This window comes from Herbaspirillum sp. C7C8 (assembly GCF_022627875.1).
Taxonomy (GTDB): Bacteria; Pseudomonadota; Gammaproteobacteria; order Burkholderiales; family Burkholderiaceae_D; genus Herbaspirillum.
On record NZ_JABXGG010000019.1, the window covers coordinates 1 to 81,701 of the forward strand.

79 protein-coding genes, 1 tRNA gene, 1 other RNA gene and 1 riboswitch are annotated in these 81,701 nt (G+C 61.7%); of the genes, 49 read left to right on the forward strand and 32 right to left on the reverse strand.

Features of this window, described 5'->3' with window-relative positions:
* Positions 1–348: 348 nt before the first annotated feature.
* Positions 349–813, reverse strand: a complete 465-nt coding sequence (locus HWE01_RS19115; protein WP_241822590.1) for a ferritin-like domain-containing protein — start codon at positions 811–813, stop codon at positions 349–351.
* Between the two features lie 569 nt (positions 814–1,382).
* On the opposite strand from HWE01_RS19115, the gene HWE01_RS19120 reads away from it, so the two are divergent.
* The 13 genes from HWE01_RS19120 to HWE01_RS19180 all read left to right on the forward strand — a co-directional run bounded on the left by HWE01_RS19120 (position 1,383) and on the right by HWE01_RS19180 (position 9,441).
* Positions 1,383–1,580, forward strand: a complete 198-nt coding sequence (locus HWE01_RS19120) for a CsbD family protein (RefSeq protein ID WP_008326470.1) — start codon at positions 1,383–1,385, stop codon at positions 1,578–1,580.
* Positions 1,581–1,618: 38 nt separating this feature from the next.
* Entirely contained in the window at positions 1,619–1,801 is a 183-nt protein-coding gene (locus HWE01_RS19125; RefSeq protein WP_008326472.1) for a hypothetical protein, read from the forward strand.
* Positions 1,802–2,140: 339 nt separating this feature from the next.
* On the forward strand, positions 2,141–2,455 hold the full coding sequence (locus HWE01_RS19130) for an ElaB/YgaM/YqjD family protein (RefSeq protein WP_008326473.1): 315 nt from the start codon (positions 2,141–2,143) through the stop codon (positions 2,453–2,455).
* Between the two features lie 119 nt (positions 2,456–2,574).
* Positions 2,575–3,138, forward strand: a complete 564-nt coding sequence (locus HWE01_RS19135; protein WP_008326484.1) for a ferritin-like domain-containing protein — start codon at positions 2,575–2,577, stop codon at positions 3,136–3,138.
* 73 nt (positions 3,139–3,211) lie between these two features.
* A complete protein-coding gene (locus tag HWE01_RS19140) occupies positions 3,212–3,424 on the forward strand; it encodes a CsbD family protein (RefSeq protein WP_058894511.1) in 213 nt (70 codons plus the stop codon).
* A gap of 177 nt (positions 3,425–3,601) precedes the next feature.
* Positions 3,602–3,979, forward strand: coding sequence for a hypothetical protein (locus HWE01_RS19145; RefSeq protein ID WP_008326487.1), 378 nt, complete (start codon positions 3,602–3,604; stop codon positions 3,977–3,979).
* A 72-nt stretch (positions 3,980–4,051) separates the two neighbouring features.
* Positions 4,052–4,381, forward strand: a complete 330-nt coding sequence (locus HWE01_RS19150) for a BON domain-containing protein (protein WP_008326489.1) — start codon at positions 4,052–4,054, stop codon at positions 4,379–4,381.
* A 341-nt stretch (positions 4,382–4,722) separates the two neighbouring features.
* Positions 4,723–5,352, forward strand: a complete 630-nt coding sequence (locus HWE01_RS19155) for a response regulator (RefSeq protein ID WP_006464715.1) — start codon at positions 4,723–4,725, stop codon at positions 5,350–5,352.
* 81 nt (positions 5,353–5,433) lie between these two features.
* Positions 5,434–5,931: a response regulator gene (locus HWE01_RS19160; RefSeq protein WP_034349866.1), complete on the forward strand. Its 498-nt coding sequence runs from the start codon at positions 5,434–5,436 to the stop codon at positions 5,929–5,931.
* A gap of 160 nt (positions 5,932–6,091) precedes the next feature.
* Complete coding sequence (locus HWE01_RS19165; RefSeq protein WP_034349868.1) at positions 6,092–8,125, forward strand: PAS domain-containing sensor histidine kinase; 2,034 nt, start codon at positions 6,092–6,094, stop codon at positions 8,123–8,125.
* Between the two features lie 290 nt (positions 8,126–8,415).
* Positions 8,416–8,586: a CsbD family protein gene (locus HWE01_RS19170; RefSeq protein ID WP_008326507.1), complete on the forward strand. Its 171-nt coding sequence runs from the start codon at positions 8,416–8,418 to the stop codon at positions 8,584–8,586.
* Between the two features lie 175 nt (positions 8,587–8,761).
* Positions 8,762–9,181 (forward strand): hypothetical protein, encoded by a 420-nt coding sequence (locus tag HWE01_RS19175; RefSeq protein ID WP_241822591.1) that lies wholly within the window; start codon positions 8,762–8,764, stop codon positions 9,179–9,181.
* 44 nt (positions 9,182–9,225) lie between these two features.
* Positions 9,226–9,441 (forward strand): YMGG-like glycine zipper-containing protein, encoded by a 216-nt coding sequence (locus tag HWE01_RS19180; RefSeq protein ID WP_008326509.1) that lies wholly within the window; start codon positions 9,226–9,228, stop codon positions 9,439–9,441.
* 103 nt (positions 9,442–9,544) lie between these two features.
* Here HWE01_RS19180 and HWE01_RS19185 read toward each other — a convergent pair whose 3' ends face one another.
* Positions 9,545–9,925: a hypothetical protein gene (locus tag HWE01_RS19185; RefSeq protein WP_241822592.1), complete on the reverse strand. Its 381-nt coding sequence runs from the start codon at positions 9,923–9,925 to the stop codon at positions 9,545–9,547.
* Between the two features lie 210 nt (positions 9,926–10,135).
* Positions 10,136–10,294, reverse strand: a complete 159-nt coding sequence (locus HWE01_RS19190) for a DUF3309 family protein (RefSeq protein ID WP_006464722.1) — start codon at positions 10,292–10,294, stop codon at positions 10,136–10,138.
* A gap of 499 nt (positions 10,295–10,793) precedes the next feature.
* Here HWE01_RS19190 and HWE01_RS19195 point away from each other — a divergent pair, with 499 nt between their 5' ends.
* From HWE01_RS19195 to HWE01_RS19210, 4 genes are read left to right on the forward strand one after another with little or no spacing between them, the layout of a single operon-like run.
* The gene (locus HWE01_RS19195; protein WP_502798457.1) at positions 10,794–12,113 is read left to right on the forward strand and encodes a CmpA/NrtA family ABC transporter substrate-binding protein; all 1,320 of its coding nucleotides are present in this window, start codon (positions 10,794–10,796) and stop codon (positions 12,111–12,113) included.
* A gap of 59 nt (positions 12,114–12,172) precedes the next feature.
* On the forward strand, positions 12,173–13,120 hold the full coding sequence (ntrB, locus tag HWE01_RS19200; protein ID WP_241822593.1) for a nitrate ABC transporter permease: 948 nt from the start codon (positions 12,173–12,175) through the stop codon (positions 13,118–13,120).
* Positions 13,121–13,132: 12 nt separating this feature from the next.
* Positions 13,133–13,945, forward strand: coding sequence for an ABC transporter ATP-binding protein (locus tag HWE01_RS19205; RefSeq protein ID WP_175345070.1), 813 nt, complete (start codon positions 13,133–13,135; stop codon positions 13,943–13,945).
* 33 nt (positions 13,946–13,978) lie between these two features.
* Positions 13,979–14,668 carry a methyl-accepting chemotaxis protein gene (locus tag HWE01_RS19210; RefSeq protein WP_241822594.1) on the forward strand — a complete coding sequence of 230 codons (690 nt, stop codon included), beginning with the start codon at positions 13,979–13,981 and terminating at the stop codon, positions 14,666–14,668.
* Positions 14,669–14,763: 95 nt separating this feature from the next.
* Here HWE01_RS19210 and HWE01_RS19215 read toward each other — a convergent pair whose 3' ends face one another.
* Positions 14,764–15,138: a DUF423 domain-containing protein gene (locus HWE01_RS19215; protein WP_175345072.1), complete on the reverse strand. Its 375-nt coding sequence runs from the start codon at positions 15,136–15,138 to the stop codon at positions 14,764–14,766.
* A 33-nt stretch (positions 15,139–15,171) separates the two neighbouring features.
* Positions 15,172–15,633 (reverse strand): hypothetical protein, encoded by a 462-nt coding sequence (locus HWE01_RS19220; protein WP_008326518.1) that lies wholly within the window; start codon positions 15,631–15,633, stop codon positions 15,172–15,174.
* A 487-nt stretch (positions 15,634–16,120) separates the two neighbouring features.
* On the opposite strand from HWE01_RS19220, the gene HWE01_RS19225 reads away from it, so the two are divergent.
* A complete protein-coding gene (locus tag HWE01_RS19225) occupies positions 16,121–16,879 on the forward strand; it encodes an FCD domain-containing protein (RefSeq protein WP_241822595.1) in 759 nt (252 codons plus the stop codon).
* An 11-nt stretch (positions 16,880–16,890) separates the two neighbouring features.
* A complete protein-coding gene (gene lldD, locus HWE01_RS19230; RefSeq protein WP_241822596.1) occupies positions 16,891–18,039 on the forward strand; it encodes an FMN-dependent L-lactate dehydrogenase LldD in 1,149 nt (382 codons plus the stop codon).
* A gap of 188 nt (positions 18,040–18,227) precedes the next feature.
* On the opposite strand, the gene HWE01_RS19235 is transcribed toward lldD, so the two are convergent.
* The 9 genes from HWE01_RS19235 to HWE01_RS19275 form a co-directional block, all read right to left on the reverse strand.
* Positions 18,228–18,303 (reverse strand) — tRNA-Lys (locus tag HWE01_RS19235).
* 102 nt (positions 18,304–18,405) lie between these two features.
* Positions 18,406–19,161, reverse strand: a complete 756-nt coding sequence (gene ybgF, locus HWE01_RS19240; protein ID WP_175344127.1) for a tol-pal system protein YbgF — start codon at positions 19,159–19,161, stop codon at positions 18,406–18,408.
* Between the two features lie 5 nt (positions 19,162–19,166).
* Entirely contained in the window at positions 19,167–19,685 is a 519-nt protein-coding gene (pal, locus tag HWE01_RS19245; RefSeq protein ID WP_008326545.1) for a peptidoglycan-associated lipoprotein Pal, read from the reverse strand.
* A 43-nt stretch (positions 19,686–19,728) separates the two neighbouring features.
* On the reverse strand, positions 19,729–21,027 hold the full coding sequence (gene tolB / locus HWE01_RS19250) for a Tol-Pal system beta propeller repeat protein TolB (RefSeq protein WP_008326546.1): 1,299 nt from the start codon (positions 21,025–21,027) through the stop codon (positions 19,729–19,731).
* A 3-nt stretch (positions 21,028–21,030) separates the two neighbouring features.
* Positions 21,031–22,017, reverse strand: coding sequence for a cell envelope integrity protein TolA (gene tolA / locus HWE01_RS19255; RefSeq protein ID WP_241822597.1), 987 nt, complete (start codon positions 22,015–22,017; stop codon positions 21,031–21,033).
* A 17-nt stretch (positions 22,018–22,034) separates the two neighbouring features.
* Positions 22,035–22,469 carry an ExbD/TolR family protein gene (locus HWE01_RS19260; protein WP_008326548.1) on the reverse strand — a complete coding sequence of 145 codons (435 nt, stop codon included), beginning with the start codon at positions 22,467–22,469 and terminating at the stop codon, positions 22,035–22,037.
* Positions 22,469–23,173 carry a protein TolQ gene (tolQ, locus tag HWE01_RS19265; RefSeq protein WP_008326550.1) on the reverse strand — a complete coding sequence of 235 codons (705 nt, stop codon included), beginning with the start codon at positions 23,171–23,173 and terminating at the stop codon, positions 22,469–22,471. Before tolQ ends, HWE01_RS19260 begins: the two co-directional genes overlap by 1 nt.
* A 222-nt stretch (positions 23,174–23,395) precedes the next feature.
* Complete coding sequence (ybgC, locus tag HWE01_RS19270) at positions 23,396–23,830, reverse strand: tol-pal system-associated acyl-CoA thioesterase (protein ID WP_008326552.1); 435 nt, start codon at positions 23,828–23,830, stop codon at positions 23,396–23,398.
* A 187-nt stretch (positions 23,831–24,017) separates the two neighbouring features.
* A complete protein-coding gene (locus HWE01_RS19275) occupies positions 24,018–24,770 on the reverse strand; it encodes an SDR family oxidoreductase (protein WP_008326553.1) in 753 nt (250 codons plus the stop codon).
* A gap of 256 nt (positions 24,771–25,026) precedes the next feature.
* Positions 25,027–25,126, forward strand: a riboswitch (ZMP/ZTP riboswitch).
* Between the two features lie 141 nt (positions 25,127–25,267).
* On the opposite strand from HWE01_RS19275, the gene glyA reads away from it, so the two are divergent.
* Together glyA and nrdR are read left to right on the forward strand one after the other, a co-directional pair.
* On the forward strand, positions 25,268–26,512 hold the full coding sequence (gene glyA, locus HWE01_RS19280; protein WP_204725052.1) for a serine hydroxymethyltransferase: 1,245 nt from the start codon (positions 25,268–25,270) through the stop codon (positions 26,510–26,512).
* Between the two features lie 247 nt (positions 26,513–26,759).
* Positions 26,760–27,239: a transcriptional regulator NrdR gene (gene nrdR / locus HWE01_RS19285; protein ID WP_008326560.1), complete on the forward strand. Its 480-nt coding sequence runs from the start codon at positions 26,760–26,762 to the stop codon at positions 27,237–27,239.
* A 54-nt stretch (positions 27,240–27,293) separates the two neighbouring features.
* On the opposite strand, the gene ssrS is transcribed toward nrdR, so the two are convergent.
* The 5 genes from ssrS to recG all read right to left on the reverse strand — a co-directional run bounded on the left by ssrS (position 27,294) and on the right by recG (position 31,500).
* A non-coding RNA gene (gene ssrS / locus HWE01_RS19290) (6S RNA) lies at positions 27,294–27,470 on the reverse strand.
* Between the two features lie 184 nt (positions 27,471–27,654).
* On the reverse strand, positions 27,655–27,972 hold the full coding sequence (locus HWE01_RS19295; protein WP_008326561.1) for a cell division protein ZapA: 318 nt from the start codon (positions 27,970–27,972) through the stop codon (positions 27,655–27,657).
* Entirely contained in the window at positions 27,969–28,202 is a 234-nt protein-coding gene (locus HWE01_RS19300) for a hypothetical protein (RefSeq protein ID WP_008326562.1), read from the reverse strand. The genes HWE01_RS19295 and HWE01_RS19300 overlap by 4 nt, the downstream gene beginning before the upstream one ends.
* 194 nt (positions 28,203–28,396) lie before the next feature.
* Positions 28,397–29,083, reverse strand: coding sequence for a tRNA-uridine aminocarboxypropyltransferase (locus HWE01_RS19305; RefSeq protein ID WP_008326563.1), 687 nt, complete (start codon positions 29,081–29,083; stop codon positions 28,397–28,399).
* A 308-nt stretch (positions 29,084–29,391) separates the two neighbouring features.
* On the reverse strand, positions 29,392–31,500 hold the full coding sequence (gene recG / locus HWE01_RS19310; protein ID WP_241822619.1) for an ATP-dependent DNA helicase RecG: 2,109 nt from the start codon (positions 31,498–31,500) through the stop codon (positions 29,392–29,394).
* A gap of 223 nt (positions 31,501–31,723) precedes the next feature.
* Here recG and queA point away from each other — a divergent pair, with 223 nt between their 5' ends.
* Together queA and tgt are read left to right on the forward strand one after the other, a co-directional pair.
* Positions 31,724–32,740, forward strand: coding sequence for a tRNA preQ1(34) S-adenosylmethionine ribosyltransferase-isomerase QueA (queA, locus tag HWE01_RS19315; protein WP_008326565.1), 1,017 nt, complete (start codon positions 31,724–31,726; stop codon positions 32,738–32,740).
* Positions 32,741–32,768: 28 nt separating this feature from the next.
* Positions 32,769–33,899 (forward strand): tRNA guanosine(34) transglycosylase Tgt, encoded by a 1,131-nt coding sequence (gene tgt / locus HWE01_RS19320; RefSeq protein WP_241822598.1) that lies wholly within the window; start codon positions 32,769–32,771, stop codon positions 33,897–33,899.
* A 33-nt stretch (positions 33,900–33,932) separates the two neighbouring features.
* On the opposite strand, the gene HWE01_RS19325 is transcribed toward tgt, so the two are convergent.
* The 4 genes from HWE01_RS19325 to HWE01_RS19340 are packed head-to-tail and all read right to left on the reverse strand — an operon-like array spanning position 33,933 to position 39,583.
* A complete protein-coding gene (locus tag HWE01_RS19325) occupies positions 33,933–35,414 on the reverse strand; it encodes a PAS domain-containing sensor histidine kinase (RefSeq protein WP_241822599.1) in 1,482 nt (493 codons plus the stop codon).
* Positions 35,401–36,369 carry an HDOD domain-containing protein gene (locus tag HWE01_RS19330; RefSeq protein ID WP_008326568.1) on the reverse strand — a complete coding sequence of 323 codons (969 nt, stop codon included), beginning with the start codon at positions 36,367–36,369 and terminating at the stop codon, positions 35,401–35,403. The genes HWE01_RS19325 and HWE01_RS19330 overlap by 14 nt, the downstream gene beginning before the upstream one ends.
* Positions 36,366–37,403, reverse strand: coding sequence for an HD domain-containing phosphohydrolase (locus tag HWE01_RS19335; RefSeq protein ID WP_008326569.1), 1,038 nt, complete (start codon positions 37,401–37,403; stop codon positions 36,366–36,368). The genes HWE01_RS19330 and HWE01_RS19335 overlap by 4 nt, the downstream gene beginning before the upstream one ends.
* On the reverse strand, positions 37,400–39,583 hold the full coding sequence (locus HWE01_RS19340; RefSeq protein ID WP_241822600.1) for an ATP-binding protein: 2,184 nt from the start codon (positions 39,581–39,583) through the stop codon (positions 37,400–37,402). The genes HWE01_RS19335 and HWE01_RS19340 overlap by 4 nt, the downstream gene beginning before the upstream one ends.
* 370 nt (positions 39,584–39,953) lie before the next feature.
* On the opposite strand from HWE01_RS19340, the gene HWE01_RS19345 reads away from it, so the two are divergent.
* Positions 39,954–40,253 (forward strand): hypothetical protein, encoded by a 300-nt coding sequence (locus HWE01_RS19345; protein ID WP_008326577.1) that lies wholly within the window; start codon positions 39,954–39,956, stop codon positions 40,251–40,253.
* Between the two features lie 16 nt (positions 40,254–40,269).
* Here HWE01_RS19345 and chrA read toward each other — a convergent pair whose 3' ends face one another.
* On the reverse strand, positions 40,270–41,514 hold the full coding sequence (chrA, locus tag HWE01_RS19350; RefSeq protein ID WP_241822601.1) for a chromate efflux transporter: 1,245 nt from the start codon (positions 41,512–41,514) through the stop codon (positions 40,270–40,272).
* Between the two features lie 308 nt (positions 41,515–41,822).
* Here chrA and yajC point away from each other — a divergent pair, with 308 nt between their 5' ends.
* From yajC to tcdA, 4 genes are all read left to right on the forward strand, one after another.
* The gene (gene yajC / locus HWE01_RS19355; RefSeq protein WP_008326581.1) at positions 41,823–42,101 is read left to right on the forward strand and encodes a preprotein translocase subunit YajC; all 279 of its coding nucleotides are present in this window, start codon (positions 41,823–41,825) and stop codon (positions 42,099–42,101) included.
* A 165-nt stretch (positions 42,102–42,266) separates the two neighbouring features.
* Positions 42,267–44,171, forward strand: coding sequence for a protein translocase subunit SecD (gene secD / locus HWE01_RS19360; protein WP_241822602.1), 1,905 nt, complete (start codon positions 42,267–42,269; stop codon positions 44,169–44,171).
* A gap of 86 nt (positions 44,172–44,257) precedes the next feature.
* On the forward strand, positions 44,258–45,202 hold the full coding sequence (gene secF / locus HWE01_RS19365; RefSeq protein ID WP_008326585.1) for a protein translocase subunit SecF: 945 nt from the start codon (positions 44,258–44,260) through the stop codon (positions 45,200–45,202).
* A 114-nt stretch (positions 45,203–45,316) separates the two neighbouring features.
* Entirely contained in the window at positions 45,317–46,174 is an 858-nt protein-coding gene (tcdA, locus tag HWE01_RS19370) for a tRNA cyclic N6-threonylcarbamoyladenosine(37) synthase TcdA (protein WP_008326586.1), read from the forward strand.
* 20 nt (positions 46,175–46,194) lie between these two features.
* On the opposite strand, the gene HWE01_RS19375 is transcribed toward tcdA, so the two are convergent.
* The gene (locus tag HWE01_RS19375) at positions 46,195–47,133 is read right to left on the reverse strand and encodes a DMT family transporter (protein ID WP_008326588.1); all 939 of its coding nucleotides are present in this window, start codon (positions 47,131–47,133) and stop codon (positions 46,195–46,197) included.
* A 151-nt stretch (positions 47,134–47,284) separates the two neighbouring features.
* On the reverse strand, positions 47,285–47,845 hold the full coding sequence (locus HWE01_RS19380) for a DUF4337 domain-containing protein (RefSeq protein WP_175344114.1): 561 nt from the start codon (positions 47,843–47,845) through the stop codon (positions 47,285–47,287).
* Positions 47,846–47,940: 95 nt separating this feature from the next.
* Here HWE01_RS19380 and HWE01_RS19385 point away from each other — a divergent pair, with 95 nt between their 5' ends.
* From HWE01_RS19385 to HWE01_RS19395, 3 genes are all read left to right on the forward strand, one after another.
* Complete coding sequence (locus tag HWE01_RS19385) at positions 47,941–48,174, forward strand: hypothetical protein (RefSeq protein WP_241822603.1); 234 nt, start codon at positions 47,941–47,943, stop codon at positions 48,172–48,174.
* 250 nt (positions 48,175–48,424) lie between these two features.
* Positions 48,425–50,674, forward strand: coding sequence for a catalase/peroxidase HPI (gene katG / locus HWE01_RS19390; protein ID WP_241822604.1), 2,250 nt, complete (start codon positions 48,425–48,427; stop codon positions 50,672–50,674).
* A gap of 156 nt (positions 50,675–50,830) precedes the next feature.
* A complete protein-coding gene (locus tag HWE01_RS19395; protein ID WP_241822620.1) occupies positions 50,831–51,421 on the forward strand; it encodes a phosphonate degradation HD-domain oxygenase in 591 nt (196 codons plus the stop codon).
* Here the strand turns inward: HWE01_RS19395 and HWE01_RS19400 are convergent.
* The gene (locus tag HWE01_RS19400) at positions 51,397–52,164 is read right to left on the reverse strand and encodes a helix-turn-helix transcriptional regulator (RefSeq protein WP_241822605.1); all 768 of its coding nucleotides are present in this window, start codon (positions 52,162–52,164) and stop codon (positions 51,397–51,399) included. The two genes, HWE01_RS19395 and HWE01_RS19400, sit on opposite strands and share 25 nt — an antisense overlap.
* A gap of 188 nt (positions 52,165–52,352) precedes the next feature.
* On the reverse strand, positions 52,353–53,135 hold the full coding sequence (locus HWE01_RS19405) for a 3-hydroxybutyrate dehydrogenase (protein ID WP_241822606.1): 783 nt from the start codon (positions 53,133–53,135) through the stop codon (positions 52,353–52,355).
* 498 nt (positions 53,136–53,633) lie between these two features.
* Here HWE01_RS19405 and HWE01_RS19410 point away from each other — a divergent pair, with 498 nt between their 5' ends.
* From HWE01_RS19410 to HWE01_RS19435, 6 genes are all read left to right on the forward strand, one after another.
* Positions 53,634–54,401, forward strand: coding sequence for a GNAT family N-acetyltransferase (locus HWE01_RS19410; protein WP_008326596.1), 768 nt, complete (start codon positions 53,634–53,636; stop codon positions 54,399–54,401).
* Positions 54,398–55,288, forward strand: a complete 891-nt coding sequence (locus HWE01_RS19415; protein WP_241822607.1) for a UDP-2,3-diacylglucosamine diphosphatase — start codon at positions 54,398–54,400, stop codon at positions 55,286–55,288. Before HWE01_RS19410 ends, HWE01_RS19415 begins: the two co-directional genes overlap by 4 nt.
* Positions 55,289–55,338: 50 nt before the next feature.
* Entirely contained in the window at positions 55,339–56,388 is a 1,050-nt protein-coding gene (locus HWE01_RS19420) for a glycosyltransferase family 4 protein (RefSeq protein ID WP_241822608.1), read from the forward strand.
* 234 nt (positions 56,389–56,622) lie between these two features.
* A complete protein-coding gene (locus HWE01_RS19425) occupies positions 56,623–58,560 on the forward strand; it encodes a methyl-accepting chemotaxis protein (RefSeq protein ID WP_241822609.1) in 1,938 nt (645 codons plus the stop codon).
* 319 nt (positions 58,561–58,879) lie between these two features.
* Positions 58,880–60,616, forward strand: a complete 1,737-nt coding sequence (locus HWE01_RS19430) for a methyl-accepting chemotaxis protein (RefSeq protein WP_241822610.1) — start codon at positions 58,880–58,882, stop codon at positions 60,614–60,616.
* Positions 60,617–61,007: 391 nt separating this feature from the next.
* Positions 61,008–62,768, forward strand: coding sequence for a methyl-accepting chemotaxis protein (locus HWE01_RS19435; protein ID WP_241822611.1), 1,761 nt, complete (start codon positions 61,008–61,010; stop codon positions 62,766–62,768).
* Between the two features lie 133 nt (positions 62,769–62,901).
* On the opposite strand, the gene sixA is transcribed toward HWE01_RS19435, so the two are convergent.
* Positions 62,902–63,381, reverse strand: a complete 480-nt coding sequence (gene sixA, locus HWE01_RS19440) for a phosphohistidine phosphatase SixA (RefSeq protein ID WP_008326603.1) — start codon at positions 63,379–63,381, stop codon at positions 62,902–62,904.
* Positions 63,382–63,422: 41 nt separating this feature from the next.
* Positions 63,423–65,543 (reverse strand): polyphosphate kinase 1, encoded by a 2,121-nt coding sequence (ppk1, locus tag HWE01_RS19445; protein ID WP_008326604.1) that lies wholly within the window; start codon positions 65,541–65,543, stop codon positions 63,423–63,425.
* A gap of 417 nt (positions 65,544–65,960) precedes the next feature.
* Here ppk1 and pstS point away from each other — a divergent pair, with 417 nt between their 5' ends.
* From pstS to HWE01_RS19485, 8 genes are all read left to right on the forward strand, one after another.
* Positions 65,961–67,010, forward strand: a complete 1,050-nt coding sequence (gene pstS, locus HWE01_RS19450) for a phosphate ABC transporter substrate-binding protein PstS (protein WP_175344104.1) — start codon at positions 65,961–65,963, stop codon at positions 67,008–67,010.
* 140 nt (positions 67,011–67,150) lie between these two features.
* Positions 67,151–68,188 (forward strand): phosphate ABC transporter permease subunit PstC, encoded by a 1,038-nt coding sequence (gene pstC, locus HWE01_RS19455; RefSeq protein ID WP_008326609.1) that lies wholly within the window; start codon positions 67,151–67,153, stop codon positions 68,186–68,188.
* Positions 68,188–69,084, forward strand: coding sequence for a phosphate ABC transporter permease PstA (gene pstA, locus HWE01_RS19460; protein WP_008326611.1), 897 nt, complete (start codon positions 68,188–68,190; stop codon positions 69,082–69,084). The genes pstC and pstA overlap by 1 nt, the downstream gene beginning before the upstream one ends.
* A 35-nt stretch (positions 69,085–69,119) precedes the next feature.
* Positions 69,120–69,920, forward strand: coding sequence for a phosphate ABC transporter ATP-binding protein PstB (gene pstB / locus HWE01_RS19465; RefSeq protein ID WP_008326612.1), 801 nt, complete (start codon positions 69,120–69,122; stop codon positions 69,918–69,920).
* A gap of 179 nt (positions 69,921–70,099) precedes the next feature.
* The gene (phoU, locus tag HWE01_RS19470) at positions 70,100–70,807 is read left to right on the forward strand and encodes a phosphate signaling complex protein PhoU (protein ID WP_008326613.1); all 708 of its coding nucleotides are present in this window, start codon (positions 70,100–70,102) and stop codon (positions 70,805–70,807) included.
* A 93-nt stretch (positions 70,808–70,900) separates the two neighbouring features.
* Entirely contained in the window at positions 70,901–71,578 is a 678-nt protein-coding gene (locus HWE01_RS19475; protein WP_175344102.1) for a response regulator, read from the forward strand.
* Positions 71,579–71,667: 89 nt separating this feature from the next.
* Positions 71,668–72,978: a phosphate regulon sensor histidine kinase PhoR gene (gene phoR, locus HWE01_RS19480; RefSeq protein ID WP_034349884.1), complete on the forward strand. Its 1,311-nt coding sequence runs from the start codon at positions 71,668–71,670 to the stop codon at positions 72,976–72,978.
* 481 nt (positions 72,979–73,459) lie between these two features.
* A complete protein-coding gene (locus tag HWE01_RS19485; RefSeq protein ID WP_008326616.1) occupies positions 73,460–75,100 on the forward strand; it encodes a methyl-accepting chemotaxis protein in 1,641 nt (546 codons plus the stop codon).
* A 157-nt stretch (positions 75,101–75,257) separates the two neighbouring features.
* On the opposite strand, the gene HWE01_RS19490 is transcribed toward HWE01_RS19485, so the two are convergent.
* A complete protein-coding gene (locus HWE01_RS19490) occupies positions 75,258–76,010 on the reverse strand; it encodes an SDR family NAD(P)-dependent oxidoreductase (RefSeq protein WP_241822612.1) in 753 nt (250 codons plus the stop codon).
* A gap of 145 nt (positions 76,011–76,155) precedes the next feature.
* Entirely contained in the window at positions 76,156–77,001 is an 846-nt protein-coding gene (locus tag HWE01_RS19495) for an ureidoglycolate lyase (protein WP_241822613.1), read from the reverse strand.
* A gap of 1,674 nt (positions 77,002–78,675) precedes the next feature.
* Between HWE01_RS19495 and HWE01_RS19500 the strand changes: the two genes are divergently transcribed.
* Genes HWE01_RS19500 through HWE01_RS19515 form a run of 4 tightly spaced genes read left to right on the forward strand, consistent with a single transcriptional unit; the run spans position 78,676 to position 81,575 of the window.
* Positions 78,676–79,917 (forward strand): nucleotidyltransferase domain-containing protein, encoded by a 1,242-nt coding sequence (locus tag HWE01_RS19500; protein WP_241822614.1) that lies wholly within the window; start codon positions 78,676–78,678, stop codon positions 79,915–79,917.
* A gap of 4 nt (positions 79,918–79,921) precedes the next feature.
* Positions 79,922–80,380, forward strand: coding sequence for a type II CBASS E2 protein (locus HWE01_RS19505; RefSeq protein ID WP_241822615.1), 459 nt, complete (start codon positions 79,922–79,924; stop codon positions 80,378–80,380).
* Positions 80,381–80,394: 14 nt separating this feature from the next.
* Entirely contained in the window at positions 80,395–81,171 is a 777-nt protein-coding gene (locus HWE01_RS19510) for a hypothetical protein (protein ID WP_241822616.1), read from the forward strand.
* An 11-nt stretch (positions 81,172–81,182) separates the two neighbouring features.
* Positions 81,183–81,575, forward strand: a complete 393-nt coding sequence (locus tag HWE01_RS19515) for a hypothetical protein (RefSeq protein WP_241822617.1) — start codon at positions 81,183–81,185, stop codon at positions 81,573–81,575.
* Positions 81,576–81,701 lie beyond the last annotated feature (126 nt).

The window sequence follows — 81,701 nt, forward strand, 5'->3', positions numbered from 1 at the left end:
ATGCTGGATGATCCGCGGGTGAAGGCGGCTTATCTGGGTGAGGGATGATGGGTGGTTTCAGTGCGTGGTGAAGAAACCGGTAAATGATATAAATCATTTGCAGTGAAATCCCATGAAAAAGCGCAGCTCTCGGGCTGCGCTTTTTTTTGTTTGAAGGCTAACTACTGAGCCTGAATGAATTTTTATGTCGGGCGACATTTGTCGCCTCTCCGGCGTCGATCTCCCCCCAACGCCCCGAGCCTGAAAATGAAAACCCCGTGTTCGAGAACACGGGGCCCGGGATCAAGCCTGATGTACAGCCGGCGCAGGACTTCTGACTTCTTCGGAACAGAGAGGTGTCTGGTCCGATCAGGCCGCCTTGCGCGCCCGCACCTCATTGCGCAGGCTGCGCACCTTGTCATGGTTGGCCAGGACACCCTGGTACTGACGCTCGATGATCAGTCGGATATCGGTGGGAAGCTCTTCGCTCAACGCCTTGCGATAGGCGTTGACGGCGGCATCCTCTCCGTGTTCGCATTCGTCCAGGATGCTCTCGTCGTCACGCCCCGTGATGGCGCTCTTCACGTTCACCCACTGTCGATGCAGCGCCCCGCCCAGCGTACTGTGGCTGGCCGGCTCGCCGCCGAGGCGATGCACCAGAGCCTGCAGGTCCAGAGCCGCCTGGCCGCAGGCAGTGGCCCGCTGCAGGAAGGTTTCCTTGTAGGGAATGTAGCGCTCCTGGGCATCCTCGGCACAGGCCCGGAAACCCTTTTCGCCATCGATGGAAATCTGGATCAGATCGTTGAGGGTGGAAATGAGGTGGTCGTTGGTCATGTTGTTTCCTTTCTCCTGGAAAGCCGCTCCCGCCATCATTCAGCGAGCGGGACGGCGTGAACAGGCATCAGCTCAGTGGACGAAGAAATAGATCAGAACCAGCAGCAACGCCGGTACGCCACACAGCCATGCGAGGAAGTACTTGCCCATGATGTTCTCCTTGTCGTCAGCGGGTCAATGGTCAGCGCTCGGATTGGCACCGGCGAGAAGCAAGCCCGTCCGTCGCTGCACGTTTTCATCCTAGGAGCCAGCCGTGTGCAATTCCATCGGACTGGGCCGCAAGCCGATGTAGGAAACGGCCGTGCTTGAGCGCCCGACGGCGCCGCGACGAAACCGCCAGTCCGGCCGAAACCCCAATGCTGACAAGGCTTTCCGCTTTGTCCTACAAGACAATCGGCCGCCGTCCTATAGAGCGGGACAGTGACCGCTCGCTATGATTTTTCTCATGGTCTCCAGGCGCGCTGAACGCGTCGCAGCCGCAGCCATCGCGGTGCAGGACCGCAGTGCCGCAGGTGCCCGGATTAGCTTTGGGCATTCATGTTGAACCCTTGAGCAGGAGCAAGCACACCATGAACAAGAAGACGATCACCGGTCAGTTCAACTTTGCCCTGGGCAAGCTCCAGGAAAGTGTGGCCTCCGTGCTGGGCAATGTGAGCCTGCAGCGCGCCGCCCAGCGCCGGCAGATGGATGGCCGCATCACCCATGCGGTCGGTCAGGCACAGGATCTGATCAAGCGCTCGCTGCGCCAGCGCGCCGGTTCGCTGTAAGGCGGCACCGTTTCGACGCCAACGCAAGGAGAGAACTGATGCGTTTTGGAAAGACATTCCTGTGGGCTGCCGGCATGGCCGGCTTGGCTGTCGGTGCCAGCCTGCGCATGCTGGCGCGCCAGGCGCAGCGCCGTGAACAACGCCAGCAGGAAGTGGCACTGCAGCGCTGGGAAGACGAGGGCGGCAGTGCCCGCATCGTGGCACGGCGCCGTATCCGATGAGCGCAGGCGAGCAGGCTCGATGGGCCGTTGTCCTACACGGCAATCGGGCTGGCGCCGATACAAAGCGCGACAAGCCATCGGTATCGTGCAACTGACTGACTGACTGGCTGAGGCAGGCAAGGATGACGCCGGGCCAGGACGCAAGCGCCCGGCATCAAAAAAAACAAGGGAGGAGATCATGGACAAGCTCGTACTCGGATGGCTGCTGGGAGTGCCGGTGCTGGTGCTCATCGTGCTGCAGTACCTGCTGTGATCAGCGCCCTGCACACACCCCACACCGGATGGCCGGGCCAGCCCCGCCGTCCTGATCAAACCGCAACGAATTCAAGGAGGGCAAGCATGCAAGCCAACAAGTTCAAGACCGTTCGTACCGATGTGCAATCGCTGTTGCAGCAGGCGCAGGACATGTTCGCCGAAGCGGCCAATACCACCGGCAAGAAGGCCGATGATCTGCGCGCGGGTGCCCAGGACTTGCTGGAGCAGGCGCTCAATACCGCCCAGGATGCCCAGGCTGCCATGGTCGAGACGGGGCGCCAGATCGTTACCAGTACTGACGACTACGTGCAGTCCAACCCCTGGCGTGCCATTGCCATCGGCACCGGTATCGGCCTGTTGGTCGGTCTGGCCGTGGGCCGCAGCGCGGACCGCTACTGAGCAGATCCGTCAACGTATTTTCCCGGAACCCGGCGGCCCGCGCGGCAGGCCGGATCCAGCCAGGCGCCAGGGGCCTTTCGACGACCGCAGCGCATTAGTCAAGAAACCGGAGAGAAGGAATGACCATGACCAAGAATCCACCGAAGACCGACGTCAAGAACAAGCAAGACTTCCACCTCGACAAGGATGCCATCCGCGCCGCCGCCAGGAAGATCGATGACGGCGCCGTCACCGAAGGCTATCGCGGCAATCGCGAGGAAGTCATCGCCATGTTGAATGACGCCCTGGCCACCGAACTGCTGTGCGTGATGCGCTACAAGCGTCACTACTACACCGCCAAGGGCCTCAATGTCGAAGCCATCAAGGGCGAGTTTCTGCAGCACGCACAGGAAGAACAGAGCCACGCCGATCAGATTGCCGAACGTATCGTGCAACTCAATGGCGAACCCGACTTCAATCCCAAGACCATCGCCGAGCGCAGTCATGCGCAATACGATGAGTCCGACAACATCAAGGACATGGTCCGCGCCAATCTGGTGGAAGAGCGTGTGGCCATCGAAGCTTATCGCCAGATGATCGAACGCATCGGCGACGATGATCCGACCACCAGGCACATGCTCATCCAGATCATGGCGCAGGAAGAAGAACACGCCGATGACATGAGCGATCTGCTGGGCCTGTAAGCCCACCGCAGTGCCTACTGGAGCAGAAGGATATTTCGGGAATCCATTCCCCCAACTTTGCAAGGAGACCGACATGAACTGGGACATCGTTGAAGGCAACTGGAAGCAATTCAAGGGCAAGGCCAAGGAGCAATGGGGCAAGCTGACCGACGACGACCTCGACGTCATCGCCGGCAAGCGCGACCAGTTGGCCGGCCGTGTGCAGGAAGCCTACGGCGTGAGCAAGGACGAGGCTGAAAAGCAGATCCGCGACTGGGAAGACCGCAACAAGGACTGGCGCCAATAAGCCGACCATGCGTGGCGCAGCAGCCTCGCCAGTGCGCAGGCCCGACGAGGCTGCCGCAAGGTGCTGGTGTATGAGCGTCAGTGAGTGAAAGTGCAGGACGCAGGCCGGTCCCCATGCCGGCCTGCATAAGAATACGGCCCCAGGCCGCAACCCAAGCAAACCATGAGGAAGGACACAATGAAAAAAATCATCGCAACCATGATCTTCGGCGCAGCCGCTATCGGCCTGCACGGTGCCGCCTTTGCCGCCGATCCGGCAGCGGCCCAGTACAAGGCAGACAAGGCCAAGGCTGACGCTGACTACAAGACGGCCAAGAAGAAGTGCGGTCCTCTGAAGGGTAACGACAAGGACGTCTGCGAGAAGCAAGCCAAGGCTGATCACGAATCCACCATCGCCGACGCCAAGGCCAAGCGCAAGGGTGCAGAGGCCGACAAGGACGCCATGAAGGACAAGAACGACGCCAACTATGACGTCGCCAAGGAAAAGTGCGATGCCATGAGCGGTGATGCCAAGGACAAGTGCGTGGCTAACGCCAAGGCCAAGTACGGCAAGTAATTTCGCTGGCAAGAACCCATTGCCTTCCTGACGCAATCACCTGATTGCGCAACAAATCAAAGGAGTTTCATCATGTCGCTGACCAAAATGTCTCTCACCAAGCGTTTCCTCGGTTTCTTCCTGGCCCTGTTCATGGTTTCCCTGGTGGGCTGCGCCTCCAGCCCCGGCAAGGAAGGCACCGGCGAGTACGTCGATGATGCCGTCATCACCACCAAGGTGAAGGCCGCCATCTTCAATGAACCGAACCTGAAGTCCGCGGAAATCAATGTCGAAACCTACAAGGGCGTGGTCCAGCTCTCCGGCTTCGTCTCCAGCTCGACCTCCGCTGCCCGCGCCACCGAACTGGCTCGTGGCGTCAAGGGTGTGGTCTCGGTACGTAATGACCTGCGCCTGAAGCAATAAGCCGGGGAACTTGCAAGCGCGTGACCGGTCTCTTGACCGGTCCGCGCTTTGTCAGTTCGTGGACTGCCGCTTGCCAAGCGCATCGCAACGATCCGGTGCGTTTCGCAAGAAGACAGGTCAGGACCTGTCAGGTATAGTTGGAACACGTCGCTGCCACGCAGGGGCAGGCCACTGGCCTGTCAGGACAGGGAGGCAGCGACGAAGAAGGCCGCAGACCGTGCATCGATCATGTTGCCGTACGCAATCATGTGCAGGGTCCGGTACGGAATCGAGTACAAACATAAAACAGGTCCCATCAGCGCCCAGGGCGCTGAAGTTTCAATTCACCGCTCAAAAATGCCATGACAAAAATACTTGTAGTCGATGACCACGCGGTCGTACGGGCAGGTGTGCACCACTTCATTTCGGAAATTCCGTCGATGGAAATCGGCGGCGAGGCCAGCACGGCGGAAGAAGCCATCCGCCTGGTGCGTACCCAGGACTGGGATATCGTGTTGCTCGATATCGCCATGCCCGACAAGAGTGGCGTGGAAGTCTTGAAGCAGATCAAGCGTGAAAAGCCGGAGCTGCCGGTGCTGATGCTGTCGATGCACCCCGAGAGCCGCTATGCGGTGCAGGTGCTGCGCAGCGGCGCCTCCGGCTACGTGCAGAAGGAAGCGCTGGCCACCGAGCTGGTCAACGCCATCAACACCATCCTGCGCGGGCACAAGTACATCAGCTACGGCGTGGCCGAGCTGCTCACCAGCGAGCCGGTGGATTCCGAGAAGCCGCTGCACGAGACGCTCTCGCAGCGCGAGTACGAGATCTTCTACAAGCTTGGCCAGGGCCAGGGCGTGACGCAGATCGCCGACGAGCTGTGCCTGTCGGTCAAGACGGTCAGTACCTACCGTTCGCGGGTGCTGCAGAAGATGAGCATGACCAATAACGCGGACATCATTTATTACGCGATCAAGAACAACCTGATCGACTGAGCCCTGACACCCCGGGCGGATATGTTGCCGTGACGGCCGATCTGGCCGCGCGGCAGGCAAGGAAAAGTGGTACGGCGCATCATGGATGACATTCTCAACAGCAGGCTCCAGCGCGACAGCGACGGGACGTCCTTGCGGATCTTCCTGGTGGAGGATTCGGAGGACGTACGGGACCTGATCGTGGAGAGCCTGGCCGAGATCGCCGGTGTACGCCTGGTGGGGTACGCCGAGAGCGAGCTGGAGGCGTTGCGCCATCTGCGTGAGAACAGCTATGACGTCCTGATCCTGGATATCCAGTTGAAGCAGGGCAACGGCATGAGCCTGCTGCAGGCGCTGGCCCGCTCCAATACGCGGCGCCAGAGTGAGCTCAAGGTGGTGTTCAGCAATCATGTGAGTCCGACGTATCGGCGCGTGGGAGTGCAATGCGGGGTGCAGCACTTCTTCGACAAGTCCTCGGAGCTGCCGCTGCTGTGTGATCTGCTGGAGGAACTGGCCAGACAGAGAGCAGGGCGAACCGGGCGGAGTTCGTCGAGCAACAATACGCCACCGCAGGGGCCGGCCCAGACGGGCGGGATGTAAGTTTTTTTGCTGCATCAATTTGCGCAGCCAGCCAGCATGTCGCCAGGGTAGTTCGGCGCGACCTTGATGGACCAGACAATCAGAACCGATCATGGCAGGCACGCCGCCACAAAAGGCGCGCATGTGGCACGGGTCGCACTAGAGCAAGGGATTTTCGACGATGCAGAAGAACAATGACGGCCTTCGTCCGTCCTCCGCCGATCTCCAGAACAGCGCATCGGTAGAGTATTTTGCCGCGTCCCACGCGCATGACAGCAGCATGGTGACGCTGTCCATGGGCCTGTCCATGGCAGTGATCCTGCTGGGTGTGGTGGTGCTGGTGACGGGCTTGCTGGGCGAGGAATACCGGCGTTTGCTCTCGGGCCTGCTGGAGGTACGGGAGGTGACGGCAGCGGGCTTCATTCTGGGCGCTTCGGCGCTCTATCTGCGCTGCATGAATTCGAGTGCCCGCCGACCCTCCCTGCGCCAGCTCGGCACTGCGCTGGCCGCACTGCTGCTGGTGCTGGGCCTGGCCACACTGGTGCACGGGGGCATCGTTTTTCTGGGATGGCTGCCGCTGGATGGCACCCATCCGATCTCGCCGCTGGCCATTTCCCCCTTGCTGTCGGTGGGCTTCGTGCTGATGGCCCTGGCCCTGCTGCTGCAGGACTGGCGCCTGCTGGGCGGTTATTATCCGGCTGAATACCTGTCCTTCACGCTGGTGGGCTTGTCGGCCATTCCGCTGGTGGGCTATCTGTATGACGTGCCCCAGTTCATCTATCTCGATTTTCCGCTGCCGGTATCGCTGCTCTCGGCGCTGGTGTTCGCCCTGCTGGGGGCGGCGCTGCTGATGGCGCGTCCCTCCCATGCGCTCATGGCCGTGATCCTGCGCATCGCGCCGGGCGGCCAGATGCTGCGCCACCTGCTGCCGCAGACCTTGTTCCTGCTGCTGGCCTTCAGTCTGTTGCTCAACTGGGGCATGACGCATGGCTGGATCCTGCCGGAACTGGTGCTGCCGACGCTGACGCTGATCAACGGCGTGATCGTGCTCTTCATCTTCTGGGGCTCGGCCAGCCGGCTCGACAGCGAATATGGCGAGCGTACGCGCAATGCGCAGAAGCTGGCCGAAACCAGTGCTTTGCTCAATGCCGTCAGTGAAAGCACCAGCGATCCGATCTTCGTCAAGAACCGACAGGGCCTGATGATCTTTGCCAACCCGGCGACCTTGCACAAGCTGGGCAAGACCTGGGAAGAGACCATGTACCGTTCCAGTCGCGAGCTCTTCATGGTGCAGGAAGAGGCCGATGTCGTGGATCGCGATGACCGCCGCGTCATGGCCTCGGGCAAGCCCGAGAAGCTGGAGCAGACGTTGCACTTGCCCGAAGGCGTGGTGACCTTCCAGACCGCCAAGGTGCCCTGGTTCGGCAAGGATGGCAGCGTACAGGGCGTCATCGGCATCAGCACCGATATCACCGAGCGCAAGCAGGCCGAGGATGAATTGCGCCAGCGCGAAAGCCAGCTGGAGAAGACCGTGATCCAGCGTACCGCGCTGCTGCGCGAACTGACCAATCACCTGGAGACGGTGCGCGAGGAAGAAAAACGCGCCATCGCGCGCGAGCTGCACGACAACATGGGGGCGTCGCTGACGGCCTTGTCGATGCACCTGGAGGGGGTTTACCAGATCCTGCCGCCGGATGAAAAATGGGCCGACCGCAAGACCCGCATGCAGGGCCTGATGAAATCGCTGGTCGCCACCACGCGGCGCATCCAGACCGAGCTGCGGCCCAATACGCTGGACCTGTTCGGCCTGAAGGCAGCGATCTCCGAACAGCTCGACGAACTGCATGAGCGCACCGGCATTGCCTGCCACGCCAGCCTGCCCGATGAAGACGTGGACGTGGGGCATGAGATGGAAATCGCCATCTACCGCATGTTGCAGGAAATGCTCAACAACGTGACCAAGCACGCCAAGGCCAGCAAGGTCGACGTGATCCTCGACGTCGACGAGGATCACGTGGCGCTGACCGTGCGTGACGATGGCGTGGGTATTCCCGAAGAGCGGCGCGACAACCACAAGACCTACGGTCTGCGCGGTCTGCGCGAACGGGCCACGTTCTTTGGCGGAGAGGTCGATATCCGCTCCACGCCGGGCAAGGGGGCGCTCATCAGCATCAGCCTGCCGATCCGTCCCGAGCTGGTCTCCAGCGAGACCTGAAGGGCCTGCGCAGCACTGCCTTCACGATCCAGTCATCCCCTCTGAAAGCCGCCCCCAGGGCGGCTTTCTGCGTTTTGGTGAGTTTTTCTGTGCGGTCCGTTTTTCCGTCACGGGTTTTCGTTTTTTCCTACGCGCGAAAGGGCGACTCTCTTATGTCGCCGCCAAAGGCTCATCGTTACCATGGATTCATCGTCACACACCGCCCGACGGGCCGCAAGACGTGACGGAGCCGGCAGTGCGCCCAGTGCGACGCCGGATGACCATCAGGCAAACAATCCAAAGGAGCCATCATGAACAAGGACCAGATCAAAGGCAGCTTGAAGGAAGCGGCAGGCAAGGTGCAGCAGAAGACCGGTGAGCTGACCGGCAATACCAGCCAGCAGGTCAAGGGCGCCGCCAAGCAGGTCGAGGGCAATGTCCAGAAGACCTATGGTGATGCCAAGGAAGCGGCCAAGGACTGAGTCTCCTGACCCGGATGTTCCGGCAGGGCGTGCGGGTCGGGAAGAGGATGCCGGAAGCGCTTGTAGGAAAACGCCTACACCAATATCGGAAACGGCTGATTTTGTGATGCAGCAATTTCCGCGACCATGTGGTCATGGTGCTGGTAGAGCCGTGAATTGCCAAAGAGTTCACGGTTTGCCGCATGAAATTTTTGCTCACCGCCAGAAGGGATCCCTGAAAGGGCAGACCATGAAAAAAACAGTCGGTATTTGCATGCTGGCAGCCGCTTCGGCTTTCGCCTCTCACGCCTTCGCTGAAACTCCCCAAACCGTTGACGGCGCTGCGCGCTGGTCGGCTTCCACGATGGACCGTCACATGCCGGTCGATGCGGCGCGTCTGCATACGCTGGGGCAGAAAAAATTCCGTTACATGGACATGGCCGAGACCCGGCGCTCCAAATCCCTGCAGAATGCCGTCTTGCTCTATGGCGCCCGTGCCGAAGGCAAGGCAGGGGATGGGCAACGCGGCAACGCCAAGGCCGCACCCAGCATACCGGTTTATCGTGATCATGCGCAGCCTCGGCGGCCGCGCGTGATCATGCGCCCGTCGACCTGAGCGGCGGCCGCATTCTCTCATTGGATAAAGAGGAAGGAGTCATCATGAAGACCATGCAGAAACTGGCAGTGACCTCGGTCGCCATCTGTGCCTTTGCCGCCCTGACCGGTTGCAGCGGCATGACCCAGCAGGACAAGAACACCGCCATCGGTGCCGGTGCCGGTGCCGTGGGTGGCGCCGTACTCACCGGTGGCAGCGCCATCGGGACCGTCGGCGGTGCCGCCGTGGGCGGTGTGATCGGCAATCAGGTCGGCAAATAATCCGCTGGCGCTGCCCTGACAACAGGGGCAGCCACATCAACAACGCCGCCACGGGGTGACCCGTGGCGGCGTTGTCGCATCTGCTGCATGGGCATGGGCCGGCTTATCGGGCAGCGCGCTTGCGTGAGTGGGAGTGTGCTGCCGGTTTGGTCGGGGTAGTCTCGGGCTGGGCCGCCTTGTAATCATTGAAGATGCGCAGGGCGCGCGCCGTGTCCTGCTTCCTGGCCTCGGCGGCCTGCTGGCGGCAGGCTGCGGCCTCCTTCCTCTTGAGCTTGAGGCACTCCTTCTTCGCTTGCGCATAGGCGGCAGCGGTTTCCTTGTTGAGGTTGTCCAGGCGCTGTTGCGGGCTGTTGTCCTCCTGATACCAGCGTGGCGGATCGGATTGGCTGACATCTTCTTCAGCGGCGTGCGTGGTACCGGCGCAGAGCATGGTCAGGGCCGCCAGGAAAGCGGGCAGGGTGGAAGCGAGCAATTTATTGTTCATCTGGTGTCAGCCTCATCACGTTACGGGACAGGGGGCCGATCGCGTGAGCTGGCCTCGGCACATTGCGAGGCGACGCGCACAAGCAAACGGCGCGGTCGGTGACAGGCACCGACCGCGCCGTTTTCCCGTCCGCCACCGGATGGTATCAGGCTTGCGGGAGGGGAGGGTAGGGGCGCAGGACAGTCGGACAGGCCCAACTGTCGCCCCGCCTTATATCTTGCCCAGCAGTAGCAGGATCAGCAGGATGATGACGATGGTGCCAGCAATACCGCTGGGACCATAGCCCCAGCCGCGACTGTGCGGCCAGGCCGGAATCACGCCCAGCAGGATCAGGATCAGGACGATGAGCAGGATGGTACCGAGGGTCATGGAGGTTCTCCTTTCTTATTGAGTTCGTTCTTGCCCGCCAGGGTGCAAGCGCCGGGTCAATCGTGAAGCTGGACCCATCTTAGGGGGAGCGCGGCCGCGGCACGATCAGCGCGCCACGCAATGTGCTGTAGGAAAACCCGGCAAGCGCGGGTAGGTAACCGCGCCCCAGCGAGCGCTGCCAACTTGGTGCAAAGCACAATGGAAGTGCGGCCCGCGCCCGATTTGATCGCGCCGGACAGCTGCTGCCGGCCGCCCTGGCACGCCTGGAGGCTGCCCGCAATCGCAGTGCCGGCAAGGCTTTACGGTCGGTGATCCGGTTCTGGCACGCTCTTTGCTGAACTCCGTACAAAGCGCAGCAATGCGCAAGCAATGTGAGGGTGCGGCCAATGGCGGTCCTGCCCTCCAGGACAAAGGCGTCTTCCGATATGGCTCATCCATGTCGGGACACGCCTTTTTTGTTTGGGCTTTCATCAAACCGCAACGCAAGGGGAAAGGTGCTATGGAATCCAGGAGTCAGGTGGACAAGGCAGGCGCGCCGCTGTCGGGCAAGCAAGGCGCACAAGGCCAGACGATCACGGCAGCCGCCGGAGTCAACGGCAAGCGCCGCACGCTTGTGCAGGGTGCCGCAGTGGCCGCCGGTGGCGGCATGCTGGGCCTGGCGCCGGGCGGTGCCTGGGCGGCCGGTTCGGACAAGCCCGAAAAGGAAGAAGTCAAAATCGGCTTCATCCCCCTGACCGATTGCGCCTCGGTGGTGATGGCCTCGGTGCTGGGTTTCGACAAGAAGTACGGCATCAAGATCGTCCCCAGCAAGGAAGCCTCCTGGGCCGGCGTGCGCGACAAGCTCACCAACGGCGAACTGGACGCGGCCCACGTGCTGTATGGCCTGATCTACGGTGTGCAGCTGGGTATCGGCGGACAGAAAAAGGACATGGCCGTGTTGATGGGGCTGAACCACAATGGCCAGGCCATCACCTTGTCCAAAAAGCTGGCCGAGAAGGGGGCCGTCGATGGTGCCTCGCTCTACAAGCTCATGCAGACCGAGAAGCGCGAATACACCTTTGCCCAGACCTTCCCCACCGGCACCCACGCCATGTGGCTGTATTACTGGCTGGCCGCCAATGGCATCAATCCGATGAAGGACGCCAAGGTCATCACCGTGCCGCCGCCGCAGATGGTGGCCAATATGCGGGTGGGCAACATGGATGGCTTCTGCGTGGGCGAACCCTGGGGGCATCGCGCCATTGTCGATGGCGTGGGCATCACCGCCATCACTTCCCAGGACATCTGGAAGGACCATCCGGAGAAGGTGCTGGGCACTTCGCGCGAATTCGTACAGAAATACCCCAACACCTGCCGCGCGATGATGGCTGCCATCCTGGAGGCCAGCAAGTGGATCGATGCTTCACTGGTCAACAAGAACAAGATGGCCGAAGTGATCGCCGACAAGTCCTATGTGAACACCAGCAAGGACGTGATCGACCAGCGCATCCTCGGCCGCTACCAGAACGGCCTGGGCAAGACCTGGGACGATCCCAACTACATGAAGTTCTATGAAGAAGGCCAGGTCAACTTCCCCTTCCTCTCCGACGGCATGTGGTTCATGACCCAGCATCGCCGCTGGGGCCTGTTGAAGAGCGATCCGGATTACCTGGCCGTGGCCAAATCGGTGAACCAGATCGATCTCTACAAGGAGGCCGCCGCCATGACCAAGACACCGCTGCCCAAGGAGGTGATGCGCAGTTCGAAACTGGTGGATGGCATCGTGTGGGACGGCAAGAATCCGGCGGCCTACGCGCAGTCCTTCAAGATCAAGGTGTAAGCAGCTGTGGCCGCAGGCCGGAGCCATTACGGTGAAGTATATCGAGCAAGGGGAAAACGATGAGTGCAGTCGCAGAAAGCATCATGGGTGACAACGCCAAGCCCGCCGGCAACAGCCATGGCGGATCTGTTGTCGCCATCGAGCCGGCGCGCACGGCGCCCGCCAACCAGGCGCTGACAGCGCCCGCCGCCTGCCCTGCCAGGACGCGCAGCCTGCGCAGGAAGCTTGCCGCTGGCGGTCTGTTCATGCGCGTGGTGCCACCGCTCCTGGGTATGGCGCTGCTGGTGCTGGTATGGCAGATCATCGCCTTGAAGACCGCCAGTTTCCCCACGCCATGGGTGACCCTGAAGGAGGCGGGCGTGATGTTCTCCGATCCCTTCTACCGCAACAGTCCCAATGACCAGGGCATAGGCTGGAACGTGCTGGCCTCGCTGCAGCGGGTTGGCATGGGCTTCGGGCTGGCGGCGCTGGTGGGCATTCCGCTGGGCTTTGCGATCGGCCGGGTGGAATTCCTCTCGCGCATGTTCGGCCCCATCATCAGTCTGCTGCGTCCGGTCTCGCCGCTGGCCTGGCTGCCCATTGGCCTGCTGGTCTTCAAGTCGGCCAATCCGGCGGCGATCTGGTCGATCTTCATCTGTTCGATCTGGCCGATGATCATCAACACCGCCGTCGGTGTGCAGCGCGTGCCGCAGGATTACATGAACGTGGCGCGGGTCTTGAATCTCTCCGAATGGAAGGTGCTGACCAAGATTCTCTTTCCCTCGGTATTGCCCTACATGCTGACCGGCGTACGTCTTTCCATCGGTACCGCCTGGCTGGTGATCGTGGCCGCCGAGATGCTGACCGGGGGCGTGGGCATCGGCTTCTGGGTCTGGGATGAATGGAACAACCTGAACGTGCCGCACATCATCATCGCCATCGTTGTCATCGGGGTGGTGGGGCTGGTGCTGGAACAGTTGCTGGTGGCGCTGGCCAAGGCATTTACCTACGAGCAGGTCAACAACTAAGGGACGCGGATCATGGACAACCTCAACGGCAAATTCATCGACATCCACGGTGTGGAGATGGTGTTCCACACCAGGAAGGGCGTCTTCCATGCCCTGCGTGAGATCAACCTGACGGTGGCCAAGGGCGAGTTCGTCACCCTGATCGGCCACTCCGGTTGCGGCAAGTCGACCTTGCTGAACCTGATTGCGGGTCTGCTCCAGCCCAGCGAGGGCGTGCTGCTCTGTGCCAACCGCGAGATCGGCGGCCCGGCGCCGGAACGTGCGGTGGTGTTCCAGAACCATTCGCTGCTGCCCTGGCTGACCTGCTACGAAAACATCTATCTCGGTGTGGAGCGTGTCTTCGGGGCGACCGAAAATCGCACCCAGTTACGCGACCGTACCCGTGCCGCGCTGGCGCTGGTGGGCCTGACCGCCGCCGAGAGCAAGCGCCCCAATGAAATCTCCGGCGGCATGAAGCAGCGCGTGGGCATTGCCCGTGCGCTGGCCATGGAGCCCAAGGTCTTGCTGATGGATGAACCCTTCGGCGCGCTGGATGCCCTCACGCGCGCCCATCTGCAGGATGAGTTGTTGAAGATCGTCGCCAAGACCGACTCCACGGTGGTGATGGTGACCCACGATGTGGATGAGGCCGTGCTGCTGTCGGACCGCATCGTGATGATGACCAACGGTCCCGCCGCAACCATCGGTGAGATCGTGGAGGTGAAGCTGCCGCGTCCGCGTGACCGCGTCACCCTGGCGCAGGATGCGCAATATGGTGCCTATCGCACGGCGGTGCTGGAATTCCTGTATCGCAAGCAGGCGCATCCGGCGCGCGAGGCCGCTTGAGCCGGCGATCAATTGCATGGGAAGGAGATGTTCATGAGCAGCCTGGCTGTCATCGAGGAGAGCCCCGCCGCAGGGGCTGAACCGCCCGAATCCGCACCGCTGTCCGGCGAGGTGTTCGGGGCCTTGATCAATCTCTCGGGCCGCCGCCGTTTCACCTCGCAGCGGCTGGTGCTCTACGCTGTGTTGGCCGCTCAGGGCCAGCAGGAGGCGTGCGCCACAGCGCGCGAAGCGCTGGCGCTGTTTCGCAGCGCGCACACGGCCCTGATCCGGCGCTCGGCCGGCTTGCCCGGCGTATTCTGTCCGGAACTGGAAGAGGTGTATTTCGGACGCAGCCGGGGCGATGCCCGCATCACCGCCTTCGCCGAACTGGCCCAGCGCGCGCTCAATGCCATCGAAGACAAACTGAAGACCGCACCGGCCCTGCTGGAACAACTGGTGCAGGAAACCACGCCCTTGCTGGCGGTGTTGAACGAGATCACGGCGGTCTATGAAGCGCAGTCCAAGAAACATGCACGGCTCATGCGCGAGCAGCTGCGCGGCATCATGACCGACATCGAAACCATCGCGCGCGAAGCCAAGATGGTGGCCTTCAACGCCCGCATCGTGGCAGCCCGCTCGGGCCAGGCCGGCAAGGAATTCTCGGTGGTGGCCGGGGTGCTCTCCAACATCACCGGCGAGATCGATGAACTGGTCAAGGAAGCCTTGAGCGGTGCCGCGGCCTGAGCGGCTGCCTTTGCGCATCGTTAACGGCGGTTTAATGCTTCTGCATTGAGCATTCAATCTGGCTTAATGCCGGTCGATGGCAGTCTGCGTACAGCTTACCGGCTCTTCAGTGCTGCCCACGCCACCAGCAGCCAGGCCGCCAGGAAGGCCACGCCCCCCAGGGGAGTGATCGCTCCGAGGATGCGCGTGCCGGTCAGGGCCAGCAGGTAGAGGCTGCCGCTGAAGATGACGATGCCTGCCAGCATCAGCCTGCCGGCCCAGGTCAGCGCGGTACCGGCCATGCGCGGCATCAGCAGGGCGACGGCGATCATGCCCAGGGCGTGCATGACCTGGTAGGTCACGGCGGTATGCCAGATGGCCAGCATCTCTGCGGAAATCATTTTCTTCAGGCCATGTGCGCCAAAGGCGCCACAGCCGACGGCCACGAACATGTTCAGCGCGCCGGCGGCGATCAGGGTACGTTCTTTCATCGTGCTTGCTTTCGCTCAGGTGGGGTGTGCGCTTCAGTAGTTGGGCCGCAAGCCCTTGCCCAGTCGATACTCATGTCGCAGGACGAACTGCGACGTGGCAATCAGCCCCGACAGGCCCAGGATCAGCTGCGTGAGCGTATCCGGCGGCAGCACCCAGACACTGCCGGCCGGTGCGGCCACGTTGGCGGCGGCGCTGATGACCGGGGCGGCCCAGGAAGCCTCTTCGCTCACGTCCAGCAGGATCTGGCCTTCGGGCGTGGTGTGCAGGTAGATCTCGCCGCCCAGCTCCAGCGTGAAGCAGATGCCCTGGCCGGCGTTGACGGTATTGATCTTGTGGCGGAAGACCACGGCCTGCAGTTCGCGGTTGTAGGTGTCGATCCAGGTGTCGACTTCCTGCACGTTCTGCAGCACGATCCACGCACGCGGGGCAGGGATGGTGTCGGCACCGGCAACGGCGTCATCGGGGAAGATCGGTTCGGGGGCTTGCTCGGACATGGTCGCTGCGGGAGTCGGGGAAGGCTGCAGTATATAGGATCGCCGTCACGCCGATCCGCGCCTCTTGCCACCCTTCACCCGGAACGGGCACACGCTCTTTGCGCGCGGACCGGAAATCCGGGAGCCCATCGTCGGCGAATTCCTCGACAAGCTCGGCCTGCCTGCGCCGCGCCAGGCTCAGTAGGCCAGGCGCTACGCCTCGTTGGTGAGCACGTCCATGGCCGCATGGGTCAAATGAAGGATTCGGCAGGCATCGGCGTACCTGCTGCCGTTGCGCCCCGGTCTCCCGAAAAAAGATGAAGGTTTGCGCTATTTTTCGCGAGGCGGGACGTTGCGCCGGGGGACTGCCTGCGCACCATGGCGTGCATGAGTGGTCGGACCACTTTGCAAACGCTTTGTGCATTCTGTCTGGGTGCCTCTACAATCGGGCTCAAGTTCTCCTCACGTCCTCCGCAAGTGGTCCGACCACCAAGAAAGCGAGCCGCCCATGACAGCCTCTCCCCTGGTTGACCGCCTGGCCAGCCTGATCGCCCGGCGGGCGCTGGCGCCGGGCCAGAAGCTACCGTCTGAACGGGCGCTGGCCGCGGAATTCGGCGTCTCGCGCTCATCCCTGCGCGAGGCCATCGGCGTGCTCACCAGCCGGGGCGTGCTGGTAGCACGTCATGGCGGTGGCACCTTCCTCGCTGCAGATGAGCACGCGGCACTGACCGATCCGATTGCCGAGGCCCTGCAACCGCTGGCGCCGCTGGCGCGCAGCGATGCCGGTTACTGGAAGGACGTGACCGAGATCCGGTTTTCGCTGGAAGGCGATGCTGCCTATTTCGCTGCCCTGCGCGCCAGCGAGGAAGACAAGCGGCGGCTGCAGCAGGCCTACCTGGCCGTCTCCACCGCACCGCTCGATGACCTGGCCGCCCAGGCTCGCACCGATGCGGCCTTTCATCTTGCCATTGCCCAGGCTTCGCGCAATGTGGTGCTGCGGCAGGTGATGTCGGGTCTCTTGCGGCTGCTGGAAATCAGCATTGCCGACACCTTGCGGCAACTGTACCGGCTGCCCGACATCGTGGCCCAGCTGGATTTGCAGCATCGTCAGATCCTCGATGCCATCCTCGCCGGCCGCGCCGAGGAAGCCCGTCAGCATGCCAATGCCCATCTCGAGTTCGTGCAGCAGCGCCTGCTGGACATCGAGGAAGCCCCCGCCCGCGCGCGTCGTGCCGCGGCAGTCCGGAACGCATTTCCTTCACCTTGACAAGGACCGTCATGATCATCTCGTCCACTCACGATTACCGCGAAGCCGCCCGGCGGCGCTTGCCGCGCTTCCTGTTCGATTACATCGACGGCGGCGCCTACGATGAACACACGCTGGCGCGCAATTCGCTGGACCTGCGCCAGCTGGCCTTGCGTCAGCGCGTGTTGAAGGAAGTGGGCGAGGTTGATCTCTCCACCACCTTGCTGGGCCAGTCGCTGACCATGCCGCTGGCGCTCTCGCCTGTGGGCCTGACCGGGATGTATGCGCGGCGCGGCGAAGTACAGGCGGCGCGGGCGGCGGAGAAGGCGGGCATTCCCTTCACCTTGTCGACGGTGTCGGTGTGCCCCATCGAAGAGGTGCAGCAGGCGGTGACGCAGCCGATCTGGTTCCAGTTGTATGTGTTGAAGGATCGCGGCTTCATGAAAAATGTGCTGGACCGCGCCTGGGCAGCGGGGGTGCGTACGCTGGTGTTTACGGTGGACATGCCGGTGCCGGGGGCGCGTTATCGTGACCGGCACTCGGGCATGTCAGGGCCGAATGCGGCGCTGCGCCGCTATTTGCAGGCCATCACGCATCCGCGCTGGGCGTGGGATGTGGGTGTGCTGGGGCGTCCGCATGATCTGGGCAATGTCTCCGCCTATCTCAACAAGAAGACCGGGCTGGAGGATTATGTGGGCTGGCTGGGGGCCAATTTCGATCCGGGCATTGGCTGGCATGACCTGCAATGGATACGTGACTCGTGGCAGGGAAAGATGCTGCTCAAGGGCATTCTCGATCCCGAAGATGCGCGCCAGGCGGTCAGTTTCGGTGCTGACGGGATTGTGGTTTCCAACCATGGCGGACGCCAGCTCGACGGCGTACTCTCGACCGCGCGCGCCTTGCCGGAGATTGCCAGCGCGGTCAAGGGCGAGCTCGCCATCCTGGTGGATTCAGGCGTGCGCTCGGGGTTGGACGTAGTGCGCCTGTTGGCCTTGGGGGCTGATACGGTGATGCTGGGGCGTGCCTTCATTTATGCGCTGGCGGCGCAGGGGCAGGCCGGGGTGGAGAATGTGCTGGGACTCTTTGCCAAGGAGATGCAGGTGGCCATGACCTTGACGGGGGCGCGCAGGATTGCGGAGATCGGTGCGGAGAGTCTGGTGAATGGGGCGAAGCGATCCTGAGGCAGGGGGCCTGCGAGGATGTTGGTCATTTGCCGTCCCCCAGTGAGTTGATCGAACGCTTGGTCTGGATTTTCCGGTTCCGGCAGAATTCCGGCAAAGACCAGTTTTTGAATGGGCAGTCCGTAGCTACGGACGAAAAAAAAGCACTCCGATTTCTCGTAAGTGCTTTCTTTTCTACTGCAAATTCCTGGTAGGCCGTGCGGGACTCGAACCTGCGACCAACGGATTAAAAGTCCGCTGCTCTACCAACTGAGCTAACGACCCGAAAGACCGCTATTATAGGCAAATGCTATCGCTGGTGTCAACACCTTGGCGTCACAAACGACCATCGGTCGCGTGTCACGCCAGAACAGACAGCCGAATGCCTTACTTGAGCGAGGCCATCCTGTCCTTGCCGGTCTGCGCGGCAGGGGTGTTCGGATACTTGGCGATCAACTGTTCCAGGGTCTTCTTGGCCGCTGCCTTGTCCTTCAGTTCGGCTTGCGAACTGGCGATGTTGAGCAGGGCGTCAGCAGCCTTGGGGTTGTCCGGATAATTCTTCACCACCACCTGCTGCGCAGCAATGGCTCCCTTGTAGTCGCGCTGGGCGTACAAGGCATTGCCTTGCCAGTATTGCGCCGAGGCGGCATAGGCCGATTGCGGATAGCGTTTGAGGAAGTCGGCAAAGGCATTGGCCGCCCCCTTGTAATCGCCACCCTTGAACTGCGACAGGGCCGCATCATAGGCCTGCTGTTCGGACACGCCCACAGCGACCGTCTGGCCATCCACCTGCACCTGTTGCGGCTCCAGCTTGCGCAGGCGGGCATCCAGGTCGACGTAGAAATCCTTCTGGCGTTGCTGGGCGTTGGTGATCTCGTTGGTCAGCACCTCGATCTGGCCACGCAGCGCCGCAATCTGGGATTGCAGATTGTCATTGCGATCAGAAAGGGTCAGGACACTGTTCTTGTCAGCCTTGTTGGCGACGTCACGCTGCAGGGCCTCGATCTTGGAACGCATGTCCAGGATGGCCTTGCGCGCCTCGTCATCATCAAACAGGCCGGCACGGGCGGTAAGCGGTAGGAAAGCCGTGGCGGCCAGCATGGCCGCCACGGTTACCGATTTCAGTTTGAAAGCGGTATACATGACGATTATTGGTAAGCGATGTCAGCGCGACGGTTCTCGGCGTAGGACGCTTCATCCTGGCCCAGTGCCTTGGGCTTTTCCTTGCCGAAGGAAACCGCTTCCACCTGGGCATCCGACACGCCCAGCAGGACCAGTGCCTTGCGGACGGCTTCAGCACGCTTCTGGCCCAGGGCCAGGTTGTATTCGGCGCCGCCGCGATCATCGGTGTTGCCCTGGATGATCACCTTGCGGTCCTTGTGGGCCACCAGGTACTTGGCGTGGTTTTCGATGACGGTACGGTATTCCGGCTTGACGGTGTAGCTGTCATAGTCGAAGTACACGCTACGCTTGGCCAGCACGCCTTGCGGGTCGTTCAGCGGATCGACGGAACCAGCGTTGACAGTGCCCACGGCGCGGGTGTCAGCGCCGTTGCTGGCGCCGTTCTGCACGGGAGCGTTGGCCTTGTCGTCCAGCTTGGTCGACGAGCAGGCGGCCAGCAGAACAGCGCTGGAGACGATGAGGGCGAAGGTACTGATAGTGCGCATTTTGGATTTCTCCTTGTCGTGATGAAAGTGATATTGGATTTCTTTATTTCATGAACGGACCCCAGGTCGGTTCCCTGATATCACCGGCCTGCGTCGTCAGACGCTGTTTGACTCGGCCATCAACAGAGACGACGGCCAGGGATCCGCGACGACCAGATTCCGTCGCGTACATGATGTATTTGCCATTGGGCGCAAAGCTGGGCGACTGGTCGCGGCCACCGTCGGAGAGACGAATCTCCTGGCCATTGGTCAGATCCAGCGCATACAGCTGGAACAGACCGTCGCGACGCGAGATGAAGGCCAGCGTCTTGCCGTCAGGCGAAATGCGCGGGCTGATGTTGTAGCTGCCATTGAAGGTGACGCGCTGGGGCGTACCACCATCCAGGCCCACCTTGTAGATTTGCGGGCCGCCGCTGCGATCGCTGGTGAAATAGATGCTGCCGCCATCGGGCGAGAACTGCGGCTCGGTATCGATGCCGGAACTGTTGGTCAGGCGACGCAGGCCCGAACCGTCGGCATTGATGAGGTAGACCTGGGTCAGTCCATCGCGGGTCAGGGCTACGGCCAGGCGCGAGCCGTCCGGCGACCAGGCCGGGGCCGAGTTGCTGCCCTTGAAGTTGGCAACGATGGAGCGCTGGCGGGTGACCAGGTTCTGGATGTAGACCACCGGCTTCTTCATCTCGAAGGAAACATAGGCGACCTTGGTGCCGTCCGGCGACCAGGCCGGCGAGATGATGGGCTCGTTGGAGCGCAGTGCCACTTGCGTACCTTCACCATCGGCATCGGCGACTTCCAGGCGGTATTCGTTGCCCGACTTGGTCACGTAGGAGATGCGGGTGGAGAAGATGCCGGGAATGCCGGTCAGTTTCTGGTAGATGTCGTCGGCGATCTTGTGTGCGGTCAGGCGCAGCAGTTGCGGCTGGGCACCGATGGACAGGGCCGAGAGCTGGGTCGACTGTACCGTATCGAAGAGGCGATAACGCACGTCGAAGCGGCCATCGGCCAGGCGCGTGACGCTGCCCACGGCCAGCGCATTGGCGCCGCGCTTTTGCCAGTCGGCATAGTTGATGGCCGAGGAGTCCGAGAGCGCATCACTGTTGTCGATCAGCTTGAAGATGCCGCTCCTGGCCAGGTCGGCCTTGACCACCGAGGTGATCTGTTGCGGGGCCGACTCCTCGCCGGGGAAGGCGGCAATGGCCACCGGAATCTGCGAGGCACCCACGCCGGTGATCTCGAAGCGGATCTGCGCCTGCGAGGCCGGGGCGAAGGACAGGCCGGCCACGGCCACGGTGGCGGCGGCGATGCGGGTCAGGCTCAGGGTCAGGTAACGGGCTTTAATCATCGGTTACTGATCTTTCGGATAATGGGTGAATGTGAAGCTGGACGGTACCTTGCCATCCGTGTCGGCCGGGAAGGGCTGTGACTTCATGACGGCAGTGCGCACGGCATCGTCGAAGCCCGGGACACCTGAAGGCTTGTTCACACGTACGCTGCGCACCGTCCCGTCCGGGAACAATTCGACAGTGTACTCCCCGGCGGGGTTTCCACTGACGCCGCTATTGTCGAAGACCGTGTTGCTCCTGATGACCGCGCGCAACTTGTTGGCGTAGTTGGGGCTGCCCTTCGGACCTTGCGACTTCGCAGCCGTGCCGTTGCCGCCGGTGGCACTGGTGGCCTGGCCCATCATTCGTTTCAAGTCTTCCTGGCGACGCTGCTCTGCCGCCTTGGCGTCGGCTGCGGCTTGCTGCTTCTTCTTCTCGGCAGCCTGCTTCTCGGCGTCGGCCTTCTTCCTTGCTTCTTCTTCCTTCTGCTTCTCTTCCTTCAGCTTCTTCTGCTTGTCGGCTTCCAGCTTTTCCTTCTTCTCGCGATCAGCCTTGTCCTTTTCGGCCTGTTCCTTCTTCTCGCGGTCGGCCTTTTCCTTCTCGGCCTTGAGCTTGTCGGCCTTTTCCTGTTCCAGGCGCTGCTGCTTTTCCTGCTCTTCCTTGCGCTTTTTTTCCTTCTCCTTCTGCAAGGCGATATCGGGTTTCTCGACCTTGGGTTCGTCGATCACCTTGGGCGCAACGGGCTTGGGTTCAGGTTGCGGCTGCGGCTGGGGTTGCGGCGGCTCGACCACGACCGGCTGCGGCTCCGGTTGCGGCGGCGTGGGCAGCGGTGCGGCTTCCTTGTATTGCGGATCCCAGATCTCGGCTTCCACCGTCAGCGGCGTTTCGCTCTGCCAGCGGATGCCGATCCAGAAGAACAGGAACAAGGCCACGTGCATCACCAGCGCCAGCGTGATGGCGCGCCAGCGGCCGGGCGGCTTGGGGATGGTGTAGTGTGCGTTATCGCTCATATCACTCGGCTGTGCGCTTACTTGGTGGCCAGGCCGACCCGCGCGATTCCTTGTTTCTTGGCTTCCGAGATGACCTGCACCACATCGTCGTACTTGATGTCCTTGTCGGCCGAGATCATCACGGCCAGGTCCGGATTGTCTTCATGCAGCTTGCGCAGGCGCTCGGCCAGGTCGGTCTTGCCGGTCACGGTCTCGGCCTTCTTGCCACCGCTCTTGGGGCCATTGATGCGGATGCTGGCCTGGGCGTTGGGTTTCAAGGCAATCTCGATGTAATCCGAGGGCGGCTGCGTGGACTTGCCGGCCGTCGGCAGGTTGATCACGCTGGGATTCGTAATGGGGGTGGCCACCATGAAGATGATGAGCAGCACCAGCATCACGTCGATGTAGGGCACGACGTTGATCTCGGACTTGAACTTGCGGGGACGCCCCCCGCGCATCGATGAGCCAGCCATTAGCGTGCCTGACGTTGCAAGATGTTGGAGAACTCTTCGATGAAGCTCTCGAAGCGGATCGCCAGACGGTCGATATCGTGCGAATAGCGGTTGTAGGCCACCACCGCCGGAATCGCCGCGAACAGGCCGATGGCGGTGGCGATCAGGGCTTCGGCAATGCCGGGCGCGACCGCAGCCAGGGTGGCCTGCTGCACGTTGGCCAGGCCACGGAAGGCGTTCATGATGCCCCAGACGGTACCGAACAGGCCCACGTACGGGGAGACCGAGCCGACCGAGGCCAGGAAGGCCAGGTGCGATTCCAGCGCATCCATCTCGCGCTGGTAGGCCGCACGCATGGCACGGCGGGCGCCGTCGAGCAGCAGGCCGGGATCGACCGCACCACCACGCGCTGCCACCGACGCCTTGGCCTTGGTGAATTCACCCATGCCGGCCTGGAAGATGCGCTCCAGCGCACCACCGGCGCCACCGGCCTTGCGGCGGTTGGACAGGGCATCCTGGTACAGCGCCGAAAGGTTGCCGCCAGACCAGAAGACGCGCTCGAATTCCTCGGTCTGCACACGGGCCGAGCGGATGGTGAACATCTTGCGGAAGATGTAGGTCCAGCTGGTGACCGAGGCCGACAGCAGCAGCAACATCACCAGTTGCACCAGGACGGACGCGTTTGCGATCAGTGAAATGAAGGACAGGTCTTGTGTGACATTCATGGGAAAGTGTGGCGGCTTGGAGGCGGCGTTTGAAAGGAAAGTCGAGAGTTAAAAATCTTTTGTTTTGTTTGGTTCAGTTGGCGTGCCAGCAATACGAAACAAAAGACGGCAAATACGGACAGAAGTTTTCCCTGAGGCAGATCGTCCCAGCCGGTGAGAACATGCTGCGAGCAGGCATGGATCCCTGAGCCATAAAGGCGCGGATGAGCTTTTCCGTTGACATCATGTGCTCTTCTTGATGCAAGTCAGCACTTCGTCAGGAATTGGGCGTGGACGGAAAGTGGTCTGGTCCACGCAGGCGACGGTGATGCTGCCACGCGCCAGCAACTCGGGCTGACCGTCCCCCGACGGCAGGCGCCAGGCTTCCTGCACGAACTGCATGGAAGCATTTCGACATTTTTCGACCACCACGGTCAGGCGGAGTTCATCGTCCAGACGGGCGGGCGAGAGATAGTCGACGCTGGTATTCCTGACCACGAAGAGGGCGCCGGTGGTCTCGGCCAGGTGTTGCTGCTGGAAGCCCAAGGAGCGCAGCCATTCCGTGCGGGCGCGCTCGAAGAACTTCAGGTAGTTGGCGTAGAAGACCACGCCTCCGGTGTCGGTGTCTTCGTAATAGACCCGGATGTTCCAGTGGAATGGACTACTGGCGGCACTCATATGCTTCTTGTTATTGGAAAGTCTGCTGTGGCAGCGGCAAAAGAAACAGGGAAATCAAGCAATCAAGGTATTGCCGGCAGGCAAGCGGACAGGGGGCATACCGACCGCTGCCCCGGGAACGGGTGAAAATGGCGTTCCTGCGGCGCCTGGGCGCCCTCGGCAAAAACGCCATTTTACTCCACATCCCTTATTGTTTGCGCTTGATGTTGAAGGGGCTGAAGCCCTGGCAGGTCGGCATCAGTTCCATGTAATTGATGTTCACATGGGCGGGCATGGTAGCGACCCAGAAGGCCGCTTCGGCGATATCTTCAGCCGTCAGCGGGGTGGTTCCTTCATAGACCTTGGCCGCCGCGCCATCATCGCCCTTGAAGCGCACGTTGGAGAACTCGGTGCCGCCGCACAGGCCGGGGGCCAGGTTGGTAGCGCGTACGCCGGTGCCCACCAGGTCGGCGCGCAGGTTCAGGGTGAACTGGTCGACGAAGGCCTTGGTGGCGCCGTAGACGTTGCCGCCCGGATACGGATAGGCCCCCGCCACCGAGCCCAGGTTGATGATGGTGCCGCTGCCGCGCTTGACCATCTCCGGCAGCAGGGCGTGGGTGATGGTGACCAAGCCCTTGACGTTGGTGTCGATCATGGTTTCCCAGTCCGACAGCGCCACTTCGTGGGCCGGGCCCAGGCCCAGCGCCAGGCCGGCGTTGTTGACCAGCACGTCGACCTGCTTCCACTCACCCGACAGGCTGGCCAGGCCGGCGTTGATCGAGTCCTTGCTGGTCACGTCCAGCACCAGCGGCAGCACCCTGTCCGCCCCCAGTTCCTTGACCAGCTCATCCAGGCGCTCCTTGCGGCGACCGGCGGCAATCACCTTGTGGCCGTTGCCGGCAAATTTGCGCGCCATGGCGGCGCCGAAGCCTGCGGTTGCTCCTGTAATCAACACGACCATCTCTTGATTCTCCTGTTGTGTGGCGGTGGCACCGGTGCCGGGTCGGGAAACGGGATAAAGCTTCACACCGACAGTCCGGAGGTAAAAACGAACGAAGCGAAATTGTAGCCCAAAGCCGCTTTTTACGAGGATGGGCTCGCTTTTTCCAATGGTTCTCTCGCTTTTTCTTTCATATCGGCCTTGGAGCGGGGGGCTGTTGCGCGGCCACCATGGTTCTTGCCCAAATCGCCCCGTTTCACTACAATGCGCTCACCATTTCGTCTCACGTGACTGGCGAAACGCCGTGTAAAAGCGGCCAAGATGGGGATCCATCGGGAAGCGTGAGATTTCAACAGCCGTGCGCCTGGGCAGCCGAATGGACAGTACGACTGAGGCTGCCCGCAATCCCACTCTTTTTTTCAGGCCCTCATTCGATTTCGGAAGTCGAGCACCCGGCATGTCCGCATGCTGCCGGTGACGCGATCTTCGGCCGCAGCTCATCAATTTGGAGAAACACCATGTTTGACAAGAACCAGACTCTCGCGAAAGTCGATCCCGACCTGTGGTCTGCCATCCAGAAGGAAAACACCCGTCAGCAGGATCACATCGAGCTGATCGCCTCGGAAAATTACACCTCGCCGGCCGTGATGGAAGCGCAAGGTTCGCAGCTGACCAACAAGTACGCCGAAGGTTATCCGGGCAAGCGCTACTACGGCGGCTGTGAATTCGTGGACGTGGCCGAGCAGCTGGCCATCGATCGCCTGAAGGCCCTGTTCGGCGCCGAAGCCGCCAACGTGCAACCGAACTCCGGTTCCCAAGCCAACCAGGGCGTGTTCTTCGCCATGTTGAAGCCGGGCGACACCATCATGGGCATGTCGCTGGCAGAAGGCGGCCACCTGACCCACGGCATGGCACTGAACATGTCGGGCAAGTGGTTCAACGTGGTTTCCTACGGCCTGAACGAAAAGGAAGAAATCGACTACGACGCCATGGAACGCCTGGCCCGTGAGAAGAAGCCCAAGCTGATCATCGCTGGTGCCTCGGCGTACTCGCTGCGCATCGACTTCGAGCGCTTCGCCAGGATCGCCAAGGAAGTCGGCGCCTACTTCATGGTCGACATGGCCCACTACGCTGGCCTGATCGCAGCCGGCGTGTATCCGAACCCGGTGCCCTTCGCCGACTTCGTCACCTCGACCACCCACAAGTCCCTGCGCGGCCCGCGCGGTGGCGTGATCCTGATGAAGGCCGAGCACGAGAAGGCCATCAACTCGGCCATCTTCCCCGGTATCCAGGGCGGCCCGCTGATGCACGTCATCGCTGCCAAGGCCGTGGCCTTCAAGGAAGCCGCTTCGCCCGAATTCAAGGCGTACCAGCAGCAAGTGGTGAAGAACGCCGACGTGCTGGCCAAGACCCTGATCAAGCGCGGCCTGCGCATCGTCTCCGGCGGCACCGAGTCGCACGTGATGCTGGTGGACCTGCGCCCGAAGGGCCTGACCGGCAAGGAAGCCGAAGCCATCCTGGGTTCGGCCCACATGACCTGCAACAAGAACGGCATCCCCAACGACCCGGAAAAGCCGTTCGTGACCTCCGGCATCCGCCTGGGCAGCCCGGCCATGACCACCCGTGGTTTCAAGGAAGCCGAAGCCGAAAAGGTCGGCAACCTCATCGCCGACGTGCTGGACAACCCGCACGATGCCGCCACCATTGAGCGCGTCAAGGCCGAAGTGAAGAAGCTGACCGAAGCCTTCCCGGTCTACGGCTGATTGGTGTTGGCAGGGCCGGCCCGTTGCGGGCCGGCATGAAGTTTCCTGCCAACCTCTGAAAAGTTGAAAAGTTGGTTCTGACGGCGCCCGTTCCTGCGGGCGCCGTCGCTTATCTGCACTACCATACGATGGTCCTGGCGGCACGGCGATGCCACACTGCGGGGTTCGCCCTGACCGCGCAGCACCGAAGTCCCGAGGGGTAGCCCTCATTGTCCAGCTTATCCAGCTCAATCACATCATAGCCACCATGAAGTGCCCATTTTGCAATCACGAAGACACCCCGGTGCTGGATACGCGCCTGTCCGAGGACGGCCATTCGATCCGCCGCCGCCGCCGCTGCGGCAATTGCGACAAGCGCTTCACCACCTATGAACGCATCGAGCTGACCATGCCGGTGATCGTCAAGAAGAACGGCAGCCGCACGGAATTCGATCCGGCCAAGCTGCGTGGCAGTCTCATGCTGGCGCTGCGCAAGCGCCCGGTGTCGGCCGAGGCGGTCGACATGGCCATCCAGAGCATCCAGGACAAGCTGCTGCAAAGCGGCGAGCGTGAAGTGGTGTCGGGGCAGGTGGGGGAATTGGTGATGCGCGAATTGAAGCGCCTGGACAAGATTGCCTACATCCGCTTTGCCTCGGTCTACAAGAGTTTCGAGGACGTGACCGAATTCCAGGATGCCATCGATGAAGTAGGGATGGAGCGCAAGGCCGCGAAGAAGCGCGAGAGCTGACCCGAGCGGAAAGGGCATAAAAAAACGGCTGCAGATGCAGCCGTTTTTCTTGAATCAAGTCCCGCCTGTGCCGCTGTGCCGGCATCCTGAACCTGACGGTTCAAGTTGGCTGCAGTAGTTCAATTTCGGGTTCATCGGACTAGCGACGCTCACGCCCATCGAACAATCCCACAGCCTATGCTCGTAAATGGTTCAAGGAATATATGGCAATCGCGAACACGGCAGGAGTACGAAGTCTAACCGATTCATGTTCGTCCTCCAAGAGCTCTGTCGAAAATAAGTCGACGATTTTGTAACCGGATTTTGGGCAGGTGTTGCGGCGGCGGCAATAAAGCGAAATGGCTGCCCGGGGCAGCCATTTTCTTGACGCGGACGTAAAAGATTTCCGCTGCGAGGTGTCACCGCGCCGTTACGCTCAGAACAGTTTTTCCTGCGGCGCCAGCGCCTGGTCCACCACCTCGGTGAGGGCAGTGATCTGTTGCTGCCACTGGGCAATGGTCAGACCGGCAAAGGGACCTTCGGCGCGCTGCATGCTCAGCAACTCGGCGGCGATGCCCAGCCCGGCCATCACGGCGATGCGGTCGGTACCCTTGATGCGGCCGGCGTCGCGGATGGCGCGCATCCTCTGGTCGAGGTAGGCCACGGCATGATGCAGCGCGGCCTGTTCGCCTTCCTGGCAGGCCAGGGTGTAGGACTGGCCCATGATGGTGGCGTTGATCTGGATGGTGCTCATGCGGCCTCCTCATCGGCCGCAGCCGCTTCTTCCACTTCGGCCACCGGCAGTTGTGCCAGAACGGCGGCCACGCGCTCGTAAGCGTGGTCCACGCGCGAGGCGAGGGTGGTGTTGTCTTCGGAGAGCAGTTTGACTTTCCGGCGCAGCTCGGCATTTTCTTCGCGCAGGCCTTGTGCCAGCTTGGCGAGCTGAGTGACTTTTTCAGCCAGTTGCAGGAATTCGGAACTCATGTGTTGATTTGTTCGCAGAGATGGGATGACGCCGGACGCCGCCAGCGCAGGTCAGAGATGTTCAGGATCACGACGCTTCAATCGCACAATTATAAGCGCATTGCCACGCCACCTGAACAAGAACGGCCGCACACGGCGGCCGGATGGGTTGGTCAGCGCCAGCGGGGTTTGGTTCCCGGCGTCGCCCCGCCCCGCTATTCCTTGCGCCGCGTGGCCTGGCCGTGCATGCGCATGTAGCCCTGCTGCAGCACGAAGTTGTCGAAGGCCGTCAGCAGCGGGTGATATTTCTCGCTGTTGCGTTCCAGCTGCATCAGCGCATAGCCGGTCGCTTCCAGGGTGGCCAGTTGCTCGGGCTTGTGGGACTTGCGGATGGTGTAGCGCGAGGTTGGCGTATCGATCAGCATCATGCGCGGCAGGGCCTGCAGCATGGGGTTTTCGAAGAGCATCTTGCGGCTCTTGCGCCAGGTGCCGTCGAGAATCACCAGGCGGATGCGCTTGAGCGTCTGCTTCTTGTCCACCATCATGGTGCGCGCATCGAAATAGCGGGTCTCGGGCGTGCAGACGTCGTCCGTGTAGAGCAGCACCGGATGCACGGTCTCGCCGGCCGGGACATTGCGCAGGCGGGACGGCGCATGCAGCATCGCTTCCAGTTCCTCCGGATCGAACACCGAGCCGACCACCAGCTTGCTGTAGGGCAGGCTCAGGTGCAGCAGCCTGACGCTGTTCTTGGCGTTGCTCACTTCAAGCGGGTGCTGCAGGATCAGCACATCGACGGCGTGATCAATGGGGGAGGTCCAGTGGCAGATACATGCCGTCAGCGCGCGTTGGCAGATGGGGCAGAGCAGTCTGCGGGCCAATTGTTGATCGTGGTTGGAAACCAAAATGTTCAGCCTTCTGTAGTTTAGCGATGGTCACCGTGCAGGGCGGCAGGGGTGCGCGTAGCTTTCTGCGCAGTCCGCTGCCGTTTGATGAACCCGTTCATCGTGGGCCGTAGATTGGACTTTGTACTGCCATACGTCAATCGACATAAAGCGAAGAAATTCTCGATTTTTGGGGAAAAGTGGTTGGCATTTTGCTGATTTCGGTTTGCAGCCCTTGCGCTCACCCGTCGCGTGGGAGATTCTGGAAAGCTTTGCTGCTCGCCGCTACCAGCATGGGCCGGCAAGCCGTGGAGGCTGCCCCGCGGGTGTCACACCTTCAGGAAATCTTCACGTCCGCCGAGCCAGCGGGCCAGATGGCGGTCGACGATGTCTGGTGCGTGCTGCAACAGGGCCTGGGCGGTATCGCGGGCTTTTTCGACCAGCCATTGATCGGTTGCCAGATCGGCAAAACGCAACATGGCCTCACCCGACTGCCTTGCCCCGAGGAATTCTCCCGGGCCGCGAATATCCAGATCGCGCCGGGCGATCTCGAAACCGTCGGTGGTTTCGCGCATGGTGGCCAGGCGCTGCTTGGCGGTACCACCCAGCGGGCCCTGATAGAGCAGCAGGCAGACGCTGGCCGCCGACCCCCGTCCCACCCGTCCGCGCAACTGGTGCAGTTGCGACAGGCCGAAGCGCTCGGCATGCTCGATCACCATCAGCGAGGCGTTGGGGACATCCACCCCCACTTCGATGACGGTGGTGGCCACCAGCAGGTGAATGGCGCCACGGCTGAAGCCTTCCATCACGATCTGTTTTTCCACCGGTTTCATGCGCCCGTGCACCAGCCCGATCTGCAGGTCCGGCAGGGCGGCCGAGAGGGCGGCATGGGTATCGGTCGCGGTCTGCAATTGCAAAGCCTCGGATTCCTCGATGAGCGGGCAGACCCAGTAGATCTGCTTGCCTTCCAGCGCCGCCGCATGCACCCGTTCGATGACTTCATCGCGGCGGTTCTGGTCGATCACGCGGGTGACGATGGGCGAGCGCCCTGGCGGCAGTTCATCGATCACCGACACTTCCAGGTCGGCGTAATAGGTCATCGCCAGGGTGCGCGGAATGGGCGTGGCCGACATCATCAACTGGTGCGGCACGGCGGCCACCTCGCGGTCGGTCGGGTTGAAGCTCTTGTTGCGCAGGGCCAGACGCTGACCCACGCCGAAGCGGTGTTGCTCGTCCACGATCACCAGCCCGAGGTTCTCGAACTGCACCGTGTCCTGGATCAGTGCATGGGTGCCGATGACCAGGCGCGCGGCACCGGATTCGATGTGGGCCAGGGCCTCGGTCTTTTCCTTTTTCTTCTGGCTGCCGGAAAGCCAGGCCACACCGACATTGAGCGGCTCCATCCAGGCGGCGATCTTGCGGAAGTGCTGTTCGGCCAGGATTTCGGTCGGTGCCATCAGCACCGCCTGGCAGCCGCTGTCGATGGCCTGCGCGGCGGCCAGCGCGGCCACCACCGTCTTGCCGCTGCCGACATCGCCCTGCAGCAGGCGCTGCATGGGGAAGGACTGGCGCAGGTCGGCGCGGATTTCGTCCAGCACGCGCTGTTGCGCGCCGGTCAGCTGGAAGGGCAAGACCTTGGTCAGTTCCTCGGTGATGCGGCCGGTCACCGGCAGCGCGCGCGAGGTCTTGGCCCGGCGCGCGGCCTGGGCGCGTTTGAGCGAGAGCTGCTGGGCCAGCAGTTCGTCGAACTTCATGCGGATCCAGGCGGGATGGGATCGTTCGATCAAGGCGTGCTCGTCCACGTCCGGTGGCGGGTTGTGCAGCAGCCGCACGGACGGTTCGAAACCGGCCAGGTTCAGAGTCTCCAGCATCGACGGGGGCAGCGTATCGCTCCAGTCCAGGCGGCTCATGGCATTGGCGATGGCCTTGCGCAGGTAGGCTTGCGAGAGCCCTTCGCCAGCCGGGTAAACCGGCGTGAGCACGTCCGGCAGCGGAGCGCCTTCATTGACCACCTTGTAAGAAGGATGGACCATCTCGGCACCGAAAAAGCCATGCCGCAATTCCCCGCGCACCCGTACCCGGGTGCCCTCGGCCAGCTGCTTGGTCTGGCTGCCGTAGAAGTTGATGAAGCGCAGGGTCAATTGCCCGCTGTCGTCGCCGACTGTCACGATCAACTGCCGACGCGGGCGGAACTGCACCTCGCAGGCTGTCACGACGCCCTCCACCTGCACCGTCTGCAGGCCGCGCAGGGAGGCCTCGGCGATGCTCATGAGAGTGGTTTCATCCTCATAGCGCAGCGGCAGGTGCAGCACCAGGTCCATGTCGTTGTGCAGGCCCAGCTTGGCCAGCTTGTTTTCAGGCTTGGCGGCGGCCTTGGAAGCGGGAGCGGCTTTTTTCTTCGAGGCCGGCGGGCTGTTTTTCTTCGCGGTAGCGGGCATGCGGTCGGCGTTGGTTGGACGGAGGGCCATAATGGTTAGCCGCACGCGCATATGGGAAAAACGCGCAGACAGCGTAAAATAGCGGGTTACGCTATTTTACTGTGAATATTTACAGTATCAATCCCGCCGGCAACAGTTCTTGCCCGGGAACGCCCGGCGCCAGCCCCTCTGCCGCCGCCGCGCGCATCGCCTCCATCATTATTTTGCAAGCTTGTACTCGCGCATGTACTCATTATCCGACTTCGATTTCGAGCTCCCCCCCGAGCTCATCGCCCAGACCCCGCTGGCCGAGCGCAGCGCTTCGCGCCTGCTGCAGGTGCAGGGGGCGCAACTGACCGACCGACGCTTCTCCGACATTGTCGACCTGCTGCAAGCCGGCGACCTGCTGGTCTTCAACGATACCCGCGTGATCAAGGCGCGCCTGTTTGGGGTGAAGGAAACCGGCGGCAAGATCGAGGCGCTGGTCGAGCGCATCCTCGATGCGCGCACCGTCCACGCCCAGGTACGCGCCTCCAAGTCGCCGCCACCGGGTACCCGCATCCGCCTGGCCGATGCCTTCGATGTGACCGTAGGTGAACGTTTCGGCGAATTCTATACCCTGCATTTCCCCGCGGATGCCTTCGAGCTGCTGGAACAGTACGGCAGCCTGCCGCTGCCGCCCTACATCGACCACGAGGCCGATGCCTATGACGAGACGCGCTACCAGACCGTCTACGCCAAGCAACCCGGCGCCGTGGCCGCACCGACTGCCGGCCTGCACTTCGATGAAGCCCTGCTGCAGCAATTGACCGCACGCGGCGTCAAGCAGTCCTTCGTGACCCTGCACGTGGGTGCCGGCACCTTCCAGCCGGTGCGGGTGGAAGACCTGTCGCAGCACAAGATGCACAGCGAGTGGTACACCATCTCGCCCGAGACAGTGGAGGCCGTGCGTGCCACCAAGGCGGCAGGGCGCCGCGTCATTGCAGTCGGCACCACCAGCATGCGCGCCCTGGAATCCGGTTCGCAGAGCGGTGAGCTCAAGGCCGGCAGCGATGACACCCAGCTCTTCATCACGCCCGGCTACACCTTCAAGACCGTCGACCAGCTGGTGACCAACTTCCACCTGCCCAAGTCGACCCTGCTGATGCTGGTGTCAGCCTTCGCCGGCTATGAACACATCCGCGCGGCCTATGCGCACGCCATTGCACAGAAATACCGTTTCTTCAGCTATGGCGATGCCATGCTGCTGACCCGTACCTGAGAAACCCGGAAAGAAAACAGAGAGCACCATGCTGGAATTCACCCTGCTGAAAACCGACGGAAAGGCCCGTCGCGGCCGCGTCAAACTGAACCACGGCACCGTCGAGACGCCCATCTTCATGCCGGTGGGCACCTATGGTTCGGTCAAGGCCATGTCGCCCCTGGAACTGAAGGAAATCAACGCCCAGATCATCCTCGGCAATACCTTTCACCTGTGGCTGCGCCCGGGGCTGGAAGTGGTCAGCAAGTTCGGCGGCCTGCACAAGTTCATCGGCTGGGACAAGCCCATCCTGACCGACTCCGGCGGCTTCCAGGTGTTTTCCTTGGGCGAGATGCGCAAGATCACGGAAGAGGGTGTGCATTTTGCTTCACCCATCAATGGTGACCGCCTGTTCCTCTCGCCGGAAATCTCCATGCAGATCCAGCGTGTGCTCAATTCCGACATCGTCATGCAGTTCGACGAATGCACGCCCTACGAGATCGATGGCCGTCCCGCCACCCGTGAAGAGGCCGGCAAGTCCATGCGCATGTCGCTGCGCTGGGCCAAGCGTTCCAAGGATGAATTCGATCGCGGCGAGAACCCGAATGCGCTCTTCGGCATCGTCCAGGGCGGCATGTTCGAAGGCCTGCGCGATGAATCGCTGGCCGGTCTGGAAGAACTGGGCTTCGACGGTTTCGCCATCGGTGGCCTGTCGGTGGGCGAGCCCAAGGAAGACATGATGCGCGTGCTGGAACACGTCGGCCCGCGCCTGCCGGTCGACAAGCCGCATTACCTGATGGGCGTGGGCACGCCGGAAGACCTGGTGGAAGGCGTCTCCAACGGCGTGGACATGTTCGATTGCGTCATGCCGACCCGCAATGCCCGCAATGGCTGGATCTTCACGCGCTACGGCGACGTCAAGATCAAGAACGCCAAGTACAAGAACGACGACCGTCCCTTCGACGAGAGCTGTGACTGCTACGCCTGCAAGAACTTCTCGCGCGCCTACCTGCACCACCTGCATCGCGCCGGTGAAATCCTCGGTGCGCGCATGAATACGGTCCACAACCTGCACTACTACCTGCAACTGATGCAGGAAATGCGCGACGCCATCGACGCCGGCACCTTCCAGGAATTCGTCAGCAAGTTCAAGGAAGATCGGGCGCGCGGCGTCGACTGACGGGCACATCCGCGCTCGGGCGCATCCGGCGCATCAGGCGGCCTCCTCCAGACAGAGCGTGAAGCGACTGCCGGTACCGACCTGGCTTTGCACGGTGATCGCGCCGCCCATCAGGTTGGCCAGCTTCTGGCTCAGGTACAGACCGTGGCCCATGCCCTCATGCCTGCGCGAGGCCGTGGCATCGAGCTGGGTGAAGGCGCGAAAGAGTCTTTGCTGGTCATCTTCGCTGATCCCGCAGCCGGTATCACTGACTTCGATCCAGCTGGTCAGACCGGCCGCGTGGTGCTGCTGGCGCAACTGCACCTGCACCTGGCCGCGTTCGGTGAACTTGATGGCGTTGCCGATCAGGTTCAGCAGGATCTGCGCCAGTGCACGCCGGTTGGTGTGGATCCGGACTTCACCCGCATAGGGCGCCAGGTCCAGCTGCAAGCCTTTTTTGATCGCTGCCGGACGCAGTGTCGCCACGGCGTGCTCGATCAGTTCCGAACACAGCAGGTCCTCGGGAATCAGATCGGCGTCCTCGGTTTCCAGGCGCGAGACATCCAGCAGGCCGGTGATCAACGTGAGCAGGTGCTGGGCACTGTCGTGCACGGTCTGCAACTGTTGCTCCTGCTCGGGGGTGAGCGGCCCGCCCATGCGCGCGAGCAGGATTTCGGTGAAACCCAGGATGGCATTCAAGGGGGTGCGCAGTTCGTGCGAAGTGTTGGCCAGGAAGCGGTCGCGTGACTGCGCGGCCTCTTGCAGGGCGCGGTTCTTCTCGGCCAGGTCCCGTTCGATGCGTTTGCGGTCGCTGATGTCGCGCACGGCGATCATGAGGAAGGTCTCGCCCTCGATGACCAGCGGGCTCAGGCTCACGTCGACCGGAAATTCGCTGCCATTGCGCTTCAGGCCGCACAGATCGGGCGTGGGATTGCTGGCCGGTCCGGCCTGGCCGCTGAGATAGTCGGCCAGGTTCTGCGCGTGCATGGCCAAGAAGCGCTGGGGGATCAGGACATCGATGGCCCGCCCGGTCAGCTCGGCTACCTCCCAGCCGAACAGCTCGCCGGCGCGACGATTGGCCAGCACCACGCGGTCCAGCGCGTTGACGACCACGATACCGTCGGGCAGCCAGTCATAGAGCCCGTGGACGCTGGCCGCAATCAGGCTGATGTCGCGCAGGACGGTGGCCTCGCTGATGTCGCGCTTGCAGGACAGGACGAACTGCGGTGCCCCGCGTTCATCGCGCAACAGCTTGTTGGAAACCGACAGGTGCAGCAGCGAACCATCCTTGCGCCGGCGGATGGACTGGCATTCGGCCCGCCCCAGCGCCACCGTATCGGCAAACACCCGCTCTTCCTCGGCGCGTCGCTCGGGCGGCACGATGAAGTCCGACAGATGCTGGCCCAGCACTTCCTGGGCGGCATAGCCGAAGATCTGCTCGGCGCAGCGGTTCCAGTAGACTACGCCGCCCTGCATATCCATCAGCACATAGGCGTCCGGCGCTTCACTGAGCAGCAGTTGTTCAAGTTGCTGCATCGTCGCCGCCGACGGATTCCTGCAGACGCAGCAGTTTGTCGTGGACCTGGCCGGGCAGACCCTGCCACAGGGTCTTGGCGCTCAGGTGCATGGTCTGGGTCCAGTCCTGCCAGTCTTCCCCCGTGGCCTGATACAGGGCCGGGAAATCGTGTGGTGCCAGTTGCAGTTGCGGCAGCGCCCGCGCGATCTTGGGCAGGGCCGCCTCGGCCACCTGCGGCGTGCCGCAACCCAGTTCGGCCATGGCCGCCGAGAGATACAGGGTCCAGATGATTTCCTGCGGGCGCGGCACCGGCCAGTCGTCCGGCAGCGCCGGTGCTTCGTAGTGCAGTACGGCATCACAGAACAGATCCGGAATCTTCCAGTCCTGCATCAGCGCCGCCGCGATATTGAGGTGGTTGAAGCCGAACAGCGACTGCTCCATCGCCAGTTGCGCCGAGGGCTCCAGCGGGCGCGTCAGCAACGAGGAGTAGCCCCCGGGGTGGGCCGAAGCCAGCGTCAGCCTGCCGATGTTGGCCAACAGACCCGTGGTGAACATTTCGCCCAGTGGCGCCACGCGCGTATGACTGCTGATGGCCTGGGCGCTGCAGGCCATGGCGAAGCTGTGCGCCCAGAAGGCCGGCAACTTGAAGTTCACACACGAGGCCGGTGCCGTGGTCTCTGCCAGCGACAGCGCCAGGGCCAGCTGGCGTACCGCTTGCAGACCGACCAGCAGCAGGCTGTCCATGCTGACCGAGGCGATCGGGCGCACGCGCTCGGCATTGAGTACGTTGACGATGCGGATGATGCGTCCGGACAGGGCCGGATCGGCCTGCACCAGATGGATCAGTTCGTGCATGTCGGGATCATCCTGCGCGCACAGGCGCATGATGGTCAGGCGCACCCCACCGGGCGAGGGCAGGGCTTGTGCACTGCGGAGCTTCTCGAACAGGGTGGGTTCAATGAAGGTGAGCATCATTTGCCGTCCTGGTTGCGGTTGTAGATATCGACCACTTCCTCCCAGCCGGCAAAGAAGGCTTCCACGCAGCGCGGATCGAAATGGCTGCCGGCATTGTCGCGCAGATAACGCGCGGCGTCTTCCAGGCTCCAGCCTTTTTTGTAGGGGCGCGACGAGGTCAGTGCGTCGAATACGTCGGCCACCGCCACGATACGGCCATACAGCGGGATCTGGTCAGCCTTGAGTGCATTGGGATAGCCGCTGCCGTCCCATTTCTCATGATGCGTCTGGGCGATCTGCGAGGCCGTCTGCAGCAGTGCCGACGGACTGCCGCGCAGGATGTCGGCGCCGATCTGGGCGTGCAGGCGCATGACCTTCAGTTCTTCCTCGTCCAGCCGTCCGGGTTTGAGCAGGATGTGGTCGGGGATCCCCATCTTGCCGATGTCGTGCATGGGCGAGGCCGCCAGCAGCAGGTCCTGTTCTTCCTTGGGCAAGCCCAGGTGGGCGGCAATGACGCGGGTGTAGTTGGACATGCGCACCAGGTGTTCGCCTGTTTCCGGATCGCGATAGCCGGCCGCGCGCGCCAGCAGATCCATGGAATTCAGGGCCATAGTCGAGCTCTGTTGCGTCTTATGTTGCACCTCCTCGGCCAGATGCTCGATTTGCTGGCTCATGGCCAGTTGCGACTTGCGCATGGCCAGCATGTTCTTCACGCGCGCCAGCAGCTCCACGCGGTTCACCGGCTTGGAGAGAAAATCATTGGCCGTCATCTGCAGCGCCTTGTGGCGCACCTGCAGGCCCATGTCGGCGGTGATCATGATGACCGGCGTCATCTCCTGCCCCGGCATGGCGCGAAAACGCGAAAGGAAATCCAGCCCGTCCATGCCCGGCATCATGTAGTCCAGCAGGATCAGATCGGGATCGTGGCTGCCGCACCAGTCCAGCGCTTCATACGCATCGGGACAGGTACTGATGCTGGTATCGGGCAATTGCGCCAGCATGTGCGTGAATAGCGACAGATTGGTCTTGTCGTCGTCGACGATCAGAATCTTCATATGTTCCCCCGGCCCCTGTCTTGAAGGTGTTCGCGCAAGGCTGCGAAGGCGCTTGCGCACTCCTCGGCCAGCGTGCGGACCTGCGCCAGGTCGCCCTGGCGTGCCGCCGTTTCCATCTGTCTTCCACATTGTCCCAGTGCCTGGATACCCAGATTCAGGCAGCTACCGGCCAGCCGGTGGCCCAGTGCCTGGATCTCGCCCAGGAGCGGATCGGCGGCCTGGCAATGCCGTGCCAGATCGTCCATGACCGGTGTGGTGTGTTCAATGAACATCTCCAGCATCTGGCCGGCCAGTGCGGTGTCGTCACCGAAGAGTTCCTGCAGGCGGGCTTCGTCCACCACCACTGCTGCGGCGCCGGAGCCGTCTGCCGACGCGTGCGCCGGCGGCAGGTAATGCTCCAGCATCGTCGCCAGTTGCGAGCGCAGCAAGGGCTTGGTCAGATAATCGTCCATACCCGCCTCCAGGCATTGTTCGCGGTCCCCCGCCATGGCATTGGCGGTCATCGCGACGATGGGGGTATGGGCCAGCTCACCCTGCAGGCGCCGGATGCGGCGCGTGGTTTCGTAGCCATCGAGCACCGGCATCTGGCAATCCATCAGGATCAGCGCGTACTTGCGCCGTGCCAGTTTCTCCAGCGCCTCCGCACCATTGGAGGCGATATCGACCGCGTAGCCCATGGCATTGAGCTGGTACACCGCCACCTTCTGGTTCATCACGTTGTCTTCTACCAGCAGGAGTTCGTGCTGTTCGTGCTGTTCCTGCTGCCCCGCCCGGGGCAGTGTCCTGCCCGGACGAACTGCCGGCGTCTGCATCGGGCCCGGTGCCTTGTCCTCCGGCAGCAGTGCCACTGCGCGCAACAGCTGTTGCTTGCGCAACGGCAACTGCAGTGCTGCCGCTGTTGATTTTCCGTCTATATTAAGGCCGTGTACGCCGTGGTCAAGCAGTACGCATGTCACTGCGGGGCGTTCGGCATGCAGGCGCGCCAGCACCGCAGCCGGCGGGATGTCCTGGATCTCGCTGCTGACGATGAGGGTGTCGATACCGCTGGCCGTGGCCGCCGGGCCGGTCAAGGCCGCCAGGGCGTCGCTGGCGCTGCTGTAGCGCACCGTTTCCAGTCCGGCGCCACGCAGATATTCGTGCAGCATGGCGGCGCTGGCGTCATGTGTTTCCAGCAGGGCCACCTGTCGCTTTTTGGCTGCATGCGGGCTGCTGGCGAAGCCGGGCGCTTGCGCCACGGGAATGCCCAGTTCGAACCAGAAGCAGGAGCCGCTTCCGGGCGTGCTCTCCACGCCTATCCTGCCGCCCATCAGTTCCACCAGGCGTTTGCAGATCGACAGGCCCAGTCCGGTGCCGCCGTATTGGCGCGTGACCGAGCTGTCGGCCTGGGAGAAGGGCGAGAAGAGCCGACGCAGGGTTTCCTCATCCATACCGATGCCGCTATCGCGCACCTCGAAACGCACCCGGCAGTGGTCCCCCGACACATGCAGCGCCTGGACCCGCAGCAGCACTTCCCCCACATGCGTGAACTTGAGCGCATTGCCCAGCAGGTTCAGCAGAATCTGGCGGATGCGCCCGGGGTCGCCCAGCAGCCGCACCGGCAGGCGCGGATCGACGTGGGCCAGCAGCCGCACGCGCTTTTCGCGGGCCTTGAAGGACAAGGCCTCGGCACTGGCTTCCACCACTTCCAGCAGATCGAATTCGACCACTGCGATATCCATCTTGCCGACATCGATCTTGGAGAAATCAAGCACGTCGTTGACGATGCCCAGCAGGGCCAGCGAGGAATCCTCGATGGCCTTGGCAAATTCCGCCTGCTGGGTATCCAGACGCGTGGTGCGCAGCAGTCCGGCCATGCCCAGCACGGCATTCATGGGCGTGCGGATTTCATGGCTCATGGTGGAGAGGAAGGCGCCGCGCGTGAGCATGGCATGGTCAGCCGCCTCCTTGGCCAGGACCAGGTTGCGTGCGGCACGATGGTGGTCGCGCAACAGGCGCAGCAGGATCAGCGCGCGGATCAGCCACAGGGTCAGCAGACCCAGGATCAGCCAGGCCGGCAGGTCCGCCCGCCACAGTGCAGCCACCACCAGCACGGCAAAACCGGCCTCGGCCAGGCCCAGCAGCAGTCGCCCGTCGCGCGAGGTGGGGGCGCCTTGTGGCTCGCCCTGAGGGCTGACTGGCATCACGAGATTGTCTCCATGGGTCCCGACTCCGTTTCGATGGTGCCGGCGTACAAGGGGATGTTTCCCTTCCCGGCATAGATGGAATCAATTATAACGAATTGACTAATAAATCGCCGGAATTGTTTTATTTGTTCGCTGATTGTACGGCGAGTGTGGTCAAAATGTGGCACATCATTGTGCTTGCCTGCTATTCAACTTTAGGGGTTCTGCCACGGCGCGTCTGCCCGGACGGTATGCTGATGAGTTTGCAAAATAAGTAATATTATTATATTAATCATATAAATTAATTTTATTGATTTATTCGATTAATTTATTTAAGATGTCTACGTAAGGAAACAATGCAGTGGCCCAACCCGAAAGGAGCCGCAACATGCGTCATCCCCCCTCGATGGCACGCGCCCGCCTGGCGCGCCCCGATCTTCAGCGCTGGACCTGTGCGCTGCTGCTGCTCACGCTGGGCTGTTGGGCCTGGCCGCACCTGTACGCGGCCACCACGGCCAGGCTGTCCATCTCGGCGCTGGTGGCCACGCGCTGCAACGTGGTGGTCCATGTCGTCAACGGCGTGGCCGCGGTTTCCAATACCTGTGGCGCGGTGCCTGCGGGCAGCCCGGACGGTCGGGCGCTGCTGCTGGTGAACCAGCAGGAACGTTCGGTGGTTGTAGTGTATTGAGCCGGGTGTATCCGGATCAGGCGCCTGCCAGTGCGGACAGGCTGGTCGCCAGGACGGCCAGCAGTACGACCGCCCAGGACGGCATCCGCAAGCGCACCAGGCCGACGAATGCGACCAGCGCGATCAGCAGGTCGCGCGTACTGAAAATGGCACTGGTCCACACCGGCCGGTAGAGCGCGGCCAGCAACAATCCCACCACGGCCGCGTTGACGCCCGCCAGCACGGCCTGCATTGCGGCCTGGCGACGGACCTCATCCCAGAAGGGCAGCAATCCGGTCACCAGCAGGAAAGACGGGGCAAAGATCGCCAGCAGGCACAGCACGCCCCCGATCAGGCCATTGGGCCCGGCCGACATCACCACGCCCAGATAGGCCGCCAGCGTGAACAGCGGGCCGGGGATCGCCTGGGCCGCCCCGTAGCCGGCCAGGAAGACGTCCTTGTTCACCCAACCCGAGGGCACCAGTTCGGCCTGCAACAGCGGCAGCACCACATGACCGCCACCGAAGACCAGCGAGCCGACACGGTAGAAGATGTTGATCTGCTGCAGCCACGGGGCGGGATAAAGCGCGGCCAGCAGCGGGATACCCGCCAGCAGACCGACGAACAGCAGCAGGCAGGCGCGTCCCGTGCGACGGCTGACCACCACGGGCAGCTGTTCCTGTCGTGCAATCCGGGGACCGTGCAGCAGCAGCCGTCCGGCCACGCCGGCGACCACGATCACCCCCAGCTGTACCAGACTGCCCTGCAAAGCCCAGGCCGCCAGCGCCGCCAGCGCCATGATGAGCAGGCGCAGCGGACCACGGCACAGCGTCTGCGCCATGCCCCACACCGCCTGCGCCACGATGGCCACGGCCACGATCTTCAGGCCGTGCACCACCTCTCCGGAAAGCCAGTGCGCATCCTCCAGCACCGACAGCGCCACCACCATCAGCACTAGCGCCGAGGGCAGGGTAAAGCCCAGCCAGGCCGCCAGCGCACCGCGACAGCCGCCCCGGAGCAGGCCGATGGCCAGCCCCACCTGACTGCTGGAAGGGCCCGGCAGGAACTGGCACATCGCCACCAGGTCGGCATAGCTCTGTTCGGACAGCCAGCGCCGACGTGCCACGAATTCGTGACGGAAATAACCGAGATGAGCAGCCGGCCCGCCAAAGGAGCTCAGTCCCAGTCGCAGGAAGACCAGGAAGATGGTCCACGCCGGTTGGCGCGGCGAGGCAGGCAAGGCGGGCAGACCGGTGGGATCGGGAACAGGGGAGGCGGGCATGCGGCAGTCAGCGTTCGGATGGGGTTGCGCGATGGCGCCTATATTAGGCGGCTTGGGGGCGAAATGAAGCTTTTTTCATGTGCCTTGCCATTTCTCGCGGCCTGCGGGGATTTTCCCGTCTGAGCAGGTGATAAAAAAGCCCGATTTTGCCTGGCTTCCCCTTGATCTGAGGCAATACATCCCGATTTGGCGGTTTGGTGCCTGCGCAGTGCTAGAATGCAGGGCTATTTTTCAATCAACCTTTGGAGCCTTACGTGTTTATTTCCGACGCATACGCGCAAACGGCCGCAGCAGCCCCTGGTGGCGCGATGGGCAACCTGGCCAGCTTCCTGCCGATCATCCTGATGTTCGTGGTCCTGTACTTCCTGATGATCCGCCCGCAGATGAAGCGTCAGAAAGAACAGAAAGCCATGATGGACGCACTGGGCAAGGGCGATGAAGTCGTCACCTCGGGCGGTCTCTTGGGTCGCATCACCAAGGTGGCCGATGGTTACATCACCATCGAAGTCGCCGAAGGCACTGAAGTCGTCGTGCAAAAGGGCGCCGTGACCACCCTGCTGCCCAAGGGCACCATCAAGGGCCTGTAATCCGGCCGTACCGGTTGGCCGGCCTGAACCGGCGAACCCATGGGCGCATCGCTGATGCGCCCATGTCGTTAGAACGGCGCGCGGCGTCCTCCGGTTGCGCGCGCCGGTTCTGAACAGGGCGGCAGGTCCCTGCCTCCCTCTCCCGCAAGCAAGAAGCACAAGACCATGAATCGTTACTCTCTCTGGAAATACGCACTGATCGTCCTGGCCCTGCTGTTCGGCGTGATCTATACGGTCCCGAACTTCTTCGGCGAATCTCCCGCGGTGCAGATCAGCAGCGGCAAGTCGACTCTGAAGGTCGAGCCGGCCCTGGCCGGCCGCGTCGATCAGATCCTGAAACAAGGCAATCTCGGCGCAGAGAGTGTGGCGTTCGACAACAGCGGTTCGCAGCCCTCGGTGCGCGCCCGTTTCGCCAGCACCGACATCCAGTTCAAGGCCAAGGCCCTGCTGGAAAAGGAACTCAATACCGACCCCAGCGACCCGACCTACATCGTCGCCTTCAACCTGTTGCCCAATACCCCGCAATGGCTGCAGAGTCTGCATGCCTTCCCGATGTACCTGGGTCTGGACTTGCGCGGCGGCGTGCACTTCCTGATGCAGGTCGACATCAAGGCAGTCCTGAACAAGCGCCTGCAAGGCCTGCAAGCGAGCGTGCGCAGCCTGCTGCGTGACAAGAACATCCGCCACAGCGGCATCAACCGCGTGGGCGACAGCATCGAGATTTCCTTCCGCGATGCCGATACCCGCGACAAGGCCCGCGCCGCCCTGGGCGAGCTGCAGGAAATGCTGCTGACCGACGCCGGCAGCGGCGATGACCTCAAGCTGGTCGCGACATTGCGTCCGGAAGCCCTGAAGCAGACCCAGGAAGATGGCGTCAAGCAGAACATCAGCACCCTGTCCAAGCGCGTCAACGAGCTGGGCGTGGCCGAGCCGCTGATCCAGCGCCAGGGCGCCGACCGCATCGTGGTCGAGCTGCCGGGCGTGCAGGACGTCTCGCGCGCCAAGGACATCATCGGCCGTACCGCCACCCTGGAAGTGCGCATGGTCGATGAAAGCGTAGTGCGCGGCACCGAGGAAACCTCGGCCATTCCGTTCGGCTCCGAACTGTTCAAGGTTGGCAAGGGCGCGCCCGTGGTGCTCAACAAGGAACCGGTGTTGACCGGCGACTACATCTCCAACGCCTCGGCCAGCTTCGATGAAAACCACCAGCCGGCGGTGAGCATTGACTTGAACGGCGACGGCGGCCGCAAGATGCGCGAAGCCACCCGTGACAAGGTGGGCAAGGCCATGGCCATCGTGCTCTTCGAAAAGGGCAAGGGCGAAGTCCTGACGGTGGCTACCATCCGCTCCGAACTGGGTTCGCGCTTCCAGATCACCGGCATGGGTTCGCCCGAAGCCGCCAGCGACCTGGCCCTGCTGCTGCGCGCCGGTTCCCTGGCCGCACCGATGGAAATCATCGAGGAACGCACCATCGGCCCGCAACTGGGCGCCGACAACATCAAGAAGGGCTTTGATTCGGTGCTGTATGGCTTCGTGGCCATGGCCATCTTCATGGTCATCTACTACCAGCTGTTCGGTTTCTTCAGCGCCCTGGCACTGTCGGTGAACGTGCTGCTGCTGGTGGCGCTGCTGTCGACCCTGCAGGTGACGCTGACCCTGCCCGGTATTGCGGCTATCGCACTGGCGCTCGGTATGGCGATCGACTCCAACGTGCTGATCAACGAGCGCATCCGTGAAGAACTGCGCGCCGGCAATTCGCCGCAGGCAGCGATTGCCGCCGGTTTTGACCGTGCGTGGGCGACCATCCTGGACTCCAACGTGACCACCCTGATCGCCGGTCTGGCGCTGCTGATCTTCGGTTCCGGCGCCATTCGCGGCTTTGCCGTGGTGCACTGCCTGGGCATCCTGACCTCGATGTTCTCGGCCGTGTTCTTCTCGCGTGGCGTGGTCAACCTCTGGTATGGCCGCAAGAAGCGTCTGTCCAGCCTGGCCATCGGCCAGATCTGGAAGCCGCAGGGCGAGGCGCTGACCACCTCCGGCAAGGCCTCGGCCAAGCGCAACGCCAAGTAAGCACGGCCACACCACGACATAGCAGCACAGCCAGATTTTGAGCCGGCCTCCCCGATGACGACGGGGCCGGCACCGAAAGGATAGTGATGGAATTTTTCCGCATCAAAAAAGACATTCCCTTCATGCGTCATGCCCTGATCTTCAATGCGATCTCGGCACTGACCTTCGTGGCCGCGGTGTTCTTCCTGTTCTCCAAGGGATTGCACTTCTCCATTGAATTTACCGGTGGCACGGTCATGGAAGTGGCCTACAACAAGCCGGCCGACCTGGAGAAGATCCGCAAGTCCATCGAAGGACTGGGTTACCGCGATACCCTGGTGCAGAGCTTCGGCACCGCCCAGGACGTGATGATCCGCCTGCCCGCACAGGCCGGCGTGAACGCCAGCCAGCAGAGCGAGAAGGTCAACGCCGCCCTGCGCGCCGATGATCCGGACGTGCGCCTGCAGCGCGTGGAATTCGTCGGTCCCCAGGTCGGTGACGAACTGGCTCACGACGGCCTGCTGGCGCTGGCCATGGTGGTGCTGGGCATCGTGATTTACCTGGCCTTCCGCTTCGAATGGAAGTTCGCGGTGGCGGCGGTGATCGCCAACCTGCACGACATCGTCATCATCCTGGGCTTCTTCTCCTTCTTCCAGTGGGAGTTCTCGCTCACCGTGCTGGCGGCGATTCTGGCCGTGCTGGGTTACTCGGTCAATGAATCGGTGGTGGTGTTCGACCGTGTGCGCGAAGCCTTCCGCGACCGTCGTTTCGGCAAGCTGTCCACGCCGGAAGTACTGAACCACGCCATCACCAGTACCATGTCGCGTACCGTCATCACCCACGGCAGTACTGAAATGATGGTGCTGGCGATGTTCTTCTTCGGTGGCCCGACGCTGCACTACTTCGCCCTGGCGCTGACCATCGGCATCCTGTTCGGCATCTATTCCTCGGTGTTCGTGGCCGCCGCCCTGGCCATGTGGCTGGGGGTGAAGCGCGAAGACCTGATCAAGCCGGTCAAGGTCAAGGACGAGAACGGCGGCGCGGTGGTCTGATTCAAGGATTGTCGTACGACGCAAAAAGGGCCGCCGCGTTGACGCTGCGGCCCTTTTTCATGAGAGGCCCTTCCGGAGTGGACAGGTCCGATAACACTGCATTGAAGTTTGAACATGAGCACATCCATCGATCTGAACGATATCGACCATGAACGTCGCTTCGGCGGCGTCGCCCGCCTGTATGGCGCCGCCGCCCTGCAACGCTTCCGCCAGGCGCGCGTCTGCGTGGTCGGGGTAGGAGGGGTGGGCTCGTGGATCGTCGAAGCGCTGGCGCGCAGCGCCATCGGCCACCTGACCCTGATCGACCTGGACAACCTGGCCGAATCCAACGTCAACCGCCAGATCCATGCCTTGACCACCACGCTGGGCCAGGCCAAGGTGACGGCGCTGCATGAACGCATCCGCCTGATCAATCCAAGCTGCGTGGTCACCGAGGTGGAGGATTTCGTCGATCCGGAGAACGTCGAGCAGATGCTGGGAGGAGGTCGTTTCGATTACGTCATCGATGCCATCGACAACGTGCCGGCCAAGGTGGCCATGATCGCCTGGTGCCGCAGCCACGGCATGCCCATGGTGACCATCGGCAGTGCGGGCGGGCAGATCGATCCGACCCGGATTGAAATCCGCGACCTCTGCCGCACCGAGCAGGAACCGCTCTTGGCCAAGGTGCGCAAGCGTTTGCGGTCACAGCACGGTTTCCCGCGCGGGACCAAGAACAAATTCCACATCGACGCAGTGTTCTCCACCGAACCGCTGCGCTTTCCGGAACTGGCCGAAGGTGAAGCCTGTGAAGTTCTTCCGGCAGCAGACATGGATGTGGGCGAGGACGCCGCCGACAGCACGCAAGCCGGCGTGACCGGTCTGAACTGCGCCGGCTTCGGCTCGGCCATGGTGGTTACGGCCACCTTCGGCCTGGTGGCCGCGGCACACGTCTTGAAGAAGCTGGCCGAACAGCCTGCCGTGCAGCCGTAGCGCGGGCAGGGCGCGGGGCGTCAGTGCCCGCCGCCCTCATCGACCCGGTGCGCCGACACGCACAGCAAGACACTCACGCTCACCAGCACCATGGCCGCGATCTCCAGCAGCGTCGGCCAGCGCTGTTCCCACAGGAAGCCGTAGAGCAGGGCGAACAAGGTCTCGAACAGGATCATCTGCCCGATCATGGTCAGCGGCAGCAGGCGGCTGGCCTTGTTCCAGCAGGCATTGCCGAAGAGCGAGGCGAAGATCGCCACCCCGGCCGAGACCGCCACGAAGTGCATCCACTGATCGCCCGGATGCGGCTGCAGCATCACGGTAAAGGCCGGTACGGCGATGAACAGCGACAGCAGCCCCGTGACCACGCCGATCAGCAGATTCCAATCATGTGCAGAAACTTCATGCAGGCGTCCCAGCCAGCGGCTGTTACCCACCGCATAAGTGGTCCAGGAGGCCAATGCGGCCAGGGCGCAGAAGAAGCCGATGACACTTTCCTTCATATCGCCCCCAGCCGCCCCGGCCAGCGACTGCCAGGCCACGCAGGCAATGCCTGCCAGGCCCAGGGCCAGTGAGGGGGCCAGCTTGCGCAGCGAGACGGCACCGTGACCACGGCTGCCGATGATGCTCACCGCCACCGGCAGGAAGCCGATCACCAGCGAGGTCATCGCCATGCCGCCCAGTTGCACGGCACTGGCCAGGAATACGTAATAGACCACATTGCCCAAGAGGCTCAGCCACACTAGCGCACGCCATTCGGCACGGCCCAAATGGGGCAGCAGTTTTCTGATGCGCGGGGCGATCAGCAGGGCGGCGAACAGGCCGTAGGCGAGATAACGCCCGGCGGTCAGTTGCCAGGGAGAGAAGGCGCGGGTCAGTTCAGGTGCCAGGAAGACCAGGCCCCAGGCGGCGCCGGCCAGCGCGCCATAGAAAATGCCTTGCAGAATCGGGTTGGAACGCATCGGGATCAACGCCTGCCATATTGCAAAGGGAGGCAGTATGCCGCAGCCGCACGGCCAAGGATTGTTGCAGGCTACGGTTTTGTTGCGATCGGGTACGAAAGAAAAACGCCGACACGTGGCCGGCGTCTTTGCCTGCAAACGGTCCAGCCGTTCAGACCACGGAGCCGAACAGTCCTGCACCGATAAAGGCCAGCGCCACCACGCCGATACCCATGGACAGATAGGCCAGTACCGCCACCCCCGTGATGATGGTGGCCGAGGCCAGCACGATGGCCACTTGCAGCATGCCGGCGGCCATTTCCATCTTCTCGTATTTCTCCATATAGGCATGCGCCTCGTGTTCGGCTGCGCGCGCCTTGTGGGACAGCTCCTTCTTGCCTTCACCGCTCTTCTCGTCACTGTCGTAATGGGCGATGGCATCGTCGAGCTTGGCTACGGCCGCATTGATGCGCTCATCCTTGGGATTGCCCAGCAGCGTGAGCTGCTGCCTGGCCAGTTGCGCCGCATTGCCACGGACCGACTTGGCCTGGAAGAAAGACCACAGGTTGGCCGCCTCCTGGTGTTTCAGGATGACCTCGGTCTGGTAAGACTTGGAGAGGGTTTCGGTAACGGCCAGCACCAACGCCAGGATGGCGATGAGCAGGGCCAGCTTCTTGTTGCCGGAGGCATGGGCGTGCTCGGCGTGTTCCAGGTTTTCGGTGGCTTCCGTCATGATGGTTCTTGTAATGTGGGAAAAATGAGGGCAGCCCGGTGCCAGGGCAGCGACTCAACAACGATTCATATTCGTATCGGTTGACCTGAATCGTCATGAAACTCGTATTTTCTCGTGGCGCGGCTGCGTCTGCTTGGCTTGAGAGGATTGCACTCAGGGGCAATGTTCATCGCGAACATTCGCATTTCCTCACGGGGCATCCTGTTCCGAGTGCAAGCCTCAGGATGGGCGGTTGGGTGCACGCGCAAATGGCGTGCCCTGCAGAAGGGTTTGCCTTTGGCTACACTGTTGAGTCACAAATTCTGAAGGATTGGGATTGGATTTATTGACCGGCGTTATACAAAAAGACAATCACCTGATTGTTTTTGATGAATTACATTAATGGTTCTTCGCAAGCATGACCGGGACAAGGCGAAGCTGGCCCCGCAGTACGGCGTCATGGTGCCGTAGCAGAACGCAGCCAGTCTATTGCCGAATCATCAAGCCGCCATTTGCCAGTCAGTCTGGTAGTGGCCACAGGATGCCCGTCCCCCGGTCCGGGCGTCATGACCATCGGGTCGATCAACAGGAGAGAACGCAATGTCCAATGAAGCCAAGTGCCCCTTCAACCACACCGCCGGCGGCGGCACCAGCAACCGTGACTGGTGGCCCAAGCAGCTGCGCGTGGATCTGCTGGCCCAGCATTCTTCCAAGTCCGACCCCATGGGTGAGGATTTCAATTACGCCGAGGCTTTCAAGAGCCTGGACCTGGCGGCGCTCAAGGCTGACCTGGCCAAGGTGATGACTGATTCGCAGGACTGGTGGCCGGCTGACTTCGGTCACTATGGTCCGCTGTTCATCCGCATGGCCTGGCACAGTGCCGGCACCTATCGCATCGGCGATGGTCGTGGCGGTGCCGGCCGTGGCCAGCAGCGTTTTGCGCCGCTCAACAGCTGGCCTGACAACGTCAACCTGGACAAGGCGCGCCGCCTGCTGTGGCCGGTCAAGCAGAAATACGGCAACAAGATTTCCTGGGCCGACCTGCTGATTTTGACCGGCAACGTGGCGCTGGAAACCATGGGTTTCAAGACCTTCGGTTTCGCCGGTGGTCGCAAGGATGTGTGGGAACCGGATCTGGACGTCTACTGGGGAACCGAATCGACCTGGCTGGGTGGCGATGACCGCTACGGCCGTGGCAAGGCCGGCGCTGCCCACGGCGAAATCACCGCCGACGCCGACCGTCACGGCAATGAGCAGAGCCGCACCGCCCCCACCGGGCGCAACCTGGAGAACCCGCTGGCAGCTGTGCAGATGGGCCTGATCTACGTGAACCCGGAAGGCCCGGAAGGCAACCCCGACCCGGTGGCCGCCGCCCATGACATCCGCGAAACCTTCGCCCGCATGGCGATGAACGATGAAGAAACCGTGGCCCTGATCGCCGGTGGCCACACCTTCGGCAAGACCCACGGTGCAGCCGATGCCAAGCACGTGGGTCGTGAGCCGGAAGGCGAGGAGATGGAAAGCCAGGGCCTGGGCTGGAAGAGCAGCTTCGGCAGCGGCGTGGGTGGCGACACCATCAGCTCCGGCCTGGAAGTGACCTGGACCCAGACCCCGGCCCAGTGGAGCAATTACTTCTTCGAGAACCTGTTCAACTATGAGTGGGAGCTGACCAAGAGCCCGGCCGGCGCGCACCAGTGGGTGGCCAAGGGCGCCGATGCGGTGATCCCGCATGCCCATGGCGGTGCGCCGGTACGTCCGACCATGCTGACGACGGACTTGTCGCTGCGCTTCGATCCGGCCTATGAAAAGATCTCGCGCCGCTTCCTGGAAAACCCCGACCAGTTCGCCGATGCCTTCGCCCGCGCCTGGTTCAAGCTGACCCACCGCGATCTGGGCCCGCGTTCGCGCTACCTCGGTCCGGAAGTGCCGGCCGAAGAACTGATCTGGCAAGATCCGCTGCCCAAGGCGGAGGCCGCACCCATCGACGCGGCGGATGTTGCGGCATTGAAGGGCAAGGTTCTGGCGTCGGGCTTGTCGGTGAGCGAGCTGGTCTCGACCGCCTGGGCCTCGGCCTCCACCTTCCGTGGCGGTGACATGCGTGGCGGTGCCAACGGTGCCCGCATTCGCCTGGCCCCGCAAAAGGATTGGGCCGCCAACCAGCCGGCCCAGCTGGCCAAGGTCTTGAAGGTGCTGGAAGGCATTCAGGCCGGGTTCAACCAGGGTGCCAAGAAGGTCTCGCTGGCTGACCTGATCGTGCTGGCCGGTAGTGCTGCCATCGAAAAGGCGGCCAAGGATGCTGGTGTGGCCGTATCCGTTCCCTTCAGCGCCGGCCGCGTGGATGCTTCGCAGGAACAGACCGACGTGGCCTCCTTCGAGCCACTGGAACCTGTCATCGATGGCTTCCGCAACTACCAGAAGCAGCGCTATGCCGTGCGTGCCGAAGACATGCTGATCGACAAGGCACAGCAACTGACCCTGACCGCGCCGGAAATGACGGTTCTCGTCGGTGGCCTGCGCGTGCTGGGCAACAACGTCGGTGGCAGCACCAAGGGCGTGTTCACGTCCAGGGTTGGTGTGCTGTCCAATGACTTCTTCGTCAATCTGCTGGACATGGGGACCGAGTGGAAATCCACCTCGCCCGCCCAGGAAGAGTTCGAAGGCCGCGACCGCAAGAGCGGCGCCGTCAAGTGGACCGGTACCCGCGTCGACCTGGTGTTCGGTTCCAATGCCGTGCTGCGCGCCCTGGCCGAGGTCTATGCCAGCGCCGACGCCAAGGAAAAGTTCGTCAGGGACTTCGTGGCGGCCTGGGTCAAGGTGATGGATCTGGATCGCTATGATCTGAAGAAGTAAGCAATCAAGCAATCAAGCAGTGAAGCGATGAGGGACGGCGGGCCGCAAGGCTCGCCGTTTTTCTTTGCGTATTCGCATGTCATGGAGATGTCATGGAGTGCGCCGTTGCAGCGTCTATAGTGGCGTTCGGACTTTTCTTCACCTGCGAGGCGCATGATGGCTCTGAGCCTGGACGACATCGCCGTGCTGTTCACGCGGCACGGTCACACCCAATACACCGGCGAGCCGGTCACGCAACTGGAGCATGCGTTGCAATCAGCTTGGCTGGCAGAGCGGGAGGGTGCGGCCCCCAGCCTGATCGTGGCAAGTCTCCTGCACGATCTCGGCCATCTGCTGGAAGACCTGGGCCAGACGCCTACCCTGGCCGGTATCGATGACCTGCACCAGTACCGCGTGCTGCCCTTCCTGCGCGGCCTGTTCGATGACGCCGTGCTGGTCCCCATCGCGCTGCATGTGGATGCCAAGCGCTACCTGTGCGCCACCGATCCGGATTACTTCGCGCAGCTCTCCGCCGATTCGGTGCGCAGCCTGCAATTGCAGGGCGGGATCTTCGATGTGGAACAGGCTGCGGCGTTCATTGACCGGCCCTATGCAGAGGAGGCGGTCAGGTTGCGGCGCTGGGATGATCGCGCCAAGACGGCAGGGTTGACTACGCCCGATTACGCCCACTTTGCCGGCTACTTCAGCCAGTGCCTGCGGGCCTCGGCCAAGAGCGGCCGCCCTCAGGACAGGCAAGCCTTCCGATAGGCCGACGGGGTGGTGCCGCGCAGCTTGCGCAGCGCATGGGTCATGGCGCTCTGATCGCCATAGCCGCAGCGCTGGGCAATCAGGGCCAGCGGCAGGCTGCTCGTGCGCAGCAGCTGGCAAGCCCGGGCTACCCGCACTTCGGCCAGCCAGGCGCGCGGCGAGGTGTGCAGTTGAGCACGAAACCATTCATGCAGGCGGCTCGGCGAGATCGCCGCCAGCTCGGCCATCTGTGCCACCGTCCACGGATGTTCTGCCCGCGCCTCCACGCGCGCCAGCATCAGGTGCAGCCGCGAGAGCGTGCGGGGCGGCTGCTGCGTGAGCGTATCCAGCAGCAAAGGCACCCAATGCTGCAGCACCGTGTCGGCCGGGCGCGTATGTGTCAGCGTGACGGCCATGAATTCCACCAGCCTTCCCGCTGCCGCCGACAAGGGCAGGAAAGGGCGTTGCGCCAGCACCTCCAGTTGCAGGCTGCTGACCGTGGCCGGGGCCAGGTCCAGCACCAGCGAACGATTCTCACCGCCCGCACGGGTGGCATGGCGGGCTCCGGGCTCGACGAAGGCGGCCGTGGCGGTATCGGCCAGACCTTCGCGGCCGGCGATGTCCATCGCCAGGCGGCCCGCCAGCGGGAGCACCAGTTGTGCAAAATCATGCCGGTGCGCCAGCGATTCGTCGCGATAGCTGCGCAGATGCAGCTGCGCCAGGGAGGCGGCAGTGTCAGCAGGCGGCAGAGAGGGCTGGGTCATGGTGCGGACGAGGACGGGCAATGCTCGCATGATAGCGGACTTCGATAGCCGGATTTACGCTATTGCTTTCACATGGTATCGGTGTGAGCTGAATAGATTTGCCTGACATCCGTGTTTGCGGGCAGCAAGAAAAAGCCGCCGGGCAGGTGCGACGGCGGCTTCGAGAGGGGCGTCAGGGCAGGCGAACTTTACTGCATATGCCAGCCATGACTGACCACCACCGACTGGCCGGTCAGGGCATTGGTCGGGAAGGCCGCCAGGAACACGGCGGTCTGGGCCACGTCCTGGGTGGTGGTGAATTCGCCGTCCACGGTGTCCTTCAGCATGATCTTCTTGATGACTTCCTCTTCGCTGATGCCGAACTCCTTGGCCTGCTCGGGGATCTGCTTTTCCACCAGCGGGGTACGTACGAAGCCGGGGCAGATGACGTTGGTGCGGATCTTGTCCTTGGCGCCTTCCTTGGCCACCGTCTTGGCCAGGCCCAGCAGGCCGTGCTTGGCGGTGACGTAGGGTGCTTTCAGCGGCGAGGCCAGGTGCGAGTGCACCGAGCCCATGTAGATGATGGAGCCGCCACGGCCCTGCTTGATCATGGCCTTCATGGCCGCGCGCGTGGTCAGGAAGGCGCCATCGAGGTGGATCGCCAGCATCTTGCGCCAGTTCTCCAGCGACAGTTCGGTCACCGGGCTGATGATCTGGATGCCGGCATTGCTGATCATGATGTCCAGCCCGCCATAGGTGTTCACGGCATCGGCCACGCCCTTGTCGACCTGGGTTTCATCGGTCACGTTCATGGCCACGGCCATGGCGGTGCCGCCATTCTTGACGATCTCTTCAGCCGTGGCCTTGGCCGCTTCCAGGGCCAGGTCGGCGATGACCACCTTGGCGCCCTGCTTGGCGTATTCGAGCGCGATTTCCTTGCCGATGCCGCTGGCCGAACCGGTAATGAGAGCGACTTTATCCTTGAGTAGCATGATCTTCCTTTATGTTTCGAGTTGACGGACATTGCAAAGCTCGGCCGCCACGACTGCCCGCGCTGCTGCGCTCGACACTGCATGGCGGCCATCAATCCCTGGTTTCGATGAACTGCGCATCGAAAGATTCCACGGGTGCCGAATCGTCCTTGCACCCGTTTTCCTTGCCCTCGCGCGTACGCCTGCTCCCGACAGGGAGGTCTCCCGGCGCCGCTTTGTCATGCCATTGTAACGCCGGGCAGCTTCTTGTTGCTGCACCGCCAAAAGAGCCGCAAAGGTCATGTGCGTGAAACATTCGCTGGTTAGTCTGTGCAGCGTTATCCCGGGGACATCGGCTGTTTCTCGAAAATTATCAATCAATTCTTCGTCTTCATTCGAGACAGCCGCAATTCTGAGGGGGATACCGGAGGCAGGTCGGTCGAGCTCGCTTATGTTGTTTGGCTGACCTGGCTGAAGTCTTCCAAGGTCTCCTTCAAACATCACCACAAAGGACAATGCATGAGACTGCTTACCATTCCTGCCGATGCCAATCCGAGTTTTGCCAAGCTCAATCTGAGCCTGGCGAGCACCCCGGAAGAAGTGCGCGAAGTACAGCGCCTGCGCTACAAGGTCTTCATCGAAGCGATGAACCTGTCGGCCCTGGCCAACCCGGAAGGCCTGGACAAGGATGAGTTCGACGACTACTGCGATCACCTGATCGTGCGCGACAGCAAGACCCTTTCGGTGGTCGGCACCTATCGCGTGTTGAGCCCGCACGGTGCGCGCCGCATGGGCAAGTTCTACTCGGAACAGGAATTCGATCTCTCGCGCCTGGACAACATCCGCGGCGTCATCGCCGAAGCCGGCCGTGCCTGCATCCACCCGGACTACCGCAGCGGCGGCGTCATCATGATGCTGTGGGCGGGTCTTGCTGCCTACATGCGCAAGGAACGCTGCGAATACCTGATGGGTTGCGCCAGCGTGAGCCTGGCCGATGGTGGCCACAATGCTGCTGCGCTCTACCACGCTTTCCGCGAGAAGAACCTGGCCCCGCCGGACTATCGCGTCACGCCGCTGTTGCCCTTCCCGCTGGAAGACCGCCAGGCCGGCGTCGAACCGCAGATCCCGCCGCTGTTGCGTGGCTACCTGCGCAGCGGTGCCTGGGTGTGCGGCGAACCGGCCTGGGATCCTGATTTCCACTCGGCCGATTTCTTCCTGCTGCTGCCGCTCTCCAAGCTCGACAGCCGCTATGCCCGCCACTACCTCAAGGATTCGAGGACCGCATGAAGCCACGCGAACAGTTCATGGAAAAAGCCCAGGGGCTGTTCGCCGACCTGGGTCCCGACCAAGACGCCGGTGATGACGAAGCCAAGCGCGATCCGCTGCGCTTTCGCACCATCTGGATTTCCGACATCCACCTGGGCACCACCGGCTGCCAGGCCGAGCGCCTGCTGGAGTTCCTGCGTGCCACCGAGTCCGAGACCCTCTATCTGGTGGGTGACATCATCGACGGCTGGCAGTTGAAGCGTCGCTGGTACTGGGACCAGTCCCACAACAACGTGGTGCAGACCGTGTTGAAGAAAGCCAAGAAGGGCACCAATGTCATCTTCGTGCCCGGCAACCACGACGAAGTGATCCGTCAGTTCATCGACCTCGATTTCGGCGGCATCAAGATCCGCGACGAACTGGTGCACGTGACCGCCGAAGGCAAGCGCATGCTGGTGCTGCACGGCGACCGCTTCGATGGCGTGATCGCCTGCGCCAAGTGGCTGGCCTATGTGGGCGACAGCCTCTACACCATGATCCTCAAGTTCAACCAGTGGTTCAACAGCTGGCGTGCCCGTGCCGGGCTGCCGTACTGGTCGCTCTCGCAGTACCTCAAATCCAAGGTCAAGAATGCGGTGAACTACATCACCTCCTTCGAAGATGCACTGGCCGACGAGGCCAAGAAGAAGGGACTGGATGGCGTCATCTGCGGCCACATCCACAAGCCCGAGATCCGCGACATCGGCGGTGTGGTCTACTGCAACGATGGTGACTGGGTGGAGAGCCTGTCGGCCCTGGTGGAAGAGCCGAACGGCGAACTGCGTCTGGTGACCTGGCAGGAAATCATGCAGAAGAAACGCGCCGGCAAGGAAGCGCGCCAGGCCGCACGCGAACTGGCCACCGTCTGAGGTTGGTCGGTTCATCGCGAATCATATCGTTTATATTGTTTATATAGTTTATGCGCATTGCCATCATCAGCGACGCCGGAGAGCCGCAAGTCAACGGCGTCGTCAACACCTTGCGCTCCACCGTGCGCTGCCTGCGCGGTTTCGGCCATGAAGTGCTGCTGCTCTCGCCGCGCGACTTCCGCACCTTCGCCTGCCCGACCTATCCGGAAATCCGCCTGGCCTACAAGCCCTATGCCCGCATCGCGGCGGCGCTCGAATCCTTCCAGCCGGACTGCATCCACATTGCCACCGAAGGGCCGATGGGACTGGCGGCGCGGCGCTACTGCGTGCGCCACAAGCTCAGTTTCACCACCGCCTATCACACCCGTTTCCCGGAATACCTGGCCGCGCGCAAGCTGCTGCCCAAGGCCATCACCTATGGCCTGCTGCGCTGGTTCCATGGGCGTTCCGAAGCCATCATGGTGCCGACACCGGCCATGAAGACGGCGCTGGAAGAAGAGGGTTTCCGCAACGTTGTCCTGTGGGGGCGGGGCGTGGATACCAGCCACTTCCGTCCGGCCTCGGAAGACCATGCCTGCATCGATCGCCCGCTGTTTCTGTACGTCGGCCGGGTAGCGGTGGAAAAGAACATCGAAGCCTTCCTCAAGCTGGACCTGCCCGGCACCAAGTGGGTGGTCGGCGACGGCCCGCAACTGGAAGACCTGACGGCACGCTATCCGGAAGTGCGCTTCCTGGGCGCCAAGGGGCATGATGAATTGCCGGCCTATTACAACTGCGCCGACGTCTTCGTCTTCCCCAGCAAGACCGATACCTTCGGCCTGGTGCTGCTGGAAGCCATGGCCTGTGGCATCCCGGTGGCGGCCTATCCTGTCGAAGGGCCCATCGATGTGGTCGACAACGGTGTCTCCGGTGTGCTGCGCCACGATCTCCATCAAGCCTGCCTGCAAGCCCTGAAGCTGGACCATGAAGCCGTGCGCGCCCATGCGGCGACGCGCTCCTGGGAGTCCGCGACCCAACAGTTCCTGCAGCATCTGCACCTGGCGCACCGCAGTGCGCCGGACCAGGCCGCCACCATCAAGCCGCTGCGCGAGAGCCGCTGATCCCTGGCGCAGACGCGGCCGCCCCAGGGCGGTTGCGTGTGCTGTCGACTCCTGATCTTCTCCTTTTTGTCCTGCGTTTTCCTGCCGTCCGGCGTCGTCGCTGGCCAGCTGGCAGCGCATGGTTCGCATCGTTGGAACGGTTTTTGCTCGACCTAAAAGTCACGTGTACAGGTGGATTTACGGTGACGACGCCGAGGCATCGAGCAGACGAAAACAAACGAACAGGAGGGGGATATGAGGACATTGCTTGCCAATCTGAAACTGTGGCAGAAGTTTGCCTTGCTGGGCGGTCTGGGCATGTTGCTCTTTGGCGTGCCCACCGCTTTGTATCTACAGAGCAGCGAACGGGTGATCCGCTTCAAGCAGGAAGAGATCGCGGGTGTGCAGCCCATCCAGCGCCTGTTGCGCAGCCTGCAACTGCTGCAGCAGCATCGCGGCATGTCCGCCGTAGTGCTCAACGGTGCGCAGCAGACCGAAGCGGCGCGCCAGGCCAAGGCAGGGGAAGTCGACCAGGCCCTGCAGGCGCTGTTGCCGGACCTGCAGGGCTTGCAGCAGTCCGATCCGGCAGCCGTGACGCTGTTCATGGCGCAGCGCGATGCCTGGGTCAAGGTGCGCGATGCGGTGGCCGCCCGGCAACTGACGGCGCCCCGCAGTTTTGCCGCCCATAGTGCAGTGATCATGGCCTTGTTCGATCTCAACGATCGCATGCTCGATCATTATCGCTACACCGTCGATCCTGATTTCGACAGTACCCAGCTCATCAATGCGGCCTTCATCGCCATGCCGGGCGTGACCGAGGATCTGGGCCGCGCCCGTGCGCGCGGCGCCACCCTGTTGCTGAAGAAGGAAGTCCGTCGCGAGGACCGTCTGGAACTGGTGGCCCTGCTGGAGCGCGCCCAGGATCGCCTGGACATGGCCCGCAAGGCCTTCGCCAAAGCCGTCATCGCCAGTCCGTCACTGGAGGCGCAACTGGGCAGCAGCATGGCCAGCGCCGGTCAGCTGGGTCAGGAGGTCATCAAGCTGGCGCGCGAGCAGGTACTGCTGCCGCAGGAGCCGGGCTATGACGCGCAGACGTATTTCCAGCGCTTTACCCAGGCCATCGACGTGCAATTCAAGACCATCGCGGAGGTCACGGCAGTGCTGGCGACCCGGCTGGACCAACAGAACGCTGCCCTGCGCCGCGAGCAACTCACGGTGCTGGCCGCCATCCTCCTGCTGGCGTTGCTGGCGGCCTGGCTGGGCGTGCTGATCACACGCTCGGTCACCCGGCCGCTGCAAGCCTCGGTGGCGCTGGCCGGGCGGGTGGCCAGTTACGACCTGACCGCTCGCAGCCCGGTGCAGGGCCGCGACGAATCGGCGCAATTGCTGGGCTCGCTCAATGCCATGACCCGCAGTCTGGGCGGCATCGTCATGCAGGTGCGCAGCAGTGTTGAGCTGATGCAGCATGCCAGCGGCGAGATCGCCCTGGGCAATGCCGATCTCTCGCGCCGGACCGAAGCCCAGGCCTCCAACCTGGAGGAAACCGCCAGCGCCATGGAGCAGCTCACCTCGACAGTCCAGAACAATGCCGAGAACGCCCGCCAGGCCGACCAGTTGGCCGGTTCCGCCGCACGACTGGCCGAGCAGGGCGGTATCGTGGTCGATGGTGTGGTCACCACCATGACGCAGATCCGGGAGAGTTCGCGGCGCATCGTCGAGATCATCGGCGTGATCGACGGCATTGCCTTCCAGACCAATATCCTCGCGCTCAACGCCGCAGTGGAAGCGGCCCGCGCCGGTGAGCAGGGCCGCGGTTTTGCGGTGGTGGCCTCCGAAGTCCGCTCGCTGGCGCAACGCAGTGCGGCCGCCGCCAAGGAAATCAAGGAACTCATCGGTGATTCGGTTCAGAAAGTCGATGCCGGTGGCCGACTGGTCGACCAGGCCGGTGCCACCATGGGCGATATCGTCGGATCGGTGCGGCAGGTGGCAGGCATCATGAGCGAGATCACCCAGGCCAGCCAGGAGCAGAGCAACGGGATCACCCAGATCTCGGATGCCATCGCCCAGATGGAAGCCATTACCCAGCAGAATGCCGCCCTGGTGGAGCAGGCTGCGGCCGCTTCGGAAAGCCTGCAGCAACAGGCCGGGGTGCTGCGCGAGGCGATGGCGGTGTTCCGCACCGAAGGGGCATGATAGGCTGAAGACAAGGGTTCTCTGGTATTTTCTTCAACTATGCAAAACAAACATGCCGACATGCTCACAAAGCATTGGCATGCCGACCAGCGCCTCTTCTAAGATGCGCCACGCTCGCGTGCGCCTGTTGCCGCGTCCATGACAAAAAGACCATGAGGGACCATGCCTGCTCCGCCGTATGCGGCAGGGCAGGCATGAATCATGCTCCTGCGTGAGCGCAAGAACACGCAATTAAAAAGAGCAACGTGCGCGGTGCCTCTGTGCCCGTGCCGACATCTGCAGCATTGTCGACGTTTGCGTTACCAGGAAGAGAGCATCCATGATCCAACATCTCAAGATCGGCAGTCGCCTGGCCTTCGGCTTCTGCCTCATCCTGCTGCTGGCCACCGCCATCCTGCTGATCGGTCTGTGGCGCATGGCCGAGCTGGAAAGCAGCAGCGAATACGTGATTGACCAGAAGGTCAGCGCCATGACCGCCGCCATGAACATGCGCGAGGCCGGCAGCCAGCTGGCCCTGGCTCTGCGCAAGGTGGTCACGCCCACTGACGCCGCCGAGGGCAAGGCCGAGGATGCCCACCTGGGGCAGATTCTGAAGGCCTATGCCGGTTATGAACAGCAGATCACCGCGCTCTCTACCGAGGGGCAGGGCAAGTCATTGCTGGCGGCCACCAATGACCAGAGCAAGAAGCTGTTCCCGCTGGTCGAGCAGATCCGCCAGCAGGTGGCCAGCAACAATTACTTCGATGCCGCCCAGCAGTTGAAGAGTGATTTCCTGCCTGCCCACGACAAGTGGATGGCCAGCGTGGCCGCGCTGGCCGCGTTCCAGCAGGAGGACATGAAGCAGGCCCACGCCGAGGCCAAGGACAGCTATCGCAAGGCCCAGATCGGCATGCTGGCCATGGGAGGGCTGACGCTGGCGCTGGGTTTCTTCCTCACCTTCGTCATCACGCGCTCCATCGTCAATCCGCTCAAGCGTGCCGGACAGATTGCGGAAACGATTTCCCGTGGCGACCTGAGTCACGACTTCCACGACCGGGGCCGCGATGAAGCCGCGCAACTGGTCAATGCCCTGGATGCCATGCAGGGCAATCTGGCCAGCACGCTCAACGAGGTCAAGGAAAGCGCAGCCGTCATCGCCGTGGCTTCGCATGAAATCGCGCGCGGCAACGTCGATCTTTCCAACCGCACCGAGTCGCAGGCCTCCAGCCTGGAAGAGACCGCCAGCTCGATGGAGCAGCTCACCTCCACCGTGCAGCAGAACGCCGCCAACGCGCAGCAGGCCAACCAGCTGGTGCTGTCGGCCTCGGACTACGCTACCAAGGGCGGCCGCGTGGTGGGCGATGTGGTGGCCACCATGGGATCGATCAAGGAAAGCTCGGGCAAGATCGTCGACATCATCGGTGTCATCGATGGCATCGCCTTCCAGACCAACATCCTGGCCTTGAATGCCGCCGTCGAAGCCGCGCGGGCGGGCGAGCAGGGCCGCGGTTTTGCCGTGGTGGCCTCCGAAGTGCGCGGGCTGGCCCAGCGCAGTGCCGCCGCCGCCAAGGAAATCAAACAACTCATCAGTGACTCGGTGGACAAGGTCGATGCCGGCGGCAAGCTGGTTGACGAAGCCGGCGCCACCATGAGCGAGATCGTGGCCTCGGTCAAGCACGTGGCCGACATCATGGGCGAGATCACGGCCGCCAGCCAGGAGCAGAGTGCCGGCATCGCCGAGGTCAACAACGCCATTGCCCAGATCGACGAGATCACCCAGCAGAATGCCGCCCTGGTCGAGCAGGCCGCCGCCGCCGCCGAAAGTCTGCAGGAGCAATCCGATGTGCTGGCCCGTGCGGTGGGCGTGTTCAGGCTGAAGACGGCGCAGCAGGTGCCACCGCAGAAGTCGGCGTTCGTACCGACCATGAGCAGTCCGCCAGCGACACGCACCGTCAACCCGGCACCGGCGGTGAGCGCGGCGAAGAGTCCGCCGGTGGCTGCTCTGCCGGCTGCGGCGAGCTCGGCCAAACGCAAGCCTGCGGCCGTGACGCGGGATGATGATTTCGAGGAATTCTGATCGGCTGTGCGGTGGTCCGACTGTATTGGTCGGTGAATTCATGATGTAACTTAAGTGAACCGTCAATCAACAAAAAATCAACTGCAATGCAGCTCAGCGTGCAAGCGCCGCTACCCGTGAAGGTGGCGGCGCTTTTTTATTTTCAGCGGGTGGCAAGCACGTTTCGTGAGAATTCAAGATAATTGCGAAGTTGCCGTAAAGCTATATCAAACGTTGCAGACGGATCGTTCCGGCAAGGGGCGGGCGGTCAACTGCAGCACCGGGGGGAAAGAGCGCGACGTCGCGCAAGGGGCCACACAGGCCCTGCGACGATCACGCCAGTTGCGCGCAGCACGCTGCCCCCGGGGATCCACAGAACGGCATCTTTCCCTTCATCCACCGGAACCAGTCCATGTCCCTCAAGAACCTCTCGATCAAGGCGCAGCTTGCCATTGCCGTCCTTGTGCTTTCCCTCCTGCTGCTGGCGCTGGGCCTGTCGGGCCAGCTGGGCATGTCTGCGGCCGTGAGCATCAACCGCCAGCTTTCCGAAGAACGCATTCCCAAGACCGTTGCCGCCGACAATACCCTGATCTGGATCGGCCGCCAGCGTACCTCGCTGGACCAGGCCGCCATGACCAATGACCCCGCCTGGGCCGAGCGCATGATGGGCATGGATGCCAATGCGCGCAAGGAAGCCCTGCAGTGGTGGGGCAAGTACACCGCGCTGCCCCAGACCGAAGACGGCAAGGTGCTGGTCAAGAAGGTCTCCGACGGCATCGAGAAGACCGAACAGGAACTGGTTCGCTTCGCCGAGGTAATCAAGGGCGGTGACCGCCAGGCCATCGCCGACCAGGCGCGCAAGGTCGGCACCATTTATACCGTCATGCAGCTCGACGGCCAGGCCCTGAGCAAGTATGAGACCGAGCAGGCGGCCCAGAGCGTGGAATCGACCATGGCGCGCTTCGAAGCCTCGCGCCTGTTCTCCATCGTGGCCATCGTCGCCGGTCTGCTGCTGGCTTTCTTCAGCTGGTGGTCGCTGCGTCGTGCCATCGGCGAGCCGATGCAGCGCGCATTGCACCACTTCGATGCCATTGCCGGCGGCGACCTGACCCAGCCGGTGCATGTGCATTCGAAGAATGAAATGGGCCAGTTGCTGCAAGGGCTCTCACGCATGCAGGAGAGCCTCACGCGTACCGTGCACGCCGTGCGCGGCGGCAGCGATGCGATTGCCACGGCCACCCGCGAGATCGCCTCGGGCAACCTGGACCTGTCCACGCGTACCGAGCAGCAGGCCGCCGCGCTGGAGGAAACCGCTTCCAGCATGGAAGAGCTGACCAGTACCGTGAAGCACAACGCCGACAATGCCCGCCAGGCCACCACACTGGCGGTCAATGCTTCCACCATCGCCGCCGACGGCAATACCGTGGTGGGCCGCGTGGTGCAGACCATGGAAGAGATCCGCGAGAGTTCGGCACGCATCACCGACATCGTCAGCATCATCGACGGCATCGCCTTCCAGACCAATATCCTGGCCCTCAATGCGGCGGTGGAAGCCGCGCGCGCCGGTGAGCAGGGGCGCGGTTTTGCCGTGGTGGCCACCGAGGTGCGCGCGCTGGCGCAGCGCTCCTCCAGTGCCGCCAAGGAAATCAAGGAACTGATCATGCACTCGGTGGAGCGCGTACAGGCGGGCTCCGAGCTGGTCGGCCAGGCCGGCGACACCATGAACGACGTGATCCAGGCGGTGCAGCGCGTGACCGACATCATGAGCGAGATCTCGGCAGCCTCCAACGAGCAGAGCGCCGGCATCGATCAGGTCTCGCGGGCGGTCACGCAGATGGATGAAGCGACCCAGCAGAATGCTGCCCTGGTGGAACAGGCCAGTGCCGCCGCCAAGTCGCTGGAACAACAGGCTCAGGCGCTGATGCAGGAAGTGGCGATCTTCCGTGTGGGGCAGGGCGAGACGGCGACTGTGCGGCCCCCGGTCCAGGCACAGCGCCCGGCGCCCAAACCGGCTGCCACGCCAGTCAAGCCTGCGGCACCGGCACCGTCGGCGGCGCCCAAGGTCGCCCCGGTGCTCAAGCGGGCGGCCTTGCCGCCGGTTGCGGACAACAAGGCCAAGCCAGCCTCACGCGTCCCGAGCGGGGGCGATGACGGCGACTGGGAAACCTTCTGAGGCCGTCCGTTTTTTTGCAATTCACTTCACCTCTCTGCATGAAGCATCGCCGCAGCCCGCCTGGACGGGGTGCGGCGATTTTTTTGTTCACTTTGGGGCTATGGCGGCTTGATCCAGCCATCCGGTGCGGCTTTCAACGGGGAGGATGCTTGCCGGGACTGTTCAGCAATTCGGGTGCGACCACGGCCTTGAGATAGTTGGTGGTGATATCTCCACGCTCGCGCTGGGCGATCCACCATACATTGCCCTTGCGCAGGGACCACTCCTGTGGCTGGCCCGAGATCAGGCGCGCGGCCACCTGTCCCAGCGTCGGCTGGTGGCCCACGATGAGTACCGGTTCGCGGCTGTCGGGCCAGTTGGCCGCGCGCAGCAGGTCGTCGGCGCTCATGTTGGGGGCCAGGTCGGCCACCACCTTGTACTTGCGCTTCAAGGCTTCCACCGTCTGCAGGGTACGCGTGGCCGGACTGACCAGGATGCGGCAGCTTTCGGGCAGGTTGCGGTCCAGCCATTCGGCCATCTTGGCGGCCTGCTTGTGACCCTTGGGGGTCAGGGCGCGGCCCTCGTCGGGCTCACCCAGCTCGGCCTCGGCATGACGCCACAGAATCAGGTCCATCTCAGCTCCTTGAGGAAATCAGCAGGCGGCCACCGGCAGCATCACACAGGTTCTTCCGGTGGTGTCGCCGGAATGCCCAGCGTGGTCATCAGGTGCTGCTGGGCGTTGAAACACTGCTGCTTGTTGCGCGCTTTCTTGAGGGTGTAGACACCGTTGACGTCAAGGTGCCAGGCGTGGGTGTTGTCCTTCAGGTAGGGATTGAGTCCTTCGTTGATCACGCGCTTCTTGAGGACCTTGTCCAGCACCGGGAATGCGACTTCGATGCGGCGGAACAGATTGCGGTTCATCCAGTCCGCGCTGGCCAGGTAGACATCGTGCTTGAGGTCGTTGCGGAAGTAATAGATACGCGAGTGTTCCAGATAGCGCCCGATGATGGAACGCACCTTGATGTTTTCCGACAGCCCCGGTACGCCCGGACGCAGCGCGCAGGCACCACGCACGATCAGGTCGATCTTGACGCCGTCGGCCGAGGCCGCATAGAGCGCGCGGATCACGGATTCATCCAGCAGCGCATTCATCTTGGCAATGATGCGGGCAGGTCGTCCCTCGCGGGCGATCTGGCTCTCGTTGCGGATGGCACGGATGATTTCCTTCTGCAGCGAGAACGGCGCCAGCCACAGGTGCACGAGATTGCGCGGCTTGGTCAGGCTGGTGAGATGGATGAAGACTTCGTTGACCTCGGCCGTGAGCTCCTGGTTGGAGGTCAAGAGGCCAAAGTCGGTGTAGAACTTGGTGGTGTTGGGGTGATAGTTGCCCGTGCCCAGGTGCGCATAGAAACGCAGGTTCTGGTCCTCGCCACGGCGGATCACCAGCGCCAGCTTGGCGTGGGTCTTCAGTCCGACCACGCCGTAGACGACCTGGGCGCCGGCCTGCTCCAGCTTCACCGCCCAGTTGATGTTGGCTTCCTCGTCGAAGCGCGCCATCAGCTCCACGATCACCGTCACTTCCTTGCCGTGTTGGGCGGCGTAGATCAGGGCTTCCATCAGGTCCGAGTTCATGCCGGTGCGGTAGATGGTCTGCTTGATGGCCAGCACCCTCGGATCATGCGCAGCCGTGCGGATGAAGTCCACCACCGGCTGGAAGGACTGGAAGGGGTGGTGCAGCAGCACGTCCTTCTTGTCCAGCGCGGCGAAGATGTTTTCATTGGCCAGCTGCGGCGGCAGGGTGGGGGAGAAGGGCGGGAAGCGCAGCTCCGGCTGGTTCACCAGGTTGGCGATCTCACCCAGGCGCACCATGTTCACCGGACCCTGCACCGCATAGAGACGGTTGCGCTCGATGTTGAACTGGTTCAGCAGGAACTGCGCCAGGTGTTCCGGGCAATTGGCCGCCACTTCCAGGCGTACCGCCACGCCGAACTGGCGACTTTGCAATTCGGTCTCCAGCGCCTGGCGCAGGTTCTTGACCTCTTCTTCATCAACCCACAGGTCGCTGTTGCGGGTGACGCGGAATTGCGAATAGGCGGTGATGTCGCGGCCCGGGAAGAGGTCCGCAATATGCGCATGGATCACCGAGGACAGCAGGCAGAACGACGACTGCCCCTTGGCCGACAGATGGTCCGGCAGCTTGATCACGCGCGGCAGCACACGCGGTGCCTTGACGATGACCACCGCCGTGCCGCGTCCGAAGGCATCCTTGCCGGAGAGCTCGATGATGAAATTGAGGCTCTTGTTGTGCACCTGCGGGAAGGGGTGCGCCGGATCGAGCCCGATGGGCGTCAACAGCGGGCGCACGTGCTGTTCGAAATAGTGCTTCACCCAGGCGCGCTGGGCATCATTGCGGTCGTCATGGCGCAGCAGGTGGATGCCATTGGCGGCCAGCTGCGGCAGGATCTCATCGTTCAAGAGTTCATATTGGCGCGTGACGATGCGGTGGCATTCTGCGCTGGTACGTTCCAGTGCGGCGCGCAGTTCGGGCGGATCGATGTTTTCGCCCTCGATGCGATTGGCCAGCAGGCTGGCGATGCGCACTTCAAAGAATTCATCGAGATTGCTGCTGCAAATGCACAGATAGCGCAGGCGCTCCAGCAGCGGCACGCTGTCGTCTTCGGCCTGGGCCAATACGCGGCGGTTGAAGGCCAACTGCGACAGTTCACGGTTGAGGTAAATCGTATTGGCAGGAAGTTCAGGTTGGGTACTGCTTTCCGGCTTTGCTTTTCTGGTCATCAATGGTCCCTGTCCATCCACTTTGAGCGGGCAGTGTATTTAGGAGGTATGACGAGTTTATGACAACACCTGTGAGGCATTGTTACACTTTCCCAGTATAAATCCATCTCAATATGATGACAAAATCATATTTGTCAGATGGCAACCCTGCCTGCTGCCCGCCCTGGGGCAGGACATCAAACTGTCAGGAAAGCCGCATGGCGCCTGGCAAACTGGTTTTTCGGGCGCTTGCCCGAGTTCGCCTGAAGTGATCTTTCTGATAGTTATCGACCTGCTGCGATCTGATCTGGATGACAAGTTCGGGTCATAAACTCGTCACAATAGCTGGTTAAAGTTCGCCCTGTCTCGAAAGTCATCCCTCTCGATGTGATGTTTCTCGGTGACTATCCTCTCTTCAAAATCATAGGAGTAGCAGAAATGGGGTTTAACCATCTGATCAAGTCTGTTGCAATCGCAGTAGCTGGCGCGTTCGCCTTCAGCGGTGCAGTGCATGCAGCAGAAATCACTGGCGCTGGCGCCTCCTTCCCGTACCCGGTCTACGCCAAGTGGGCCGAGCAGTACAAGGCCGCCACCGGCAACAGCCTGAACTACCAGTCCATCGGCTCTGGCGGCGGTATCAAGCAGATCAAGGCCAAGACCGTCGATTTCGGCGCCTCCGATGCCCCGCTGCCGCAAACTGAACTGGCTCAAGCCGGCCTGACCCAGTTCCCCGCCGTGGTGGGTGGCGTGGTCCCCGTGGTCAACCTGGACGGCGTGACTCCCGGCCAGATCAAGCTGTCGGGCCAAGTGCTGGGCGATATCTACGCCGGCAAGATCACCAAGTGGAATGCACCGGAAATCACCGCCCTGAACCCGGGCGTGAAGCTGCCGGCTGAAGACATCACCGTCGTCTACCGTTCGGACGCTTCGGGCACTTCCTACGTGTTCACCTCCTACCTGTCCAAGGCCAACGCCGACTTCAAGAGCAAGATCGGCGCCGGTACTGCCGTGAAGTGGCCCACCGGCGTGGGTGGCAAGGGTAACGAAGGCGTTGCCGCCAACGTGCAGAAGGTCAAGGGCGCGATCGGCTACGTCGAGTACGCCTACGTCAAGAAGAACAAGCTGAACTACACCCAGCTCAAGAACAAGGATGGTCACTTCGTCTCCCCGGACGACACCTCCTTCAAGGCTGCTACCGCCCACGGTGACTGGGCCAAGACCCCTGGCTTCGCCGTTGATTTCACCGACGCTGCCGGCAAGGATTCCTGGCCGATCTCCAGCGCTACCTTCATCCTGCTGCACAAGCAACAGGATGGCGATGGCGCCAAGGGCAAGGAAGTCCTGAAGTTCTTCGACTGGGCCTACAAGAACGGTGGCAAGACTGCTTCCGAACTGGACTACGTGCCCCTGCCGGAATCGGTCACCAAGCTGGTGGAAGAGTCCTGGAAGAGCAACTTGAAGGACAGCAGCGGCAAGGCCATCTGGTAATTCCGGCCAAGCCGTGCCGGGCTTGAGGGCCCGGCCAATCAAGCCTCTCCCCACGGAGTATTCGGGTCATCGCAGCGAAAACGAGCAACTCTGGACAACAGAGCATTCGCGGCGATGGCCCGTTTTAATGGTGAATTCAAATGAGCGCTAATTATTCCACCACGGCAATGTCGAACACCGAAGTCAAAAAATCCCCGACAGAGACTGAAAGTGCGCAAGCCGCGCGCGAGAAGTTGATGGCCGTCATGCGCCGCCAGCGACTGCAGGACTTCCTTTTCCACAAGATCACTCTGATCTTCGCCCTGTCCGTGCTGCTGATGCTGGGCGGGATCATCGTTTCCCTCATCATCGGCGCCGCGCCTGCCTTCCAGGCATTCGGACCAGGCTTCATCACGCGTGTCGAATGGGATCCGACCAACAACGAATTCGGCGCCATGATCGCCATCGTCGGCACGCTGTCGACCTCGATCATCGCCCTGCTGATCGCCTTCCCGGTCAGCTTCGGTATCGCGCTCTTCCTGACCGAAATCTGCCCCGCCAGGCTGCGCCGCCCGCTGGGCACCTGCGTGGAACTGCTGGCCGGCGTGCCCTCCATCATCTACGGCATGTGGGGCCTGTTCGTGTTTGCGCCGCTCTTTGCCGAATACGGCCAGCCCTTCCTGAAGGCCACCCTGGGCCAGATCCCCGGCGTTGGTGTGCTGTTCTCGGGCCCCACCATGGGCATCGGCATCCTCACCGCCGGCCTGATCCTGTCGGTCATGATCATCCCCTTCATTTCGTCGGTGATGCGCGACGTCTTCGAAGTCGTGCCCGCCGTGCTGAAGGAATCGGCCTATGGCCTGGGCTGCACCCGCTGGGAAGTGGTGCGCAAGGTGGTGCTGCCCTACACCAAGACCGGCGTGGTCGGCGGCGTCATGCTGGGCCTGGGTCGTGCGCTGGGCGAGACCATGGCGGTCACCTTCGTGATCGGCAACTCGCACCGCCTGTCCTGGTCGCTGTTCTCGGCCGGCAACTCGATCGCCTCGACCCTGGCCAATGAAATCGCCGAAGCCTCCAGCAAGCTGCACGTGTCCTCGCTGTTTGCGCTGGGCCTGATCCTGTTCGTCATCACCTTCATCGTTCTGTCCGCCGCCAAGATCATGCTCATGGGCATGACCCGCAAGGAAGGAGCCAAATAATGAGCCAGACCGCACAAGCCGGCATCAAGAGCGCCGATCAGGCGCAAGCCGTCAATCCCGTCTATCGTCGTCGCCTGCTGCAGCATCGCATGGGCATGCTGTTCTCCTTCCTGGCCATGGGCCTGGGCCTGTTCGTGCTGGCCTGGATCCTGCTGACCCTGGTCTTCAAGGGCGTGGCCGCCCTGAACCTGGGCCTGCTGACCGAAAACACGCCCGGTCCGGGCGACGCTGGCGGCGGCCTGTTGAACCCCATCGTCGGTTCGCTGATGATGGTCGGTATCAGTACCCTCATCAGCACCCCCATCGGTATCCTGGCCGGTGTCTACCTGGCCGAATACGGTGAGGAAAGCAAGCTGGCCCAGGTGACCCGCTTCGTCACCGACATCATGTTGTCGGCACCGTCGATCGTCATCGGTCTGTTCATCTACGCCATCTACGTGGCCAACGTGAACCACTTCTCGGGCTGGGCCGGTACCTTCGCCATCTCGCTGATTGCCATTCCGGTGGTGGTGCGCACCACCGACAACATGTTGAAGCTGGTCCCTAGCGGCCTGCGCGAAGCGGCTTTCGCCCTGGGCGCGCCGCGCTGGAAGGTGGCCATCATCGTGCGCCTGCGCGCCGTCAAGGCCGGTGTGGTGACCGGTGTGCTGCTGGCCGTGGCGCGTATCTCGGGCGAGACCGCTCCGCTGCTGTTCACCGCCCTGAACAACCAGTTCTTCAGCACCAACATGAACCGTCCGATCGCCAACCTGCCGGTGGTGATCAACCAGTTCGCCATGAGCCCGTATGACAACTGGGTCTCGCTGGCATGGGGCGGCGCCTTGCTGATCACCTTCAGCGTGCTGCTGCTTAACGTGCTCTCGCGTACCCTGTTCAAACAACAAATCCCCGGCTAATTCTCCAAGTGACCGACATGACTACTGCTCATCAAATGGCAAGCCACGCTCCGACCGCACCTCTGAACGCCGCTGCGGCCCAGAAGGCCACGCTGGAAGTCTCGCAACTGAACTTCTATTACGGCGGATTCCAGGGTTTGAAGAACATCAACCTCAACATCTATGAAGGCAAGGTCACCGCCTTCATCGGTCCCTCGGGCTGTGGCAAGTCGACGCTGCTGCGTACCTTCAACCGCATGTATGACCTGTACCCCGGCCAGCGCGCCGAGGGCAAGATCCTCTATGCCGGCAACAACATCCTCGAACCTGGTCAGGATCTGAACATGCTGCGCGCCAAGGTCGGCATGGTGTTCCAGAAACCGACGCCGTTCCCGATGTCGGTGTACGACAACATCGCCTTCGGTATCCGCCTGTATGAAAACCTGCCCAAGGGCGAAATGGACGAGCGCGTCGAATGGGCGCTCAACAAGGCGGCACTGTGGGGTGAAGTCAAGGACAAGCTGCACAAGAGCGGCCTGTCGCTCTCCGGCGGTCAGCAACAACGCCTGTGCATTGCGCGCGGTGTGGCAGTCAAGCCGGAAGTGCTGCTGCTGGATGAACCGACCTCGGCACTGGATCCGATTTCGACGGCCAAGGTGGAAGAACTGATTGGTGAATTGAAGAACGACTACACCATTGCCATCGTGACCCACAACATGCAGCAGGCGGCGCGTTGCTCGGATTACACCGCCTACATGTACCTGGGCGAGCTGGTGGAGTTTGGTGAGACTGACCAGATTTTCATGAATCCGGTGCGCAAGGAAACCCAAGACTACATCACCGGCCGCTTTGGCTAATAGGGTACGGCCTGGGCTACTGCGCATCCCGATCTCTGCGCTGCGATGCTCGCCGTACCCCAGTACGGCTGCGCTTCTCCCGCAGACCTCGGGATTGCTCGCTACGCCCATGCCGCACCCCGAACCGTAGTCATTGCACTGTATATATTATTTATAGAATTTCTTTTTAGGGACGTCACATGACCGGCGATCATTCCTCCAAACAGTATGACCAGGATCTGGAGCAGATCCGCTCCAAGGTGCTTGCCATGGGCGGCATGGTGGAACACCAGTTCCAGGATGCGATTGCGGCCTTCCGCAACGGCAACCTCGATGTCGCCCATCGCGTGATGAAGGACGACGAAGCCGTCAATCGCCTCGAAGTCGAGCTCGATGACGCCTGCAGCCATCTCATCGTGCGTCGCCAGCCGACCGCCAATGACCTGCGTACCGTCATGGCCACCATCAAGATCATCACCGACCTGGAACGCGTGGGCGACGAGGCCACCAAGATCGCCCGTACCGCCATCCACCTGCACAAGCGCGGTATCGGCCTGGTCTCGCACTACGAAACCGTGAGCCTGATCGCCGAACAGGCCATGGACCAGCTGCGCAGCGCCCTGGATGCCTTCGCCCGCCTCGATGACCAGCAGGCCGCCGAACTGATCAAGCAGGATGAACGCATCGACCACGGCTTCCGCTCCATCACCCGCAGCCTCATCACCTTCATGATGGAAGACCCGCGCACCATCTCCGGTTCCATCGATACCCTGTGGGTGGCCAAGGCCATCGAACGTATCGGCGACCATGCCAAGAACATCGCGGAATACGTGGTCTACGTGGTCGGTGGCAAGGATATCCGCCATACCGACTTCGCTTCGGCCAAGACGACCCAGGAAGAAGACTAAGCACGACGGCACCGGCGGTGGCAGCGGGGGAACGGCAGCCACCACCGGATTGCGGAGGGGAGACCCGCGATACTGCTAACAAGCCTGACTATCATGACTACTATCCTCATCGTCGAAGACGAACCCTCCATTGCCGAACTGATTGCCTTTACCCTGAAGGAGGCAGGCTGGTCCAGCTTCGTGGTCTCCAATGCGGCGGCGGCCTGGGACTTCGTCCAGCATCGCGCACCGCAACTGGTGCTGCTGGACTGGATGCTGCCGGATCGCAGCGGCCTGCACCTGCTCTCGCGCATCCGCGCCGACCGCCAGCTGCACCAGCTCTCGGTCATCATGCTCACTGCCAAGAGCATGGAAGAAGACAAGATCGCCGGTCTCGACAACGGCGCCGATGACTACATCACCAAGCCCTTCTCCCCGCGCGAACTGACCGCGCGCATCAAGGCGCTGTTGCGTCGCAAGAGCCCGGAACATGCGCAGGAGGTGATGTCGGCCGGGCCCGTCACGCTCGATCCGGCCAGTTGCTCGGTGAGCCTGTCGGGGGCGCGTATCGATATCGGCCACGCCGAATACAAGCTGCTCAAGTTCTTCCTGGCCCATCCTGACCGCGTGTTCTCGCGCAGCCAGTTGCTCGACCGCGTCTGGGGGGACCACGTGGTGATCGAGGAACGTACCGTCGATGTACACGTGCTGCGCCTGCGCAAGGCCCTGCGCGATGCCGAGCACCTCATCAAGACGGTGCGCAGCGTCGGCTATATGCTCTCGACCAAGTAAGATCAAAGACCAATCCGCCCGCGTCAGTCATAATCAGGACAATTACAAATTCGGCGCGCGGGCGCTTCCAAGATTTATCTGTCAAATCAATGAGTCCACAACTTCTGTTCTGGATTCCTGCTGTATTGCGCCTGGTGTTATGCCTGGCCGGAGCGGGAGTCGTCGCTTTCTTTTTCGGTCCCATCATCGGACTGGTCACGGCGGTACTGGGCGTGGGCGCGATGATGATCGCCCACCTGCATTACCTGCTGCGCCTGTCCACCTGGCTGGACGATTCCGGCCAGTCACGCCTGCCCGATGGCTGGGGCGCCTGGACCGATGTGTATGCACGCCTGTACCGCATGCGCCGTGACGACGAAAGGAACCAGGCCGAACTGGCCGAGTGGCTGGCGCGCTTTCGCCAGGCCATGAGCCTGCTGCCGGACGGTGTGGTGATCATGGATGACGTGCTCTTCCTGGAGTGGTGCAATCCGGCCGCACAGTCGCACCTGGGCCTGAAGCTGGATCGCGACAAGGGCATGCGCGTGACCAACCTGATCCGCAATCCTGCCTTCATCGATTACATCATCCTGGGCCGCTACGAGCAGCCGCTCACGCTGGCTCTGCATGAGCGCAAGCTGATCATCCAGATCATTCCCTTCGAGAACCGGCGCCAGATCCTGGTCACCCACGACGTGACCGAATCCCAGCGCATCGACATGATGCGCCGTGACTTCGTGGCCAATGCCTCGCACGAGCTGCGCACGCCCCTGACGGTCATCAACGGTTTCCTGGAAATCGCCCTGGCCCAGCCCAACCTGGAGGAAGCCACCCGCATGGCGCACCTCAAGCTCATGACCGAGCAGGGCCAGCGCATGCAGAACCTGATCGACGACATGCTCACGCTCACGCGCCTGGAGTCGATCGACTACCCCTTGCGCTCCGAAGTGCTGCGCGTGCGTCCGCTGCTGGAGCGTATCGCCGAGGAAGGGCGGGCCTTGTCGGCGGGCAAGCACGATATCCGTCTCGTCGTCGAGGGGCCGGATCTGAAGGGCAATGCCGAGGAATTGCGCAGTGCCTTCACCAACCTGGTCACCAACGCCGTGCGCTATACCCCGGAAGGCGGCACCATCACCCTGCGCTGGCAGAGCGACGAGCAGGGCGCGCATTTTGCGGTGCAGGATACCGGCATCGGCATCAGCCCCGAACACATCTCGCGCCTGACCGAACGCTTCTATCGCGTCGACAAGAGCCGCTCGCGCGAGACCCAGGGCACCGGACTGGGCCTGGCCATCGTGCGTCACGTGCTGCTGCGCCACCATGCCACGCTGGAGATCGCCTCGGTGCCGGATCACGGCAGTACCTTCACGGTGCACTTCCCGACGACCCAGACCATTGCCGATTATGCTGCGCAGCAATGAGCGCTGCGCGGCGCTCAAACCAAATGGAAAGGATGCTTCGGCATCCTTTTTTTCTCTTTGAATTCGCCCTCCCGGCGTACCATGGCGCCATAGCTCATCGCTGACGCGACGTCAGTAAGTGAAACTACGAATGCCTGTCACTCTGCCTTGCTGGTGACAATGTCGCCTCGCGATCCGGTGCGCTTGCGGGGGCGTCTGCCCGGATAGGCCGTGATGCAAGCCTGTGATCATTGCCGGAGAAAGTGCATGCGCGAATCTCGCGCGGGCTTTACCTTGCTTGATGCCACACGGCCCATGGTGCTGTGTGCAAGTGGCAACCTGAAGCGGCTGTGGTCATTCCTTAGCCGTGTCGGAAGCTTGTTGTCAGGAAATTCCTGATCGCGTTGCGGTGCTCTTGGTTGCACCATGCAGCCGAAGCGCCCGAGGCCGGTATGCGTCATGCCCGGTCTCTCCCTCCATCCACTGCGCAAAAGAGAAAACGATGAGCTATTTCGCCAACATGAAGATAGGTCGCCGCCTGGGCCTGGGTTTTGCCGTCATCCTCGCTGCTGCCAGCGTTGTGGTGGCACTCTCGATCTGGCGTCTGCAAGGCATTGCCGAAGCCACCAGGGAGATGATGCAGGAGCCGCTGACCAAGGAGCGCCTGGTCTCGGACTGGTACCGCACCATCCACACCAGCGTGCGCCGCACCACGGCCATTGCCAAGAGTGCCGATCCCAGCCTGGCCGCCTTCTTTGCCGCAGACGCGGCAGAGGCCAGCCGCATGTCCACCTCGCAGCAGAAGGCTATCGAGGCCCTGATCGAGTCGCCGGAAGAGAAGGCCGTCTTCGCCAGGCTGGGCCAGGTGCGCAAGGATTACATCAAGTACCGTGACGCCATCTCCAAGGCCAAGGCCGATGGCCAGCCTGAGGAAGCGGCCAAGATCCTGGCCGGCCCCTTTGACGTGGCCGCCAAGGGCTATATCGATGAGTTGCAACAATTGCTCAACCTGCAGCGTGCCAACATCGACCAGGTAGCCGCCCACATCCAGAGCGTCTATCAGGAAAGCCGCAACCTGATGATCGGCCTGGCCATCCTGCAGGTGGCACTGGGCTGGCTGTTTGCACGCAGCCTGGCGCTGGGCATCACGCGACCGCTGGAAAAGGCGGTCAATGTGGCCGAATCGGTCGCCGCCGGGGATCTCACCACCCGCGTCGACGAAACCCTGGTCGCCCGCAAGGATGAAACCGGCAAGCTGATGCACGCGCTGGAGGCCATGACCGGCAACCTGGCCCGCATCGTCGGCCAGGTGCGCAGCGGCACTGATGCCATCGGCACGGCCTCGCGCGAGATTGCCACCGGCAACCTGGACCTGTCGGCGCGTACCGAACGCCAGGCCGGTGCCTTGGAAGAAACCGCCTCGGCCATGGAAGAACTGACTTCCACCGTGGCCCAGAATGCCGACAACGCCCGCCAGGCCAACCAGCTGGCAGCCTCGGCTTCGTCGGTGGCGCAGCATGGCGGGGAGGTGGTGTCGCAGGTCATTTCCACCATGGGGTCGATCAACGAATCCTCGCGCAAGATCGTCGACATCATCAGCGTCATCGACGGCATTGCCTTCCAGACCAATATCCTGGCACTGAACGCGGCGGTGGAAGCCGCGCGCGCCGGTGAACAGGGCAGGGGCTTTGCGGTGGTGGCTTCGGAAGTGCGTTCGCTGGCCCAGCGGTCGGCCTCGGCCGCCAAGGAAATCAAGACCCTCATCGATGACTCGGTGGCCAAGGTCGGCTCCGGCAGCGAACTGGTCAGTCGCGCCGGCACCACCATGGACGAAGTGGTGACCAGCGTGCGCCAGGTCGCCGATATCGTGGCCGAGATCACCGCCGCCAGCAGCGAGCAGAGCGACGGCATCAGCCAGGTCAACCTCGCCATCACCGACATGGACCAGACCACGCAGCAGAATGCCGCCCTGGTCGAACAGGCCGCCGCCGCAGCCGAAGCCATGCAGGAACAGGCCGCGCGCCTGTCCGACGTGGTCAGCCAGTTCAAGGTGCATGCCCAGGACCAGGTCGGCTACGCCAGCGCCGAACCGGCCAGCCGCGCACCGGTGGATATCACGCCGCCGCGACCGGCCTTGCCCTGAGTGGATGGCGAGGTCACAAACAATTGACCAGGAATCGCCCTTCATATCCGGGCGGGTTCCTGGTCTTGGGTAGGCCGAAAGTACGGAGGCTTGCAGCGCAACTGAAGCAATCTGCTTCAGATCGGCCGGGCATGTCCGCCAGCCCGGCCCGGCGCCATCAGTAGGTGGCCCGACCGCCCGAGAGGTCGAACACGGAGGCCGTGGTGAAGGAATTTTCCTCGGACACCAGCCAGGCCACCATCGCCGCCAGCTCTTCCACCTTCACGAAGCGTGCGCGCGGGATCTTGGAGAGCATGTAGTCGATGTGCGCCTGGGTGCATTGCTCCAGGATGCGGGTTTGCGCCGCAGCCGGGGTGATGGCGTTGACGGCGATGTTGCGGGTTGCGGTTTCCTTGCCCAGGCTCTTGGTGAGGGCGATCATGCCGGCCTTGGCCGCGCTGTAGGCGGAGGCGGTGGGATTGCCTTCCTTGCCGGCGATGGAGGCGATGTTGACGATGCGCCCATAGTTTTGCGCGATCATGCGCTGGACCACCACCTGATTGACGTAGAAGGCCCCGTTGAGATCGATGTCGATCACGCGGCGCCATTCTTCGGGCGAATAGTCCGCCACCGGATTGTTCTGGCCGGCGATGCCGGCGCTGTGCACCAGGATGTCGATGGACTGGGTCAGTTTTTCGGTGGCTTCGATGGCTTGCTGCACGTCGGCCTGGCTGGAGATATCCACGCGGATGGTCTCGACATTGCCCAGCGGTTCCAGCCTGGTGCGGGCCTCGGCCAGCGCTTTTTCGTCCATGTCCCAGAGGACCACCTTGGCGCGGCCTTGCAGCAGGCGTTCGGCCACGGCATAGCCGAAGCCCTGGGCACCGCCGGTGATGATGGCGCTGCGGCCCTGGAAATCGTAGTGATTCATTGTGTCTTCTCCTTCCCTGTTGCGGTCGATTGGATCGCGCAGGCGCAGTCGTGCCCGCGCTTGGTCATTCTTGTTCTTGTGCCTGGATGGGATACTGCCGCGCTGCCGACGGGCAGCGCGGGGTGACGCGGTGAACCGTGACGGATCAGGCGTCGATGGTCTTCTGCTGCTGTTCGCCCAGGCCGTCGATGCCCAGGCGCATGGTCTGGCCGGCGCGCAGGTAGACCGCTTCCGGCTTGACGCCCATGCCCACGCCCGGCGGCGTGCCGGTGGAGATGACGTCGCCCGGCTGCAGGCTCATGAAGCGCGACAGGTAGGAGACGATATGCGCCACACCGAAGATCATGGTGCTGGTATTGCCGTTCTGGTAGCGCTTGCCATCCACTTCCAGCCACATGCCCAGCTTCTGCGGGTCGGCGATTTCGTCGCGGGTGACCAGCCAGGGGCCGATGGGGCCGAAGGTATCGCAGCCCTTGCCCTTGTCCCAGGTGCCGCCGCGTTCGATCTGGTATTCGCGTTCGGAGACGTCGTTGACCACGCAGTAACCGGCCACGTGGGACATGGCGTCCTTCTCGTCGATATAGGTGCCGCCCTTGCCGATGACCACGCCCAGTTCGACTTCCCAGTCGGTCTTTTTCGATCCGCGCGGGATCTTGACGTCGTCATTGGGGCCGACCACGGCGGAGGTCCATTTGTTGAACACCACCGGTTCTGCCGGGATGGGCAGGTTGGATTCGGCGGCGTGATCGGCGTAGTTCAGGCCGATGCAGATGAACTTGCCGATGTTGCCCACGCAGGCGCCGATGCGCGGCGAGCCCTCGACCACGGGCAGGCTGTTGATGTCCAGCTGGCGGATTTTCTCCAGCGATGCGTCATCCAGTACGGCGCCGTTGACATCCTTGAGATGGGCGGACAGGTCGCGGATCTTGCCGGACTGGTCGAGGATGCCGGGCTTTTCCTGCCCCACCGGGCCGTAACGCAGTAATTTCATCGTGTTTCCTTTGAGAAAGAATTGTCTCTAATTGACACCGTGGCGCCGTTGCGCGGCCTCAGATTGCCGAGGGCGGGCGACAGGCCGGTGGCCTTCGTTCTTGGGAAACTGGATATTACCAGTTTATTGGTAAGACCAATAGGTGGTTGATGGGGGAGGGGTGCTGCATGGGGCAGCTGTTGGTTAAAAATAATTTCGGACAGGAAAAATTCTAGATGGACAGCTTGCCATTAAGAATCAAAAACTTATCGGCGTGTCTGTCGGATGCGTCCTTTTTATTTGGACGATTTTGATTCAAACGAGGAAAGATGCAGCGAGGAAAAAAATCAAAATAGCTTTGGCATTAACTCGTCAAGAAAAATAATTAAAAAATTTTATCGACGAGATTGCGACTGCAATTTTTGAAGAGTAAAGCGAACCCTTATCAAGAGAATTTTTTGTGCGTTAGTGCGTAGATCATAGATAAGCTCGCGGCCATATTACTTAAACATTCGCTATTTTCCCGAGAAGATGAAAATTTGGGAAAAGTGAATTACCTCCTTTATTTTTGCGGCGAAGTTAATATCGTATAAATAATATAAACAATTAAATATTTTTCTAACTTTTAAGTTTTGATATGTTATCCCGTCGCTGAGATGTCGCTCAGCGATAGGAGGAAAGATCGTTGAGTGCATGCAGAATTGTGAGGTCGAATCACCGCGGAAGTGCGGAAAATCGGGAATGTGAGGCGAGGGTGTGTAAGACGGGAATCAAAACTCATGCCGCTGGGGTTATGTACAGTACAATAGACCTCAGCATATGTGGCTCAAATGAGTCGGTGTGAAAAATATAAATAACGTCGAGCAATTGTGCTTTCCTGCCGAGCTTCTCAAAAGTCAAGCAGAGCGCAACGAAAAAAATTGAAAAATAGTGATTGCCTCGAATTGCACGGCCCACTAGTATTAGAGGAATCTTGTTGCACCGACACTATATCTAGTGTTTAGGCGGACAAGCGGTGAAACGAGATAGGAGGTCTCCGGCGGTACCAGAAGCACCACCGGAGGAGAGATCTGCCTGGAAAACAGCGAAACCTCTGGTGTGAGAGCCGTCAGTTTCGCCGAGTTGATCGCAATGGTCAACGAAATTAAAGGGCATGTTTCCCCTCTCTTTTATGAGCTTCGCTTTTAAAAATGGTAGAAATATGTCTGACGACTTGTCAAAAAGTGGTCTTCAGGACCATGTCCTACTGAACTGTGACGAAGAAAATAAAGTGGCTAGATTTGTTCGCCATTCCAGTAATCGCTACGGCTCCTCTCCTTCAAGTGCAATTGAAATCAAAGCTGGCAAGTTATCTGCCGGGTCGCTGCCAACGTAGCGACGAAGCCTCTACACGTAGAAGAACGATAGTTATTAATTGGCAACATTGCGATTTACTGCACTTCGGCGTTGATCCATCGTGTCCGTTTGATCGGCACGAGTAAAACATATCGATAGGCTGATAGGCCAATTCAGATTTCAACTAAGCAGTGCTGAGTTGATGATGTGAGATGGCTTGTCAAATGGCGGCGTTCCAATTCGCCACGAGTTAGGCCGGGCTTAAAAATGTGTTTTGCGCGCCACCTTGTCAATTTTTCTTTTCATCAATGCATGAGATAGCTGGCCGCTGTTTTAGGTAAGCGGCCGGGAGAGGAAAGTATGAACGCACATATATCCCCAACTGCTCTTCGTCAACGGGCATATTCGACCCGGTCTTCGGATTACTTCGTTCGTGTTATTGAGGATATTGGGAAAGCGCTTGAACCCACGGAAACTCAACTAACAGAATTGGAACGCTCTTACCGTAGTACAGGAGAGTTTCTAGTGAACTGCGCAGAATTCGAAGGCTTGCTTGTTGAAATTCACCCGCAAGGTTCACGCGAGCTAGGGACAATCACGCGCCCGTCGAACCCAGAGCGTACTGGTTTTGACATAGATCTTGTCGCCCGTCTGGGCAAGGCGGCATATCAAAAGTACGGGCAGCCTGCGAGTCTGCTTAGAGATTTGTTTTCTGCTCTTCAGCGATATGCCGACCAACATGGTTTAAGGCTCAGACGATGGGAACGCTGCGCCACTCTGGAATATGCGGGGGGTATGTGTGCGGATATTGCCCCGATCATTGATATGCCGAACCTGTTCGCTGTTCACGGCGACCTTCACGGATGGATCCCTGATCGAAAGCTCAGTCAATATCAGCCAACGAACCCGCGCGGTTACACCCGTGAATTCAACCGTATTGCCTCCATTTCGCCGGTTTTCACAGAGGTACGAAAACTTGTCGCCACTATGGATTCAATCAGTGAAAAACGGGCCGAGATTAAGCCATTATCAGCACCAGGTGAAGTGTTCGGTCGATTGCTCTGCCGTTTCATTCAGGTACTTAAGCTCCATCGTGATGTCGCCTTTGAGGGCGGGACGTTGGCTCCGTCCTCTGTTTTTATCACAAGCTTGGCTGCTGCCGCTTACGAGCGCTTGGCGCCGCTGCCGCATGCTAATCCTCTGGACCTTTTGATGCACATCGTGTCCGATATGCCTCGTCATTTTTCAGTAGGTCCAGGGTGGGATACTGATGAATGGCGCATTGATAATCCCACAGCACCTGGCGACAATTTGGCCAGTTCGATGAACACCAGCGAAAGGCAACAGGCCTTCGGTCAGTGGCACGAGAAACTTACAGGGGATCTTGACGAGCTGTTCGAGGCCATCGAATTACAACTGGGAGTCGACCAAGTTATCAAGAAGCTCGGGACGTCGTTTGGATCTAAGGCTTCGAGTGCTGTCCAGGCGGCGCAAATGGAACGCCAGACTTCGGAGCGTAGCGCTAGCCGTGCCTCCCTTTTCACCGCGACAGGGATGGCGCTTCCCACAGTTTCCAGACCACATACGTTTTTTGGAGACTGATCAAATGGGCTATGGTGAACGGAGAACGCCCAATCTTGCCGTGCGGGCGATGGATCTAAGCAAAATCGCGCTACCCAATGCGACATGGAGAATAAATTCGGGGCGCGAACTGATTTATCGTTTTTCCATTTCTCCCTCTGCCGTTTCGCGCATTTACGAGTGCGAACTCAGAGTAAGGCCAGGTAAGGATGCTCCCGAAATGTTCGTGCTATCGCCCAATTTGTATGAGCTTTCTGATGGAAAATATCCTCCGCACATCTACGCTCACAGCGGAAAGGGTATCAAGCTATGCCTATGGCGTCCTAAATATGGCGAGTGGAAGGCCGCAATGAAACTTAGCGAAACCTACATTCCTTGGACTGCAGAGTGGCTTCTTTATTTTGAAAATTGGCTTGCAACCGGCGAATGGGAGGGAGGGGGGGAGCACCCCCCCAGACACGTTCGCAAACAGAAAAATCATTAGATATTGGGGATGCGATGACAACACAAGCTGCCAAAATTGATCCAATCCGTGATCGATTTTTTACTCCTCTTGAGATCGCGGAACTGTGGAGCGCTCGTCTTTTCTTCGCGACCATAGTCTTCAGCCTATGCGTGGCTTACTTCGACGAGCCGTCCCAAAAATCCTTGATCAGTACGCTTCAATGGATACAGGTTGTAGCGGTATTAGCTCTATTCACGCTCGACATTTTCATAAGATTGCATTTGGCCCCGCGTGCCCATGATGCCCGGGCACAGGATTTTCTAGCCAAGGCATATGGGGCACCGTTGATCAGTCAGCAGACATCTGGTTACTACAATCATGCTCAAACTGATCCCATCTTGGGGCTTGCAGCACAACTTTTTGAGAATAGTCTTTTCACCAAGGAGATTGTCGGAAAGATGCTCAGGAGGGAGACGGTACTGATAGCTATTTATATGGTTATTTGGGCCGCTGTCTTTTCAAATAGGGATGTGCAACTATCGTGGATCGCTCTGTGCGCGCAGGTTCTCTTCGGCGAACAGATCTTGGCTCGATGGCTGAGGATGTGGTGGCTGCGGCAACGATGCGAAGAGGTGTACAAGCAGATGCGAACTCTATACGTAAATAGTCCCGCCCCTGAAAAATTTGCAGTCACGGCACTTGACGCCTATACGAAATATGAATCCAGTAAAGCCATGGCCAGCATAACGCTGTCCTCCAAGATTTTCGACAAAATTAATCCGGCAGTATCTGCAGAATGGGAGTTGCATCGGAAAGACTTTGGAATTTGAATGGGCTAAATATGGTCATCTCTCCACAAAGAAATGCATTGCTAGAGCAATGTCGCATTGATGCACGCAACTATCTCGCATTGAAAATGCGGGAGCGACAGGCTTCGGATTGGTTCGTACGCATACAGAGCAGTCCAGACGCACGTGGCTTCTTTAGGCGCTCCGTACTATCCAAGGGGGCGGTCTTGCAGGCGTCGGCGGTGGCGGCTGTGGCCAGAGCATTTCTCTTGTGTGCAGATGAAGACTTCGCGATCGCACCAAAAAAATCCGAAGTGGATTCGATTCGAAGTCGAGCAGCGGCATTGAAGTCGGAGCTTGATAAAGCAGCACCTTGGTGGCTCATACCGGATGCACGAAGCGAAGAGTTCCGAGTGCCCTTGGTGAAGCTAGAACTCATTTCATAAATAGGGTCTGTTAACTTTTTGTCGTGCGTGTTAACTTCTTCGTATGGCACGAAGAGAAGAACTAACAGACGAACAATGGGCGATTCTGGAGCCGCTGATACCAGAAACACCTAGACGCGATGATGG

Excerpts from the sequence above, each read along its gene's own strand:
- HWE01_RS19115 (WP_241822590.1), bottom strand. The coding sequence starts at position 813 with ATGACCAACGACCACCTCATTTCCACCCTCAACGATCTGATCCAGATT.
- HWE01_RS19120 (WP_008326470.1), top strand. The coding sequence starts at position 1,383 with ATGAACAAGAAGACGATCACCGGTCAGTTCAACTTTGCCCTGGGCAAG.
- HWE01_RS19125 (WP_008326472.1), top strand. The coding sequence starts at position 1,619 with ATGCGTTTTGGAAAGACATTCCTGTGGGCTGCCGGCATGGCCGGCTTG.
- HWE01_RS19130 (WP_008326473.1), top strand. The coding sequence starts at position 2,141 with ATGCAAGCCAACAAGTTCAAGACCGTTCGTACCGATGTGCAATCGCTG.
- HWE01_RS19135 (WP_008326484.1), top strand. The coding sequence starts at position 2,575 with ATGACCATGACCAAGAATCCACCGAAGACCGACGTCAAGAACAAGCAA.
- HWE01_RS19140 (WP_058894511.1), top strand. The coding sequence starts at position 3,212 with ATGAACTGGGACATCGTTGAAGGCAACTGGAAGCAATTCAAGGGCAAG.
- HWE01_RS19145 (WP_008326487.1), top strand. The coding sequence starts at position 3,602 with ATGAAAAAAATCATCGCAACCATGATCTTCGGCGCAGCCGCTATCGGC.
- HWE01_RS19150 (WP_008326489.1), top strand. The coding sequence starts at position 4,052 with ATGTCGCTGACCAAAATGTCTCTCACCAAGCGTTTCCTCGGTTTCTTC.
- HWE01_RS19155 (WP_006464715.1), top strand. The coding sequence starts at position 4,723 with ATGACAAAAATACTTGTAGTCGATGACCACGCGGTCGTACGGGCAGGT.
- HWE01_RS19160 (WP_034349866.1), top strand. The coding sequence starts at position 5,434 with ATGGATGACATTCTCAACAGCAGGCTCCAGCGCGACAGCGACGGGACG.
- HWE01_RS19165 (WP_034349868.1), top strand. The coding sequence starts at position 6,092 with ATGCAGAAGAACAATGACGGCCTTCGTCCGTCCTCCGCCGATCTCCAG.
- HWE01_RS19170 (WP_008326507.1), top strand. The coding sequence starts at position 8,416 with ATGAACAAGGACCAGATCAAAGGCAGCTTGAAGGAAGCGGCAGGCAAG.
- HWE01_RS19180 (WP_008326509.1), top strand. The coding sequence starts at position 9,226 with ATGAAGACCATGCAGAAACTGGCAGTGACCTCGGTCGCCATCTGTGCC.
- HWE01_RS19185 (WP_241822592.1), bottom strand. The coding sequence starts at position 9,925 with ATGAACAATAAATTGCTCGCTTCCACCCTGCCCGCTTTCCTGGCGGCC.
- HWE01_RS19190 (WP_006464722.1), bottom strand. The coding sequence starts at position 10,294 with ATGACCCTCGGTACCATCCTGCTCATCGTCCTGATCCTGATCCTGCTG.
- HWE01_RS19195 (WP_502798457.1), top strand. The coding sequence starts at position 10,794 with ATGGAATCCAGGAGTCAGGTGGACAAGGCAGGCGCGCCGCTGTCGGGC.
- ntrB (WP_241822593.1), top strand. The coding sequence starts at position 12,173 with ATGAGTGCAGTCGCAGAAAGCATCATGGGTGACAACGCCAAGCCCGCC.
- HWE01_RS19205 (WP_175345070.1), top strand. The coding sequence starts at position 13,133 with ATGGACAACCTCAACGGCAAATTCATCGACATCCACGGTGTGGAGATG.
- HWE01_RS19210 (WP_241822594.1), top strand. The coding sequence starts at position 13,979 with ATGAGCAGCCTGGCTGTCATCGAGGAGAGCCCCGCCGCAGGGGCTGAA.
- HWE01_RS19215 (WP_175345072.1), bottom strand. The coding sequence starts at position 15,138 with ATGAAAGAACGTACCCTGATCGCCGCCGGCGCGCTGAACATGTTCGTG.
- HWE01_RS19220 (WP_008326518.1), bottom strand. The coding sequence starts at position 15,633 with ATGTCCGAGCAAGCCCCCGAACCGATCTTCCCCGATGACGCCGTTGCC.
- HWE01_RS19225 (WP_241822595.1), top strand. The coding sequence starts at position 16,121 with ATGACAGCCTCTCCCCTGGTTGACCGCCTGGCCAGCCTGATCGCCCGG.
- lldD (WP_241822596.1), top strand. The coding sequence starts at position 16,891 with ATGATCATCTCGTCCACTCACGATTACCGCGAAGCCGCCCGGCGGCGC.
- ybgF (WP_175344127.1), bottom strand. The coding sequence starts at position 19,161 with ATGTATACCGCTTTCAAACTGAAATCGGTAACCGTGGCGGCCATGCTG.
- pal (WP_008326545.1), bottom strand. The coding sequence starts at position 19,685 with ATGCGCACTATCAGTACCTTCGCCCTCATCGTCTCCAGCGCTGTTCTG.
- tolB (WP_008326546.1), bottom strand. The coding sequence starts at position 21,027 with ATGATTAAAGCCCGTTACCTGACCCTGAGCCTGACCCGCATCGCCGCC.
- tolA (WP_241822597.1), bottom strand. The coding sequence starts at position 22,017 with ATGAGCGATAACGCACACTACACCATCCCCAAGCCGCCCGGCCGCTGG.
- HWE01_RS19260 (WP_008326548.1), bottom strand. The coding sequence starts at position 22,469 with ATGGCTGGCTCATCGATGCGCGGGGGGCGTCCCCGCAAGTTCAAGTCC.
- tolQ (WP_008326550.1), bottom strand. The coding sequence starts at position 23,173 with ATGAATGTCACACAAGACCTGTCCTTCATTTCACTGATCGCAAACGCG.
- ybgC (WP_008326552.1), bottom strand. The coding sequence starts at position 23,830 with ATGAGTGCCGCCAGTAGTCCATTCCACTGGAACATCCGGGTCTATTAC.
- HWE01_RS19275 (WP_008326553.1), bottom strand. The coding sequence starts at position 24,770 with ATGGTCGTGTTGATTACAGGAGCAACCGCAGGCTTCGGCGCCGCCATG.
- glyA (WP_204725052.1), top strand. The coding sequence starts at position 25,268 with ATGTTTGACAAGAACCAGACTCTCGCGAAAGTCGATCCCGACCTGTGG.
- nrdR (WP_008326560.1), top strand. The coding sequence starts at position 26,760 with ATGAAGTGCCCATTTTGCAATCACGAAGACACCCCGGTGCTGGATACG.
- HWE01_RS19295 (WP_008326561.1), bottom strand. The coding sequence starts at position 27,972 with ATGAGCACCATCCAGATCAACGCCACCATCATGGGCCAGTCCTACACC.
- HWE01_RS19300 (WP_008326562.1), bottom strand. The coding sequence starts at position 28,202 with ATGAGTTCCGAATTCCTGCAACTGGCTGAAAAAGTCACTCAGCTCGCC.
- recG (WP_241822619.1), bottom strand. The coding sequence starts at position 31,500 with ATGCCCGCTACCGCGAAGAAAAACAGCCCGCCGGCCTCGAAGAAAAAA.
- queA (WP_008326565.1), top strand. The coding sequence starts at position 31,724 with ATGTACTCATTATCCGACTTCGATTTCGAGCTCCCCCCCGAGCTCATC.
- tgt (WP_241822598.1), top strand. The coding sequence starts at position 32,769 with ATGCTGGAATTCACCCTGCTGAAAACCGACGGAAAGGCCCGTCGCGGC.
- HWE01_RS19325 (WP_241822599.1), bottom strand. The coding sequence starts at position 35,414 with ATGCAGCAACTTGAACAACTGCTGCTCAGTGAAGCGCCGGACGCCTAT.
- HWE01_RS19330 (WP_008326568.1), bottom strand. The coding sequence starts at position 36,369 with ATGATGCTCACCTTCATTGAACCCACCCTGTTCGAGAAGCTCCGCAGT.
- HWE01_RS19335 (WP_008326569.1), bottom strand. The coding sequence starts at position 37,403 with ATGAAGATTCTGATCGTCGACGACGACAAGACCAATCTGTCGCTATTC.
- HWE01_RS19340 (WP_241822600.1), bottom strand. The coding sequence starts at position 39,583 with ATGCCAGTCAGCCCTCAGGGCGAGCCACAAGGCGCCCCCACCTCGCGC.
- HWE01_RS19345 (WP_008326577.1), top strand. The coding sequence starts at position 39,954 with ATGCGTCATCCCCCCTCGATGGCACGCGCCCGCCTGGCGCGCCCCGAT.
- chrA (WP_241822601.1), bottom strand. The coding sequence starts at position 41,514 with ATGCCCGCCTCCCCTGTTCCCGATCCCACCGGTCTGCCCGCCTTGCCT.
- yajC (WP_008326581.1), top strand. The coding sequence starts at position 41,823 with ATGGGCAACCTGGCCAGCTTCCTGCCGATCATCCTGATGTTCGTGGTC.
- secD (WP_241822602.1), top strand. The coding sequence starts at position 42,267 with ATGAATCGTTACTCTCTCTGGAAATACGCACTGATCGTCCTGGCCCTG.
- secF (WP_008326585.1), top strand. The coding sequence starts at position 44,258 with ATGGAATTTTTCCGCATCAAAAAAGACATTCCCTTCATGCGTCATGCC.
- tcdA (WP_008326586.1), top strand. The coding sequence starts at position 45,317 with ATGAGCACATCCATCGATCTGAACGATATCGACCATGAACGTCGCTTC.
- HWE01_RS19375 (WP_008326588.1), bottom strand. The coding sequence starts at position 47,133 with ATGCGTTCCAACCCGATTCTGCAAGGCATTTTCTATGGCGCGCTGGCC.
- HWE01_RS19380 (WP_175344114.1), bottom strand. The coding sequence starts at position 47,845 with ATGACGGAAGCCACCGAAAACCTGGAACACGCCGAGCACGCCCATGCC.
- HWE01_RS19385 (WP_241822603.1), top strand. The coding sequence starts at position 47,941 with ATGAAACTCGTATTTTCTCGTGGCGCGGCTGCGTCTGCTTGGCTTGAG.
- katG (WP_241822604.1), top strand. The coding sequence starts at position 48,425 with ATGTCCAATGAAGCCAAGTGCCCCTTCAACCACACCGCCGGCGGCGGC.
- HWE01_RS19395 (WP_241822620.1), top strand. The coding sequence starts at position 50,831 with ATGGCTCTGAGCCTGGACGACATCGCCGTGCTGTTCACGCGGCACGGT.
- HWE01_RS19400 (WP_241822605.1), bottom strand. The coding sequence starts at position 52,164 with ATGACCCAGCCCTCTCTGCCGCCTGCTGACACTGCCGCCTCCCTGGCG.
- HWE01_RS19405 (WP_241822606.1), bottom strand. The coding sequence starts at position 53,135 with ATGCTACTCAAGGATAAAGTCGCTCTCATTACCGGTTCGGCCAGCGGC.
- HWE01_RS19410 (WP_008326596.1), top strand. The coding sequence starts at position 53,634 with ATGAGACTGCTTACCATTCCTGCCGATGCCAATCCGAGTTTTGCCAAG.
- HWE01_RS19415 (WP_241822607.1), top strand. The coding sequence starts at position 54,398 with ATGAAGCCACGCGAACAGTTCATGGAAAAAGCCCAGGGGCTGTTCGCC.
- HWE01_RS19420 (WP_241822608.1), top strand. The coding sequence starts at position 55,339 with ATGCGCATTGCCATCATCAGCGACGCCGGAGAGCCGCAAGTCAACGGC.
- HWE01_RS19425 (WP_241822609.1), top strand. The coding sequence starts at position 56,623 with ATGAGGACATTGCTTGCCAATCTGAAACTGTGGCAGAAGTTTGCCTTG.
- HWE01_RS19430 (WP_241822610.1), top strand. The coding sequence starts at position 58,880 with ATGATCCAACATCTCAAGATCGGCAGTCGCCTGGCCTTCGGCTTCTGC.
- HWE01_RS19435 (WP_241822611.1), top strand. The coding sequence starts at position 61,008 with ATGTCCCTCAAGAACCTCTCGATCAAGGCGCAGCTTGCCATTGCCGTC.
- sixA (WP_008326603.1), bottom strand. The coding sequence starts at position 63,381 with ATGGACCTGATTCTGTGGCGTCATGCCGAGGCCGAGCTGGGTGAGCCC.
- ppk1 (WP_008326604.1), bottom strand. The coding sequence starts at position 65,543 with ATGACCAGAAAAGCAAAGCCGGAAAGCAGTACCCAACCTGAACTTCCT.
- pstS (WP_175344104.1), top strand. The coding sequence starts at position 65,961 with ATGGGGTTTAACCATCTGATCAAGTCTGTTGCAATCGCAGTAGCTGGC.
- pstC (WP_008326609.1), top strand. The coding sequence starts at position 67,151 with ATGAGCGCTAATTATTCCACCACGGCAATGTCGAACACCGAAGTCAAA.
- pstA (WP_008326611.1), top strand. The coding sequence starts at position 68,188 with ATGAGCCAGACCGCACAAGCCGGCATCAAGAGCGCCGATCAGGCGCAA.
- pstB (WP_008326612.1), top strand. The coding sequence starts at position 69,120 with ATGGCAAGCCACGCTCCGACCGCACCTCTGAACGCCGCTGCGGCCCAG.
- phoU (WP_008326613.1), top strand. The coding sequence starts at position 70,100 with ATGACCGGCGATCATTCCTCCAAACAGTATGACCAGGATCTGGAGCAG.
- HWE01_RS19475 (WP_175344102.1), top strand. The coding sequence starts at position 70,901 with ATGACTACTATCCTCATCGTCGAAGACGAACCCTCCATTGCCGAACTG.
- phoR (WP_034349884.1), top strand. The coding sequence starts at position 71,668 with ATGAGTCCACAACTTCTGTTCTGGATTCCTGCTGTATTGCGCCTGGTG.
- HWE01_RS19485 (WP_008326616.1), top strand. The coding sequence starts at position 73,460 with ATGAGCTATTTCGCCAACATGAAGATAGGTCGCCGCCTGGGCCTGGGT.
- HWE01_RS19490 (WP_241822612.1), bottom strand. The coding sequence starts at position 76,010 with ATGAATCACTACGATTTCCAGGGCCGCAGCGCCATCATCACCGGCGGT.
- HWE01_RS19495 (WP_241822613.1), bottom strand. The coding sequence starts at position 77,001 with ATGAAATTACTGCGTTACGGCCCGGTGGGGCAGGAAAAGCCCGGCATC.
- HWE01_RS19500 (WP_241822614.1), top strand. The coding sequence starts at position 78,676 with ATGAACGCACATATATCCCCAACTGCTCTTCGTCAACGGGCATATTCG.
- HWE01_RS19505 (WP_241822615.1), top strand. The coding sequence starts at position 79,922 with ATGGGCTATGGTGAACGGAGAACGCCCAATCTTGCCGTGCGGGCGATG.
- HWE01_RS19510 (WP_241822616.1), top strand. The coding sequence starts at position 80,395 with ATGACAACACAAGCTGCCAAAATTGATCCAATCCGTGATCGATTTTTT.
- HWE01_RS19515 (WP_241822617.1), top strand. The coding sequence starts at position 81,183 with ATGGTCATCTCTCCACAAAGAAATGCATTGCTAGAGCAATGTCGCATT.